110 protein-coding genes and 1 other RNA gene (1 of these 111 running past the window's edge) are annotated in these 115,343 nt (G+C 44.5%); 80 read left to right on the top strand and 31 right to left on the bottom strand.

Annotated elements, in window-relative coordinates:
- From zapE to ACYFDN_RS17020, 8 genes are all read left to right on the top strand, one after another.
- Positions 1 to 927 carry the 3' portion of a cell division protein ZapE gene (gene zapE / locus ACYFDN_RS17055; RefSeq protein WP_483512056.1) on the top strand. Its footprint begins 189 nt before the window's first position, so only the last 927 of its 1,116 coding nucleotides appear in the window; its start codon lies off the left edge, out of view; the stop codon is at positions 925 to 927.
- 192 nt (positions 928 to 1,119) lie between these two features.
- Positions 1,120 to 1,548: a 50S ribosomal protein L13 gene (rplM, locus tag ACYFDN_RS17050; RefSeq protein WP_016400761.1), complete on the top strand. Its 429-nt coding sequence runs from the start codon at positions 1,120 to 1,122 to the stop codon at positions 1,546 to 1,548.
- A gap of 17 nt (positions 1,549 to 1,565) precedes the next feature.
- A complete protein-coding gene (gene rpsI / locus ACYFDN_RS17045) occupies positions 1,566 to 1,958 on the top strand; it encodes a 30S ribosomal protein S9 (protein WP_040306930.1) in 393 nt (130 codons plus the stop codon).
- Positions 1,959 to 2,200: 242 nt separating this feature from the next.
- Positions 2,201 to 2,791 (top strand): ubiquinol-cytochrome c reductase iron-sulfur subunit, encoded by a 591-nt coding sequence (gene petA, locus ACYFDN_RS17040; protein WP_016400763.1) that lies wholly within the window; start codon positions 2,201 to 2,203, stop codon positions 2,789 to 2,791.
- A 1-nt stretch (position 2,792) separates the two neighbouring features.
- Entirely contained in the window at positions 2,793 to 4,004 is a 1,212-nt protein-coding gene (locus tag ACYFDN_RS17035; RefSeq protein WP_016400764.1) for a cytochrome b, read from the top strand.
- Positions 4,004 to 4,738 carry a cytochrome c1 gene (locus tag ACYFDN_RS17030; RefSeq protein WP_040306950.1) on the top strand — a complete coding sequence of 245 codons (735 nt, stop codon included), beginning with the start codon at positions 4,004 to 4,006 and terminating at the stop codon, positions 4,736 to 4,738. The genes ACYFDN_RS17035 and ACYFDN_RS17030 overlap by 1 nt, the downstream gene beginning before the upstream one ends.
- Positions 4,739 to 4,824: 86 nt before the next feature.
- A complete protein-coding gene (sspA, locus tag ACYFDN_RS17025; RefSeq protein ID WP_016400766.1) occupies positions 4,825 to 5,460 on the top strand; it encodes a stringent starvation protein SspA in 636 nt (211 codons plus the stop codon).
- A gap of 11 nt (positions 5,461 to 5,471) precedes the next feature.
- Positions 5,472 to 5,876 carry a ClpXP protease specificity-enhancing factor gene (locus ACYFDN_RS17020; RefSeq protein ID WP_152780617.1) on the top strand — a complete coding sequence of 135 codons (405 nt, stop codon included), beginning with the start codon at positions 5,472 to 5,474 and terminating at the stop codon, positions 5,874 to 5,876.
- Positions 5,877 to 5,918: 42 nt separating this feature from the next.
- On the opposite strand, the gene dolP is transcribed toward ACYFDN_RS17020, so the two are convergent.
- The 4 genes from dolP to ACYFDN_RS17000 are packed head-to-tail and all read right to left on the bottom strand — an operon-like array spanning position 5,919 to position 9,286.
- The gene (gene dolP, locus ACYFDN_RS17015; protein WP_152780615.1) at positions 5,919 to 6,491 is read right to left on the bottom strand and encodes a division/outer membrane stress-associated lipid-binding lipoprotein; all 573 of its coding nucleotides are present in this window, start codon (positions 6,489 to 6,491) and stop codon (positions 5,919 to 5,921) included.
- A 3-nt stretch (positions 6,492 to 6,494) separates the two neighbouring features.
- The gene (locus tag ACYFDN_RS17010; protein WP_016400769.1) at positions 6,495 to 7,085 is read right to left on the bottom strand and encodes a D-sedoheptulose-7-phosphate isomerase; all 591 of its coding nucleotides are present in this window, start codon (positions 7,083 to 7,085) and stop codon (positions 6,495 to 6,497) included.
- A gap of 1 nt (position 7,086) precedes the next feature.
- Entirely contained in the window at positions 7,087 to 7,434 is a 348-nt protein-coding gene (locus tag ACYFDN_RS17005; protein WP_246612310.1) for a YraN family protein, read from the bottom strand.
- A complete protein-coding gene (locus tag ACYFDN_RS17000; protein WP_483512055.1) occupies positions 7,427 to 9,286 on the bottom strand; it encodes a penicillin-binding protein activator in 1,860 nt (619 codons plus the stop codon). The genes ACYFDN_RS17005 and ACYFDN_RS17000 overlap by 8 nt, the downstream gene beginning before the upstream one ends.
- A 139-nt stretch (positions 9,287 to 9,425) precedes the next feature.
- Here ACYFDN_RS17000 and rsmI point away from each other — a divergent pair, with 139 nt between their 5' ends.
- The 18 genes from rsmI (at position 9,426) to lpxC (ending at position 28,589) form a co-directional block, all read left to right on the top strand.
- Positions 9,426 to 10,265, top strand: a complete 840-nt coding sequence (gene rsmI / locus ACYFDN_RS16995; protein ID WP_472590028.1) for a 16S rRNA (cytidine(1402)-2'-O)-methyltransferase — start codon at positions 9,426 to 9,428, stop codon at positions 10,263 to 10,265.
- Positions 10,266 to 10,306: 41 nt separating this feature from the next.
- Positions 10,307 to 10,688, top strand: an RNA gene (gene rnpB, locus ACYFDN_RS16990) — RNase P RNA component class A.
- A gap of 341 nt (positions 10,689 to 11,029) precedes the next feature.
- On the top strand, positions 11,030 to 11,485 hold the full coding sequence (gene mraZ, locus ACYFDN_RS16985; RefSeq protein WP_483512053.1) for a division/cell wall cluster transcriptional repressor MraZ: 456 nt from the start codon (positions 11,030 to 11,032) through the stop codon (positions 11,483 to 11,485).
- Position 11,486: 1 nt separating this feature from the next.
- On the top strand, positions 11,487 to 12,422 hold the full coding sequence (gene rsmH, locus ACYFDN_RS16980) for a 16S rRNA (cytosine(1402)-N(4))-methyltransferase RsmH (protein WP_483512052.1): 936 nt from the start codon (positions 11,487 to 11,489) through the stop codon (positions 12,420 to 12,422).
- Positions 12,422 to 12,739 carry a cell division protein FtsL gene (gene ftsL / locus ACYFDN_RS16975; RefSeq protein ID WP_016400776.1) on the top strand — a complete coding sequence of 106 codons (318 nt, stop codon included), beginning with the start codon at positions 12,422 to 12,424 and terminating at the stop codon, positions 12,737 to 12,739. Before rsmH ends, ftsL begins: the two co-directional genes overlap by 1 nt.
- Positions 12,739 to 14,469: a peptidoglycan glycosyltransferase FtsI gene (locus ACYFDN_RS16970; protein WP_016400777.1), complete on the top strand. Its 1,731-nt coding sequence runs from the start codon at positions 12,739 to 12,741 to the stop codon at positions 14,467 to 14,469. Before ftsL ends, ACYFDN_RS16970 begins: the two co-directional genes overlap by 1 nt.
- A complete protein-coding gene (gene murE / locus ACYFDN_RS16965; protein WP_483512050.1) occupies positions 14,456 to 15,931 on the top strand; it encodes a UDP-N-acetylmuramoyl-L-alanyl-D-glutamate--2,6-diaminopimelate ligase in 1,476 nt (491 codons plus the stop codon). Before ACYFDN_RS16970 ends, murE begins: the two co-directional genes overlap by 14 nt.
- Positions 15,928 to 17,304 carry a UDP-N-acetylmuramoyl-tripeptide--D-alanyl-D-alanine ligase gene (locus ACYFDN_RS16960; protein ID WP_483512049.1) on the top strand — a complete coding sequence of 459 codons (1,377 nt, stop codon included), beginning with the start codon at positions 15,928 to 15,930 and terminating at the stop codon, positions 17,302 to 17,304. Before murE ends, ACYFDN_RS16960 begins: the two co-directional genes overlap by 4 nt.
- Positions 17,298 to 18,380, top strand: a complete 1,083-nt coding sequence (mraY, locus tag ACYFDN_RS16955) for a phospho-N-acetylmuramoyl-pentapeptide-transferase (RefSeq protein WP_016400780.1) — start codon at positions 17,298 to 17,300, stop codon at positions 18,378 to 18,380. The genes ACYFDN_RS16960 and mraY overlap by 7 nt, the downstream gene beginning before the upstream one ends.
- A 34-nt stretch (positions 18,381 to 18,414) precedes the next feature.
- Positions 18,415 to 19,719, top strand: a complete 1,305-nt coding sequence (gene murD, locus ACYFDN_RS16950; RefSeq protein WP_483512048.1) for a UDP-N-acetylmuramoyl-L-alanine--D-glutamate ligase — start codon at positions 18,415 to 18,417, stop codon at positions 19,717 to 19,719.
- On the top strand, positions 19,716 to 20,921 hold the full coding sequence (ftsW, locus tag ACYFDN_RS16945; RefSeq protein WP_152780602.1) for a cell division protein FtsW: 1,206 nt from the start codon (positions 19,716 to 19,718) through the stop codon (positions 20,919 to 20,921). The genes murD and ftsW overlap by 4 nt, the downstream gene beginning before the upstream one ends.
- Positions 20,914 to 21,996 carry an undecaprenyldiphospho-muramoylpentapeptide beta-N-acetylglucosaminyltransferase gene (gene murG / locus ACYFDN_RS16940; protein ID WP_483512047.1) on the top strand — a complete coding sequence of 361 codons (1,083 nt, stop codon included), beginning with the start codon at positions 20,914 to 20,916 and terminating at the stop codon, positions 21,994 to 21,996. Before ftsW ends, murG begins: the two co-directional genes overlap by 8 nt.
- 4 nt (positions 21,997 to 22,000) lie before the next feature.
- Positions 22,001 to 23,455 carry a UDP-N-acetylmuramate--L-alanine ligase gene (murC, locus tag ACYFDN_RS16935; RefSeq protein WP_483512045.1) on the top strand — a complete coding sequence of 485 codons (1,455 nt, stop codon included), beginning with the start codon at positions 22,001 to 22,003 and terminating at the stop codon, positions 23,453 to 23,455.
- Positions 23,455 to 24,378 carry a D-alanine--D-alanine ligase gene (locus ACYFDN_RS16930; RefSeq protein ID WP_338622265.1) on the top strand — a complete coding sequence of 308 codons (924 nt, stop codon included), beginning with the start codon at positions 23,455 to 23,457 and terminating at the stop codon, positions 24,376 to 24,378. The genes murC and ACYFDN_RS16930 overlap by 1 nt, the downstream gene beginning before the upstream one ends.
- 2 nt (positions 24,379 to 24,380) lie before the next feature.
- Positions 24,381 to 25,136, top strand: coding sequence for a cell division protein FtsQ/DivIB (locus tag ACYFDN_RS16925; protein ID WP_483512044.1), 756 nt, complete (start codon positions 24,381 to 24,383; stop codon positions 25,134 to 25,136).
- Positions 25,117 to 26,373, top strand: coding sequence for a cell division protein FtsA (ftsA, locus tag ACYFDN_RS16920; protein ID WP_016400787.1), 1,257 nt, complete (start codon positions 25,117 to 25,119; stop codon positions 26,371 to 26,373). Before ACYFDN_RS16925 ends, ftsA begins: the two co-directional genes overlap by 20 nt.
- A 38-nt stretch (positions 26,374 to 26,411) precedes the next feature.
- The gene (gene ftsZ / locus ACYFDN_RS16915) at positions 26,412 to 27,563 is read left to right on the top strand and encodes a cell division protein FtsZ (RefSeq protein WP_016400788.1); all 1,152 of its coding nucleotides are present in this window, start codon (positions 26,412 to 26,414) and stop codon (positions 27,561 to 27,563) included.
- A 108-nt stretch (positions 27,564 to 27,671) separates the two neighbouring features.
- A complete protein-coding gene (gene lpxC, locus ACYFDN_RS16910; RefSeq protein ID WP_163134754.1) occupies positions 27,672 to 28,589 on the top strand; it encodes a UDP-3-O-acyl-N-acetylglucosamine deacetylase in 918 nt (305 codons plus the stop codon).
- A 22-nt stretch (positions 28,590 to 28,611) separates the two neighbouring features.
- Here lpxC and ACYFDN_RS16905 read toward each other — a convergent pair whose 3' ends face one another.
- On the bottom strand, positions 28,612 to 29,067 hold the full coding sequence (locus tag ACYFDN_RS16905) for a DUF721 domain-containing protein (RefSeq protein WP_016400790.1): 456 nt from the start codon (positions 29,065 to 29,067) through the stop codon (positions 28,612 to 28,614).
- A 17-nt stretch (positions 29,068 to 29,084) separates the two neighbouring features.
- Here ACYFDN_RS16905 and ACYFDN_RS16900 point away from each other — a divergent pair, with 17 nt between their 5' ends.
- From ACYFDN_RS16900 to mutT, 3 genes are all read left to right on the top strand, one after another.
- Positions 29,085 to 30,008 carry a peptidoglycan DD-metalloendopeptidase family protein gene (locus ACYFDN_RS16900; RefSeq protein ID WP_483512043.1) on the top strand — a complete coding sequence of 308 codons (924 nt, stop codon included), beginning with the start codon at positions 29,085 to 29,087 and terminating at the stop codon, positions 30,006 to 30,008.
- A gap of 35 nt (positions 30,009 to 30,043) precedes the next feature.
- On the top strand, positions 30,044 to 32,761 hold the full coding sequence (secA, locus tag ACYFDN_RS16895) for a preprotein translocase subunit SecA (protein ID WP_016400792.1): 2,718 nt from the start codon (positions 30,044 to 30,046) through the stop codon (positions 32,759 to 32,761).
- Between the two features lie 67 nt (positions 32,762 to 32,828).
- A complete protein-coding gene (gene mutT / locus ACYFDN_RS16890; protein WP_483512042.1) occupies positions 32,829 to 33,233 on the top strand; it encodes an 8-oxo-dGTP diphosphatase MutT in 405 nt (134 codons plus the stop codon).
- A 2-nt stretch (positions 33,234 to 33,235) separates the two neighbouring features.
- Here the strand turns inward: mutT and yacG are convergent, their stop codons facing one another.
- The 8 genes from yacG to nadC form a co-directional block, all read right to left on the bottom strand.
- Entirely contained in the window at positions 33,236 to 33,436 is a 201-nt protein-coding gene (gene yacG / locus ACYFDN_RS16885) for a DNA gyrase inhibitor YacG (protein WP_016400794.1), read from the bottom strand.
- On the bottom strand, positions 33,436 to 34,176 hold the full coding sequence (gene zapD, locus ACYFDN_RS16880; RefSeq protein WP_483512040.1) for a cell division protein ZapD: 741 nt from the start codon (positions 34,174 to 34,176) through the stop codon (positions 33,436 to 33,438). The genes yacG and zapD overlap by 1 nt, the downstream gene beginning before the upstream one ends.
- A gap of 58 nt (positions 34,177 to 34,234) precedes the next feature.
- Positions 34,235 to 34,837 carry a dephospho-CoA kinase gene (gene coaE / locus ACYFDN_RS16875; RefSeq protein ID WP_483512038.1) on the bottom strand — a complete coding sequence of 201 codons (603 nt, stop codon included), beginning with the start codon at positions 34,835 to 34,837 and terminating at the stop codon, positions 34,235 to 34,237.
- The gene (locus ACYFDN_RS16870) at positions 34,834 to 35,718 is read right to left on the bottom strand and encodes a prepilin peptidase (protein WP_483512036.1); all 885 of its coding nucleotides are present in this window, start codon (positions 35,716 to 35,718) and stop codon (positions 34,834 to 34,836) included. Before ACYFDN_RS16870 ends, coaE begins: the two co-directional genes overlap by 4 nt.
- Complete coding sequence (locus ACYFDN_RS16865) at positions 35,718 to 36,968, bottom strand: type II secretion system F family protein (protein ID WP_483512035.1); 1,251 nt, start codon at positions 36,966 to 36,968, stop codon at positions 35,718 to 35,720. The genes ACYFDN_RS16870 and ACYFDN_RS16865 overlap by 1 nt, the downstream gene beginning before the upstream one ends.
- Positions 36,969 to 37,055: 87 nt before the next feature.
- Complete coding sequence (pilB, locus tag ACYFDN_RS16860; protein ID WP_483512034.1) at positions 37,056 to 38,759, bottom strand: type IV-A pilus assembly ATPase PilB; 1,704 nt, start codon at positions 38,757 to 38,759, stop codon at positions 37,056 to 37,058.
- 6 nt (positions 38,760 to 38,765) lie between these two features.
- Complete coding sequence (locus ACYFDN_RS16855; protein ID WP_483512033.1) at positions 38,766 to 39,218, bottom strand: pilin; 453 nt, start codon at positions 39,216 to 39,218, stop codon at positions 38,766 to 38,768.
- A gap of 253 nt (positions 39,219 to 39,471) precedes the next feature.
- A complete protein-coding gene (gene nadC, locus ACYFDN_RS16850) occupies positions 39,472 to 40,311 on the bottom strand; it encodes a carboxylating nicotinate-nucleotide diphosphorylase (RefSeq protein ID WP_483512032.1) in 840 nt (279 codons plus the stop codon).
- Positions 40,312 to 40,485: 174 nt separating this feature from the next.
- Here nadC and ampD point away from each other — a divergent pair, with 174 nt between their 5' ends.
- From ampD to ACYFDN_RS16775, 15 genes are all read left to right on the top strand, one after another.
- Positions 40,486 to 41,022, top strand: coding sequence for a 1,6-anhydro-N-acetylmuramyl-L-alanine amidase AmpD (ampD, locus tag ACYFDN_RS16845; RefSeq protein ID WP_483512031.1), 537 nt, complete (start codon positions 40,486 to 40,488; stop codon positions 41,020 to 41,022).
- 74 nt (positions 41,023 to 41,096) lie between these two features.
- A complete protein-coding gene (ampE, locus tag ACYFDN_RS16840) occupies positions 41,097 to 41,951 on the top strand; it encodes a beta-lactamase regulator AmpE (protein ID WP_483512030.1) in 855 nt (284 codons plus the stop codon).
- Between the two features lie 256 nt (positions 41,952 to 42,207).
- On the top strand, positions 42,208 to 42,972 hold the full coding sequence (gene pdhR / locus ACYFDN_RS16835) for a pyruvate dehydrogenase complex transcriptional repressor PdhR (protein ID WP_016400804.1): 765 nt from the start codon (positions 42,208 to 42,210) through the stop codon (positions 42,970 to 42,972).
- A gap of 57 nt (positions 42,973 to 43,029) precedes the next feature.
- Positions 43,030 to 45,687, top strand: coding sequence for a pyruvate dehydrogenase (acetyl-transferring), homodimeric type (gene aceE, locus ACYFDN_RS16830; protein WP_483512029.1), 2,658 nt, complete (start codon positions 43,030 to 43,032; stop codon positions 45,685 to 45,687).
- A gap of 12 nt (positions 45,688 to 45,699) precedes the next feature.
- Positions 45,700 to 47,556, top strand: a complete 1,857-nt coding sequence (aceF, locus tag ACYFDN_RS16825; RefSeq protein ID WP_483512028.1) for a pyruvate dehydrogenase complex dihydrolipoyllysine-residue acetyltransferase — start codon at positions 45,700 to 45,702, stop codon at positions 47,554 to 47,556.
- A gap of 131 nt (positions 47,557 to 47,687) precedes the next feature.
- Positions 47,688 to 49,121, top strand: a complete 1,434-nt coding sequence (lpdA, locus tag ACYFDN_RS16820; protein ID WP_220720298.1) for a dihydrolipoyl dehydrogenase — start codon at positions 47,688 to 47,690, stop codon at positions 49,119 to 49,121.
- Between the two features lie 81 nt (positions 49,122 to 49,202).
- The gene (locus ACYFDN_RS16815) at positions 49,203 to 51,419 is read left to right on the top strand and encodes a patatin-like phospholipase family protein (RefSeq protein ID WP_483512027.1); all 2,217 of its coding nucleotides are present in this window, start codon (positions 49,203 to 49,205) and stop codon (positions 51,417 to 51,419) included.
- A gap of 233 nt (positions 51,420 to 51,652) precedes the next feature.
- Entirely contained in the window at positions 51,653 to 54,250 is a 2,598-nt protein-coding gene (gene acnB, locus ACYFDN_RS16810; RefSeq protein WP_483512026.1) for a bifunctional aconitate hydratase 2/2-methylisocitrate dehydratase, read from the top strand.
- Between the two features lie 239 nt (positions 54,251 to 54,489).
- Positions 54,490 to 55,308, top strand: a complete 819-nt coding sequence (locus ACYFDN_RS16805; protein WP_338622246.1) for a winged helix-turn-helix domain-containing protein — start codon at positions 54,490 to 54,492, stop codon at positions 55,306 to 55,308.
- Positions 55,309 to 55,317: 9 nt separating this feature from the next.
- Complete coding sequence (locus ACYFDN_RS16800) at positions 55,318 to 55,665, top strand: YacL family protein (protein ID WP_483512025.1); 348 nt, start codon at positions 55,318 to 55,320, stop codon at positions 55,663 to 55,665.
- 351 nt (positions 55,666 to 56,016) lie between these two features.
- Positions 56,017 to 56,355 (top strand): P-II family nitrogen regulator, encoded by a 339-nt coding sequence (locus ACYFDN_RS16795; RefSeq protein ID WP_016400812.1) that lies wholly within the window; start codon positions 56,017 to 56,019, stop codon positions 56,353 to 56,355.
- Between the two features lie 45 nt (positions 56,356 to 56,400).
- Positions 56,401 to 57,672 carry an ammonium transporter gene (locus tag ACYFDN_RS16790; RefSeq protein WP_016400813.1) on the top strand — a complete coding sequence of 424 codons (1,272 nt, stop codon included), beginning with the start codon at positions 56,401 to 56,403 and terminating at the stop codon, positions 57,670 to 57,672.
- A gap of 134 nt (positions 57,673 to 57,806) precedes the next feature.
- On the top strand, positions 57,807 to 58,841 hold the full coding sequence (locus ACYFDN_RS16785; protein WP_016400814.1) for a Fe(3+) ABC transporter substrate-binding protein: 1,035 nt from the start codon (positions 57,807 to 57,809) through the stop codon (positions 58,839 to 58,841).
- 101 nt (positions 58,842 to 58,942) lie between these two features.
- Positions 58,943 to 60,625 carry an ABC transporter permease gene (locus ACYFDN_RS16780; protein ID WP_483512022.1) on the top strand — a complete coding sequence of 561 codons (1,683 nt, stop codon included), beginning with the start codon at positions 58,943 to 58,945 and terminating at the stop codon, positions 60,623 to 60,625.
- 7 nt (positions 60,626 to 60,632) lie between these two features.
- On the top strand, positions 60,633 to 61,691 hold the full coding sequence (locus ACYFDN_RS16775) for an ABC transporter ATP-binding protein (RefSeq protein ID WP_483512019.1): 1,059 nt from the start codon (positions 60,633 to 60,635) through the stop codon (positions 61,689 to 61,691).
- A gap of 19 nt (positions 61,692 to 61,710) precedes the next feature.
- Here the strand turns inward: ACYFDN_RS16775 and argR are convergent, their stop codons facing one another.
- A complete protein-coding gene (gene argR / locus ACYFDN_RS16770) occupies positions 61,711 to 62,178 on the bottom strand; it encodes a transcriptional regulator ArgR (RefSeq protein ID WP_016400817.1) in 468 nt (155 codons plus the stop codon).
- 189 nt (positions 62,179 to 62,367) lie between these two features.
- On the opposite strand from argR, the gene ACYFDN_RS16765 reads away from it, so the two are divergent.
- From ACYFDN_RS16765 to ACYFDN_RS16690, 16 genes are all read left to right on the top strand, one after another.
- Positions 62,368 to 63,075, top strand: a complete 708-nt coding sequence (locus ACYFDN_RS16765) for a transporter substrate-binding domain-containing protein (RefSeq protein WP_483512018.1) — start codon at positions 62,368 to 62,370, stop codon at positions 63,073 to 63,075.
- Positions 63,076 to 63,255: 180 nt separating this feature from the next.
- On the top strand, positions 63,256 to 64,185 hold the full coding sequence (gene mdh / locus ACYFDN_RS16760; protein WP_483512017.1) for a malate dehydrogenase: 930 nt from the start codon (positions 63,256 to 63,258) through the stop codon (positions 64,183 to 64,185).
- A 450-nt stretch (positions 64,186 to 64,635) separates the two neighbouring features.
- Entirely contained in the window at positions 64,636 to 65,355 is a 720-nt protein-coding gene (locus ACYFDN_RS16755; RefSeq protein WP_483512016.1) for a tetratricopeptide repeat protein, read from the top strand.
- 77 nt (positions 65,356 to 65,432) lie between these two features.
- Positions 65,433 to 67,949: a ribonuclease R gene (gene rnr / locus ACYFDN_RS16750; protein ID WP_483512014.1), complete on the top strand. Its 2,517-nt coding sequence runs from the start codon at positions 65,433 to 65,435 to the stop codon at positions 67,947 to 67,949.
- 2 nt (positions 67,950 to 67,951) lie between these two features.
- Positions 67,952 to 68,686 carry a 23S rRNA (guanosine(2251)-2'-O)-methyltransferase RlmB gene (gene rlmB / locus ACYFDN_RS16745; RefSeq protein WP_483512013.1) on the top strand — a complete coding sequence of 245 codons (735 nt, stop codon included), beginning with the start codon at positions 67,952 to 67,954 and terminating at the stop codon, positions 68,684 to 68,686.
- A gap of 196 nt (positions 68,687 to 68,882) precedes the next feature.
- Positions 68,883 to 69,317 (top strand): 30S ribosomal protein S6, encoded by a 435-nt coding sequence (gene rpsF / locus ACYFDN_RS16740; RefSeq protein ID WP_016400823.1) that lies wholly within the window; start codon positions 68,883 to 68,885, stop codon positions 69,315 to 69,317.
- Positions 69,318 to 69,322: 5 nt separating this feature from the next.
- On the top strand, positions 69,323 to 69,637 hold the full coding sequence (priB, locus tag ACYFDN_RS16735; protein WP_040306936.1) for a primosomal replication protein N: 315 nt from the start codon (positions 69,323 to 69,325) through the stop codon (positions 69,635 to 69,637).
- A 4-nt stretch (positions 69,638 to 69,641) separates the two neighbouring features.
- Positions 69,642 to 69,869: a 30S ribosomal protein S18 gene (gene rpsR / locus ACYFDN_RS16730; RefSeq protein ID WP_016400825.1), complete on the top strand. Its 228-nt coding sequence runs from the start codon at positions 69,642 to 69,644 to the stop codon at positions 69,867 to 69,869.
- A 50-nt stretch (positions 69,870 to 69,919) separates the two neighbouring features.
- The gene (gene rplI, locus ACYFDN_RS16725; RefSeq protein WP_016400826.1) at positions 69,920 to 70,372 is read left to right on the top strand and encodes a 50S ribosomal protein L9; all 453 of its coding nucleotides are present in this window, start codon (positions 69,920 to 69,922) and stop codon (positions 70,370 to 70,372) included.
- A 157-nt stretch (positions 70,373 to 70,529) separates the two neighbouring features.
- Positions 70,530 to 71,711: an ABC transporter substrate-binding protein gene (locus tag ACYFDN_RS16720; RefSeq protein ID WP_249483554.1), complete on the top strand. Its 1,182-nt coding sequence runs from the start codon at positions 70,530 to 70,532 to the stop codon at positions 71,709 to 71,711.
- Entirely contained in the window at positions 71,708 to 73,396 is a 1,689-nt protein-coding gene (locus ACYFDN_RS16715; protein WP_483512011.1) for an ABC transporter permease, read from the top strand. Before ACYFDN_RS16720 ends, ACYFDN_RS16715 begins: the two co-directional genes overlap by 4 nt.
- Positions 73,396 to 74,013 carry an ATP-binding cassette domain-containing protein gene (locus tag ACYFDN_RS16710; protein WP_483512009.1) on the top strand — a complete coding sequence of 206 codons (618 nt, stop codon included), beginning with the start codon at positions 73,396 to 73,398 and terminating at the stop codon, positions 74,011 to 74,013. Before ACYFDN_RS16715 ends, ACYFDN_RS16710 begins: the two co-directional genes overlap by 1 nt.
- Before the next feature lie 137 nt (positions 74,014 to 74,150).
- Positions 74,151 to 74,444 carry a c-type cytochrome gene (locus tag ACYFDN_RS16705; RefSeq protein ID WP_040306938.1) on the top strand — a complete coding sequence of 98 codons (294 nt, stop codon included), beginning with the start codon at positions 74,151 to 74,153 and terminating at the stop codon, positions 74,442 to 74,444.
- Between the two features lie 132 nt (positions 74,445 to 74,576).
- Positions 74,577 to 75,995: a replicative DNA helicase gene (gene dnaB, locus ACYFDN_RS16700; RefSeq protein ID WP_016400832.1), complete on the top strand. Its 1,419-nt coding sequence runs from the start codon at positions 74,577 to 74,579 to the stop codon at positions 75,993 to 75,995.
- A 6-nt stretch (positions 75,996 to 76,001) separates the two neighbouring features.
- Positions 76,002 to 77,081 carry an alanine racemase gene (gene alr / locus ACYFDN_RS16695; protein ID WP_483512008.1) on the top strand — a complete coding sequence of 360 codons (1,080 nt, stop codon included), beginning with the start codon at positions 76,002 to 76,004 and terminating at the stop codon, positions 77,079 to 77,081.
- Between the two features lie 343 nt (positions 77,082 to 77,424).
- The gene (locus tag ACYFDN_RS16690) at positions 77,425 to 78,030 is read left to right on the top strand and encodes a peroxiredoxin C (RefSeq protein ID WP_016400834.1); all 606 of its coding nucleotides are present in this window, start codon (positions 77,425 to 77,427) and stop codon (positions 78,028 to 78,030) included.
- A 68-nt stretch (positions 78,031 to 78,098) separates the two neighbouring features.
- Here the strand turns inward: ACYFDN_RS16690 and ACYFDN_RS16685 are convergent, their stop codons facing one another.
- Entirely contained in the window at positions 78,099 to 78,566 is a 468-nt protein-coding gene (locus tag ACYFDN_RS16685; protein WP_016400835.1) for a chemotaxis protein CheX, read from the bottom strand.
- Between the two features lie 216 nt (positions 78,567 to 78,782).
- Complete coding sequence (locus tag ACYFDN_RS16680; protein WP_483512006.1) at positions 78,783 to 79,604, bottom strand: glycosyltransferase family 2 protein; 822 nt, start codon at positions 79,602 to 79,604, stop codon at positions 78,783 to 78,785.
- Positions 79,605 to 79,799: 195 nt separating this feature from the next.
- Here ACYFDN_RS16680 and ACYFDN_RS16675 point away from each other — a divergent pair, with 195 nt between their 5' ends.
- The 3 genes from ACYFDN_RS16675 to ACYFDN_RS16665 all read left to right on the top strand — a co-directional run bounded on the left by ACYFDN_RS16675 (position 79,800) and on the right by ACYFDN_RS16665 (position 82,323).
- Entirely contained in the window at positions 79,800 to 80,390 is a 591-nt protein-coding gene (locus ACYFDN_RS16675; RefSeq protein WP_483512005.1) for a hypothetical protein, read from the top strand.
- Positions 80,391 to 80,577: 187 nt separating this feature from the next.
- Positions 80,578 to 81,570 carry a tRNA dihydrouridine(20/20a) synthase DusA gene (gene dusA / locus ACYFDN_RS16670; RefSeq protein WP_483512004.1) on the top strand — a complete coding sequence of 331 codons (993 nt, stop codon included), beginning with the start codon at positions 80,578 to 80,580 and terminating at the stop codon, positions 81,568 to 81,570.
- A 114-nt stretch (positions 81,571 to 81,684) separates the two neighbouring features.
- Positions 81,685 to 82,323: a super-infection exclusion protein B gene (locus tag ACYFDN_RS16665; protein ID WP_152780476.1), complete on the top strand. Its 639-nt coding sequence runs from the start codon at positions 81,685 to 81,687 to the stop codon at positions 82,321 to 82,323.
- Position 82,324: 1 nt separating this feature from the next.
- On the opposite strand, the gene ACYFDN_RS16660 is transcribed toward ACYFDN_RS16665, so the two are convergent.
- Positions 82,325 to 82,780, bottom strand: a complete 456-nt coding sequence (locus ACYFDN_RS16660) for a methylglyoxal synthase (RefSeq protein ID WP_016400840.1) — start codon at positions 82,778 to 82,780, stop codon at positions 82,325 to 82,327.
- Positions 82,781 to 82,893: 113 nt separating this feature from the next.
- On the opposite strand from ACYFDN_RS16660, the gene ACYFDN_RS16655 reads away from it, so the two are divergent.
- Entirely contained in the window at positions 82,894 to 83,460 is a 567-nt protein-coding gene (locus ACYFDN_RS16655) for an SOS response-associated peptidase family protein (protein ID WP_483512002.1), read from the top strand.
- A gap of 42 nt (positions 83,461 to 83,502) precedes the next feature.
- Positions 83,503 to 84,096: a gamma-glutamylcyclotransferase family protein gene (locus ACYFDN_RS16650; RefSeq protein ID WP_406609530.1), complete on the top strand. Its 594-nt coding sequence runs from the start codon at positions 83,503 to 83,505 to the stop codon at positions 84,094 to 84,096.
- 58 nt (positions 84,097 to 84,154) lie between these two features.
- Here ACYFDN_RS16650 and pykF read toward each other — a convergent pair whose 3' ends face one another.
- Together pykF and arcA are read right to left on the bottom strand one after the other, a co-directional pair.
- Complete coding sequence (gene pykF, locus ACYFDN_RS16645; protein ID WP_016400843.1) at positions 84,155 to 85,567, bottom strand: pyruvate kinase PykF; 1,413 nt, start codon at positions 85,565 to 85,567, stop codon at positions 84,155 to 84,157.
- Positions 85,568 to 85,817: 250 nt separating this feature from the next.
- Entirely contained in the window at positions 85,818 to 86,528 is a 711-nt protein-coding gene (gene arcA / locus ACYFDN_RS16640; RefSeq protein ID WP_016400844.1) for a two-component system response regulator ArcA, read from the bottom strand.
- Positions 86,529 to 86,872: 344 nt separating this feature from the next.
- Between arcA and ACYFDN_RS16635 the strand changes: the two genes are divergently transcribed.
- A complete protein-coding gene (locus ACYFDN_RS16635) occupies positions 86,873 to 87,340 on the top strand; it encodes a DUF3293 domain-containing protein (protein ID WP_483512000.1) in 468 nt (155 codons plus the stop codon).
- The gene (locus tag ACYFDN_RS16630) at positions 87,291 to 87,788 is read left to right on the top strand and encodes a putative 4-hydroxy-4-methyl-2-oxoglutarate aldolase (RefSeq protein WP_483511999.1); all 498 of its coding nucleotides are present in this window, start codon (positions 87,291 to 87,293) and stop codon (positions 87,786 to 87,788) included. Before ACYFDN_RS16635 ends, ACYFDN_RS16630 begins: the two co-directional genes overlap by 50 nt.
- Here the strand turns inward: ACYFDN_RS16630 and ACYFDN_RS16625 are convergent.
- Both ACYFDN_RS16625 and aceK read right to left on the bottom strand, forming a co-directional pair.
- Positions 87,785 to 88,336, bottom strand: a complete 552-nt coding sequence (locus ACYFDN_RS16625) for a hypothetical protein (protein WP_016400847.1) — start codon at positions 88,334 to 88,336, stop codon at positions 87,785 to 87,787. The genes ACYFDN_RS16630 and ACYFDN_RS16625 overlap by 4 nt on opposite strands.
- A gap of 134 nt (positions 88,337 to 88,470) precedes the next feature.
- Positions 88,471 to 90,177: a bifunctional isocitrate dehydrogenase kinase/phosphatase gene (aceK, locus tag ACYFDN_RS16620; RefSeq protein WP_483511997.1), complete on the bottom strand. Its 1,707-nt coding sequence runs from the start codon at positions 90,175 to 90,177 to the stop codon at positions 88,471 to 88,473.
- 539 nt (positions 90,178 to 90,716) lie between these two features.
- Here aceK and thrA point away from each other — a divergent pair.
- The 5 genes from thrA to tesB all read left to right on the top strand — a co-directional run bounded on the left by thrA (position 90,717) and on the right by tesB (position 97,093).
- Positions 90,717 to 93,188, top strand: a complete 2,472-nt coding sequence (gene thrA, locus ACYFDN_RS16615) for a bifunctional aspartate kinase/homoserine dehydrogenase I (RefSeq protein ID WP_016400849.1) — start codon at positions 90,717 to 90,719, stop codon at positions 93,186 to 93,188.
- Position 93,189: 1 nt separating this feature from the next.
- Positions 93,190 to 94,155: a homoserine kinase gene (thrB, locus tag ACYFDN_RS16610; RefSeq protein ID WP_406609526.1), complete on the top strand. Its 966-nt coding sequence runs from the start codon at positions 93,190 to 93,192 to the stop codon at positions 94,153 to 94,155.
- The gene (gene thrC, locus ACYFDN_RS16605; protein ID WP_338622224.1) at positions 94,152 to 95,429 is read left to right on the top strand and encodes a threonine synthase; all 1,278 of its coding nucleotides are present in this window, start codon (positions 94,152 to 94,154) and stop codon (positions 95,427 to 95,429) included. The genes thrB and thrC overlap by 4 nt, the downstream gene beginning before the upstream one ends.
- 73 nt (positions 95,430 to 95,502) lie before the next feature.
- On the top strand, positions 95,503 to 96,141 hold the full coding sequence (locus tag ACYFDN_RS16600; protein WP_483511996.1) for a hypothetical protein: 639 nt from the start codon (positions 95,503 to 95,505) through the stop codon (positions 96,139 to 96,141).
- A gap of 91 nt (positions 96,142 to 96,232) precedes the next feature.
- A complete protein-coding gene (gene tesB / locus ACYFDN_RS16595; protein WP_016400853.1) occupies positions 96,233 to 97,093 on the top strand; it encodes an acyl-CoA thioesterase II in 861 nt (286 codons plus the stop codon).
- Positions 97,094 to 97,160: 67 nt separating this feature from the next.
- Here the strand turns inward: tesB and grcA are convergent, their stop codons facing one another.
- Positions 97,161 to 97,541: an autonomous glycyl radical cofactor GrcA gene (grcA, locus tag ACYFDN_RS16590; RefSeq protein ID WP_016400854.1), complete on the bottom strand. Its 381-nt coding sequence runs from the start codon at positions 97,539 to 97,541 to the stop codon at positions 97,161 to 97,163.
- Between the two features lie 428 nt (positions 97,542 to 97,969).
- Between grcA and ACYFDN_RS16585 the strand changes: the two genes are divergently transcribed.
- Complete coding sequence (locus tag ACYFDN_RS16585) at positions 97,970 to 98,527, top strand: hemerythrin domain-containing protein (protein WP_016400855.1); 558 nt, start codon at positions 97,970 to 97,972, stop codon at positions 98,525 to 98,527.
- A 51-nt stretch (positions 98,528 to 98,578) separates the two neighbouring features.
- Here ACYFDN_RS16585 and ACYFDN_RS16580 read toward each other — a convergent pair whose 3' ends face one another.
- Positions 98,579 to 98,746, bottom strand: coding sequence for a DUF3545 family protein (locus ACYFDN_RS16580; RefSeq protein WP_016400856.1), 168 nt, complete (start codon positions 98,744 to 98,746; stop codon positions 98,579 to 98,581).
- A 307-nt stretch (positions 98,747 to 99,053) separates the two neighbouring features.
- On the opposite strand from ACYFDN_RS16580, the gene ACYFDN_RS16575 reads away from it, so the two are divergent.
- Positions 99,054 to 100,463 carry an alanine/glycine:cation symporter family protein gene (locus ACYFDN_RS16575; protein ID WP_472590087.1) on the top strand — a complete coding sequence of 470 codons (1,410 nt, stop codon included), beginning with the start codon at positions 99,054 to 99,056 and terminating at the stop codon, positions 100,461 to 100,463.
- Positions 100,464 to 100,536: 73 nt separating this feature from the next.
- Here the strand turns inward: ACYFDN_RS16575 and ruvX are convergent, their stop codons facing one another.
- The 4 genes from ruvX to rsmE are packed head-to-tail and all read right to left on the bottom strand — an operon-like array spanning position 100,537 to position 103,244.
- Positions 100,537 to 100,965 (bottom strand): Holliday junction resolvase RuvX, encoded by a 429-nt coding sequence (ruvX, locus tag ACYFDN_RS16570; RefSeq protein WP_016400858.1) that lies wholly within the window; start codon positions 100,963 to 100,965, stop codon positions 100,537 to 100,539.
- Positions 100,965 to 101,528 (bottom strand): YqgE/AlgH family protein, encoded by a 564-nt coding sequence (locus tag ACYFDN_RS16565; RefSeq protein ID WP_016400859.1) that lies wholly within the window; start codon positions 101,526 to 101,528, stop codon positions 100,965 to 100,967. The genes ruvX and ACYFDN_RS16565 overlap by 1 nt, the downstream gene beginning before the upstream one ends.
- Positions 101,529 to 101,555: 27 nt before the next feature.
- The gene (gshB, locus tag ACYFDN_RS16560; protein WP_483511994.1) at positions 101,556 to 102,512 is read right to left on the bottom strand and encodes a glutathione synthase; all 957 of its coding nucleotides are present in this window, start codon (positions 102,510 to 102,512) and stop codon (positions 101,556 to 101,558) included.
- The gene (gene rsmE / locus ACYFDN_RS16555) at positions 102,513 to 103,244 is read right to left on the bottom strand and encodes a 16S rRNA (uracil(1498)-N(3))-methyltransferase (protein ID WP_483511993.1); all 732 of its coding nucleotides are present in this window, start codon (positions 103,242 to 103,244) and stop codon (positions 102,513 to 102,515) included.
- Between the two features lie 164 nt (positions 103,245 to 103,408).
- On the opposite strand from rsmE, the gene ACYFDN_RS16550 reads away from it, so the two are divergent.
- A complete protein-coding gene (locus ACYFDN_RS16550) occupies positions 103,409 to 103,837 on the top strand; it encodes a hypothetical protein (protein WP_221076080.1) in 429 nt (142 codons plus the stop codon).
- Here the strand turns inward: ACYFDN_RS16550 and ACYFDN_RS16545 are convergent.
- The 4 genes from ACYFDN_RS16545 to ACYFDN_RS16530 all read right to left on the bottom strand — a co-directional run bounded on the left by ACYFDN_RS16545 (position 103,826) and on the right by ACYFDN_RS16530 (position 108,064).
- Positions 103,826 to 104,290, bottom strand: a complete 465-nt coding sequence (locus tag ACYFDN_RS16545; protein WP_483511992.1) for a SprT family zinc-dependent metalloprotease — start codon at positions 104,288 to 104,290, stop codon at positions 103,826 to 103,828. The genes ACYFDN_RS16550 and ACYFDN_RS16545 overlap by 12 nt on opposite strands.
- A 91-nt stretch (positions 104,291 to 104,381) precedes the next feature.
- Complete coding sequence (metK, locus tag ACYFDN_RS16540; protein WP_016400864.1) at positions 104,382 to 105,533, bottom strand: methionine adenosyltransferase; 1,152 nt, start codon at positions 105,531 to 105,533, stop codon at positions 104,382 to 104,384.
- 360 nt (positions 105,534 to 105,893) lie between these two features.
- Positions 105,894 to 106,439 (bottom strand): YbbN family protein, encoded by a 546-nt coding sequence (locus ACYFDN_RS16535; RefSeq protein WP_483511991.1) that lies wholly within the window; start codon positions 106,437 to 106,439, stop codon positions 105,894 to 105,896.
- 353 nt (positions 106,440 to 106,792) lie between these two features.
- A complete protein-coding gene (locus ACYFDN_RS16530) occupies positions 106,793 to 108,064 on the bottom strand; it encodes a chloride channel protein (RefSeq protein WP_483511989.1) in 1,272 nt (423 codons plus the stop codon).
- A 206-nt stretch (positions 108,065 to 108,270) separates the two neighbouring features.
- Here ACYFDN_RS16530 and tkt point away from each other — a divergent pair, with 206 nt between their 5' ends.
- From tkt to ACYFDN_RS16505, 5 genes are all read left to right on the top strand, one after another.
- Positions 108,271 to 110,265: a transketolase gene (tkt, locus tag ACYFDN_RS16525; protein ID WP_483511987.1), complete on the top strand. Its 1,995-nt coding sequence runs from the start codon at positions 108,271 to 108,273 to the stop codon at positions 110,263 to 110,265.
- Between the two features lie 84 nt (positions 110,266 to 110,349).
- A complete protein-coding gene (gene epd / locus ACYFDN_RS16520) occupies positions 110,350 to 111,375 on the top strand; it encodes an erythrose-4-phosphate dehydrogenase (RefSeq protein WP_338622216.1) in 1,026 nt (341 codons plus the stop codon).
- A gap of 55 nt (positions 111,376 to 111,430) precedes the next feature.
- Complete coding sequence (locus ACYFDN_RS16515; protein ID WP_016400869.1) at positions 111,431 to 112,594, top strand: phosphoglycerate kinase; 1,164 nt, start codon at positions 111,431 to 111,433, stop codon at positions 112,592 to 112,594.
- 98 nt (positions 112,595 to 112,692) lie between these two features.
- A complete protein-coding gene (fbaA, locus tag ACYFDN_RS16510; protein WP_016400870.1) occupies positions 112,693 to 113,769 on the top strand; it encodes a class II fructose-bisphosphate aldolase in 1,077 nt (358 codons plus the stop codon).
- A gap of 433 nt (positions 113,770 to 114,202) precedes the next feature.
- The coding region (locus tag ACYFDN_RS16505) for a retention module-containing protein (RefSeq protein WP_483511986.1) at positions 114,203 to 115,343 on the top strand (1,141 nt) is incomplete at its 3' end.

Below are 115,343 nucleotides of genomic sequence, written 5' to 3'. Positions count from 1 at the left end.
ACTAAGTCTCCTGTTCAAGGGCTTTACATGTGGGGAGGAGTTGGCCGAGGAAAAACCTATCTCATGGACACTTTTTTTAACTGCTTACCCCAGCAACGTAAAATGCGAGTACATTTCCACCGTTTTATGCAGCGGGTGCATCAAGAGTTAAAAAGTTTAACTGCCCAAACTAATCCCTTAGAGGTCGTGGCAGATCGCTTATATAAAGAGGCAGAAGTTATCTGCTTTGATGAGTTTTTTGTCTCAGACATTACCGATGCAATGATTTTGGGAACGCTATTCGAAGCTTTGTTTGAACGGGGAGTAACTCTTGTTGCTACCTCAAACATACCGCCTGAAGATTTGTACCGAAATGGTTTGCAGCGCCAACGCTTTGTGCCAACCATAAAGTTGATTCAACAACATTGCCAAATTATCAATGTAGATGGCGGCAGTGATTATCGAATGCGTACCCTTAATGAGGCAGAGATTTATCATTACCCCTTAGACCAACAAGCGGAGCAAAACTTAGCCCAATACTTTTTGCAATTGTCTAACGAACCGCGCCAAGCATTAGGTCAGATTGAAATTAATCAGCGGATGATTAATTTTGTGAATGAAGCCGATAGTGTGTTACACGTTGAATTTAGTGAGTTATGTGAAGGGGCGAGGAGTCAGTTAGATTATATTGAACTGGCAAGGCTTTATCACACAGTGCTGTTGTCGGGTGTAGTGGCAATGGGGGCTAAAAATGATGATGCCGCTCGACGCTTTATTGCTTTAATTGATGAATTTTATGAGCGAAACGTTACTTTAATTATTGCTGCTGAAGTACCCTTAGAAAAACTCTATCAAGGCGGGCGGTTGAGTTTTGAATTTGAACGTTGTCTATCTCGCTTACAAGAAATGCAGTCTCATGAATACTTGGAAAGAGAGCACTTACCTTAAATAATCTTAATTAGGGGTGGTTTTTTTTTGTACTTCCCCTATAATCTTGCCACCCCACGTTACATGTCACCGATTTGGTGATACTAACAATCCAGCTTACTCCGTATTCGAAGGGATACTATGAGTGGCTACTTTCACGTTTGTGATTGTCACAAACACATGTGTAACAGTTATTTTGGGTTATATATACAAATGAAAACTTTTGTAGCCAAGCCAGACAGCGTTAAACGCGACTGGTACGTTGTAGATGCAGATGGTAAAACTCTGGGTCGTATCGCAACTGAAATCGCTTCTCGCCTACGCGGTAAGCATAAAGCTGAATATACTCCTCACGTTGATACTGGTGATTACATCATCGTAATTAACGCTGAGAAAGTAGCCGTAACAGGCAACAAAGCGAAAGGTAAAATTTACCACTCGCACACTGGTTACCCAGGTGGCTTAAAGTCAATTAGCTTTGAAAAGTTAATCGAAAAAGCTCCTGAGCGTGTTATCCAGTCTGCAGTGAAAGGTATGTTGCCAAAAGGTCCTCTAGGCCGTGCAATGTTCCGTAAACTGAAAGTATTCGCTGGACCTGAGCACACTCATGCGGCTCAGCAACCACAAGTATTAGACATTTAAGTTACGGAATTTGAATAATGGCTGAGAATCAATACTACGGCACTGGCCGTCGCAAAAGCTCTACTGCTCGCGTATTTTTAAAAGCAGGTAGTGGTAACATCACTGTAAACAACCGTACTTTGGACGTTTACTTTGGCCGTGAAACTGCTCGTATGGTAGTTCGTCAACCACTTGAACTAACGGAATTGTTAGAAAAAGTTGACCTACTAGTTACCGTAAAAGGTGGTGGTACAACTGGTCAAGCTGGTGCTATCCGTCACGGTATCACTCGTGCTCTTATGGAATACGACGAAAGTCTACGTCCTGAGTTACGTAAAGCTGGTTTCGTTACCCGTGATGCGCGTAAAGTTGAGCGTAAGAAAGTTGGTCTACGTAAAGCACGTCGTCGTCCGCAATTCTCTAAACGTTAATTGCTATACACATTCGTGTTACAAAAAAGCTCGGCTATGCCGGGCTTTTCTTTATTCTAAAAGGTTAAAAACCTTGATTTCCCTTGTCAATTTGTGTGTTTTTTATTACTATTTTGTTCGCATTTACCTGCAATAATGTAGTAGCAAGTAAACGCTACCAGTAGCAGAAAAACGCTACCTTGTGCAGCATGCCGCAAGGAAAATTACAATAATTGCGCGGATCCTTACCGGAGAGACATTGGATGAGCAACGCTCCTGTCGATGCTGGCCGCCGTCGCTTCCTAACCTGGACAACAGCTGTTGTCGGTGGTGTAGGAGCTACGTTTGCCGCAGTACCTTTTATCAGTTCATGGAATCCGAGTGCCAAAGCTAAAGCAGCTGGAGCACCGGTAGAAGTGGATATTAGCAAAATAGAACCTGGACAATTACTACGTGTTGAATGGCGTGGTAAACCTGTTTGGGTGGTTAACCGTCCTCAATCGGTTCTAGATAACTTAAACACCATTGGTGATAGGTTGCGTGACCCCGATTCAGAGGAGCCTCAACAACCCGATTATACAGTCAATGTACACCGCTCAATCAAACCTGAGTTGTTTGTAGGTGTGGGCTTATGTACTCACCTTGGCTGTTCACCCACCTATTTACCTGGCAGCTTTGCTGAGCAAGTTCAAGGTGTTGAATATGGATTCTTCTGTCCCTGTCATGGTTCTAAGTTTGATATGGCCGGACGAGTATTCCAAAGTGTACCTGCACCACTAAACTTGGTTGTTCCTCCGCATCACTATGTTGATGAAACCACCATTTTGGTCGGCTTGGACCAGGGAGAGGCATAAGATGAAGGCACTTATCGGTTGGATCGATGAACGGATCCCGTTGACCAAGACCTACAATAAACACGTGGGCCAATACCCAACACCAAAAAACTTTAACTTTTGGTATATTTTTGGCTTTATTGCCATGGTGGTATTAGTTAACCAAATCCTTACAGGTATTTGGCTAACTATGAATTACAACCCATCAGGTGATGGAGCATTTGCCTCTATTGAATACATCATGCGTGATGTGGAATATGGTTGGCTACTGCGCTACATGCATTCCACCGGGGCGTCAGCCTTCTTTGTGGTGATTTATTTGCACATGTATCGTGGCTTAATTTACGGCTCATACCAAAAACCTCGTGAACTGATTTGGCTGTTCGGGATGTTAATTTTCTTGGTATTGATGGCCGAAGCATTCATGGGTTACTTGCTTCCTTGGGGACAAATGTCTTATTGGGGCGCGCAGGTAATTATTTCACTGTTTGGGGCTATTCCGGTAATTGGTGATGACCTAACCCTGTGGATCCGTGGTGACTATGTTATCTCTGGTGCAACCTTAAACCGCTTCTTCGCTTTGCATGTTATTGCATTGCCCCTGGTGTTGGTTATGTTGGTGTTCTTACACATTGTAGCGTTGCATGAAGTAGGCTCTAACAACCCAGATGGTATCGAGATTAAAGCTAACAAAGATGAGAATGGTTGGCCGAAGGATGGTATTCCTTTCCACCCTTATTTTACGGTTAAAGATTTAGCCGCCATTGTTGGCTTCTTGTTCTTCTTCTGTTGGGTGATGTTCTTCTTCCCAGAAGGTGGAGGCTTCTTCCTAGAGCCGCCAAACTTTGAAGCAGCTAATCCGCTTAAAACGCCAGAACATATTGCGCCGGTTTGGTATTTCACACCGTTCTATGCAATTTTGCGTGCGGTACCCGATAAATTACTGGGTGTAGTGATGATGGGCGCATCTATTGCGGTGTTATTTGTATTACCGTGGTTAGACCGCTGTAAAGTGAAGTCAATTCGCTACCGTAGTGTCATACATAAGCTTAACATCGCTCAGTTTGTTATATGTTTTGTGATTCTAGGGGTGCTAGGTGCTTTACCTTCAACCGACCTATTAACTTGGATCGCACGTATCGCAACTGTTGGTTACTTTGGTTATTTCCTACTACTGTGGATTTACAGTAAAAACGAGAAAACTAAGCCAGTTCCAGAAAGGGTGACCAAATGATGAAAAATATTTTTTTAGCATTCGCGTTGCTGGTTCCTAGCTTGGCGTTTGCCGCTGGTTCGACAGTTCCTTTAGACAAAGCGAACTATGACTTAAGTGATAAAGCTTCGTTACAAAACGGCGCGAAATTGTTTATGAATTACTGTTTTGGCTGTCATAGTGCTCAATACCAGCGTTATAATCGTGTAGCAGAAGATTTAGGTATTCCAATTAAGTTAATGGAAGAAAACTTGATTTTTACCGGGGTAAAACCAGGTGAATTGATGCAAAATGCCATCCAAGAAAAAGACGCTGCTAAGTGGTTTGGTGCGCCAGCTCCAGATTTAACCTTAGTAGCTCGAGTTCGTGGAGCTGATTGGGTATATACCTATTTACGTTCATTTTATGTTGATGAGACGCGTCCATTTGGGGTGAATAACAAAGTATTCCCAAGTGTTGGTATGCCACACGTATTGCAAGAGTTGCAAGGTGTGCCAAACGCGGTTTATGAAACAAGAATGATTGATGGTGAAGATCAGCAAATCTACGTTGGCATCCAATCAGATGGCAGTGGTGAGATGAGTGATGATGAGTATGACCACGCTGTTTTAGACCTAGTTAACTTTTTAGTTTACTCTGCTGAACCTATTCAGCTAGAGCGTAAACGTCTTGGTTACTGGGTGCTTGGTTTCTTATTCATTTTCTTCATTATTAGTTATCTATTGAAGAAAGAATACTGGCGCGACGTACACTAAGTCTTGAGCTAGTATTTAATTATCGGCAATAGCATTTATGCTGTTGCCGTTTGTGTATTTATTTTAGATGGTTTTTGGAGGATTCAATGGCTGTAGCTGCCAACAAGCGTTCGGTAATGACGCTATACTCTGGTGCTAACGACTTATATAGTCATCAGGTACGTATCGTTTTGGCTGAGAAAGGCGTCAGCGTAGAAATTAATCAGGTAGATCCGGACAACTTACCGGAAGACTTAATTGATTTGAATCCGTACAGCTCTGTTCCAACCTTAGTTGATCGTGAATTGGTGTTGTACCAATCGCAGATCATCATGGAATACTTAGACGAGCGTTTTCCTCACCCACCGCTAATGCCGGTTTACCCTGTGTCGCGTGGTTCAAGCCGCCTTATGATGCACCGCATCAAAAACGACTGGTACACCTTGGTTGCGCAAATTGAAAAAGGTGAGAACGCCGAGGCTGCACGTAAGCAATTAACAGAAAGTCTGTTAAGCATTGCACCGGTTTTTGCTGAAATGCCTTACTTTATGAGTGAAGAATTCAGCTTAGTAGATTGCTACTTAGCACCACTACTATGGCGTTTACCTACTTTAGGCATCGAACTTGAAGGTGCGGGTTCTAAAGAAATCAAATCTTATATGATCCGTGTATTTGATCGTGAATCGTTCCAAGCTTCACTGACCGATGCAGAGCGTGAAATTCGCGATGGGTTTTTAGGTTAATGAGTGAAGAGATGACCCCAAATAGGCCTTATTTGCTTAAGGCTTTTTTTGATTGGTTGTTAGACAACGAGTTGACTCCTCACTTGGTGGTGGATGCTACCCAAGCTAACGTGACCGTGCCCAGCCAATTTGTTAATGATGGACAGATTGTTCTAAACATTGCTCCGTCGGCGATTGCGGCCTTTAATATGGACTTACAGCACGTAAGTTTTAGCGCACGCTTTGGTGGTAAACCGTTTCAGGTTTATGTGCCTATGGCAGCCGTTGTCGCGATTTATGCCCGAGAAAATGGTGCAGGTACTGTGTTTGAGCCAGAAGCTGCTTACGAGCAAGTGGAAGAGCTTGAGAGTCAGCCTGAAGATGTTTCGGTGAAAGAGGATACTCCGAAGAAGCCGACACTCACCATCGTAAAATAAAAAAGCGCCGAAAGGCGCTTTTTTGTATCTATTTTAAATTTGCTAGCTGGCTTCTATCAGCTCAAATACTTTAATCACTTTGGCTACGCCTGTCTCGTGGCGGGCAATATCAATCGCTAAGCGTTCTTCTTCTGCGGTAACAAACCCAATAAGAAATACTTCACTGTCTTCGGTAATGACTTTTATCTTACCAGGTGGAAGCTTGCTGTCTTCGTAGATCTTAAATTTGATTTTGGTGGTAATCCAAGAGTCATTGCTACGTACACCTAAAGATACAGGTGCTTTGATGCGTACTTCGTTGAGTACTTGTTGTACACCACTTACATCGCGGACAACTTGAGTGATTTTGTTGAAATATTCTTGATTCGGAGTTTGGCCAATGACCAGTACTCTGCCGTTAAGCGCAACTACCGATAGCTTGCTTTCTCGCCAAATGCTCTCTTCTTTGCCCAGTTCGCTAAGTGCTTGAAGTTCTATAGTTTGGTCATCAAATTGAGTGCCTATGGTGCGCCTATCTGTTGCTGCACCTGCTGCTACTCCGGCACCCACTACAACTGCTCCAGCACAGGCTTGTAGTAGCCCTGCCAAAACAACAACGGTGATGATACGTAACATCCTTTAATCCTCCTGTTGGGGAAACAACGTACGGTCTACTAAATCACATAAACTGTTTAAGGCCAGTAAGTGTACTTCGTTAATGCGTACGCTCTGTTCACCTGGCACTCTAATTTCAACGTCTTGCTCGCTAAGCAGACCGGCCATTTCACCGCCATCTTTTCCGGTTAGCGCAATAATTGTCATGTCGCGGTTTACTGCCGCTTCCATGGCTTTAATTACGTTGCGACAGTTACCTGAATCGGAGATGGCAACAAGTACATCGCCTTGCTGGCCTAGTGCGCGAATTTGTTTGGCAAACACTTCATCAAAGGAGTAATCATTCGCAATGGCACTTAGCACTGAGCTGTCGGTGCTAAGTGCTAAAGCTGGAAGGCTAGGGCGTTCTGTATCAAAACGGTTAACCAAGTTAGCTGAAAATTGCTGAGCGAGCGCCGCTCCAGCGCTATTGCCCGCAATGAGCAGTTTGTTACCGTTGAGCAATGCTTGAGCGATGATCACTGTAGCTTTTTCAATTGCATCGGGTAGTGCTTCTGCAGCAGCAATTTTGGTTTGTATGCTTTCTCTAAATATTTCTTTGATTCGTTCTTGCATGTTATTCCCCAAACGCGTTCTGAAACCATTCTAGGTAAGGTGCTTGCTCTTGAATAGCAACAACATCAAAACGCATTGCAGTATCAAATTGGTTCAAATTTTTTTGTTGTAAATAGTGTTGTGCGCTAAGCAGTATACGGTGCATTTTGTGCTGGTCGACAGCTGCAGCCGCTCCGCCATGGCTAAGGCTTTTGCGGTATTTAACTTCCACAAAAACCCAGGTGTCGCCCTGTTTACAAATTAGGTCTATCTCGCCGCGGCGGCAATGATAGTTTTGCTCAATCAGCCGTAAACCCTGCTTGCTTAGATAGCTAGCCGCTTGCTGCTCTGCAGCTTGCCCTTTATTCAATATCTTGGTCTTGAAGCGTGTTAGCTTGGATTTCCAAGGGAACCAGTTGGCCATCTTTATATTGAGTCCACGTAAGTTGTCGTATCACTAAACCTTGTTGGTTAACACTGAGTTTTCCGGTTAAACCATTTAGCTGATAGTCTGAATAGCCGCGCATTTGAGCTAGTTGACTAATTAGCGAGTAGGCATCATAACCCAAAGCGTACAAACGTTTCTGCGAGTCTGAAGAGCTAGGCCAAAGCTGCTGATGGCGAATAGCATTTACCGACTGTTGCTCTAATATCCAAGGCATCTCGCTGATGTAAATGCCATCTAACTCGTTTTCGCTGGTTTCATCATTTTTGTCGTAGCTGCGCGAGCTGGCATATAAGCGTGGGCTTACTGCAAATGGGCTTACGGTTACATCAATAAACGCCTTAATCAGCTTGGTTTCTGTATTGTTGCCCACCAAATACAGAGAGTTAGCATCGCTTCTAGAGCGTACTTCAGCTTCTAAATCCTGTCCCAGAATTTGCTTAAACTGGCTAATACGCTGCTGGCTCAGATCGGTATGCAGCAATTTACGCACTGCGCGTTGTAGATCGTTGCGGTTGGCGTAGTAGATAACATCGACAGGGGAGCTAGAAAGGGTTTGCCATTCTTCTGTAAATGATTCAGCCATGCGCTTGCCCAAGCTGCTTTGTGGGGCTAACAGCAGTGGATTTTGCTCTTCACGTTGCGCCATAAACTGAGCGGCTTGTTTGGCTTCATCCTCAGGCGAGAGAGGGAAGAAGAACTGTTGCTCCTGTTCACCAGCTTGCACATCGTTAAGAGCGAACACCGGTTGGGTTGGAGCAAGGCTTAACAAACTGCGTAGCTGCGATTTTAATAGCGGCCCAACGATGAAATCGATTTGGTCTTGCTCAAGTTGAGGATAGAGCGTTTCCATTGCTTGGGACTGGGTATCGTAAAACACCAATTCTGTGTCACTGGAAAACTCTGTTTGGCTATCTAAGAACGCAGATACTAAACCGTCTTTTACCGCTAAACCGTTATTTTGGTATTTACCACTTAACGGCAGCAAAACTGCAACTTTTTGTGGCGTATAAGGAGTAATGCTTAGCGCTTTAGCTAAATCTCCTGCTACATAATCTAGTGCAGGGTGGGATGGATATTCGGTTTTCCAAGTTTGTAGTTTAGCAACCAGTTTCTCCGGTGATTGCTTGGGTTCGTTACTTATCGCAACAATTTCTAACCAGCCATTGCGTAATTCGTTACCTGGCTGCTGAAAGCTGCGAAGAGTAAAAGCGGTAAGCGGTTTAAGCAGTTGCCAAATGGTTTGATGGTTTGCTTCTCGGGCATCTTCTGATAGATAACGGTCTAACTCGATAAAAGCGCCAGAAGCAGCTAAAGGATTATTTTGTTTTTGATAAATTTTGCCGCGTGTTTGAAAGTAGGCATACCAATAATCATCGGGTAGTTGCCAGGCTGGGTCAAAATCTAACAATGCTAAAGCCGGAGTATATTGACCTTGAAGCTCTAAAGCGTAGGCGCTTACTAAGCGCAAGCCTGCCCCACGTTGTACCGTGTTTGCTTGTTTATTTAAGGATGTGGTTACAGCATCACCAGCTTGGAACATGCCTTGTTGGTAGTAAGCCTTAGCTGCAAGGAGCTCCCATTCAAAGGTTTGCTCTACTGGCGCAACGCTAGCCTGATCCAAATAAAACTCTGCATTATGTTCAGGCGCAACAGCAATAGAAGGAAGGTCTATAGCAACAATAGGCGGCTTGGTTGGGCCACTACTACAGGCTGCGAGCAAAAGCATAAGGCTTAAACTGAGATAACGTAGCGCTGAGATCAGGTTATGTTTCAAGGTTTATACCACTAGTATTGATTAGTTAGTGCATATATTAAGAGCCAAACGCTAAATAATCTACAATCGAAGTGGTGAAAGATTGAGGCAAGTGAGGCTTTTGATTAAAGTAGAGGCCGTTTTTATCAGAGGTGAGTTTATGTCAGCCATCGGTACTCTTTATATTGTAGCCACTCCTATCGGCAATTTAGCAGATATCACACAGCGTGCTATTCAAGTGCTAAAGGATGTGTCGATGATTGCAGCCGAAGATACGCGCAACACTGGCCGGTTATTGAGTCATTATGAAATTGGTACTCGCTGTGTGGCGGTACACGATCATAACGAACAACAAAAAATAGCCTGGTTAGAGCAGCAAGTGCTAGATGGAAATGACATTGCGTTAGTTTCCGATGCAGGAACGCCACTGATCAATGATCCCGGCTACCACCTAGTTAACGCGTTTCGCGCAAAAGGCTACCCGGTTGTGCCGTTACCCGGCGCTTGCGCGGCTATTGCTGCATTGTCGGTAGCGGGGTTACCTACAGATAGGTTTTTGTACGAAGGTTTTTTACCAGCTAAAACCAAAGCACGCCAAGAGCGATTAGATGAACTTCGTCAAGAAACTCGCACAGTAGTGTATTACGAATCGCCTCACCGTATATTAGATAGCCTCGCCGACATAGTTAGTTGCTTAGGGGAAGATAGGCAAGTTGTGCTTGCTCGCGAATTGACCAAAACCTTTGAGACCATTAAATCCTTGCCCGTTGCAGAGCTGCTTGCTTGGGTTAAAGCCGACCCCAATCAACAAAAAGGGGAGATGGTACTAATTGTGGCAGGTTACCAAAAAGACAGTGAGCAGTTACCGGTAGATGCTTTAGATACGCTTAAGTTATTGCAAACAGAATTGCCATTAAAGAAGGCCGCAGCACTTACCGCCAAAATTTATGGTTTAAAGAAAAACGCCCTTTATGATTACGGACTAAAGCACGGCGAATAAGCGCTATTCTTGCTGATAATTGTTTGCTATAGTCCGCCACCGGAGTTGGCTAGGCAATCGCTGCTTCGTCGTTGTGCGCTCTTTCGGGAGTGGCAGACGGGCGAAGGGGAGGAAAGTCCGGGCTCTATAGGGTAGGGTGCCAGGTAACGCCTGGGGGGCGCGAGCCCACGACAAGTGCAGCAGAGAGAAGACCGCCGATGGCTCTTCGGAGTACAGGTAAGGCTGAAAGGGTGCGGTAAGAGCGCACCGCGCGTCTGGTAACAGTATGCGGCGAGGTAAACTCCACCCAGAGCAAGGCCAAATAGGCCCCCTTAAGGCGCGACCCGCGTTGGGGGCGGGTAGGCTGCTTGAGCCATTAAGCGATTAATGGCCTAGACGAATGATTGTTCACGACAAAACCCGGCTTATCGGCCAACTCCCTTTTTATTAAAGCCCTGTTGTTTAGCAACAGGGCTTTTTCAATTCAATGACACAATTCGCACTCACTACCTTTTTAATGCCTCCAGTTCGCTATTCCTCAAAATTAATATGACATTAAATTTTAATTATTTTTTAGCCAAAAGTAGCGTGGCCGCTTTGTATATCAAGTCTTTAGGCTTTTCTTTATTTGGGTTGGTGGAATTTTGTTCATTTTCTTGCTCAAGGTCGCTTGCAAAGGGCGAGACTCGTCCTTAAACTTAGTGAATTGTGGGATAAAGTGGATCATAGTGGATCTGTTTGCCCAACAACTGAATTAATTAGGGATAAATGGGGAATTAACACTGATGTTACGCGGCGCTAGCTCAATCAACTTAGATGCGAAGGGACGCATGACTATGCCGACCCGATATCGCGAGTGGTTGATGGAAGAGTGTCACGGTCAATTGGTGTGCACCATTGATATAAATCATCGCTGTTTACTGCTTTACCCCTTAGCTGAATGGGAAGAAATTGAGCGTAAACTCAAGCGTTTATCTAGCATGAACCCGGCAGAGCGTCGTTTGCAACGCTTGCTATTGGGTTATGCCGATGATTGCGAGATGGACAAAAATGGTCGTTTGTTAATTCCACCTCCGTTGCGTCAACACGCAAGTTTGGAGAAAAAAATAATGCTGGTTGGCCAGCTCAACAAATTTGAGTTGTGGTCAGAAGAGCAATGGCAGCAACAAATTGCTGCAGATATAGCCCTAGAAGAGGTCGTTGATATGTTAACTGATAACCTAAAAGATTTTTCGCTTTAGTATGAGTACTGAATTTGTTCACACCTCGGTACTGTTACAAGAGTGTATCGACGGCCTAGCCATTAAAGAAGATGGCATTTACGTGGATGGCACCTTTGGCAGAGGTGGGCACAGTCGCGCTATTTTACAGCAACTAGGTCCCAAAGGGCGTTTGATTGCTATCGACCGTGACCCTCGCGCAATTGAAGCCGCTAAACAGTTTGCCGACGATCCTCGTTTTCAAATTGTTCATGGCCCTTTTTCTGGCATTGAGCAATACATTACAGAGTTGGGATTAGCAAAAAAAATTGATGGTGTACTGCTGGATTTAGGCGTGTCGTCCCCGCAACTTGATGACGCTGAGCGTGGATTTAGCTTTTTGCGCGATGGCCCTTTAGATATGCGAATGGATACTTCGCAAGGACAAACCGCCGCCCTATGGCTAACTCATGCCGCGGAAGAAGACATTGCTTGGGTGATTAAAACCTTTGGCGAAGAGAAGTTTGGAAAACGAATTGCTCACGGGATAGTGAATGCCCGTGAAGAGACGCCGCTTACGAGCACTTTGCAGCTGGCCAAGATTATTGATGAAGCTTGCCCTGTTAAAGATAAATACAAACACCCGGCTACTCGCAGCTTTCAAGCCATTCGTATTTATATTAACAGCGAGTTAGATGAAATAGACACAGCTTTGCTAGGCGCTATGAATAGTTTAGCGACCGATGGCCGTTTAGCGGTGATTAGTTTCCATTCTTTAGAAGATCGTATGGTGAAGCGCTTTATTAGAAAGCAAGAAAAAGGCGAGCAGTTTCCTAGAGGCTTGCCGCTTACCGAAGAGCAGTTAGCTAGCGGACGTTATTTAAAGAGTATTGGCCGAGCGATAAAACCGAGCGCAGCAGAAATTGAAGTAAACCCGCGCTCACGTAGCTCGGTGTTACGGGTAGCAAAACGTTTGTAATGGACGAGGTTAGCCGCCAGCCCAATTTATTGCGGGCGATTTTGAAAGATGTGTGGCGTAACAAGCAGCACTTTTTGTTGTTAGTGGCTGCGGTGGTTTCGGCATTTTGTGTGGTGTGGACAACTCACCACACCAGAATGTTTGTTGAACAACGAGAATCATTAATGATGAGCCGGGATGCACTCAATGTTGAATGGCGACATTTATTGATAGAACAAAATGCGCTGGCTGAACACAGCCGCGTAGAGAGCATAGCTAAAAAGCGTTTAGATATGCACCGACCCAAAATTGAAGAACAAGTGGTAATCACAAACTAATGAATGCTAAGGCAAATAAACAAGGACTGTTCATCCACTGGCGCTTTGTGCTGGTGATGGCAGTGGTTTGCTTAGTGTTTACTGCATTGGTGAGTCGTGCGGCTTATATTCAAGTTATTGCTCCGGATAAACTTATTTATGAAGGTGACTTACGCTCGATTCGCACCAAAACAGGCTATGCAGAGCGTGGTGTAATTACCGACCGTTTAGGTAACGAGTTAGCTGTGAGTGTACCTGTGCGCGCTATTTGGGCCGACCCAAAACATGTGGCAGACCAAAATAGTTTAGCCAATCGTGATGCTTGGGCAGCCTTGGCTAAAGTATTAGATACCGACGTAGATAGCTTGCAACAACGAGTCAGCAATCCGAAACGTCGTTTTGTTTATTTACAGCGTCAAGTAAGTGCGGCGGTTGCTGATTATGTTACCAAACTCAAAATTAAAGGCGTTTATTTAAAACCTGAGTCCCGTCGATTTTACCCTACCGGCGAAGTGAGTGCTCACCTTGTTGGCTTTACTAATATTGATGACCACGGTTTAGAAGGCATTGAGCGTAGTTATGACGACTGGCTCACTGGAGAACCAGGTAAGCGTAAAGTACGCAAAGATCGCTTAGGTCGCGTAGTTGAAGATCTGGATGTTATTCATCAAGCTAAACAAGCGCAGAATATTGCTTTAAGTATTGATCAACGGATCCAAGCAATCGCTTATCGTGAGCTCAAAAAAGCAGTCACCGAGACCAAAGCCACCTCTGGAAGTGTGGTCGTGTTAGATATTGAAACCGGTGAAGTATTAGCTATGGCTAATAGCCCGTCTTTTAATCCTAATAATCGTAACGAGTTTCAAAGTTATCGCTATCGTAATCGTGCAATAACTGATAGCTATGAGCCGGGCTCTACGGTTAAGCCACTATCGGTTATTGCGGCGCTTGAGCGCGACCACATTCGTTCAAACAGTATGATTAACACCAGCCCTGGTTGGATGCAGATTGGCGGGCGTAGAGTTCGAGATTCGCGCAACTACGGTGAAATTAGTTTAACCAAAGTCATTCAAAAATCGAGCAACGTTGCCACTAGCCAATTAGCCCTAAAAGTGGGCGTAGAGGGGATGCTTGATACATTTTACGATGTGGGCTTTGGTAACGATGCTGGTTTAGGTTTAGTCGGCGAATCGGGCGGTCAAATGCCGCAGCGTCGCCGTTGGTCAGATTTTGAACTTGCTACCTTGTCGTTTGGCTATGGCTTAATGGTTACCCCTCTGCAACTCGCCCAAGCGTACGCAACCATGGGAGCTGGTGGAGTATTTCGACCAACATCCATCATTAAGTTACAGCAGCCAGCCACTGGCGAGAGAGTGTTTGAGCAAAACAAAGCACAAGCAGTGCTAGAGATGATGGAATCGGTTATTCAAGATGGCGGTACCGGGCAGAAAGCCGCAGTACCAGGTTATCGTGTGGCGGGTAAAACAGGCACCAGCCGTAAAGCTGTTCGTGGTGGTTATGGTGATGACTACGTTGCTATTTTTGCGGGCGTTGCTCCAGTGAGTAACCCTAAACTTGCCATTGCTGTGTTTGTTAATGAACCACAAACTGACCGCTATTATGGCGGCGACGTTGCCGCTCCGGTTTTCTCGAAAGTGATGCAAGGCGGATTACAGTATTTAAATGTTGCCCCCGATGATAATACCAGCCAAGTGGTACAGCTAAATGGAGGCAATAATGGTGAAACCTAGTTTGTCTGCATTGTTGGCTAAATTTTCGGTAACGGTTGCCCCAGACATCAGCTTTAACCACCTCTCTCTAAATAGCAGAGAGATTGAGCAAGGCGATATATTTGTTGCGGTTAAAGGCCACCAAGTTGATGGCAGTAACTATATTGATTCAGCGATTAGTGCTGGAGCTGTGGCGGTACTTGCTGATGCGGATGATGAAAAATCTCATGGTCAAATAGTGTGGCACAAGCAAATTGCCTGCATTTACTTTTGGCGCTTGAACCAACAGTTATCGCAATTAGCGTCAGCGGCCTATTTTCCAGACGGTAATCCGCTTACTTTAGTCGGTGTTACTGGTACCAACGGCAAAAGCACTGTAACCCATTTAATTGCTAACTTGGCAAAACTAAGTGGCATTCGTGCTGCGGTGATGGGAACGTTAGGTAATGGTGAGCCAGGTAAGCTGGTTGCGAGTGAAAATACCACGGCCGACGCGATTACTATTCAGCGCCAGCTTTGCGAAATGAATCAGCAAGGCTATGAATTAGTTGCTATGGAAGTATCGTCGCATGGTTTGGTGCAGCAGCGAGTGGCGAGTGTGCCGTTCAAGGTTGCGATATTCACAAACCTTAGCCGAGACCACCTTGATTACCATGGCAGCATGGCTGAGTATGGCCGCGCGAAACAAGCCTTATTTAACTGGCCAAGTTTAGAATGTCGTTTAATCAATGCTGATGATGGTTTTGGCAAGCAGTTGCTGCAGCACTATCCAAGTGCCCAATCTTTGTCTTTAGAAGATAGCACTGCCGATTGGCAAATCGCTAACCTGCAGTTCAGCGAGTTAGGGGCAAGCGGTTATTTGTTTAGCCCACAAACAAGACATGAAAAGCTTACTTTTAAGAGCCCGCTTTTAGGGCGTTTTAATGCTGATAATTTACTAAGCGCTATAGCTTGTTTGCGGTTCTTAGGTCTTCCATTAGAAAGTTTACTTACTCAGTTACCTGCCCTTAGTGCGGTACCTGGTCGAATGGAGTTATTTGCCGGTAAACGTTCGGTTGTGGTTGATTACGCGCATACGCCTGACGCCTTAGAAAAAGCCTTAACAGCCCTGCGCCAGCATTGTAGCGGCGAGCTTATTTGTATTTTTGGTTGTGGCGGCGACAGAGATAAAGGTAAACGACCTTTAATGGCAGAAATAGCTGAGCGCTTGGCAGACCAAGTGATTGTTACCGACGACAACCCTCGGTTTGAAGATCCTCAGGCGATCACCGACGACATATTGCTTGGCTTTAATCAAGCTGAAGCCGTAACCATTATTCACGATCGCTGTGAGGCGATTGCACATGCGCTTACGCACTCTCGCGATAAAGATATTATTTTGGTGGCCGGTAAAGGCCACGAAAGCTATCAAATTATTGGTGCTGAAGTGCGTGACTATGATGAACGCGCAGTTGTTAAGCAGTTAGTGGGGGCGAAAGCATGATTGCCTTAAGCCTTACAGAACTCACACAAGCCTTAGATGCTCAGCTAGTGGGCGATAGTTTAATTGTTCAGTCAATTAGTACTGATACTCGCGAGCAGATGTCTCAAGCCTTGTTTATTGCTTTGGTGGGTGAGCGATTTGATGCTCATAACTACGCGCAACAAGCTATTGAGCAAGGCGCAACTGCGCTGCTAGTCGAGCGTGAATTAGCACATGATGTGCCTCAGTTGTTAGTCAAAGACACCCGTTTAGCGCTCGGACAACTGGCCAGTTATGTAAGAGAGAAGTTGGCGTTAAGTTGCTGCGCCATTACTGGTAGCAATGGTAAAACCACGGTGAAAGAAATGACCACGGCCATTTTGTCACAGGGTTTTGAGGTATTAGCCACCAAAGGCAATTTTAACAACGATATTGGGGTGCCTTTATCGCTGCTTCGCGCGACCGAGACGCATCAGTTGGGTGTATTAGAGTTAGGCGCAAATCATATCGGTGAAATTGCCTACACAGTGAGCTTGGTAAAACCCAAGGTTGCCTTAATCAATAATGTATCTGCTGCGCATATTGAAGGCTTTGGCTCTCAAGACGGCGTGCTGAAAGCTAAATCTGAGTTATTTGGCGAGCTAGGTGCTGAGCAGTTAGCGCTGTGTGAGTACCAATCTAGCTATCAAGAGTACTTAAATGAAGTAGCTCGTCCGGCTAAAATTGAGCATTTTTCTTTAGATAAGGTTAATGCCGATTATTATGCCAGCGCTATCGAATCTCTAGGTTTAAGTGGCAGCCGTTTTGTATTGCACACGCCAAACGGTGAGGCGCTTATCCAAATTAATTTGGCGGGCGAGCACAATGTTAAAAATGCTGTCGCTGCGGCTGCGCTTTCGTTGAATATGGGAGCCAAGCTAGAGCAAGTAAGCCAAGGCTTGGCACAATTAGATAAAGTGCCGGGTCGGGTGAACGTTCAATCGTTAAATAGCAGTATCCAGCTAATTGATGATAGCTATAACGCTAACCCGGCGTCATTTAATGCGGCTATCAATATTTTGGCCAATTTTGAAGGTAAGCGCTTCCTTATCGCTGGAGCCATGGGGGAAATGGGACAGCAAACTAAACAGGTGCATAACGACTTAGTTAAACGGGCACTTGACAGTGACATCAGCTTGTATTCTTATGGCGCGTCTTTTGACGAAGTGCTGGCTGAAATCGGTCAGTCTTCACTCGGTTTCGACAACCATGAAGTGCTTTGTGAGCAGCTTATCACAGCCTTAGAAGCGCAACATTCTCCGTGTCTTGTGTTGGTTAAAGGGTCTCGTTCGACCCACATGGAAAAAGTCGTTAAACAGTTACAGCAATATTATAAAAAGGGTTTGGAATGTTAGTTTGGTTGGCGGAATATCTGCAGCAATACTTTAGTGGATTTTCGCTATTTGGGTATTTAACCTTTAGAGCAATTGTCAGCATTTTGACCGCCTTAGTCTTTGGACTATGGATGGGGCCAAAGCTTATTCGTCGCTTACAGTTGTTACAAATTGGTCAAACCGTGCGTAACGATGGGCCAGAATCTCACTTGAGCAAGTCGGGTACTCCCACAATGGGCGGTGTGCTGATTATTGCCTCGGTGTTTTTGTCTACCTTATTGTGGGCGCGTTTAGACAACCCTTATGTATGGGTGATGTTATTTGTATTTGGTAGCTATGGCGCAATTGGTTTTGTTGATGATTACCGTAAAGTTATCCGTAAAGACCCTGCGGGCTTAATTGCCCGTTGGAAGTATTTCTGGCAATCAGTTGTCGCGCTAATTGTTGCGGTTTATCTATTCTGGAGTTCTGACTCTGCGGCTCAAACCCAACTGGTGTTGCCGTTTATCAAAGACATTATGCCGCAATTAGGCTGGCTATTTATCCCTCTCACATATTTGGTCATTGTAGGCAGTAGCAACGCCGTTAACCTAACGGACGGCTTAGATGGCCTAGCAATAATGCCAAGCGTGATGGTGGCATCAGCCTTTGCTCTCGTCGCCTACTTAACCGGCCACGTAAACTTTTCAAGCTACTTGTTTATCCCTTATATCCCACAAGCCAGTGAACTAGTGGTGGTGTGTACCGCCATGGTGGGAGCAGGATTAGCTTTTCTTTGGTTCAATACCTACCCTGCTCAAGTATTTATGGGCGATGTCGGTTCGCTAGCCCTAGGCGCAGCATTGGGGGCTGTAGCTGTATTGGTTCGCCAAGAATTGTTGCTGGTGATTATGGGCGGTGTATTTGTGATGGAAACGGTGTCGGTAATCCTGCAAGTAGGCTCGTATAAGTTACGTGGGCAGCGCATTTTTCGAATGGCGCCGATTCATCACCATTATGAGCTTAAAGGGTGGCCAGAGCCTCGAGTAATCGTGCGCTTTTGGATTATTTCATTAATTTTAGTTTTGATTGGTTTAGCCACCCTTAAGGTGCGTTAGGCGAGCTGTTTAAAGTATAGGAAGAGTAATTACAGTGAGTAAGTTACAGCCACAACTACGCTATGCGGTCGTTGGCCTTGGTGCCAGCGGGCTTAGCTCTGTGCGCTTTTTACTTAAGCACGAAGTGTTGCCCTTAGTTTGTGATACTCGCCAGCAGCCTCCTGGCTTAGCTTCGCTACCCCCTAGTTTGCAAGTGGTGTGTGGCGAGCTGCCCCTTAAGCAATTGCTTGAATGTGACGTGGTGATTGTTAGCCCTGGGGTCGCGTTAGCTACGCCAGAGTTACAAAGCTTGGCGAAAGCTGGAGTTCAGCTAATCGGTGACGTTGAGTTATTTTGTCACTATGCCGAAGCCCCCATTATTGCGATTACTGGCTCAAACGGTAAAAGTACAGTCACTAGCCTGTTGGGCGAGATGGCTAAACACGCCGGAGTTAATGTTGCTGTAGGCGGTAACATCGGCGTGCCTGCCCTAGATTTGCTTTCGTCGCAGATCGAATTATATGTTCTTGAGTTATCGAGCTTCCAGTTGGAGACAACCAAGAGTCTTCGCGCTAAAGCCGCTACATTGCTGAATGTTAGCGAAGACCATATGGACCGATACCAAGGCATGGGCGACTACATTGCCGCTAAACAAACGGTTTACCAAAATGCTGAATATGCGGTTATCAACTTGGATGACGAATTATCACAGCCGCAATTCAAGCCCCAGAACAGCTTAAGCTTTTCTCTTCATTTAGATGCTGATTATTGCTTAAGTGAAGATCAGCAATATCTAATGCGTGGGCAACAAGCGCTATTAGCCACCTCTGAGTTGGCGCTGGTAGGCACCCATAATTTTGCCAATATACTTGCTGCTTTGGCCTTAGCAGAGGCTGCAGGGCTTAACATTGATGCTTGCTTGCAAGCCGCAAAAATCTATCAAGGTTTAGCCCATCGCTGTCAGTTGGTAGCTCGCAAACAAGGTATTGCTTGGATTAACGACTCTAAGGCTACCAACGTTGGCGCTACCTTAGCCGCCTTAAATGGCTTGGCTGGTGGCCAAGCTCAGCTTTGGTTAATCGCTGGTGGAGATGCTAAAGGCGGCGATTTAAGTGAGTTAAAAGCTGCTTTCAGCCAAGTTGCTGGTGTTGTTGCCTTTGGTAAAGACAAGCAACGCTTTAAAGATTTAGATCAGCGTATCGAGCTAAAAGAAGATTTGGCAGAGAGTTTTAGTTGGTGCCAGCAACAAGCCAAAGAGGGTGACATAGTTTTGTTGTCTCCAGCCTGCGCCAGCTTGGATATGTATAAGAATTTTGAAGTGCGCGGACAACATTTCTGCGAACTGGTGGAGGCGCTATGAAAGTAATGTCTAAACCACTTTGGTTCGAGAATACCATACAGTGGTTAAACCCAGCCGCTAAAGAAAGCCAAGAGCCGCTTTTGTTCGACCGTCATTTATTGTGGTTAGCCTTATGCCTAATGGTGATGGGGCTAGTGATGGTGGCATCTTCATCTATTCCAGAAGGCATCGCGATTAACGACGATCCATTCCGTTTTGCTAAACGGCACGGTATTTATTTGTTGTTATGTTTAGCCGCTATGGCTTTTGTGGTGCAAATCCCGCTGGCATGGTGGCAATCTCATAATGCTAAATTACTGCTATTGTCGGGTGTTGCTTTAGTATTGGTATTGCTGATTGGCCGCAATATTAACGGTAGTAGTCGCTGGATTGGTTTAGGGCCGATTAATGTGCAGCCTGCCGAGTTTGCCAAACTCGCGTTGTTCACGTACTTAGCCGGTTATCTAGTGCGTCGCCATGAGCAGGTACGTGAAAACTTAAAAGGCTTTTTAAAGCCACTTATCGTCTTTTTCTTCTTGGCGGTATTGCTGCTGGCACAGCCCGATTTGGGCAGTGTGGTAGTTATGTTTGTTACCACCGTAGGTATGCTGTTTTTAGCAGGCGCCAAGCTTATTCAGTTCTTTGGTTTGATTTTTACTGGTGTGGTAGCGGTGGTGACTTTGGTTATCGCTGAACCTTACCGAATGCGCCGAGTTTCCTCTTTTCTAGACCCTTGGCAAGATCCTTTTGGTAGTGGTTATCAGCTAACTCAATCTCTAATGGCTTTTGGTCGAGGCGACTGGCTAGGCGAAGGTTTGGGGAACTCTATTCAGAAGCTTGAATACTTGCCAGAAGCGCATACCGATTTTGTGGTTGCTGTATTAGCCGAAGAACTCGGATTTATCGGTGTCTGCGCGGTTTTGTTGCTACTTATTTTGTTGGTAAGCCGCGCCATGAAAATTGGTAAGCAGGCTTTACTGGCAGAGCAAGCGTTTGCCGGTTACTTAGCTTGCGGTATTGGTATCTGGTTTAGTTTTCAAACCATGGTAAATGTAGGCGCAGCTTCAGGCTTGGTGCCAACTAAAGGGTTAACCTTACCGTTGATTTCTTATGGTGGCTCTAGCTTATTAGCGATGTCGATAGCAGTCGCTATCTTACTGCGAATTGATCATGAACTTCGATTGGCCAACTGTCAGGCCTATAAGAGAGATGCTCATGGTTAATGCTAAGCAAAATAAACTATTAGTAATGGCAGGTGGCACAGGTGGTCATGTATTCCCGGGTTTAGCAGTCGCCGATAAATTGGCTGAGCAGGGCTGGGATGTGTCGTGGTTAGGAACAGCCGAGCGTATGGAAGCTCAATTGGTGCCTAAACATGGTTACCCTATCGACTTTATTAGCATTAAAGGGGTTCGTGGCAATGGTTTTCTGCGCAAACTGGCGGCACCGTTTAAATTGCTTAATGCGGTTCGTCAGGCCCGAGCTGTCATTAAGCGCTATCAACCTGATGTTGTATTAGGTATGGGCGGATTTGCCAGTGGCCCTGGCGGTATAGCGGCATGGTTACTAGGAAAACCATTGGTTTTGCATGAGCAAAACGCGGCTGCTGGTCTAACCAACAAAATGCTGAGCAAAATTGCCAGCAAAGTACTAATGGCGTTTCCGGGAGCCTTAGATAAAGCCGAAGTGGTTGGCAACCCAGTGCGTGAGTCGGTATTAGCTTTGGAAGAAAAGAGTGAAAGTGATTCAGCCAGTTTTAACTTGTTAGTGATTGGCGGCAGTTTAGGGGCACAGGTGTTTAACGAGCAGTTAGCTGAGGGCATAAAACAAAGCCAACTTGATTTAAAAATCTGGCACCAAGCGGGTAAAAACAAACATAGCAGCGCAGTGGATGCTTACCGCCAGCAAGAACTTGATAAAAATTTGAGCGAAGCACCTAAAATTGTCGAATTTATTGATGACATGGCAGCAGCCTATCAATGGTCAGATGTGATACTCTGTCGCGCTGGCGCGCTAACGGTGTCAGAGGTGGCTGCAGCGGGGATCCCGGCTATTTTTGTTCCGCTGCCTTATGCCGTTGATGACCATCAAACCAAAAACGCTCAGTTTTTGGTTAAAGCCGATGCCGCACGTTTGTTAAAACAAACAGAATTTACGCCGCAAAATATTGCGGCAGTACTGAATGAATTTGCTGATCCTGCATTGCGTTTGTCTTGTGCTCGCAATGCACGAAAGCAGGCAATCACCGATGCCACTGACAAAGTAGCAGCGGTGTGCCAAGCGTTAATTAAAGAGTAGTTAGATGAGTAAAGTTGAGTTAGCCAAATTACGAACCATGATTCCAGAAATGCGCAAAGTGAAGCGAATTCACTTCGTGGGAATTGGTGGTGCCGGCATGGGCGGTATTGCCGAGGTATTGGCTAATGAGGGCTATCAAATATCAGGTTCAGACCAAGCCGCGAGTGCCATGACAGAGCGCTTACAAGGTGTTGGCGCCGAGGTGTTCTTCGAACACAGTGAAAGCAATATCGAGGGTGCTAATGTAGTGGTGGTATCTACCGCTATTAAAGAAGATAACCCCGAGGTACAAGCTGCCAGAGCTGCGCGTATTCCAGTGGTTCGTCGTGCAGAAATGCTAGCTGAATTGATGCGTTATCGTCACGGCGTTGCGGTAGCCGGTACACACGGTAAAACCACAACAACCAGCTTAATTGCCAGCATCTATGGGCAAGCAGAGTTGGACCCTACTTTTGTTATTGGTGGTCTGTTAAATAGCGCAGGTACCAACGCACGTTTAGGCAATAGCCGTTACCTAATTGCAGAAGCCGATGAAAGTGATGCATCTTTTTTGCATTTGCAGCCAATGGTTGCAGTGGTCACTAATGTAGAGCCCGACCATATGGAGACCTATGGCGGTGACGAAGCTCAGCTCCATGCAACGTTTATCGACTTCTTACATAACTTGCCATTTTACGGAGTGGCGGTGATGTGTATTGACGACCCAGGTGTACAGGCTTTACTGCCACAAATTGGTCGTCAGATTATTACCTATGGCTTCTCAGAAGAAGCTGATGTTCGTATTACTCACTTTGCTCAGCAAGGTGATCGCTGCTCATTCACGGTAAACCGCAAAGATTGTGAGCAACTTGATATATCGTTGAATATGCCAGGTGAGCACAATGCCCTAAATGCGGCGGCAGCCATTGCTGTAGCCAGCGAAGACGGCATTGAAGATGCTGCAATTGTAGAAGCCTTAAATCGTTTTGCCGGCATTGGTCGTCGTTTTCAACAATACGGCGAGTTTGCGACAGGTATTGGCTCAGCCTTGTTAGTGGACGACTACGGGCACCACCCAACAGAAGTTCTGGCAACGGTGAAGGCTGCACGTGCCGCTTGGCCTGAGCGTCGTTTAGTGATGGCATTTCAACCGCACCGCTATTCACGTACTCGCGACTTATATGAAGACTTCGTGGATGTATTAGCGCAAGTAGATAGCTTGCTGCTGCTTGAGGTGTATTCGGCTGGAGAAGAAGTCATTGCCGGTGCAGACAGTCGCGCATTGTGTCGAAGTCTGCGCCAGCGCGGTTTGGAACCCATCTACGTAAAGCAGCCTAGTGAACTAAATGGCTTATTGGCTGATGTCATTGAAGATGGCGATGTGGTGTTAACCCAAGGCGCGGGCAACATTGGAGTTTTAGCGCGTCAGTTGGGCGAGTTACAGTTAAACATTAGCAAGCTTAAAGGTAGTGAAAGTTAATGGCGAGTTTACGAATGAATCGAGTAGCAGTGCTGTATGGCGGCGATTCAGCTGAGCGCGAAGTGTCTTTAAAATCGGGTAGCGCAGTGCTGGCGGGTTTACTTCGTGCTGGTATTAATGCAGAAGGCGTAGATACCAAAGGTTTTGATTTAAATTTGCTTAAGCAAAAAAAATACAGTCATGTATTTATTGCCTTGCATGGCAGAGGTGGCGAAGACGGAACCTTACAAGGTGCACTTGAGTATTTAGGTTTACCGTATACCGGTAGTCGAGTGCTTGGTTCGGCTTTAGCAATGGACAAAATTCGCTGTAAGCAAATTTGGCAGAATATTGGCTTGCCAACAGCGGCGTACGCGATTGTAGAACGAGATAGCTACAAGCCGGACGAAGCAGCGAGCATTTTAGCCAAGTTGTCTGGCGAGGTTATTGTAAAGCCGGCGCTAGAAGGCTCTAGTATTGGCATGGCTAAAGCCAACAGTGTTGAAGAGTTACAAGAAGCGATTGAAAATGCCTTTGAATACGACTCTAGAGTATTGATTGAACAGTGGATTACTGGCGCAGAATACACGGTGTCTATTGTTGGTGGCACGGTAATGCCTTCAATTAGAATGCAAACGCCACATAGTTTTTATGATTACAGCGCTAAGTACCAAAGCAGTTCTACCGAGTATTTCTGCCCTAGTGGTTTAACTGAGGCGCAAGAGTCGCAGCTAGCCGATATTGCCTTAAAGGCGTTTAAATCTGTGGATTGTGAAGGTTGGGGGCGTGTTGATTTTATGGCCGACCAACAAGGCAATTGGTATTTGTTGGAAGTGAATACCTCACCGGGTATGACTGAAAAAAGTTTAGTGCCTATGGCTGCAAAGCAGCATGGTTTGAGTTTTGACCAGCTTGTCGTCAGTATTTTGGATTTGGCGCACTAGTCATGACGCTAAGTGACCAGCAAAAGCAGCGGGCAAGCTACTGGGCTGGAGTGGGATTTTTTTGTGCAGTGTTGTTGGGTTTAGCTTATTCAGTGCTCTCGGTGTACAGCAGTGTAAGTGATAAGCAATTGAGTCCAATGACTCGGTTGTTGGTATCGGGTAAACGTGATTACGTGCTCGATCAAGAATTACAGCAAAGCTTAGCGGCTTTGCCAGAAGCGGGTAACTTTTTTAGCCTCGACGTTTCTGAGGTGAAGCTTGCTTTAGAGCAGTTGCCTTGGGTTAAGCAGGTAACCGTTCGTAAGCAATGGCCAGATAAACTGTCGATTGCGTTGCAAGAACAAGAGGTAGTGGCGCGATGGAATAATGCCGCTTTGCTTAATCAGCAAGGGCAGATTTTTGAAGCGCCGCAACAGAGAGTGACCAAAGCATTGGCTTCACTAAGTGGGCCCGATGAACAGGCAGAAGCTGTGCTAGCTACTTTTCGCCAGCTGCAGCAAGTACTGCAAGCTCGCCAGTTAAGCATTGTTAGTTTGGCGCTAAACGAGCGCCATGCATGGCAAGTAGAATTAGCCAGCGGAATTGTTTTAAAGCTGGGCAAAGAAGATAAGTTAAATCGCATAGAGCGTTTTGTGTCGGTGTATCCGAGATTAAAACCGAATGCGGTGGATTATATAGATTTACGCTATGACACTGGATTTGCAGTGGGATGGAAGAAACAGGAAGGTTTGGCAATAGATGACCAAAGTAACGGATAGAAAACTGATCGTTGGCCTCGATATTGGTAGTGCCAAAATCACCGCCTTAATTGGCGAGATTTTGCCTAGCAATGAGATGAGCATTATCGGTGTAGGTAGTCATCCGGCTAAAGGTATGGATAAAGGTGGTGTAAATGACCTTGATTCTGTAGTGAAGACCGTTCAGCGCGCGCTGCAAGAAGCGGAGTTAATGGCTGATTGCAAAATTAGTTCTGTTTACTTAGGTGTTTCTGGTCGTCATATTCGTTGTTTAAACGAAAAGGGCATGGTGCCAATTAGCGACGAAGAAGTCACTCAAGATGATGTAGATAATGCGATTCATACGGCTAAATCAGTAAAATTGCCAGATGAGCACCGCATTCTACATGTATTGCCACAAGAGTTTGCCATCGACTTCCAAGAAGGAATTAAAAATCCGATTGGTTTGTCTGGTGTTCGTATGGAAGCAAAAGTGCATTTAATTGCTTGCCATAACGACATGGTTAAAAACATTGTTAAGTGTGTAGAGCGCTGTGACTTGAAAGTTGATCAGTTGATTTTTTCAGCCTTGGCTTCTAGTTATGCGGTGTTAACCGAAGATGAAAAAGAATTGGGTGTATGTGTGGTTGATATTGGCTCAGGGACCATGGATATCGCAGTTTACACCAGTGGTGCGCTGCGCCACACCTCGGTAGTACCGTTTGCAGGAACCTCGGTTACTCGTGACATTGCTACTGTGTTTGGCACACCACTTAACGACGCCGAGGCGGTAAAAGTGCGCTATGGCTGCGCCTTAGGCAGTATGGTAAGCCGAGACGATACCATTGAAGTGCCAAGTGTGGGTGGAAGGCCGTCACGCAGTTTACAGCGACAAACCTTGGCAGAAGTTATCGAGCCTCGATATAGCGAATTGTTTGGCATGATTAAAGCCAAGCTCGACGAGCTTACTGAAGATTTGCAAGCGCAGGGAACCAAGCTGCAGTTAGGTGCTGGCGTGGTGCTGACTGGCGGCGCAGCTCAAATAGAAGGCGTAGTTGAATGCGCTGAGAAGATTTTACAGTGTCAGGTTAGGGTTGGCTCTGCCAATAATGTGGCTGGCCTGACAGAATACGTACAAGCGCCAACTTACTCTACAGCAGTAGGTTTGTTGCATTACGGAATGGAAAACCAAAGTGAAAAACCAATTGAAGTAAAGAACATTAGCAGTGTTAGCAATATCGCCAAGCGATTGCACAGTTGGTTTAAGGGTGAATTTTAGTTTTTGCTAAATAGCGAAAATCAAGCGGAGAGAGAACTATGTTTGAGATTATGGATAGTCATACCGATGAAGCGGTAATTAAAGTTGTAGGTGTGGGCGGTGGCGGCGGTAACGCTGTTGAGCACATGGTTGCACAATCAATTGAAGGTGTAGAGTTTATCACCATTAATACCGATGCTCAGGCATTGCGTAATTCAGGTGCAGACAACACCCTGCAAATTGGTGGTGCTATCACCAAAGGATTAGGCGCTGGCGCTAACCCTGAAGTAGGGCGTGAAGCTGCAATGGAAGATCGCGATGCGATCATGAGCCAGTTGCAAGGTGCCGATATGGTATTTATCGCAGCCGGCATGGGCGGTGGTACTGGTACTGGTGCTGCACCAGTAGTTGCAGAAGTAGCAAAAGAATTGGGTGTTCTTACTGTTGCTGTTGTAACTAAACCTTTTGGCTTTGAAGGTAAAAAACGTACTAGCTATGCTCAGCAAGGTATTGAGCAGCTTAGTAAAAACGTTGATTCCTTGATTACAATTCCGAACGACAAACTGTTAAAGGTATTGGGCCGAGGTGTATCTTTACTGGATGCATTTAAAGCAGCAAATAACGTATTGCTTGGTGCTGTACAAGGTATTGCAGAGCTAATCACACGCCCAGGTTTAATTAACGTGGATTTCGCCGATGTTCGCACGGTAATGCGTGAAATGGGTACTGCAATGATGGGTACCGGGATCGCATCTGGTGAAGATCGCGCTGAAGAAGCAGCTGAGCTAGCTATCTCTAGCCCATTACTAGAAGACGTTGATTTAGCTGGTGCACGCGGTATCTTAGTTAATATCACTGCTGGCTTTGATATGAGCATCGAAGAGTTCGAAACAGTAGGTAATGCGGTTAAAGGTTTCGCCTCTGAGAATGCAACGGTAGTGGTTGGTGCGGTTATCGATCCAGAAATGAGTGATGAATTGCGTGTAACCGTAGTTGCTACTGGTATTGGCGCAGAGCGTCGCCCAGATATTTCTATCGTTAAACCTCAGCAACAAGCAGTAAATGCTGAGCCAGTTGCTCGCACTACGCCTATGGATTCAGCACCAATGGTTGAAGAGCCTGCAGCAGTTGTGAACGCTGAGCCGCGTAATACCGCAGGGGATGGTGACTATTTAGACATCCCAGCATTTTTGCGTCGCCAAGCAGATTAATCTGTTAGGAAATGGTGAAGTTTTAGACAAAAGTTTGTGATGTGTCTCAAACTTATGTTAAGATGTCCGACCATTCTAGTTTATTGGTCGTAAAGCAGAGGAATTTTTATGCTTAAACAACGGACTCTTGAAAAGTCAGTACAAGCGACAGGGATCGGTTTGCATTCCGGACACAAGGTCACCATGGTCTTACGTCCTGCTCCTGCAAATACAGGTATCCTGTTTAACCGTACCGATCTCGATCCGGTTGTAACGATCCCTGCAAAAGCAGAGTTAGTGCGTGACACTATGTTATGTACGTGTCTTATCGATGATGCGGGTAACCGTATTTCAACGGTAGAGCACTTAATGGCTGCGGTTGCTGCGTTAGGCTTGGATAACTTGATTATTGACGTTGATGCTCCTGAGCTTCCGGTTATGGATGGTAGCTCAAGCCCATTTGTATTCTTATTACAATCTGCGGGTATCGAAGAGCAGGCAGCGGCAAAGAAATTTATTCGCATTAAACAGCCTATTCGTGTTGAACACGAAGATAAATGGGCTGAGTTATTGCCAGGTAATGACGGTTTTACTATCGATTTCTCAATCGATTTTGACCACCCAGCAATGGAAGGTCGTAATCAATCGATTTCGATGAACTTCTCAGCTGATAGCTTTGTTAAAGATATTAGCCGCGCGCGTACTTTTGGTTTCATGCGTGACATTGAGTATTTGCAATCTAAGAACCTAGCCTTAGGCGGTAGCTTAGAAAATGCAGTAGTGTTAGATGAATATCGAATTCTTAATGAAGATGGCCTTCGTTATGATGATGAATTTGTTAAACACAAGTTGTTAGACGCAGTGGGTGATTTGTACATGGCAGGACTACCCATCCTAGGTCATTTACGCGCTCATAAATCTGGCCATGCACTAAACAATAACTTAGTGCGTGCAATGCTTGAGCAACAACATGCTTGGGAAATTGTTACTTTCGAAGACAAAGCCGAAGCACCAGCTGCATACCAACAACCGGTATTCAGTTTCTAAATTAAAATATTGTCGGCGCTGACTAACTCTCTCCGCTCAGCGCCGCTAATTTTTCTAGCTTTTCCCTCAGTTCATCTGGCACGTGTTTCGCTAATTCTGTGATATGTTTGGCTGCTTGAGTGCTTAGCTGGCGTTTTCCAGTGCTTTTTTCCTCAGCTTCTGGTTTAATGTTTTTCAATTCGGGATTTATTTTAAGTTCCAAACTGACAACCCCTGGTATGGCTTTTCGCAGCTCACTTAACAGATCGAATCGAAACTGTTTTAAGCGGGTTAACCAAGCCGAACTAGGAGCCTCGATAATAGCGACTCCTTGACGCATATTAACGATACGGCATTGCTGTAGTTTGTAGCGTGCCAAAATTTCACCACCCAGTTGCTGTAACTGAACGCGTTGCTGCAGTGGTTGTTCGATTTTTGCAAACTGTTTCTGATGAAATAGACGCTCTATCGAAATGGGTTGGTGCTGTCGTTTGGACATAAGTTTAATAGTTAGGTATGAAATTAACTTTAGTATACGCCCATAAGGGCGAGACAAGAACTGTTCGTTTAAATCCGCTACGTTTAGCGTGGTTTGCGTTTTTGTTGGTATCACTTATTTGCAGTATTGCCCTGTGGGGGGTACAGCAATATCAAAATTTAGCTAAGCAGCAAACTCAGTTGTTATCGCAGCTGGATAGTTTGAAAGCGGAGCCAAAGCTTGAGCAGTTCGAGCAGCAACTGCGTCACCGTTATAGTCAATTGGCGGTTAAAGTGGGCCAAATGCAAGTTGAGATGACTCGCCTTAATGCATTAGGCGCTCGTTTGATTGAAGATACCGAGTTTGCTGCTGAGTTTGATTTCGAATCAATGCCTCCCATGGGCGGCCCGATGTTAGACATTCAAGATACCAGCCACCAACCAAACAACCTGTTTTTAGACTTATCTTTGCTCGAGCAGCAAGTAGAAGCCAAGAAAAAATCACTTAATTTGCTTGAATCTTGGCAACAAAGTCACCATCTAGTAAATAGTAGTTATATATCAGGTTGGCCAGCAAAAGGGCCGGGCATTTGGATTTCTTCGCCATTTGGTACCCGCATAGATCCTTTTACCAAACGTAAAGCACGCCATAAAGGTGTAGATATCGCGGGCAAAGAGGGGACTAAAATCCGCTCTGTAGGAGCCGGCGTAGTGGTATGGGCCGGAAGTCGCTTTGGTTACGGTAACTTAGTTGAAATTGAGCATGGTAACGGGATGGTAACACGTTACGCGCATGCTAAAGCTGTATTAGTAAAAGAGGGTGATGTAGTAAGTAAAGGGGATGAGATTGCCTTAATGGGCAGCACCGGGCGTTCAACCGGGTCTCACGTACATTTTGAAGTGCTTAAAAATGGTCGTCCACTAAATCCCACTAAATTTATTTACCGCAAAGCCAGTGCCTAGAAAATTGGATTTCGTCTTAGCAAAAGTAGTTTTTCATGATTAGTAAATTAGTAACAAAAATCGTTGGTACTCGAAATGACCGTACCATCAAAAAAATGCGCAAAGTAGTGAATACTATTAATGCGCTAGAGCCTGAATACGAAAAGTTGTCTGCTGAAGAAATTAAAGCTAAGGCGGGCGAATTTAGGGAGCGCTTGGAAAAAGGCGAAACGCTTGAAGCGATTCTTCCAGAAGCTTTTGCTGTGGTGCGCGAAGCATCAAAGCGAGTATTTGAAATGCGCCATTTTGATGTGCAAATGTTGGGCGGCATGGTGCTCAATGACAACAAAATTGCTGAAATGCGCACCGGTGAAGGTAAAACACTTACCGCTACATTGCCTGCTTACCTAAACGGTGTAACTGGTAAAGGCGTTCACGTGATTACCGTGAATGACTACCTTGCCCAGCGTGATGCTGATTGGAACCGCCCTTTATTTGAATACTTAGGTTTAAGTGTTGCAGTAAATATTTCTGGTATGGACCATGAGGCAAAAAATGCTGCTTACGCAGCCGACATTACTTATGGCACAAATAACGAGTTTGGCTTCGATTACTTACGCGACAACATGGCGTTTGCGCCAGAGCAACGGGTACAGCGCCCGTTAAACTACGCGGTAGTGGATGAAGTGGATTCGATTTTAATTGATGAAGCGCGAACCCCTCTAATTATTTCTGGTCCTGCTGAAGATAGTTCTGAGCTTTATAAACAGATTAACGATGTTATTCCGCTGTTGGTTCGCCAAGAGGAAGAAGACACCGAAGAGCAGATAGGTGATGGTCACTTCACCCTAGATGAGAAAAACAAACAAGTTCATTTAACAGAAAATGGTCAGATTTTTGTTGAAGAAACCTTGCAACAGCGCGGCATGTTGGAAGAAGGTGATTCGCTATATAACGCAGCTAACATTAGCTTGCTGCATCACGTTAATGCAGGATTGCGAGCGCATACTTTGTTCGAGCGCAATGTTGATTACATTGTTAGTGAAACCAATGAGATTGTTATCGTTGATGAGCACACCGGCCGTACTATGCCAGGGCGTCGTTGGTCTGAAGGCCTACACCAAGCTGTAGAAGCTAAAGAAGGTGTACCAATTCAAAACGAAAACCAAACGCTGGCGTCTATTACCTTCCAGAACTACTTCCGTTTATACGACAAGCTTTCAGGCATGACCGGTACAGCGGATACCGAAGCTTTTGAATTTCAATCAATTTATGGTTTAGACACAGTGGTTGTGCCGACTAACAAGCCGATGGTACGTGATGACCAAGGCGATTTGGTTTACCTGACTGCAGAAGAAAAATACCAAGCGATTATCAACGATATTCGCGAGTGTGTGAAAGCAGAGCGCCCAGTGCTAGTGGGTACTGTGTCGATTGAAAATTCAGAGCTGCTATCTAACATTCTAAAGAAAGAAAAAATTAAGCATAACGTGCTTAATGCTAAGTTCCATGAAAAGGAAGCCGACATTGTTGCAGAAGCCGGCGTAGCTGGCGCGGTGACGATTGCTACCAACATGGCGGGACGTGGTACCGACATTGTGTTGGGTGGTAACTTACAAGTTGAAATTAATGCTCTAGGCGAAAACCCAACAGAGCAGCAATTAGCTGAAGTTAAGCAAAAATGGCAACAGCGCCACGATGCTGTATTAGCAGCAGGTGGTTTGCATATTATTGGTACCGAGCGTCATGAGTCACGCCGTATCGATAATCAGCTACGCGGTCGTGCAGGTCGTCAAGGTGATGCCGGTTCAACGCGCTTCTACTTATCTATGGAAGATAGCTTAATGCGCATCTTCGCGTCTGACCGTGTTACTGGCATGATGAAGAAGCTAGGCATGGAAGAAGGCGAAGCTATCGAGCACCCATGGGTAACTCGCGCCATCGAAAATGCACAGCGTAAAGTTGAAGGCCGTAACTTCGACGTACGTAAGTCATTACTTGAGTTTGATGACGTGGCGAATGACCAACGTAAAGTGGTCTACGAGCAGCGTAATGATTTAATGGATAGCGATAGCATTTCAGAAACCATTGAAGTGATTCGTGAAGATGTTTATTCGTCGGTTATTGATGAGTACATTCCACCACAATCTCTTGAAGAAATGTGGCAAGTTAGCGAGCTAGAGCAGCGCTTGAAGAGTGATTTTGGTTTAAATCTTCCTATTCAGCAGTGGTTGGATGAAGATGACAAATTACACGAAGACAAGCTTCGTGAAAAAATTATCGAAGCAGCTGTCGCTGACTACCAAGAGAAAATTGATAAAGTTGGCGCTGATGCGATTAAACAGTTTGAAAAATCGGTGATGTTGCAAACCTTAGATCAACTTTGGAAAGAACACCTAGCGGCGATGGATCATCTACGTCAAGGTATTCACTTGCGCGGTTACGCTCAGAAGAACCCTAAGCAAGAATACAAGCGTGAGTCTTATGAGTTGTTTACCCAAATGCTTGAGGCGCTCAAACTTGATGTGGTGAGCATTTTGAGCCGTGTGCAAGTGCAAGCACCTGAAGAGGTTGAGGCAATGGAAGCTAAACGTCGCGAAGCCGAGCAGCGCGCGATGCAATTCCGCCAGCAACAAGCAGCACAGCAAGCTGATGAACAGGCGAGCGAAGCGGGTAAAACCGTTATTCGTGAAGGGCAAAAAGTAGGGCGGAACGATCCTTGTCCTTGTGGCTCAGGTAAAAAGTACAAACAATGTCATGGTAAACTTTCTTAAGGCTTAGTTTGGCAACAAAAAAAGGAGAGCTTAGGCTCTCCTTTTTTATCAACTCAAGGAGTATTCAGTGAAGGTTGTAAATGTAGCTGTCGGTGTAATTGTTAAAGGCGAAGAGATCTTACTTAGCCTACGTAACCCGCAACAGCATCAAGGCGGAAAATGGGAGTTCCCCGGCGGTAAAGTTGAGGCTGGAGAGTCAACAGTGAACGCTTTAGCGAGAGAATTGCAAGAGGAGCTGCTGATTAACATTGATAAAACTAGCTGTAAGCCTCTTATTCGCGTTGAGCACGACTACGGCGATAAAAAGGTATGTTTAGATGTTTATACTCTTACTCGCTTTGAGGGGGAGCCTCAGGGGGCTGAACAACAAGAGATTTGTTGGGTAAGCAGAGCTGAGCTATCGAGTTTGGAATTTCCAGATGCAAATGAGCCTATTCTGGCGCAAATTCTTAAACCAGACTTTCTAGCCTAAGTTTAAAACTCCCAGCTGTCGGGCTTGTCTTCATCTTCTTGTAGGTTTTGCCCGGCTATGTATTTTTCTTCGTTGGCCCATTCGCCCAGATCGATCAGTTTGCAGCGTTCACTACAAAAGGGTCTAAATTCACTAGTTGGCTGCCAAACGACTTTAGCGCTGCAGGTAGGGCATTTTACGGTGGCTTGATTTTTAGTTTTCATTAAGCAATTTTACAACAATAGAGTCGGCAAGGAATTTCTTCAATTTCTTGGTTTAAAGCACTGATGAATTTAATGGCGAAGCGGTGCTTGTGGCCACTCACCGTTGGGTAACACTGATATTCGGTATCTACTTCAATTCGTAACAAGCCACAATCGGCGGCCACACCCTGATAAAACCCTTTGTGAGCTATCACTTCAATATCACTGTGCTGTTCTCTTAGCAGTTTAAGCAAATGACTAATTGCTTCTGCGACTAACTGGAAAGGGCCTAACCATTGCTGTACTTGCTGATTAATTTGCACTTGGGGCTGATTTAGCCACAAGTGCAAATAGGGGAGGTCGAAGCTACTGTTGCCACCGGGTAAACACAAGCGCTGGCGAATGCTGGCTAATAGACGGTCGTTTTTTAAGTGGTCGGATACGCGTGCATGTTTAGAAATAGCTGCAATTAGAGTTTTTACTTGTAAAAGTAACTCTTCAATCTTGCTGGTATCTACATTGGGCATAGAGGCCCAATGGTCAAGCTTTTCCGCTTGTTTGGCTAAATCTTTGAGAAGATCTGCCCGCCATTCACAACGTTCCAATACCTCTGATACTTCAAAAAGTACCCGGAAGAATTGTTGTTGCTGTAAGGGATGTAGCAGTGCCTTAGATAGCATTAGTTGTTCGAACAATTGCTCTAAGCGTAAGTAATTACGTACTTTTTCGTTTAAAGGGTGCTCAAAGATCAATGCGGTCATAGCGGTTCAAATTCACAGCTTTTTAGGAAGTATCTAAACTAGTGTAACCATTGAGCAATCAACTGTCATGGCTTTTGGCTATATCCAGGTAGAATTGGTGTAAATCAGCCACCTTTCGTTTAAGGGTAGTCAGGTCACTGTTATTTTCGATAACATCGTCTGCAGCTTGTAGTTTTAGCTCTCGACTCATTTGTGCGTCAACAATTTGTTGCGCTTGATGTAACTCGACTGCATCACGTGCCATAGTTCGGCTGAGTTGAATGTCTATCGGCGTATCTACAACTAAAACGCGATCGACTAGCTGATTCAGCTTGTTCTCTAACAATAGCGGCGCAACCAGTATCTTGTATGCGCCTGTAGCTTGCTCAAGTTGGCGTAGCATCTCTTGTCGAATTAAGGGATGTAATAGCTCGTTTAGCCATTTTTTCTGGTGTTGCTGTGCAAAGACAATCTCACGCAGTTTACTGCGGTTTAATGAGCCGTCAGCAAGCAAAATTGATTGACCGAAGTGCTGCGATATTTTGCCTAGGGCTGGTTGATTAGGTTCTACCACTTGGCGCGCAACAATGTCAGCGTCTACAACCTTAATACCAAACTCTTCGAATAGTTTTGATACTTGGCTTTTACCGCTAGCTATACCGCCTGTTAAGCCGATTATCACGATGCAAAACCTAGGTATGAGAAATACCAAGCATGAATCTCTTCACCAAAAAACAAGTAGCAAGCACCACCTAAAGCTAGGTACGGTCCAAAAGGAATGGCTTGCCCTTGTTGGTTTTTTCCAAACACTATCAGGCTAATGCCTATAAGCGCACCTGCAAAAGATGAGAGCAAAATTGTTAATGGAAGGGCTTGCCAGCCAAACCAAGCGCCTATCATTGCTAGCAGTTTGAAGTCGCCATAGCCCATGCCTTCTTTTCCGGTTAATAGCTTAAATAGCCAAAACAGGCTCCACAAAAAGCCATAACCAATAGCTGCACCTAATACGGCGTCATGTAGGCTAACGAAGCCTGAATCTAAATTTATAAGAAAGCCTAGCCACAAAGTGGGTAAAGTTAGCTGATCGGGTAAGTACATGGTGTCTAAATCGATAAGCGTTAGACACAACAATATAATGCAAAACAAACTAGCGAATACAAAAGGTAAAGTAAGGCCAAATTGCCACCAACATGCCAAGGTTAAGCCTGCAGAAGCTAGCTCGACTAAAGGGTAGCGAATACTAATGGGGTTGCTGCAATTAGCGCATTTGCCACGAAGGGCTAGCCAGCTAATTACTGGAATATTTTGCCAGGCTGTAATCAAGCTTTTGCACTTAGGGCAGGCCGAGCGGGGCAGCATTAGGTTATATACTTCTTGCTTTGAGGAGGGCTCTGACTTCAATTCTTCAGACAAGAAACTGCGGCATTCATTTTTCCATTGTCGCTCTAACATGATGGGCAAGCGATGAATCACTACATTGAGAAAAGACCCTATGCATAGGGCGATTAAAAGGCAGAAACCCAGCGCGGTGGCTGGGTAGAGTTCAATAAAACTAAGAAACATTAACCTACAACATCCCCTAGTTTGAATATTGGCAAGTACATGGCAATAACCATACCACCAACTAGCACACCAAGCACAGCCATGATTAGTGGTTCAATTAAACTGGTTAAGCCGTCTACTGCATCATCAACTTGCTGCTCATAAATATTGGCCACTTTGTCTAACATGCTATCAAGCGACCCTGACTCCTCGCCAATCATCACCATTTGCGTCACCATGTCCGGGAATAAATCCACAGTACGCATGGCCACGTTCATTTGCATGCCACCGGTAACTTCAATCCTAATAGCATCTACGGCATTTCGATAGACTACATTACCCGATGCGCCTGAAGCAGACTTCAATGCTTCTATCAGTGGAATTCCGGCTGCAAAGGTGGTTGATAGGGTGCGGGCAAAACGCGCCATGGCGGCTTTATGTAAAATAGGATTAATTACCGGAATTTTAAGAATAAACCTATCGGTGGCATCTTTTACGGCTTGGGAACGCCTAAAGGCTTTCAAATAACCGTAGCCAACGGCAAAAATCCCACCAAATATATAAGGCCAATAATCTTGAACAAAACGTGAGATACCGATCACAAACTGAGTAAAGGCTGGTAATTCTGCACCAAAGCCTGCGAAGATTTCTTCAAATTGTGGGATCACAAATAACAGAAGAATGGTCGTTACAATAATGGCTACAATGATCACCGAAACCGGGTAAAACATGGCTTTTTTAATCTTTGATTTCAGCGCTTCGGCTTTCTCTTTATAAATTGCAACGCGATCATAAATGGTTTCTAAAGCACCACTTTGCTCACCAGCTTCAATTAAATCGCAGTAAAGCTGGTCAAAATACAAGGGGTGTTTGCGTAGAGTTTCAGATAAAGCGGTACCAGACTCAACTTCAGCAGCAATTTCTGCAATTAATTCCCGCATTGCTGGCTTTTCTACGCTTTTGGAAATAATATTGAAGCTTTGAACCAAGGGGACTCCAGCTTGTAACATCGTGGCGACTTGGCGTGATACCACCGCAATGTCCATGGGGTTTATTTTGTTACCCAACTTGCTGAGAAAACCTTCGGTTTTCTTTTTTATTTTTGTAACGGTTATGCCTTGACGGCGTAATTCAGCTTTTACTTGGCTAATTGTCTCCGCTTGATACTCGCCGCTAACTTTGGCGCCTTTGCGGTTTACTCCACTCCAAGTGTAAGCATTGATTTTTTTAACTTCAATTTTTCGTTTGCTGGTAGTACTTGCGGTAGCCATAACATCCTTGCTAAGAAAATACGCTCATAGCGGCAATAAAGTAGTTACTTAAACTTATCAGATCTTTAGTGACAGAGAAGAAAACACTTATACATTTGTGACCCGCTCCACCTCTGAAAGGCTAGTTACGCCTAGGCGGGCTTTCTCTAAAGCTGACATACGAAGGGAATACATGCCTTCTGCCACAGCTTGCTCTGCAATTTCGATAGAGTTGCCTTCGGCCATAATAATTTTTGATATGGCGGTACTCATAGGCATAACTTCATAGATACCTACTCTACCTTTAAAACCTCCGGTGCACTCATCACAACCGACTGGCTCAAATAGCTTTACTCCGGCATCTAGTTGCTCTCGGCTAAAGCCAATTTTAGGCAGTAACTCAGCCTCAAGCATTTTGGGCTTCTTACATTTTTCGCATAAGCGGCGAGCCAGTCGTTGGGCAATTATCAAACTTACTGAAGAGGCGATGTTAAACGCGGGCACGCCCATGTTGAGTAAACGGGTTAAAGTTTCCGCCGCAGAGTTCGTATGTAAGGTAGATAATACTAAGTGACCGGTTTGCGCCGCTTTAATTGATATTTCAGCGGTTTCTAAGTCCCGGATCTCACCCACCATTACAATATCGGGGTCTTGACGAAGAAAGGCACGTAACGCGCTAGCGAAGGTCATGCCTGCTTTATTATTAATTTGTACTTGGTTAACCCCTGGAAGGTTAATTTCTACCGGGTCTTCCGCGGTAGAAATATTAGTTTCTACCGTATTAAGAATATTTAAGCCAGTATATAACGAAACTGTTTTACCCGAGCCGGTAGGTCCAGTAACCAATATCATACCCTGTGGACGAGCGAGAGCGTCCAAATAGAGCTTTTTCTGTTTATCGTCATAACCAAGAATATCAATGTTTAAGTTGGCGGCAGAAGAATCAAGAATACGAATTACAATCTTCTCTCCCCACATAGTGGGAAGGGAGTTAACCCGCATATCAATGGCTTTATTGCGGCCGGTTTTTAGTTTGATGCGGCCATCCTGTGGTAAGCGGCGTTCGGCGATATCCATACGTGCCATAACCTTAAGGCGAGCCGAGAAGCGGTTAGCTAAATTGATTGGAGGACTAGCAATCTCATGCAAGATGCCATCAATACGAAAACGAATCCGGTATTTGTGTTCGTAAGGTTCGAAATGTAAGTCGGAAGCGCCTCGACGAATGGAGTCCATTAAGATCTTATTAATGTACACAACAATAGGAGCGTCATCTTCTTTTTCGTTTTGCTTTTCGTCTAGTCGAGAGCTTTCTTCACTAACCTCCAAGTCGCTGATGTCATCATCAGATATATCACCTAAGTCCAGATTATCTGTATCATCTACCAAAGACTGAATAGCCTTTAGTAGTTTCGTTTCCTCAACCAATAGCGCTTCGACATGTAATCCAAAGCTAAAACCAAAATCTTCCAGTGCTGTAACATTGCTGGGGTCTGCCATGGCTACATAAAGAGTTTGGTTTTGGCTATAGACGGGTAATACGTGGTGTTTGAATATTAGTTTTTCGTTAAGAAAATTTTGTGGAATTTCACTGAGTTCGATAGCATCTAAATCGAGTAAGGGGATGCCAAACTGCGCCTCACAAAAATCGGCTAATTCTCTACTAGAAATTAACTCGTTTTCTACTAGAACAGTTGTGAAGGAGCTGTTTTCTTGAACACTGCGCTTGTAGAGTTCAATGAGCTTATCTTCTTTTTCTGGAAAAGAAACGGCCAAGCTTGATGCGAGGCCGTTTAAGTCAGAGGTTCGCATTAGCTACTAACAAACGCCGGCAGCGATACAAGTTGAAACTGATCCTGAAGCGTCATCTTGCCATTGAATCGGAGCTACAATACCATTTGGAGTTAGGATATAAGTGAACCCTCCAACAGCAGCTGTTCCTGTTGCAGTAATTACGCCGTTAGTCATAGTTACACTAGCAACAGTGCCTGTAGCTGTTGAAGCTTCAGCAGGAATGCCGTTTTGGCCGTGATCTGCGTCACCAATATCTGTAACTCGACCTGTTTGAACAGCAATTTCAAATGCTGTTTTGTATGGGCCTGTTGCTGCAATCACTTCTGAGAATGCTGCTTTGCGGGTGTAAGTTTGATAAGCAGGCAGCGCTACTGCAGCTAAGATAGCCACAATCGCTACTACGATCATCAATTCAATTAGGGTAAAACCAGCTTGCTTGTTAGCAGCTTTGGTTTGTAGGTTTTGGATGGTTTTCATTGCGTCTTTCCTTTACACAAGTTTTTGAAGTTATTTATTTACCGTTGTTTTTATCAGAGCTGCATTGAAACAACTTTTAATTCAGTAACATCCCTGATACCACGGTGCTATAAATGTGATTCTCATTAAAGCACACGTGACATATAAGTATAGTGATTATTGTAAAAAGGCAATAAAATCGTGATCTTAGCAGCACTTATAAAAAACGCGCTGTACAAAATTTTGTACAGCTTAATGTTAACATTAACATTTTCTATGCGACAAATCGCATACTTAGGTCTAAGGCCTTGACATGTTTAGTTAAAGCGCCCACCGAAATGAAGTCCACACCTGTTTCAGCATATTGGCGAATGGTTCTTAAGGTCATATTGCCGGAGGCTTCTAATTTTGCTCTGCCTTGGTTAAGTGCTACAGCTTGTTTCATTAAATCTACCGAGAAGTTGTCTAACATCACTACATCGCAGTTCGCAGCCAAGGCTTGTTCTAGCTCTTCTAGATTCTCTACTTCTACTTCCACCTTTTTACCTGGCGAAAGCTGGCGGGCTTTATCGATGGCGGCTTTAATGCCACCGCAGGCCATAATGTGGTTTTCTTTAATTAAGAATGCGTCGTGCAGACCAAAGCGGTGATTAGTGCCTGCGCCACAAGTTACCGCATATTTAGAGGCGTAACGTAAGCCGGGGAGGGTTTTACGGGTATCCAATAACTTGCAATTGGTTCCTTCCAGTAAAGCCATGTATTCGGCTACTTGGGTAGCAATGCCCGACAAGGTTTGAATAAAGTTTAGCGCCGAGCGCTCGCCGGTAAGTAAAATACGCGCAGGACCGGTTAAGTAACATAAGGCTTGATCTTCAACTACTTTGTCGCCGTCTGCTACCAGCCACTCTATCTCTACTTGCTCGCCTAGCTGCCTAAATACCTCATCGGCAAAGGCTTTTCCTGCGAAGGTAGCACTTTCACGGCTGATGATTTTTGCTTTGCTAATTTGTTGCTCTGGAATTAGTGCGGCGGTAATGTCTAGTTGCGGGTCTAATTGTCCTAAATCTTCAATTAAAGCGGCGCTTACATTGGCCCGTAGTTGTTCGGCGTTCATGCATCGTATCTCTGATGGTTAGCAGGAGGAGACAGTATTTAAAGGCTGTCACTTAAGTGTGGCGCATTTTAGCGCAGAAGTTCAGCACTTGCATGGTCAAATAAGCTGTTTATGCTAGACAATAGTTATTGGCTTGGTTGGAAAGCTAAACTATATGCTTTTATGGAGTAGCTCTTGCAGATAAAACAACATCGATTGACCGGCGTTAAGTGGCTAGAAAGTGAGTTCTATAATCAGCGACCTAAGGCTGAAATTAGTTTGCTGGTTATCCACTGTATTAGCTTGCCGGAAGGCTGTTTTGGCTTGCCGCATATAGATGAATTATTTTGTGGAAAGCTTGATTGCAGCGCAGAACCAAGCTTTAACGACTTGCAAGGTTTAGAAGTTTCAGCTCATTTAATGATAAACCGCAGTGGCGAAGTGACTCAGTATGTCGACTTTGATAAAAGAGCGTGGCATGCGGGGGTATCTAGCTTTGAAGGTCGAGAAGGGTGTAACGATTATTCTATTGGCATTGAGTTAGAAGGCACTGACCATAGTGAATACACCAAGCAGCAATACCAAAGTTTAATTAAGGTAAGTCAATTATTGCTGCGCCAATATCCTAAACTCACTAAACAACGCATTGTCGCGCATAGCGATATAGCGCCCGGCAGAAAAACTGACCCAGGCGAGCTTTTTGATTGGTCTGCTTATTTAGAAGCACTTTAAAGTCACTTGGTTTGCTTGAGTAATTAGCTTATTATTTAAAGGTCGCCTGATGTTTATGGAGCAAAATCAGTAACATGTCTCTTATTTCCTTACTGCTGGCATTGAGTTTAGAACGCGCTCGTCGCATTGGTGCTAGCTGGTGGTGGCAGCATGTTTTTCATTGGTGGTTACAGCGCTTTGATCGCGCTTCAGCGATTTGGCAAATTGCTATGGCAGTGGTGTTACCCACTCTATTGATTGCGTGGCTACAAGTAAGCATTAGTGGTTTGCTATTTGGCTTAGCAAATCTTGCTCTATGGATCTTTATCCCTTTACTCACACTAGGCTGCCCTCCTATTCAGCAAGGCTATCGGGACTATCTGCGTGCCGCTGCTAGTGGCGACGAACAGGCCTGTAGTGACTTTAATCAGCAGCTGCTAAAACAAATTCATCCTTTGCATCAGGTGAATGAGCAGGAGTCGATTGCCCTTACCACTGGTACCCAATTAATGTGGCTGAACTATCGTTACTATTTTGCGGTGATTTTCTTTTATGTATTGGCTGGCCCTGCTGGCGCAATTTTCTATGGTTGTAGCCGGGGTTTACACTTGCATAAAAGTACTGAGGTGCAGGCTTTGGAGCCTACGGTTAACAACTTTATGCATTATCTCGACTGGTTACCCTCTCGTTTAGCCAGTTTGTGTTATTTGGCGGTTGGCAATACCAGCGAAGCACTACCTATTTGGTTACACGCTTTGCGTGATACCAAGCACAGCAACGGTTATTGGTTGGCGAAAGTAGCTGTGGCAGCAGAGCTTTCGGATAAAGAAAGCGAGCACGAAATGCTATGTGTGGCAACCACTTGTCGATTTGTAAGTTTAGCCAAGCGCGGCATTATGCTGGCTATTGCGTTTATTGCTATCTTAACCATTGCTGGCTGGCTTATTTAAGCCGCTGCTCAGCGGCTTCCTGTTTTCATCTATTTTTACATAATCTTGTAAATTCCTTTCTCCTTGTTACATTTGCCCGATCTTGTGCACAAAAAAAGGTCTGACCAATTGTATTTGTCGTACAAAAGTCTTTACTTATTTTGTGATAAGTGCTGGCTAAATTGATGTGGGTCAATTTTTCTGGACAGCGTGTTTCTGATTTGTTAATTTGCTGCGTGTAAATTGGTATTACCAATATTAAGTGCAACGGAAATTAATGAGCTACCAACGAATTAAGCCACCTAAACTCGCTGATGTTATTGCAAAGCAATTAGAGCGAATGATCTTAGAAGGAAGTTTACCGCCGGGTGAGCGCTTACCTGCTGAGCGCGAGTTGGCTAAACAATTCGATGTATCACGCCCATCATTGCGCGAAGCGATTCAGCAACTTGAAGCAAAAGGTCTAGTTGTAAGGCGCCAAGGCGGCGGCACTTATGTGCAACAAAAGCTGCGTGAAGCGCTAACCGATCCGCTGTTTAATTTATTGTCCAATCATGATGAAAGCCAACTAGACTTGTTGGAGTTTCGTCATGCGGTAGAAGGCATCTCGGCTTATTATGCGGCACTGCGCGGCACCGAGGCAGATCTAGAAAAAGTGCAAGCCAGTCATGAACGGATTGAGCTCGCGCAGCAAGACGGCGATACCATTAGTGAAGCAAAAGCCGTTTTACGTTTTTATGAAGCCATTACTGAGGCGTCACACAACTTAGTATTGTTTCATTTAATTAGAGGTTTGAGTCCATTGTTAGAAAAAAACATCATGGACAATTTTCAGGTGTTGTATACGCGTCCCAATGTGGCAGACAAAATCCGCCATCATCGGTCACTTATGTTGCAAGCCATTCTCGATGGTAAGCCTGATGACGCCAGAGAAGCCTCACACAAGCATTTAGCGTTTATTGAAGAAACGCTGTTACAAATCGAACGAGAAGAAAGCCGAGTTGAGCGTTCTAATCGCCGTTTAAAACAATTGAAAGTGTAACCCAAAAGCTGCGTTGCAGTGGTTTGGAAACTATTAATAACTGATAAGGAAACAGCCATGTCAGAGGTACTGAAGCATGATGTTGACTCACTAGAAACTCGTGAGTGGATAGACGCCATTGAATCTGTGATCCGTGAACAAGGCGTTGAACGTGCCCAGTTCTTGTTGGAGCAGGTCATCGCTAACGCGGGCATTGATGGACTTGCTGGCCCAGGTGGGTCAATCACTAGTGATTACATCAACACCATTTCGGTGGCAGAACAACCTGAATACCCGGGTGACAGCGCAATAGAGCGTCGTATTCGTTCAATTATTCGCTGGAATGCGATTATGATTGTATTGCGTGCCTCTAAAAAGGACCTCGACTTAGGTGGCCACATGGCTTCTTACCAGTCTTCTGCAGCTTTTTACGAAGTGTGTTTTAACCACTTCTTTAAAGCGCGTAATGAAAAAGATGGTGGCGATTTAGTTTATTACCAAGGTCATATCTCTCCTGGTATTTATGCTCGTGCCTTTGTTGAAGGTCGTTTAACCGCAGAGCAACTAGACAGTTTCCGCCAAGAGGTAGACGGTAAAGGCTTAAGCTCTTACCCACACCCTAAGTTAATGCCTGAGTTCTGGCAGTTCCCAACAGTATCTATGGGTCTTGGTCCAATTTCTGCCATTTATCAAGCTCGCTTCCTTAAGTACTTAACCGGTCGTGGCTTAAAAGATTGTTCTGGCCAACGTGTATACGCCTTCCTTGGTGACGGCGAAATGGACGAGCCAGAATCACGTGGCGCAATTTCTTTCGCAGCGCGTGAGAAATTAGATAACTTATGTTTCCTTATCAACTGTAACTTGCAGCGCCTGGACGGCCCAGTTATGGGCAACGGTAAAATCATTCAAGAGCTAGAAGGCCTATTTAAAGGCGCTGGCTGGAGTGTGATTAAAGTGGTTTGGGGCAGCGAGTGGGATAGCCTACTAAGCAAAGACAGCTCAGGTAAGTTGTTGCAACTGATGAACGAAACAGTTGATGGCGATTACCAAACCTTTAAGTCTAAGTACGGCGCCTACGTGCGTGAACACTTCTTTGGTAAGTACACTGAAACGGCTGACTTAGTTAAAGATATGTCTGATGACGAAATTTTTGCTCTACGTCGCGGTGGTCACGATCCAGTTAAGCTTTACGCAGCTTTTGATAAAGCACGCAAAACCTCTGGCGCTCCAACAGTAATTCTTGCTAAAACCGTTAAAGGTTATGGCATGGGTGAAGCGGCTCAAGGTAAAAACATTGCTCACCAGGTTAAGAAAATGGACATGACTCATGTTGAGCAGTTCCGTGACCGTTTAGGTGTTGATGTTAGTGATGAAGCCTTACCTAGCTTGCCGTACATTGAACTTAAGCCGGGTACACCAGAGCACGACTACTTGCATGCTCGCCGTAAAGAGCTAGCTGGTTACACGCCATCGCGTTTACCTAACTTCACTCAAGAGTTAGCGATTCCAGAACTAAGCGAATTTGACGCGCTACTAGGCGAGCAAAAACGCGATATTTCAACCACTATGGCTTATGTTCGCGCCTTAAATGTAATGCTTAAAAACAAGGGCATTGGTAAAAACGTAGTGCCAATTATTGCCGATGAAGCACGTACTTTTGGTATGGAAGGTTTGTTCCGCCAAATTGGTATCTACAACCCAAGTGGCCAAACTTACACTCCGCAAGATAGAGAACAAGTGTCTTACTACAAAGAAGATACTAGCGGTCAGGTATTGCAAGAAGGTATTAACGAATTAGGTGCAATGAGTTCGTGGGTAGCGGCTGCTACTTCGTACAGTACCAACGACGTGCCAATGATTCCTTTCTACATCTACTACTCTATGTTTGGTTTCCAACGTGTGGGTGATATGTGTTGGATGGCGGGTGACCAACAAGCGCGTGGTTTCCTTTTAGGTGCTACAGCAGGTCGTACTACGCTAAACGGTGAAGGTTTACAGCACGAAGATGGCCACAGTTTAATTTTGGCGAACACCATCCCTAACTGTATTTCTTACGACCCAAGCTTTGCCTTTGAAGTTGCGGTAATTCTGCAAGATGGTTTACGCCGCATGTACGGTGACCAAGAGAATGTTTACTACTACTTAACCTTAATGAACGAAAACTACCATCAACCAGCTATGCCAGCAGGCGCTGAAGAAGGTATTCGTAAGGGTATTTACAAGTTTGAAGAAAACAAAGGTGCTAAAGGCCAAGTTCAGTTACTAGGTTCGGGCACCATCATGCAGCAAGTATTGAAAGCTGCCAAAGTATTGAGCGAAGAGTACGACATCGCCTCAGACGTATTTAGCGTAACGTCTTTCAACGAGCTAACCCGTGAAGGTCAAGCCGTTGAGCGTGCCAACATGTTAAACCCAGAAAGCGAAGCGCAAGTGGCTTACATCACCGAGGCGCTAACTGACGCGCCAACTATTGCTGCGACCGATTACATGAAGCAATACGCAGAGCAAGTTCGCGCTTATGTACCAGGTAGTTACAAAGTATTGGGTACCGATGGCTTTGGCCGTAGTGATAGCCGTGAGAACTTGCGTCGTCACTTTGAAGTAAATGCTGACTACATCGTAGTAGCTGCACTTACTGAGCTAGCTAAAGCTGGCACTTTAGATAAGAAAGTTGTGAGCGAAGCGATTGCAAAATACGACATCGACACTAACAAAACTAACCCTCTCTACGCGTAAGGGCGAATAGCTATGAGTATTGAAATTTTTGTACCAGATATTGGCGCTGATGAAGTAGAAGTGACCGAGATCCTTGTTGAAGTTGGCGATAGCGTAGAATTAGAGCAATCGTTAATTTCGGTAGAAGGCGACAAAGCGGCAATGGAAGTTCCGGCTTCTCAAGCTGGCGTTGTAAAAGAAATTAAAGTAGCGGTAGGCGACAGCGTAGCCACCAACGCATTGATTATGATCTTTGAAGCTGAAGGCGCAGCCGAGCAATCAGCGGTAGCTCCGGCAGCAGCCGCTGCACCTGCAGCAAGTTCAGTTGAACTGGTTCATGTGCCAGATATTGGTGATGATGAAGTTGAAGTGACCGAAGTAGCGGTAAGTGTTGGCGATGTAATTGAAGCAGAGCAAACGCTTATTTCGGTTGAAGGCGACAAAGCGGCAATGGAAGTACCAGCGCCATTTGCTGGCACGGTTAAAGCCATTAGCATTGCAGTAGGCGATAAAGTGTCTACTGGTACGCTAATTATGGAATTTGAAGTTGCTGGCTCTGCACCTGCTGCGCCTGTGGCAGAGGCTCCAGCCGCTGCTCCTGCAGCTTCGCAGCTTCAAGAAGTTAACATTCCTGATATTGGCGATGATGAAGTTGAAGTGACTGAAGTTGCAGTTTCTGTTGGCGATAGCGTAGAGCTAGAGCAAACGCTTATCTCTGTTGAAGGCGATAAAGCGGCAATGGAAGTTCCTGCACCGTTCGCTGGTGTAGTGAAAGAGCTTAAAGTAGCTGTTGGCGATAAAGTTAAGACTGGCTCGCTGATCATGGTGTTTGAAGTAACTTCTGCTGCTCCTGCAGCCAGCGCACCAAGCGCTCCGGCTGAAGCACCAAAACCAGCTGCAGCACCTGCACCAGCACCAGCAAGTAAACCTGCGAGTGCACCAGCTAAATCGGGTGAATTTGTAGAGAATAGTGCTTATGTACATGCCTCTCCAGTCATTCGCCGTTTAGCGCGTGAGTTTGGTGTCGATTTAGCCAAAGTTAAAGGTTCGGGCCGTAAAGGGCGTATCGTAAAAGAAGACGTTCAAGCTTACGTTAAGCAAGCGGTTAAAGTTCTAGAGTCTGGCGCTAGCGCTGGTGGCTCAGGCATGGACGTAGCAGCATGGCCAAGCATTGATTACTCTAAGTTTGGTGAAGTGGAAGAAGTGCCACTATCACGCATTCAGAAAATCTCTGGTCCAGCACTGCACCGTAACTGGGTGAAAATCCCTCACGTTACTCAGTTTGACGAAGCCGACATTTCAGAAATGGAAGCTTTCCGTAAAGAGCAAAACGTAATTGCTGAGAAGCAACAGTTAGGCTTTAAGATCACGCCGCTAGTATTCATGCTAAAAGCTGCAGCTAAAACCTTAGAAAGCATGCCTAAGTTTAACTCGGCACTGTCTGACGATGGCAATAGCCTTATCATGAAGAAGTACATCCATATCGGTATCGCAGTAGATACGCCAAACGGCTTGGTTGTACCGGTAGTGCGTGATGTGAATAAGAAAGGCATTTATCAGCTTTCTGAAGAGTTGGTAGAAATTTCTAAGAAAGCACGTGCTGGTAAACTTACTGCCTCAGACATGCAGGGTGGTTGTTTCACTATTTCTAGCCTTGGCGGTATTGGTGGTACTCAGTTTACACCTATCGTAAATGCGCCAGAGGTAGCCATTTTGGGTGTTTCGCGCAGCGAAATGAAACCAAAGTGGAACGGTAAAGATTTTGTACCGAAGCTAATGTTGCCATTGGCACTGTCTTACGATCACCGAGTGATTGATGGGGCCGACGGCGCGAGATTTATCTCAACATTAAGTGGCTTGTTGGGCGACATTCGCCGACTAGTACTTTAGTAATAAGAGCTGGGTGTTTATCACCCGGCTCTTCTTTTTTATACCGATTAACCGTAAACTCAGTTTAGCTGCATGGTTGACACTTTTACCCTACAGCAGCTTTACAACATAACAATACCAAGAGGTCATCAATGAGTAAGGAAATCAAGACCCAGGTGGTAGTACTGGGTGCAGGCCCTGCAGGTTATTCTGCTGCCTTCCGTGCTGCCGATTTAGGTTTGGAAACAGTAATTGTAGAACGCTACGCCACCCTCGGCGGAGTATGTTTGAATGTGGGGTGTATCCCATCAAAAGCTTTGTTGCATGTAGCTAAAGTGATTGAAGAAGCAAAATCACTGGCCGAGCACGGCATTGTGTTTGGTGAGCCACAAACCGACATTAATAAAATCCGTACCTGGAAAGAGAAAGTAATCAGTCAGTTGACTGGTGGCCTCGATGGTATGGCTAAAATGCGTAAAGTTAAAGTAGTACAAGGCTTAGGTAAGTTTACCGGCGCTAACTCACTAGAAGTAACTGGTGATGATGGCGAAGCCACAACTATTAACTTTGACAACGCAATTATTGCAGCGGGTTCTCGCCCAGTTAAATTGCCATTTATCCCACACAATGACCCACGTGTATGGGATTCAACTGACGCACTAGAGCTTAAAGAAGTTCCTGGTAAGTTGTTAGTATTAGGTGGCGGTATTATTGGCCTAGAAATGGGTACCGTATACGGCGCCCTAGGCAGTGAGATTGACGTTGTAGAATTTGCTGACCAACTTGTACCAGCAGCTGATAAAGATGTTGTTCGCGCTTATACCAAAAAAGTGAAAGACAAATTCAACATCATGCTTGAAACCAAAGTGGTAGCCGTTGAGTCGAAAACAGACGGCTTGTATGTAACCTACGAAGGTAAGCAAGCACCACATGAGCCAGTGCGTTACGACGCAGTATTGGTTGCGGTAGGTCGTGTACCAAATGGCTTAGGTTTAGATGCTGAGAAAGCTGGTATCGAAGTGACTGAGCGCGGCTTTATCGAAGTTGATAAGCAGCTTCGTACTAACGTTCCTCACATCCATGCTATTGGCGACATCGTAGGGCAACCTATGTTGGCCCACAAAGGGGTGCATGAAGGCCACGTAGCAGCTGAAGTTATCTCTGGTAAGAAACACTTCTTTGATCCTAAAGTGATCCCTTCGATTGCTTACACCGAGCCAGAGATGGCATGGGTAGGTCTAACCGAGAAAGAAGCTAAAGCACAAGGCATTAACTACGAAGCTTCAGTATTCCCTTGGGCTGCTTCGGGCCGTGCAATTGCGTCAGACTGTCCAGATGGCATGACTAAGATGATCTTTGATAAAGAGTCTGGTCGTGTAATTGGTGGTGCGGTAGTAGGTACCAACGGTGGTGAATTGTTAGGTGAAATTGGCTTAGCGATTGAGATGGGTTGTGATGCTGAAGACATCGCGTTAACCATTCACGCTCACCCAACCTTGCATGAATCGGTTGGCTTGGCAGCAGAGATTTTTGAAGGAAGCATTACCGACCTTCCAAATGCGAAAGCCAAGAAAAAGAAAAAATAGACTGAATTAGTCTAAAAAACTACAGTTATAAAGGCAGCCTAGGCTGCCTTTATTGTTTAGATTTCAAAGGAATGACTCTGCATGCGGCTATTGCGTAAAGCCTTGTGGCTTATATTGCTAATACTTTTTTCTTCTTCTGTTATTGCTCGCCCCAAAATCGGCTTGGCGCTCAGTGGCGGAGGGGCAAAAGGTGCGGCGCATTTGGGGGTTATTCAATTACTCGAAGAAAACCAAATTCCCGTCGACTATGTAGCTGGAACCAGCATGGGTGCCTATTTTGGCGCCATGTTAGCGATGGGTTATAGCGCGCAAGAGATTGAAGATTTAACCTTTTCTATTTATTGGGAGAGTGGCTTTGTTGACGATGTCACTCGCAGTGAGTTATCGCTGCGAAGTAAAAAGCAAAAAGATGACTACCAAATAGCCTTGCCAATTGGGGTTAATAAAGACGGCGTTCAAATACCTAAAGGCGCTGTGCAAGGCCAAACTATGGCCGAGATTTTGCGTTATGCCACCAGTAATTTAGAAGCACTAGAAAGCTTTGATGAGTTGGCCATTCCTTATCGCGCAGTAGCCACCGATATGGCTGCTATGAGCCCTTATATCCTCAAGCGTGGTGACTTAGCCGTTGCTATGCAAGCGAGTATGTCAGTGCCCGGTGCGTTGCGCCCGGTAGAGCTTGATGGCAAACAGCTTTCTGACGGAGGCGTGGTTAACAACATGCCCGTGGATGTATTAAAAGAAATGGGCGCAGATATCATTATCGCGGTAGATATTGGTGCGCGGCTAAAAACTCAAGACGAGCTTAATACAGCAGTTGATGTGGTAGACCAGCTCTCTATCTTTCTTACTCGATCTGGTACCGAGCGACAAATTGCCTTGTTAGGGGCTGATGACTTACTGATATCACCTGATGTAACCGGCATCGATACCGCTGACTTTGCATTAATGCCTTTAGCGATTGAACGTGGTAAGCAAGCGGCAGCAGAGCCGCTTGCTCAGTTAGCTAAGCGTATTCATAGTGATGACCAAGAAAAGGTATATTTGGCCTATCAACAAAAGGTTAAAGATCGTAGAGCCACACTCAAACTACATGAACAATTTGTGGTGAGTAAAATTAAACTCAATAACAACTCAGCTTTGAGCGATGAGGTTATTTTATCTCGTTTACAACTCAATCAAGGTGAGTTGCTTTCCAAAGCTCAACTTGAAGAAAAAATTAGTCAGTTGTATGCATTAGGAACCTTTGAGAGAGTCGACTACCGAATTAGCAGTGAGCAGGGCGCTAATGTGATTCACGTGGATACTCAAGAAAAGCGCTGGGGGCCAGGCTACTTTGATATGAAGCTTGGTTTGCAGGAAAACTTTTCGGATCGCACTGAAGCGAACTTGGGGCTTGGATTTACTTTAACTAACCTAAACGAGTATGGCGCAGAGTGGCGTAATGAGTTTGAAATCGGCTCGATAAAGCGTCTGTTTACCGAATACTACACACCATTTACCGATAACCTTAAATATGCTTGGTTAATATCAGCAGAGTACGATAAACGTAGCCGTCGTTTATATGGTTTAGGTGAAGACATTGAATACCTAGAAGCCGATTTTAGTGATGCCACTTTTCGCACTCAACTAGCCTGGAACTATAAACCCTGGCAAGAATGGGGGCTTGGCTTAGCGGCTAGGCACGGTGATATCGAATTAAAAGGATTTAGTGGCGATGCCAGCTATTGGTTATATGGTCCTTACTTTAGATTTGACTACGACACCCTAAACAGCTGGGCTTTTCCTACTCAAGGTAAAATGTTGGATGTGGGTTTAACTCTGTATCATGAAGATGTACAAGGGTTTTCTAGTGTATTAGCGCCCAGTTTTGAGGCTCGCTGGAAAGTGCCATTTGGCTGGGACAAGCATAATTTAAATTGGTTTGGTGAATATGGCAGCACCGGTAGTGACTTTGTTGTGCCAACCGATGCTCAAGACTTAGGTGGCTTTTTACGTCTTTCGGGCTTTAAGTATGAACAGTTATCGGGTCGTTATAAGGCGCTAACGGGTCTCATGTACTTTTATCAGCTGCACTATTTTCAATCTCCAGTATTGCAAGCGCCTGTTTTTGTCGGGGGGTCTTTAGAAAACGGCGGAGTGTGGAATAGCTCTGATGAAATTTCTTATAGTAGTGCGCTGTGGGCCGGCAGTATTTTTGCTGCTCTAGACACCAGTGTATTAGGGCCGGTGGTACTTGCCTATGGGCACAACGAATCGGAGCAAACTTTATATTTATTTATCGGCAATGACTTCTAAATAAGTGATAAATGTGAATAAATTGTAACTTTTCCGCTTGTGGCTAAAGTATAATAAAGTTTGTAAGTTGTTGTTATAAAATGATTTAACTGTTTTTTTGTTAGCTTGGCTGAAACGTCGATATTTTAATTTATAGTTAAAACGGCTATAATCTCAGCCCCATGTGGCCAGCAAAGCTCTGGCCCATATATATGGATATCCCCTACGGGCATTATTACAATAAGGAGCGAGCCGTGCTAGAAAGCTACCGCAAACACGTCGAAGAGCGTGCTGTTGAAGGTATTGTACCTAAACCCCTCGATGCTGAACAAACCGCAGGATTAGTAGAGTTATTAAAAGCTCCGCCAGCCGGTGAAGAAGAGTTTCTACTCGATTTGTTAGCAAACCGAATTCCCCCAGGTGTAGATGAAGCCGCTTATGTTAAAGCCGGTTTTCTTGCTGCTGTAGCAGCTGGAGAAGTAAGCTCTCCTATTGTTTCTGCCGCGTATGCCACTGAACTGTTGGGTACAATGCAAGGTGGTTACAATATCGAACCACTTATCTCATTACTTGATAATACTGAGCTTGCACCTATCGCAGCTAAAGCCTTGTCACATACTTTATTGATGTTTGATGCTTTCCACGACGTGGAAGAAAAAGCCAAAGCGGGCAACAGTTTTGCACAACAAGTGATGCAAAGCTGGGCCGATGCAGAGTGGTTCTTAAGCCGCCCTGAGCTTGCTGAAAAATCAACACTTACTGTTTTCAAAGTGACCGGTGAAACTAACACCGATGACTTATCGCCTGCTCCTGATGCTTGGTCTCGACCAGATATCCCACTGCACGCATTAGCTATGCTTAAAAATGCCAGAGAAGGTATCGAACCTGATCAAGCGGGTTCAATTGGCCCAATGAAGCAAGTTGAAGCCTTGAAAGAAAAAGGCCATCCGCTAGTTTACGTAGGTGACGTTGTTGGTACTGGTTCTTCGCGTAAATCTGCTACTAACTCTGTGTTGTGGTTAATGGGCGATGATATTCCTCATGTACCAAACAAGCGTGGCGGTGGCTTCTGTTTAGGTGGAAAAATTGCACCAATCTTCTTTAATACCATGGAAGATGCTGGCGCATTGCCTATTGAGCTAGACGTAGAAAAACTAGGCATGGGCGATGTTATCGACATTTACCCGTTTGCTGGTGAAGTGAAAAAATCAGGTACTGACGAAGTTATCTCAACCTTTGAGCTAAAAACCGACGTATTACTTGATGAAGTTCGCGCTGGTGGCCGTATCCCTCTCATTATTGGCCGTGGCTTAACTGACCGCGCTCGTACATCTTTAGGCCTAGAGCCTTCTGAAGTATTCAAGCGCCCTCAAGATGTAGCTGCTTCAACTAAAGGCTTTACGCTTGCTCAGAAAATGGTAGGTAAAGCTTGTGGTGTAGACGGTATTCGACCTGGCCAATACTGTGAGCCGAAGATGACGACAGTGGGCTCGCAAGATACTACTGGCCCAATGACCCGTGACGAGCTGAAAGATTTAGCCTGTTTGGGTTTCTCTGCAGACCTAACCATGCAGTCATTCTGTCATACCGCTGCTTACCCTAAACCAGTAGATGTGAATACTCACCACACGCTTCCTGATTTCATCATGAACCGTGGTGGTGTATCTCTACGCCCTGGTGACGGTGTTATCCACTCTTGGCTAAACCGTATGTTGTTACCAGATACAGTTGGTACTGGTGGTGACTCGCATACTCGTTTCCCAATTGGTATTTCATTCCCTGCAGGTTCTGGTTTGGTGGCATTTGCTGCTGCTACTGGTGTTATGCCTTTAGATATGCCGGAATCAATCTTGGTTCGCTTTAAAGGCGAAATGAAGCCGGGTATTACCTTACGCGATTTGGTGCATGCAATTCCTTATGCTGCGATTCAACGCGGTCTATTAACGGTTGAGAAGAAAGGTAAGAAAAACATCTTCTCTGGTCGTATCTTAGAAATTGAAGGCTTAGAAGAGCTAAAAGTTGAGCAAGCTTTTGAATTGTCGGATGCATCTGCTGAGCGTAGTGCTGCTGGTTGTACTATTAAGTTAGGTAAAGCCCCAATCATTGAGTACTTAAACTCAAACATTGTGATGCTTAAGTGGATGATTGCTGAAGGCTACGGCGACCGTCGTACTATCGAGCGCCGTATCACTGCTATGCAAGAGTGGATCGCTAACCCTGAGTTGATGGAAGCGGACAAAGACGCAGAGTATAAAGAAATCATTGAGATTGATTTGGCTGATATTAACGAGCCAGTATTGTGTGCGCCAAATGATCCAGATGATGCCCGTTTACTATCTGAAGTAGCAGGCCAGAGCATTGATGAAGTGTTCTTAGGCTCATGTATGACTAACATTGGTCACTTCCGTGCAGCAGGTAAGTTACTCGACAAGCATACTGGCTCATTGCCAACACGTATGTGGGTTGCTCCTCCTACACGTATGGACCAGAAGCAGCTTACCGAAGAAGGTTACTACGGTATTTACGGTCGTGTTGGTGCACGTACCGAGATCCCTGGTTGTTCTTTGTGTATGGGTAACCAAGCACGCGTGGCCGATAATTCAACGGTAGTCTCTACCTCTACGCGTAATTTCCCTAACCGTTTAGGTACCGGTGCTAACGTGTACTTGGCTTCTGCCGAGTTAGCTGCTGTATCGGCAATTTTAGGTAAGTTACCTACTCCAGAGGAGTACCTTGAGTATGCGAAGCAAATTGACGCTACTGCAGCTGATACTTATCGTTACCTCAACTTCGATGAAATCACTGATTACACTAAAGTGGCTGATGAAGTAATTATTCAAGCCGCCGTGTAGAGTTTTCTCACCGTATAAAAAACGCAGCTTTGGCTGCGTTTTTTTTTGCACAATAGCCAAGTAACACACTGAGGTGGTACTATATATACGCCTAAATAAGTAAAATTATGAACATTTTATTATAAAATAAATATAATTTGCGTTATTATGTGCTGCAAAATATGGATAATTTTAGCATTTACTGGTATAAAGGAGCCCGCTAGATTTACTAGCTCATTCGCTTGCAGTTGGAAGACAATATGTCCTTTAATGATGTTGTAGTAGTTGGCCCGTTGGCCGTAGATATGAGCCAAAATAGTATTACGTTTAAGGATAAAAGTGCCTATTTGGGACCATTAAGAACCCATTTGTTGGGATATTTGTGTAAACATGTCAATCAAGTTGTGGGGAGAGACGACTTGTCTGATGCTGTGTGGGGGCGTAGTGTCTCAGACCATACAATTAACCAGCATATATCTCAGTTACGAAAAGTAATCACTACTTTGAACAATACTGAACTCACTATCGCTACCATTCCCAAAAAGGGTTACATAGCAAGATGTGAAGCAGTAGGTCAGCCAAACCGAGTAAAACCGGAGCTGGTTCAAAATCAAGCTAAAGCCTTGTTACTAAGTGATGCTGAGACCTGCCAGAAAATTCAAAACCTGAAGGCAGATGGCGAGTTAAAACAGTTAGAAATGTTCTCTAATGCTGGTTTGTTGCATGAGCGACTAATGAGCAACGAGTTCCAAGCTGTGATCATCGACACCGAGTTAGCTAATGCCGAAGGCTTAAAGCTAATTAAGGCAATTCGAACTGGCCAAACTTTAGCTAGCTCTGATATTGCTATTCTATCTTTAGCATCTGAAGCCACTAAGCAATTGCTTGGTTTTAATGTATTGATGGACGTGCAAGGCTTAATCGTAAAGCCTGTTAACATTGAAGTATTGGAAAAACAAATCAAAACAGCCGTAGCAATGCGCTTTAAACTAAAGCCAAATGCCGCTTATGATCTTGTTCCTACTATGTTAAACAGCGCAGCTAGCGTAAACTTACAGTCTGCTTGTTTAAGTAACTAGACTGAAACTATGGAACTGACGATTCGCCGTTCATTGGACGGCGCATTTTTTATTGATTGCGGTGACGAACATCGGTGTTTTTCGATGTGGCTAGAGCGTGAATTGAATAAAGATCGTCAGTTTATTTCTTCCTTACTCGCCCGCCTGAAAAATCTATCTGGCTTAGCAGAGCTACACATAGACAGTGATGAGTTCCGTTTTATGGCCAATCTAGATGAAGTAAGCATCGAGGTTTCTCAAGACGACGCTTCAGATAATCCAGCGCTTTTGCAAGATGCCATGAGTTTAGATGCAGCGCATAGTGCTTGCGGTTATGACGATTTCCTAGAATTGTTAAATTCTATCGAGACTTATTAACATGGTGCAGAATTAGCATCTAGCTCGAAAATGCTCTAAACCCTTCTTTAGCTCTTTTTATTCAGCCAATTCATTACTTTAACCCTAACTTATACGCGGGTTAACTGCCAAATGGTTACGTATTCTCCGCTAGCTGCACTTTATTAGTGCTGATAGAAATACCACTACCAAAATGTGAACCATGTTGGAGCGTTGTTAAAAAATATAGCACCATAATGGTGCGACTGTATTTGTTCTATTTTATGTTTTGTTTCTTAACTTATTGTTTTATATCGCTAATTTTGTTTTGGCACAAGCCTTGTATTTTGTTATTCGAGAAAAGTTAATCGATGACTCTTTGGAGGAGCTCAAATGAAACTAATTAGCGCGATAATCAAGCCATTCAAATTGGATGACGTGCGTGAAGCCATCGCCGAAGTTGGCGTAGATGGTTTAACCGTATCTGAAGTTAAAGGTTTTGGTCGTCAAAAAGGTCACACTGAATTATATCGTGGTGCCGAGTACCAAGTTGACTTTCTACCTAAGGTAAAACTAGAGATTGCTACTAGCTCAGAAAATGTGGATCGCATTATTGAAGCTATTTCTAGTGCTGCTTACACCGGCAAAATCGGTGACGGTAAGATTTTTGTATACGACTTAAGCAACGTAGTACGTATTCGTACTGGCGAAATGGATGCAGAGGCTATCTAAGGGCAACCTTAGCAAGCTTAAAACAGGGATTACGGGGAAGTAATTATGGAAAACGAAATTTATCAACTGCAATATGCCATCGACACCTTCTACTTTTTGGTGTGTGGCGCATTAGTAATGTGGATGGCCGCTGGTTTCTCTATGCTAGAAGCTGGTTTAGTTCGCGCTAAAAACACCACAGAAATTCTTACTAAGAACATCGCTCTTTACTCTATCGCTTGTATCATGTACTTGATTTGTGGTTACTCAATCATGTATGACGGCGGTATCTTCTTATCAGGCATCGAAGCCTTTGACCTAGGTGGCGTATTAGCTTCTAAAGCTGAAGAAGGCTTTGAAGGCGGCAGCGTATACTCAGGTGCTTCTGACTTCTTCTTCCAAGTAGTATTCGTTGCAACTGCAATGTCTATTGTTTCGGGTGCAGTTGCGGAGCGTATGAAGCTTTGGGCATTCCTAATCTTCGCTGTAGTGCTAACTGGTTTCATCTATCCTCTAGAAGGTAGCTGGACATGGGGCGGTGCAGACGTATTCGGTCTATACAACCTAGGCGACCTTGGTTTCTCTGACTTCGCTGGTTCAGGTATTGTTCACTTAGCAGGTGCTGCAGCAGCATTAGCCGGTGTACTACTACTAGGTGCTCGTAAAGGTAAATACGGTAAAAACGGTTCTGTTAACCCAATTCCTGGTTCAAACATGCCGCTAGCTACTGTAGGTACTTTCATCTTATGGATGGGTTGGTTTGGCTTTAACGGCGGTTCTGTATTGAAACTTGCTGATGCTTCAAACGCTCACTCTGTTGCAATGGTATTCTTAAACACTAACGCTGCAGCTGCGGCTGGTGCAATCGCTGCACTACTAGTATGTAAGCTTACTTGGGGTAAAGCAGACCTAACAATGTTATTAAACGGCGCACTAGCTGGTCTAGTAGCGATTACTGCAGAACCTTCTACTCCTACTGCGCTTCAAGCCACTCTGTTTGGTGCTGTAGCTGGCGTATTGGTTGTTGCGTCTATCGTATTCTTCGACAAGATTAAGATTGATGATCCAGTAGGTGCTATCTCAGTTCACGGTGTAGTTGGTCTATTCGGTCTATTGATTGTTCCACTAACTAACGATGGTTCAAGCTTCTCTGGCCAAATCATCGGTGCATTAACTATCTTTGCATGGGTATTCGTAGCAAGCTTCATCGTATGGAGCATCCTAAAAGCTGTAATGGGTATCCGAGTTTCTGAAGAAGAAGAAATGAACGGTATGGACATTGCTGATTGTGGTATCGATGCATACCCAGAGTTCGTAACAGTTAAGTCTTCTAGCTAAGATTAAAAAGTAATAAAAAAGGCCCGCATTGCGGGCCTTTTTTTGTTTTAAAACATAGCGAAAGATGTTGTCCCATGTTAATCTAAAGTCAAATGATAACGATTTGCGTTTGACATATATTGAAGGACTCATTTGTGAATAAATCAGTATTCTCTTCATTAGTGGCCATGGTGGCTTCACTAGTGGTTGCCACTCCAGCCTTAGCTGCAGAAGAAGTAAACCTATACTCTTACCGCCAACAAAGCTTGCTACAACCTTTAACTGATGCGTTTACCGAAGAAACGGGCATTAAAGTAAATGTTGTGCATGCTGCTAAAGGTTTAGCTGAAAAGATCAAAGCGGCAGGCGAAAACAATCCTGCTGATTTAGTACTAACCGTTGATATCGGCCGTTTGGAAGAAGTGCGCGCTGCTGGTTTGTTTGAAGCCGTTAACTCTCCAGTTATTGATGAAGTTGTTCCGGCTCACTTACGCCACCCAGATAACTTATGGTTTGCCTTAACCACACGTGCTCGGGTTATTTATGCTCATAAAGACCGTGTTAAAGAAGGTGAGCTTAATTCACTTAAAGATTTAGCCGATCCAAAGTGGCAAGGCCGTATTTGTACCCGTTCTGGTAAGCATGTTTACAACATTGGTTTAATTGCTTCAGTGATTGCAGAAGACGGTGAAGCTGCCGCAGAAACGTGGCTAAAAGGTTTAAAAGCTAATTTGGCACGCAAGCCACAAGGTAACGACCGTGCTCAAGCTAAAGCCATCTTCGAAGGCCAATGTGACTTAGCGATTGCTAACCGTTACTACATGGGCAAGATGTTCTACAACACTAAGAGCCCAGAGCAGCAAGAGTGGGCCGAGCAGATCCGCGTTGTATACTTAGACCAAGACATTGGCGGCCGTGGTCAGCACATTAATATCTCTGGTGCTGGTTTATTGAAAACAGCTAAAAACAAAGATAACGCAATTAAGTTGTTAGAGTTCTTAGTTGGTGAAAAAGCTCAAGGTTTATACGCTACTGCTAACTACGAAGAACCAGTTCGCACCGGTATTAAAACTGATGAGTTTATTGAAAGCCTAGGTGATTTCAAAGCTGACCGTATTTCCTTACAAGAAGTGGCAGACCAACGTGCTGCAGCAGCACGCTTAGTTGACCGTGTTGGCTATGATATGTAAAGGTTGTTAAACTTGCTATTCTATTAGCAAGCGTCAATAAAGCTGGCCTTAGGTCAGCTTTATTAGTTTTCGGCTCTGTGCCGTTTTTTTATTTGGAAGCTATGAGCACTACCGCCAATTCTACTTCGCCTTTCTCGTTAGCTCGTTTACGCTTTGACCCTTGGGTATGGCTTGCCTTAGCAATTGCTGCCTTAGCCATTGTCCCTATTGCCACCATTTTGATGCTCTCATGGGCCGACAACCAAGAAATCTGGCAACACTTACTGGATACGGTATTTTGGATTTACGTTAAAAACACTTTAATGCTGTGTTTGGGCGTGGCTTTATTTACCAGTTTAATGGGTACCGGTGCGGCCTGGTTGGTCACGCGCTTTAATTTTCCCCTGAAATCGGTTTTGGTATGGGCGCTATTGCTACCCTTGGCGGTACCAAGTTACATTCTCGCCTTTGTTATTACTGACCAGCTTGAATACGCAGGTTTTGTGCAAAAAAGCTTGCGCGCTCTATTTGGCTGGCAAACCGCACGAGACTACTGGTTCCCGGAAATTCGCTCCATTCAGGGTGCCATTGCGGTATTGAGTTTAGTGCTGTATCCCTATGTGTATTTGTTAGCGCGAGCTGCTTTTGTAGAGCAAGCTGCACAGCTTTTTGAAATGAGCCGCTGCCTAGGCAAAAGTCAAACTCAGAGCTTTTTCAAAGTGGCATTGCCACTAGCGCGACCTGCCATTGTGGTTGGGGTTACATTAGCGCTTATGGAAACCATTAATGAATACGGCACGGTAGAGTTTTTTGCAGTGCCTACGTTAACCGCGGGAATATTTGATGTGTGGCTAAACATGAGCAGCCTTTCAGCCGCCGCTCAAATAGCTTTAATGCTGGTGAGTTTTTCTATCTTGCTGCTGGGTTTAGAGCGCTACAGCCGCAACGCTGGTAAGTTTTATAAGCTGACCGGTCAATCTCCCGCTATGTTTGCCGAACCGCTTTCGGGCTTTAAAGCGTGGCTAGCTACCGCTTTATGTTTGTTGCCTATTAGCCTTGGTTTCATCTTGCCTATCACGGTGTTAACTAATTATGCATTACGCAATTTAGACCAAGGATTAGAGCAGTACTTAAATAGTGCTTGGAACAGTTTTTCTCTGGCAATTATGGCCGCGTTACTAACAACGATTTTGGGGTTGTTGCTAGCCTACGGGGTCCGCTTATCTAAAAGCAACAAAATGCGTAGCATCGCCGAGGCTGCAACCTTGGGGTATGCCATCCCTGGTGCGGTGCTAGCAGTGGGCATTTTGTACCCGCTTGGTGTGTTTGATAATGCGGTTGATAGCGTAATGAAAGCCTGGTTTGATTATCCCACCGGCTTATTGCTCACTGGCACCGGTAGCGCCTTGGTATTAGCCTATTCGCTGCGTTTTATCGCTTTAAGCTATCGTACTCTTGACGCTAGCCTTACCAAAATCACTCCTGAAATGGATGACGCCTCACGTATTCTTGGCAGTCGTTCAGGTAAGACGCTATGGCGAATTCATCTCCCTTTAATACGACCAAGTGTGCTCACCGCCATGCTACTGGTGTTTGTAGACACCATGAAAGAGTTGCCTATCACCCTGATACTAAGGCCGTTTAATTTTGATACTTTATCAACCCAAGTATGGGATTTGGCGTCTTTAGAACAGCTTGAGCAAAGCGCTTTGGCTGCATTAACTATATTACTGGCGGGCATTATCCCGGTTATTATCATGAGTCGAAATATCGGTTCTTCTGAACGTCGCCCACAAGGACAATAAACCCGCAATGAGTATTGTTTTACGCAAAGTTAATCATTTTTACGGCGAACAACAGGCATTAAAAAATGTCAGCATTGAAGTGAACGAGAATCAAATCGTTGCGCTATTGGGTCCATCGGGTTGTGGTAAAACCACACTGTTACGCCTTATCGCCGGTTTAGAGCGACTACAAAGTGGCGAGCTTTACTTGCAAGACAAGCTAGTGGCTGCGCCTAAGCAAGCGATTCATCTAGCACCAGAGCAACGGGCCATTGGCATGATGTTCCAAGACTATGCCTTATTCCCTCATATGAGTGTGCGTAAAAATATCGAGTATGGTTTACGTAAACAGCAAGATCTTGCGAAGCGGCGTAATTGGATTGAGGAAAGCCTAGATAATATGGGCATGCAAGGCTTGTTAGAGCGCTTTCCGCATACCTTGTCGGGTGGCCAGCAGCAGCGGGTAGCTCTACTTCGTGCCTTAGCTCCAGAGCCAAGCACTTTACTGCTAGATGAGCCTTTCTCCGCGCTTGATGAGCATCTTCGTCAGCAAGTACGTGAAGAAACCCTTGATGTACTGAAGAAAACCAATACCCCTGCGGTAATGGTGACTCACGATCCACTAGAAGCAATGTTTATCGCCGATAAAATTGTAGTGATGGAGAAGGGGGAGATTGTGCAAAATGCTAGCCCTCAAGAAATTTACAACAATCCGAAAAACGCCTTTGTGGCAGCGTTATTTGGCCCTAGCAATCGCTTTGAAGTGGAAGTTGAAGGGCACAAAGTTAACACGCCACTTGGAGCATTTGCTGCAGCTGACATCGAAGATCAGCAGATGGCAGAGATTATTGTGCGGGCTAAAGATATCGTGGTACACCAGCTCGAAAACAAAGATCAGATAGAAGCTACAGTGATATCAGTGCATGCAATGGGTAACGAAACCCACTTTAGATTGCAGCTAAGCGGTATGCCTGAGCGGGTAATACATGCGCGTATGCGCGATCATTGGCAGGCGAGTGCTGGCACAAAAGTATGGTTGTCGGTAGATGGGGATGCGGCATTTGTCTTCCCTAAAGCATCGCTTTAGGGAAGCTAATTAGGCTTAGTTAGCCAACTTCAAAGAGTTCTTTCACTGACTGGAAGACATCGGCAATATCTACTTGGCGAGTAGGGGTGATAAAAATGGTGTCATCACCAGCAATGGTGCCAAGAATACCCTCAGCTTTGCCTAATGAATCTAACAAACGGGCTATTAGTTGAGCTGCGCCGGGGCTGGTGTGGATAACGATGAGAGCGTCATTGAAATCCATTTCTAATACTAAGATTTTTAGTTGGCTAGAAACGGTTGGAACCCCTAATTCTGCTGGTAAGCAGTAAACCATTTCCATTTTTGCGTTACGAGTACGCACCGCGCCAAACTTACTTAACATGCGTGACACTTTCGATTGATTAATGTTTTCGAAACCTTGCTCTTGCAGGGCGGTCACTATTTCGGCTTGTGAGCCAAATCGTTCCTCTTTTAACAGTGATTTAAAGGCTTTTATTAACTGTTCTTGTTTATCGCTATATTTCATCGGTGATCCGAGCTTATAAATCCGTTGCCATTGTCGCCAACTTTTTACTCTAATTCAACTTTATTCTAGTTTTATGCATATAAATGCATACTCTGACACAGAATTATTATTGCATTTAATAACAATTAGTTGTGAGCCTTTGCTAAGCTGAATTATGATAGCCCCATCCGACTCGATGAGTAGTTGATTATGTGGATTAAACTTTTCATTCTTTTTCCTGTTTTTGTGTTTAGTTCAGCCTTTGCTGAAGATAAACCCTTACGAATTGTTACCGAAGCCTCTTACCCACCATTTGAAGCCTTTGACGAGCAAAAGCAATTAGTGGGTTTTGATATCGAATTAGCCAAAGCGGTGTGTATACAAATAAACAGAGAATGTGAGTTTTACCATCAGCCTTTTGACAGTTTGCTGACGAGTGTTGCGGCAGGGCACTATAACTTGGCGATTTCAGCTTTAGACATCACCGAGCAGCGAAAACAGTTAGTTAATTTTAGCGATGCGTATTTTGACAACATGGCGGTATATATAACTAGCTCGGGACAGGTCTTGGCTAATAGCGCTGTTGTGGCAGTACAAAGCGGTTCTAGCTTTATGCGTTTTTTACGTGAGCAACGACCAGATATTTTGTCGATTGCTTACCCCAGTTATCAATTGGCACTTAATGATTTAGAACAAACGAAAATAGATGCGGTGTTTTTGGATGCCGCTGCTGCGCATTACTGGTTAGCGAGTCATCCCAACTTTGTTACTCAAGTCGATGAAAGCTATCCTGCTAGTGGTTTGGGAATGGCTGTTTCCAAGCAAGACGAAGACCTGCTGAATCAAATCAACCATGCGCTTAAAGTGTTAAAAAATAATGGCACTTACCAAACAATATATCAGTCCTTTTTTAACTAACAAATACTGTTAGACCAAGGTCTTAAGCCATATTGTTAAAGTGTGATTAAGGCAACCTTTTCCTGTTTTAAACTTGCTTTAAAAATGTTGCTAAATTGTATTTTGAGGCGGATTCCGTTATCTTGTCAGCTGTCTCTATAGACATCCCCTCTACAACTACAAAAAGCATGGAGAAGTTTGATGAAAGTTGCCGTATTAGGTGCTGCAGGCGGAATTGGCCAAGCCCTTTCATTACTATTAAAAACTCAGTTACCCGCTGGTTCTGAACTTTCGCTTTACGACATCGCCCCAGTAACACCAGGTGTTGCTGTAGATTTGAGCCACATCCCTACACAAGTGGCCATTAAAGGATTTGCAGGCGAAGACCCAAGCCCGGCCCTAGAAGGTGCCGATATTGTTCTTATTTCAGCTGGTGTGGCGCGTAAGCCAGGTATGGATCGTTCAGATCTATTCAACATCAACGCTGGTATTGTTAAAAACCTTATCGAGAAAGTTGCTGTTACCTGCCCTAAAGCGTGTATCGGCATTATCACTAACCCTGTAAATACTACTGTGCCAATTGCTGCAGAAGTATTGAAAAAAGCCGGTGTATACGACCCTGCTAAATTGTTTGGTGTAACGACTCTTGACGTAATCCGCTCTGAAACATTTATTGCTGAAGCAAAAGGCTTAAACCCTGCCGACATTAACTTAAACGTTATTGGTGGCCACAGTGGTGTAACTATCTTGCCATTGTTATCTCAGCTAGATGGTATTTCATTCACCGGTGAAGAGATTGCCGCGATGACCACGCGCATTCAAAACGCCGGTACTGAAGTAGTTGAAGCTAAAGCGGGTGGCGGTAGCGCAACACTTTCTATGGGTCAAGCAGCCGCACGTTTCTGTTTGTCTTTAGTTAAAGCCGCTCAAGGCGAAGACGTAATTGAGTGTGCCTACGTTGATGGCGGCAGTGAACATGCTAAGTTCTTTGCTCAACCAGTACGCTTGGGTCCTCAAGGTGTTGCTGAAATCTTACCTTACGGTGAAATTAGCGCATTTGAGAAAGCTGCAATTGACGGCATGTTAGACACCTTACACGGTGATATCGATAAAGGCGTAGAATTTGTTTAATTACAAATTTTAAATTCTAAAAAGGAGTGCAATGCACTCCTTTTTTGTATCCGCATGTTGTCGAAGTACCTAACTAAGCTAGGCTTGGGATAATAAACGGTTTCTGACGGCCTCTTTTAATTATTTCGGTGTTGTAGCTACTTGCAATAGGCTAGCTATTGGCATGCAGTTTCGCCTTGAACTAAGCAAACCTATCTCGCCAGAAACATGAAGCGAGATTGAGTACTGGCTTGCAGAGTTATCGTCACTCCCTTATCCCGAGTTCAGGTTAATTATAAAGCTGTTGTTGCCCATTTATTTGCGCTTCAATACTTGAGCTAAACTAATCTTAAACAAGCTTCAAAGCTAGCTTTAGCGTAGAAATGGCCATTTAGATTATCAGAGATAAAAGTGGCTTTAGTTTTTTGGCATGATGCCGATAGCTTAAGTGTTAAGACGATAGGAACGGCTATGAATAAGCAGATCATTTCACTACTTCTTGCTGCGGGAATAAGTTCAGCGGCCTTTGCAGAATCTATTGATGCCTTGTCAGTGGATGATGAATTAGATACGCCAGCACAGCAAGCTGAGCCGGTCACTATCGACCCTACCGAATACACCAGTCCATCAGATATTGAAGCGGTTCAGCTTTATAAGCAAGACGAGTTAATCACTTGGATTAACAACAATCAGCACCTTGCTCGGGTGAAAGCAGACGATTGCCAGTTAGTTGAAGATATTGAGGCACGGGCGGAAAAAGTTGCTATTCCAGCTTACCAATTTTTATGGGGTGATATGCTGGCATGGGGAGTCTGTATCGATTCAAATCCTGAGCTTGGCGTTATGTATATGTGGCGAGCGGCTAATCAAGGTTTAGCAGCTGCCATGGAGCAGCTAGGTCGCTATTACGCAACGGGTACCTTAGTTCAGCAAGATTACGCCAAAGCTATTCCACTATTACGTGAAGCAGCAGGACAAGGTTTTCTACCTGCTCAGTTGCGCTTAGTATCACTCTATGTGGAAGGCAAAGGCAGCCCTTACGATTATGAAGATGCCTATCGCTGGTTACATCATTCAATCATTGCCGACAAACAAACTCACCGTGAAGCCAGCCAATTATTGGCTGCTCTCGCTAGCAAAATGCCTGAATATGTAGTGGTTAAAGCTAAAGCAAGCAACCAACCCTACTAAAGCCACGCGCAAAGCATTAACATAGAGCTATTCTTGAAGAGCAATACGTTTTATTGCTCAACTTAGTAGGTTAGTTAATGCAAAATCAGGCTGTGTCGGCCACACTAAAATCGACCTTACTCGCTGCCTTAACAGAAGAAATGGCCCCCGTTTCTAAAGACTGGCTTAAAGCCTTGTGTAGTGAAGAACAACGTAGCCAATTCTCGGCAAGTCTTGCTGAGTTGCTTGATGAAGGTGCTTTAGTAACTACGCGGATCGGTGCTTATACCTTACCAGAGCGTTTAGGTTTAGTGACTGGAACCATTATTGGTCATCGTGATGGTTTTGGTTTCTTAAAAACTACCCAAGAAGGCACCGATTTATTCTTGCCTGCAAAAGAAATGCGCAAGGTCTTTCATAACGATTTTGTGTTGGCAGCGCCATCTAGCATGGATAAGCGTGGTCGCCGTGAAGGCCAAGTGATTCGAGTATTAAAACCAGGTAAATTAGAGTTAGTGGGGCGCTTTTTTGTCGAGGGCAATCACCGCTATGTCGTGCCGGACGATTCTCGAATTAACCAAGATATTCTCATTGGCAAAAATGACACAGCGGGTGCTCGCCAAGGCCAAGTGGTAGTGATTGAAGTGCTTAGTCGCCCTTCGGCTCCCAAACTGGCTGTAGGTAAAGTGATTGATATTCTCGGTGAAAAAATGGCACCGGGCATGGAAGTGCAAGTTGCTTTGCGTAATCACGATATTCCACATGAGTGGCCAAAAGCGGTCACTAAAGCCGTTAGTAAGCTTGAAGAAGAAGTGGATGAAGCGGCTAAACAAAACCGCGTTGATTTGCGTGAGCTACCATTGGTTACCATCGATGGTGAAGATGCTCGAGATTTTGATGATGCAGTATATTGTGAAGCCAAAAAGTCTGGCGGCTGGCGTTTGTGGGTAGCTATCGCAGATGTGTCTTATTACGTACGTCCCGATGCAGCACTCGATAAAGAAGCGCTAAATCGTGGTAACTCTGTGTATTTCCCTGACCAAGTTATCCCTATGTTACCAGAGCAACTCTCCAATGGATTGTGTTCACTTAACCCAAAAGTAGACCGCTTATGTATGGTGGCAGAGATGACAATTTCTGCTGCTGGCCGTTTATCGGGTTATAAATTTTATGAAGCGGTAATGCACTCGCATGCGCGATTTACCTATAACAAAGTGGCGGCGATTCTGGATGGTGATGAAGCTTTAGCCCAGCGCTACGCCGAACAAGTTCCGCACTTGCAAGAGCTGCATCGCTTATACAGTGCTTTAAAAGTAAGCCGTGCCCAGCGCGGTGGTATTGAGCTAGAAACGCAAGAAACCCGTTTTATTTTTAATGCCCAACGCAAAATTGAGCAAATTGTTCCGCTAACCCGTAATGATGCACACAAAATGATTGAAGAGTGCATGATTCAGGCAAACGTGGCAGCGGCTAAGTTTGTAGAAAAGCATCAGCAAGCCATTTTATATCGGGTGCACGATCGCCCCGGTAAAGAGCGTTTAACTAATTTTAGAGGTTTCCTGAACGAGTTAGGCCTGCCATTAGGTGGAGGCGAAGAGCCACAGCCGAGTGACTACTTTAAACTAGTTGAAGCCATTCAAGAGCGACCTGATCTTGAGCTGATTCAAACCATGTTATTGCGCTCAATGATGCAAGCGGTCTATCAACCTGACAACATTGGCCACTTTGGTTTAGCGCTTAAATCTTATGCGCACTTTACTTCACCTATTCGTCGATACCCAGACTTGTTATTGCACCGAGTGATTAAGTTTCTAGTTAATAAGTTAGAAGCTGAGGCCGCGGGCAAAACCGTTAAAAACAAATGGACGGTTACCGGTGGTTACTCTTATCAAGATGATGAAATGGATAAGTTTGGCGAAGTGTGTTCAATGACGGAACGTCGCGCCGACGATGCCACCCGCGAGGTATCCGACAGCCTTAAATGTGAATACATGCAAGATCATGTGGGCACCGTGTTACCCGCAACCATCGCTGCAGTCACCGGTTTTGGCTTTTTTGCCCGCTTGGATGAGTTTCATATTGATGGGTTAGTACATATCAACTCTTTACGTGGCGACTATTATCATTATGATGCCGCTCGCCAGATCTTGGTGGGAGAGAAAACCGGAAAGCGCTTTAGAATAGGTGATGCGGTTACAGTAAAAGTAGCCTCGGTAAACATGGCCGATCGTAAAATGGAATTTGTCATCGTTAATAAGGATGGTCAGGCCGACGAATTTGACCGCCCGGAGCGAACTGGCAAAGATGGCGGTCGCGGCAAACGCTTTGCTAAATCAACCGGGGATTCCGAACGCTCTAGGGATGGTAAAAAGAAACAACGCCATCGCGACAGTAAAAATAAAGGTAAACGCCGCGGCACTGCTAAATCGAAGAGCAATGAGAGTAGCAGCGAGAACAAAGGTGGCTTTAGCCCTTGGCAGCAACGTGATCCTGCGGCCAAAAAGGCAAAATCAAATAATGAGGCTAATGCCAAAACGCGTAAAAAGCCTAAAAAGAAACGTAAGCAGCGCCCTGGTAAACAAGAGCGTAACGCTGTTAAACAACAGAAGAATTAAACATGAGCCAACAAGTTATTTATGGTTTGCACGCTGTGCAAGCTTTGTTAGAGCGCAGTCCTGAGCGAATTATTGAAGTATACGCCTTAAAAGGGCGTCAAGATGAGCGTTTATTACCCTTGCTGAATGAGCTGCGTCGTTTGGGCGCTTCGGTTCAGTTTATGCCACGTAAAGCCCTAGACGACAAAGCCGAAAGTTCGCAACACCAAGGCATTGTGGCGCGAGTAAAAGCTGGCCGTGGTTATAACGAAAATGATTTAAAGCAGCTGGTGGAATCAAACTCGGCTCCACTGTTTCTGGTATTAGATGGGGTAACCGACCCACATAACCTAGGGGCATGTTTACGTAATGCCGATGCTGCCGGCGTGGCTGGGGTAATTGTGCCAAAAGATAAATCGGTTCAATTAAATGCCACTGTGCGCAAAGTAGCCTGCGGGGCGGCCGAAACTGTTCCTCTAGTAGTGGTAACTAACCTTGCTAGAACACTGCGCGAACTGCAGCAGCTAGGCGTGTGGGTAGTAGGCACGGCAGGTGAGGCCGAACAGTTTATTTACGACAGTAAATTACAGGGTCCAATGGCGATTGTGATGGGCGCTGAGGGCAGCGGGATGCGCCGCTTAACTCGTGAAACCTGCGATGAACTAGTGAAGTTGCCAATGCTAGGTGCAGTATCAAGTTTAAACGTATCGGTTGCAGCAGGAATCTGCCTGTTTGAAGCGGTGCGCCAGCGCCGTTAATACCCAATTTACCCTGCCAGAAATACTGAGTTACTAGCCTCTGCGTGGAATATCATTCAGAGGCTTTAATTTAGCTTGATTAAATTCTCGCCTTCACATAAAATCAGCGCCCCTAAAACAGCCATTTTACTTTTAGTTCCTTGCCTCTTCGGTTCGGCTGTACCATGAACGAGGCTATAACCCGTAGGGAGCAATCATGCGTCATTACGAAATCGTATTCATGGTCCACCCAGACCAGAGCGAACAAGTTCCAGGTATGATCGAGCGTTACTCAGCAGTTATCACAGATAACGGCGGTAGCATCCATCGCTTGGAAGATTGGGGCCGCCGTCAATTGGCTTACCCAATCGAAAAATTGCACAAAGCCCACTATGTTCTTTTGAACATCGAAGCTAGCGCAGAAGTTGTTGATGAATTGGAAACTGCTTTCCGTTTCAACGATGCTGTTATCCGTAACATGATCATGCGCACTAAGTCTGCTGTTACAGAGATCTCTCCAATTGCTAAAGCTAAAGATGAGCGTCCAGCTCGTCGTGACGAAGAGCGTCCAGCTCGTCGTGAAGAAGCAGCACCAGCAGCTGAAGAAGCTCCAGCAGTAGAAGCTAAAGAAGAGTCAGCTAGCGAAGAATAAGACTTATGTCTGAAAATAGGTTGGTTTTGCAGGGGCGAGTATTACGCGCACCAAAACGCTCTACCAGTCCGGCCGGTGTTGCACATTGCCAATTTTGGCTAGAGCATCGTTCGCAGCAACAAGAAGCTGGATTTTCTCGCCAAGCCTATTGCCAAATAGCAGTAGTTGCCAGTGGCGATATTTTGAAGCAAGATTCATCGCATATAAGTATGGGGTGTGAAGTAAGAGTAAGTGGTTTTATAAATAGCCACAAAGCGGCCAACGGTTCATATCGATTGGTACTTCATGCTTCTGAAATTGATTTGTTATCACGAGGATAATGTTATGGCACGTTTTTTCCGTCGTCGTAAATTCTGCCGCTTTTCAGCGGAAGGTGTTGTTGAGATCGATTATAAAGATACAGCAACATTAAAAAACTACATCACTGAAAGTGGTAAAATTGTACCTAGTCGTATTACTGGTACAAGCGCTAAATACCAACGTCAACTTGCACGCGCTATTAAACGTGCTCGTTACCTGGCTCTATTGCCATACACTGATTTACATAAGTAAATCGGCGTTTGCAACTAGCCTAACTCAATCGAATTAATCGAGGAAAGGTAATGGAAATTATTCTATTAGACAAAATCGCTAACTTAGGCGGTTTGGGCGATCAAGTTAATGTTAAAGCAGGTTACGCACGTAACTTCTTGATCCCACAAGGTAAAGCTGTTCCAGCAACTAAAGCTAACGTAGAAGTTTTTGAAGCTCGTCGTTCAGAATTAGAAGCTAAACTAGCTGAGACTTTGAAAGCATCTGAAGCTCGCGCTGAGAAACTAAATGCTCTAGAAGCAATTGTTATCGAAGCTAAAGCTGGTGAAGAAGGTAAACTATTCGGTTCTATCGGTACTCGCGACATCGCTGATGTTGTAACTGCTGCTGGTGTTGAAGTAGTTAAATCTGAAGTTCGCCTACCAAACGGTGTACTACGTAACACAGGTGAAGTTGAAGTTGTTATTCAAGTTCACACTGACGTAACTGCTACTGTTACTCTACAAGTTGTTGCTGCTGAATAATTTCAGCTAAATAGCTTGAAAAAACCGCGCCTAGGCGCGGTTTTTTTGTATATTGGCTATGATTTTAAAGGATTTTGAAAGATAGTTGAGATAAATCCGGTTTTGACTATAAGTATTTCGTTGTCGCAAATTGGTTACTTGAACAAGGAGAGTTAGAGTGCGTTTATTTTTGGTTTTAGCGACCGCCTTTATCAGTGTTTTTTCCCATGCCAATAGCAGTTGGTCAGACATAGAGCAGCAAGCTAAAGGGCAAACCGTGTATTTTAATGCCTGGGCTGGAGCCGATAATATTAACGCCTATATTCGCTGGGCAGGTGAGCAAGTTAAGCAGCGCTATGGTGTTGAGCTTGAGCATGTAAAAATTACTGATACCGCCAATGTGGTCAGCCGTATTTTGGCAGAGAAAGTGAGTGGCAGAACTAACGGTGGCAGCGTTGATTTGGTGTGGGTTAACGGTGAGAACTTTCGCGCCTTAAAAGAGGCCAAATTGCTCTATGGCCCATTTAGCCAGCACTTGCCAAATTTAGCGCTTACCGATACCAATAGCCCAGCCTTGCAGTATGACTTCACCATACCTGTAGAAGGCTACGAGTCTCCTTGGGGAGGCGCCCAACTGACATTCTATTACGACGGTGCGCGGATTAAGCAAGCACCAACGTCGATGCAAGCTTTACTTGGCTACCTACAGCAAAGCCCTGGTTTATTTAGTTATCCAGCTCCGCCAAGCTTTTATGGCACCACTTTTGTAAAACAAGCCTTATTTGAAACCATTGACGACACCGCGCAGCTTTATCAGCCAGTTGATAAACAAAATTTTAATAAGGCTACCAGCAAGCTATGGGCTTATTTGGATGAGTTACACCCATTAATGTGGCGCCGTGGCCAAAGCTTCCCTAGTGGCAGCGGACAAATGCAACAGCTACTCAATGACGGTGAGCTAAGTATTGCTTTTAGCTTTAATCCTAATGACCCAGCCGCTGCTATTGAACAAGGTCTATTGCCGGAATCGGTACGTAGTTATGTGCATCAAGTAGGTACAGTAGGGAATACTCATTTCTTGGCTATTCCGTTTAATAGTGACGCCAGTGCAGCTGCGATGGTCGTGGCTAACTTTTTGTTATCGCCTGAAGCGCAAGCACGTAAAGCCGATTTAACCTATTGGGGTGACCCTACGGTATTAGCTTTGGATAAACTTAGCGCTGAACAACAACAGTTTTTTGCTGGGCAGCAAAACCAAGCTAGCTTAAGTGCTGCAGATCGCGCCAAGGTTTTAGGCGAACCTCATGCTACTTGGGTCGCTTTATTAGAAGCAGAATGGTTGCGTCGCTATAGCCAATGAGTCTATTTTCCAAAAAGGCAGCAGTGTTATTTCCAGTTGTGACCTGTGCACTGCTGATGCTGCCTTTGCTGTTTGGTTTTATTGATACGCTTTTACCTGCTTTTGGCTACTTTCCAATTGCATCAAAACACCAATTTAGCTTAAGCGTTTGGCAACAGCTATTTAGTTATCCTTCATTATGGCAATCGGTATTGCTTACGCTGTTTACTGGTTGGGCTGCTGCTTTATTGTCATTGATATCAGCGCTTTGGCTAATCATGCACTGTTATCAAAGCCGTTGGTGGCAGTTTCTTGAAAAAACGCTGGCCCCATTTTTGGCCATCCCACATGCTGCAATGGCCATTGCTTTATTATTTCTATTAGCGCCAAGTGGCTGGCTGATGCGTTTGGTCTCCCCTTGGTTAACCGATTTTAACTACCCGCCTTTATGGCAAACAACTCAAGATGCTTGGGGGCTAAGCTTAATACTCGCTTTGTGGGTGAAAGAGTTACCATTCATGCTATTGGTATTAATGTCTGCTTGTTCTCAATTACCCGTAAAACGCAGCTTGGCACTTGGCCAAAGCTTTGCTTATTCGAGCCAGCAAGTATGGCAAGATATTTTGTTCCCGCAGCTAATTAAGCGTATTCGCTTACCGTTTTTTACGGTGCTTGCATTCTCACTCACGGTTGTGGACGTGGCGCAAATTATCGGCCCGAGTAAGCCTGTAACCCTGGCACTATTGGTTTGGCAGTGGTTTAGTGATAGCAATATCGATCTGCGTTTAGTGGGGGCGGCGGGCTCATTGCTACTGCTTACAGTAGTGGTGTTGAGTGTGCTGCTGTCTTTAGGCTTGGAAAAGCTCTATCTCACCAGGCAACTAAATAAAGCCATGCAAGGCGTTCGCAAATCAGCGAGTAGCGCCAAACTTGCTCGTGGTTTGTTAGTGACACTGGTGCTTAGCTTAGTATTGAGCTTTTTGGTGATCCTTATTTGGTCAATAACTTGGCGATGGCGATTTCCTGATGTATTGCCTGCACAGTGGAGCTTGCACTATTGGCAGCAAGCAGGGAGTTACTTGCTATCTCCATTATTTAATAGTTTAGGCATTGCGTTTTCTTCGGCTGCCATTAGTTTAATACTGGTTGTTGGCTGCTTGGAGTACCAATTAAAACAAGCCAATACGTCGCGCTGGTGGTCAGTAATGATGTACCTGCCTTTGTTGTTGCCTCAAGTGGTGTTTCTATTTGGTGTGCAAGTTCAGCTGTTTAAGTATCGCCTAGATGGCAACCTCATTACTGTTATCTGGGCACACATTATTTTTGTTCTACCCTATGTGTATTTATCTTTGGTTGGCAGTTATCGGGCCTTTGATAAGCGTTATATGCAGGCAGCGGTTAGTTTGTCGCATAGTTATTGGCGCAGTTTTATGGCGGTAAAATTACCCATGCTTACTCGTCCTTTAGGCTTGGCTTTTGCTATTGGTTTTGCTGTGAGTATTGCTCAATACTTGCCTACTTTGTTTGTGGGAGCAGGGCGAGTGAGTACTCTAACCACCGAAGCAGTTGCGCTGGCTTCTGGTGGTGATAGGCGAGTCACTGCAGTTATGGTGATATGGCAAACTTTACTGCCACTGCTGGTGTACAGTGCTGCTATTGCTTGGCCTAAATGGCGCTACCGGCATTTTCGAGGGATGCATAGTTAATGTTAGAGATTAAAGATTTTGGTTTAGCGTTTGCTCAGCAGCACTTTTTAAGCAGGCTTAATATGTCGGTGGCCGGTGGTGAAATAGTGACTATTATGGGGCCGAGTGGGTGTGGTAAATCTAGTTTTCTAGCGGCTATTGCCGGTACTTTAGACGAGGGCTTTACTTGTTCGGGAGAAGTGAGTCTGGCCGGGAAGTCTTTGCTCAACGCGCCGCAAGCGCAACGCCAAGTTGGAATGCTGTTTCAAGATGATTTGCTGTTCCCGCATTTTAATGTTGCTCAAAACCTGCAATACGGCTTAGCGCATGCCAAACAAGGCCAAGCAGCTCAGCTTATAGAGCAAGCTTTAGCTGATGCTGGTATGCCCGGCTATCAGCAGCGTGATATTGCTAGTTTGTCGGGCGGTCAGCGGGCGAGGGTAAGTGTATTACGTAGTTTATTGGCAGAGCCGAAATTATTATTGCTTGATGAGCCTTTTAGCAAGCTGGATAAACCCTTGCGCAAACAGTTTCGCGAGTTTGTTCGAGATAAAATTGAAGAGCTGTCAATTCCGGCTCTGTTAGTTACCCATGATGCTGAGGACTGTTTACAAGCTCCGCCTATTTCGATTTTTTGATGGCGGTTTCTGCCTAAGTATTAAGCTGTTGCTGTTGAGTTTTATTTGATAAGCTTAATTTTCCTGAGGCTTTATTGTGTGGAGCGAAAGCGTCAGGACTCACATAGAGATCCCCAATAACAATAAAGAGGATGAAGATGAACAAATTGATTATTGCGTTGGCATTGTCACTACCATTTGTCGCATCAACCGCAAGCGCGGCTCCAGCTAAAGCGCCATTATGTGCTGCGTGCCACGGAGCTGAAGGAAAGGCTATGATTCCGGGCTATCCGCATTTAGCCGGTCAAAATGAGCAATACCTAGTGTCTTCGCTTAAAGCCTATCGTGATAAGCAGCGTAATGGCGGGCAAGCTGTTGTAATGCAGGGCCAAGCGGCTAACTTAACCGACGCCGAAATTGCCGAATTAGCTGCCTACTACGCTAAAATGTAAGCAGCCGTTTTTTGCAATAAGCCAGCCTAGAGCTGGCTTTTTAGTTTCTAAATCTGGGAGAAATGTTACTTGGTGTGGCTGCATAATTCCCGCATAATAGGCGCCAGTAACAAACAACCGCAATGAAAGATTATGGCAGCCAGCGCGCCCTCTCGTAAGTTTAAAGATAAAGATAGAAAGCCTAAAGATTCGCAAATTGATCAGCTTAAAGTGCCTCCACACTCGTTAGAAGCTGAACAGGCAGTATTAGGTGGTCTAATGCTCGACAATAACGCTTGGGACAATGTGTCGGAGCTGGTAGTTGAGCAAGATTTCTATCAACGTGCCCATCAATATACATTTTCGGCCATGCACCGTTTGGCGGAAAGCGGTCAGCCTATCGACTTGGTGACAGTATCGGAAGAGCTAGAGCGCCAAGAACAGTTAGACGATATTGGTGGCTTTGCTTACCTCGGTGAGATCGCTAAAAATACTCCAAGTGCTGCTAATATTCGCGCCTATGCTGAAATTGTTCGCGAGCGAGCGGTAACTCGAGAGCTAATTTCAGTGGCTAATGAAATTGCCGATAGCTGCTATGAGCCGGCTGGTCGAAAGAGTAGTGATTTGTTGGACTTTGCCGAGAGCAAAGTATTTAAAATTGCTGAGTCTCGCGCCAATGCCAACGAAGGCCCTAAAGAAGTAAAAGGTTTGCTGGCCGAAACCATTGATAAAATTGAAGAGTTGTACAAAGCGCCTAACGACGGGGTAACCGGTGTATCTACCGGTTTTGCTGACTTAGACAAAAAAACCGCAGGCTTACAAGGTTCCGATCTTATTATTGTTGCTGCCCGTCCATCGATGGGTAAAACCACCTTTGCGATGAACTTATGTGAATACGCAGCAATGACTCAAGATAAACCCGCTCTGATTTTTAGTTTGGAGATGCCCTCTGAGCAAATCATGATGCGTATGTTGGCCTCTCTGGGTCGAATTGATCAAACTAAGATCAGAACCGGCGCCTTAGATGATGACGATTGGGCTCGCTTATCTTCCACTATGGGTTTAATGGCCGAGAAATCGAAGATGTATGTGGATGATTCTTCTGGCTTAACCCCCACCGAAGTTCGCTCGCGCGCCCGTCGTGTTGCGCGAGAAGAAGGCGGGCTTAGCATGATCATGATTGATTACTTGCAGCTGATGCAAGTACCGGGTTTGAGTGAAAACCGGACCTTAGAAATTGCCGAAATTTCCCGCTCGCTTAAATCGCTGGCGAAAGAGTTAAACGTACCGGTTGTGGCGCTTTCTCAGCTTAACCGTAGTTTGGAGCAGCGCGCCGATAAACGTCCAGTAAACTCCGACCTACGTGAATCGGGCTCTATTGAGCAGGATGCCGACTTAATTATGTTTATCTATCGTGATGAAGTTTATAACGAAGGAACGGATAACAAAGGCCTTGCCGAAATCATTATTGGTAAGCAGCGTAACGGCCCGATTGGTCGTGTCCCACTTACCTTCCAAGGTCAGTTCTCGCGTTTTGATAACTGGGCTGGCGAATTTTACGACGACGAATAGGTACTAATGGAAATCGCTAACGCGCAAGTTTCGCTATCTGCTTTAAAACATAATTACGTAGTATTAAAGCAACGTGCACCTAGTAGCAAAATTTTAGTTGTTATTAAAGCTAATGCTTATGGCCACGGCATGTTGCAAGTGGCAGAGGCCTTGGCGGAATTAGCAGATGGTTTTGCCGTTGCTCGTTGTAAAGAAGCGATCGCGTTGCGTAAAGCGGGGATTAAATCGCATATCCTAGTGCTAGAAGGTTTTTTTGATGGCGCAGAAGCAAAAGAGTTAGCGCAACATCAAGTAGCTACGGTCATTCATAGCGAGCAGCAACTAGAGCTGGTAGAACAGTTATCATTAAAGCAGCCCTTGGAGACGTGGATTAAGCTCGATACTGGGATGCATCGTTTGGGTTTGTTGCCCGAGCAATTTAAGCATTTATTACCACGAATTAGCACTTGCCAAAATATTCAGGCACCTTTCAAGCTGATAAGTCATTTTGCTTGTGCTGATGAGCTAGAACACCCCTTAACACCCCAGCAAATTACATTGTTTAGCGAATTAACCAAAGAGCTTGGTGTGGAATGCTCGTTAGCTAATTCGGCTGGAATTCTTCTTTGGCCAGAGGCTCATGCGCAGTGGAACCGTCCAGGGATTTCCATGTACGGTATTTCTCCTCAAGTGGATAATAACGGTGCGGATTTTGGTTTGATTCCAGCCATGACCTTGCAAACTAATCTTATCGCGGTGCGTGAGCACCCAAAAGGTGAGTCGGTAGGCTATGGAGCTACTTGGCAAGCAGAACAAGATACGCGTTTAGGCGTAGTTGCTATGGGCTACGGAGATGGTTATCCGCGTAGCGCCCCTAATGGTACGCCGGTGTGGCTTAACGGTCGCTTAGTGCCTATTGTTGGGCGGGTCTCTATGGATATGTTGTGTGTTGACCTTGGCCCAGATTGTAAGGATAAAGTAGGCGACAAAGTAATACTTTGGGGGCCAGAGTTACCCGTTGAGACGATTGCAAAGGCGGTTGGCACTATCGCTTATGAGCTGGTCACTAAGTTGACATCAAGAGTTCGTATAACTTACACAANATAATCACTCGCTAACGCTGAATAAATGGCTAATAAATGCTGCCCGAAGGGTTCGGATAAGCGAACTTTACTCTTTGTTAAGCACTTCTTGCTTAGCCCACTAGGCTTCTAAGTGCTCGCCGCGATTAAAGCCCGCTTATCTCGAACAAAATTTCAACACCAAAGATCAACAGACCTTAGTATTTACAAGTTCATCAAATTAGGCTATTAATTGGGTGCTGAATTATTAATCTATATTTTGATAGTTACAGCCTATCGAATTAATTGATTAGATCAATTCGTCAAGTCGACAATTTTGGCGCATTATTTATAGCGAAATTGATAACCTATTTAACAAGGAATACGAAATGAGTGTATTAGTTGGTCGTCCTGCTCCAGACTTTACTGCCGCTGCTGTTCTAGGTAACGGTGAAATTGTTGATGCCTTTACGCTAAGTGAGCACATCAAAGGTAAAGCTGCGGTAGTATTCTTCTACCCACTAGATTTTACTTTTGTTTGTCCTTCTGAGTTGATCGCTTTTGATCACCGTTTCCAAGATTTCCAAGATAAAGGCGTTGAAGTAATCGGTGTATCTATCGATTCTCAGTTCTCTCACAACGCATGGCGTAACACTGCTATTGAAGATGGTGGTATTGGTCAAGTTAAATACCCACTAGTAGCAGACGTTAAACACGAAATCTGTCAGGCTTACGATGTAGAGCATCCAGAAGCTGGTGTTGCTTTCCGTGGTTCTTTCCTAATCGACACTAACGGTGTTGTTCGTCACCAAGTAGTTAATGATCTACCTTTAGGTCGTAACATTGACGAAATGCTACGTATGGTTGACGCATTAAACTTCCACGAGAAGCACGGCGAAGTATGTCCTGCACAATGGGAAGAAGGTAAAGAAGGTATGGACGCAAGCCCTGAAGGTGTTGCTAAGTACTTATCTGCTAACGCTGAAGGCCTATAATAAGCCGTTAGTTAGCTAGAAAGTAAAAAGCCCGCAACTGCGGGCTTTTTTGTATTTGTTACTTAAGGCTAAATATTTTCGAAACAAATCTCGATGGTGGCGTGACCATGAATAGAAGTGAAAGGTATCAATACTTTAGGCCCTTCAGTTTTATGAGTAATGGTATGAGACGGACCTGAAACCACTACCGGGGTCGCCATATCAAAATCGTAGCCATCTTCAGCCAGCAAGCGTTTCGCACCACCAGTCACCATGTTAGTAATTTCGCCAACCATGTCGGTGACTTCTTCATTAATAGATTCTGGCGCTTCACCTAACATGCGGCGCATAATTTCAATAGCCAAGCCTTTATCAAAACTGATTGATAAAGAGCCTTTAGTTTGTGGGCCAACCATACCAATCAGTCCAGAAACATCACCGCGTGCAATTTCATCTTTTTTAAGCCCTGGCTTACCTGGCTTTAGCTCTAGTTGAGCCATGGTTTCGAGCACGTTTAAAAGAGACTTTAGAAAAGGGTTAACAAAATTTACGTCCATAGTGACCGATAACTTCCTACTGTGGGTGATTTTGGTCAAATTTAAATCAAGCGCTTAAACAGGCTGAAGACCAAAGCCACAAAAACTATTGAGAATTATTATAAGAATCGCACGAGATCCGATGAGCTGCAACTATTAGTCATATTTTTAAGAAGTGTTTCACTGAATCGTTGAGACTCAGTTGATATTCTCATTTATATCCTTTTAGCTTTCGGCTCATTTATAATTGTTAGGAACTATCGTTGCGAAAAGCCTTAAAAGATAATAACGAATGCCGCTGGTTCTCCAAGCTGCTAGTTCAAAGGTTCGCTGTAAGTTATTACACAGTGCCCAAGTCCCCCCTTCTTTATATAAATCTCGCCAGTGTTTTTTAAACACCTTTAAGCGTCCGTAAAAAATGTATTGCCAACGACCAGACTCGTTCCCTTGATTTGCTCTGCGAAACCACACCAGTGGTTTCGCAATAAACTTATATCGATGACCTTTGGCAAGCAGTGTGAGAAACAAATCATAGTCTTCTGCGATAACCTGAGAATCGAAGCCCTTAGCCTCGATAAAGTCTTTTCGTTTAACTAGCCAACTCGAAGGAACAATATGCGAGTCTACCAGGCTATCACTCATACTAAGATAAAGTGGTTTAGCGTCGCAGGTTTCGCTGGCTTCACCTTCTTCAGAAAAGATATTGGTGGCGCAGTGACAACCAGAGAGTTCCGGCTCGCTCTCCATAATTTGCTGTTGAAGTGCAAGTTTGTGTTTATCCCAATAATCATCGGCATCTAGAAATGCAATGAACTCACCTTTCGCAGCCTTAACTCCATTGTTTCGTGCTTCAGCTATTCCGAGATTACTGGGGTGATCAACAATAGTCGCCACCGAGCTAAATTGCTCTAGGTATTGTCGGGCTTCCTTGCTTGAACCATCATTCACAATGATTAGTTCTAGCGCTGGTTGAGATTGTTCGTTTACGGAGCTCACAGCTTTAGAAATAAACTGCTGATTATTAAAATATGGGATCACCACCGAGGTTTTGGCTTCCATTCTTCCATCCTTGAAAGTTTCATCACCTTAATCAGGTTTTATACAGTTGTGCTAGTTATTACAAATGCCAGACTACCAGTTAAAGCTAGTTGAGCAAGTGACTTAAGATAAGTTTATCGATGATGCCGGCGTAGAGTTTGAACTAGCACTCTCAACAGACCTTGCCTATTGCATGGTTAAATACAAGGAAGTGAAATGAAGAAATTAATCGCTGCAGCTTTGCTTTTCTCTCTTTTTGGAGGTGCTGTGTATGCTGCTGCAGAGATAAACCATGATGAAATGTTTGTGCTCAATTTTGAAGGCCCTGATTATTTGCGAACCATTCGTTATACCGAGCCATTTCGCGACGGCGATGAATGGAATATGGGCTCAGTGGTAAATGATAAAACCGTTTACCATAATGGCTGGATAACAGTATTTGATGGCGAACTTGAGCTGCGAAAACAAGCACATGGTCGGGTGTTTGTTTACCCAAATGCTGAGCAGTTGGCGGCTGATAACTGGATTATTTCACTGATTATTCAGCCTGATTTAAGCGGTTCGTTTATTGATAGAAGTGGAGTAGAGATGCATGAGTTTGTTGGTGAGTTTGCAAGGCTCCCCGAGCCTCAAAAAGATAGCTCTATCAATGGCTATTCTAATTGGCAGCTGGCTTTTAGTATCGTGCCAAAACGTGGCGTATACTCGGTTAATGGAGAGCAGCGTTATGAAGGCAAACTAGTAGGCCGTTCAAGCTGGTTAGCCGAGTGGGTTAAAGCTGGCGAATTTCAATTTTCACTCGAATAAGTAAAGCTTAGTTTAGGCAAAGTATTCTCTGACAAGATTGGGCAATACCTACTCAGCCGTAGTATAATTGCTGGCTGAGTTAAGTTAACTCAGGTATTTAGATGCACTTGATAGCGGCTAGCTTAAACAAGCTTTGCTATGAATATAGTGCTTTGATCTTTTAGCTTTTTATTATTATGTTGAGCCCATGACCCAAGTTTCACCCTACCAACCTCATCGCTTTTCTGTTGCGCCGATGCTCGATTGGACTGACCGTCACTGTCGTTACTTCCACCGTTTGATGAGCAAAAATATTCTGCTCTACACTGAAATGGTCACGACAGGTGCGATCTTACATGGCAAAGGGGATTACTTAGGCTTCTCTGAGCAAGAGCACCCGCTGGCTTTACAACTGGGCGGCTCTAATCCGCAGGAATTAGCCGAATGTGCAAAACGCGCTGAAGATTTGGGTTATGACGAAGTAAACCTAAATGTTGGTTGCCCATCAGACCGTGTGCAAAATGGTCGTTTTGGCGCTTGTTTAATGGCTGAGCCAGAGCTGGTGGCTGAATGTGTTAGTAAAATGCAGCAACAAGTTAAGATTCCAGTGACGGTAAAAACACGGATTGGTATCGATGAGCAAGATAGTTATCAGTTTCTAAAAGACTTTATCGAGCCGGTGGCTGAAGCTGGCTGCGAAACCTTTATTATTCATGCGCGTAAAGCTTGGTTGTCTGGTCTTAGTCCAAAGCAGAATCGAGATATTCCTCCGTTAGATTACTCAAGAGCTTACCAAGTAAAAGCTGATTACCCGCAGTTAACTATAAGCGTAAACGGCGGAATTGCTAGCTTGGAACAAGTGCAAGAGCACCTAAAGCATCTCGATGGCGTTATGCTAGGTCGCGAGGTTTATCAAAACCCTTACTTATTAGCGGATGTGGATCAACAGATCTTTGACGATCCGCAGCCAGCATTAAGCCGCCATCAAGTGGCTGAGTTAATGCTGCCATATATTGAAAACCATTTGGCACAAGGCGGTCGTTTACAACATATTAGCCGCCACATGCTGGGGCTGTTCCAAGGTTGTGTGGGAGCGCGTGCTTGGCGTAGGCATTTAAGCGAGAATGCCCATAAGAAAGGTGCTGGCATTGAAGTGATGCAAGCCGCAATGGACTTAGTTCCAGAGCATCAAGAAGCCTAGTTAGCTTACTTACTTGTTTAATTGAGGCCGCTTTATGCGGCCTTCTTATTATCTGGCACAGCCCTTGCTATCACTACCTGCGAAGAGTCAGCTTTTTGTCAGGAGTGCAAAACAATGGAATTTTTAGGACGTTTAATCGCCCGCTGGGGCATATTAGACATTTTTATGGCGTGGGTGCTTACCGCCAGTGGCATGTTACTGGTTATTCCCAAACAGTGGTTACCTGAAGCAGGCTTAAACGCGCAACTGAGTATGGTGTTAACTATTAGTTGTGTAACGGGCTTGGCTTATTTTCTTAGCCGCGGGTTGTTGTTGATTATGACCAGTATTACGGGAGCCGTTCAACATCGTCGAGAATTACAACGACTCGCTTCGATGATCTCGTGTTTGGATCATTCTGAGCGTGCTATTTTACGCGAGTTTATTATTACTCGTCGCAGCGTACTAAGTCTGCCGTTAAAAGAGCCTGCCGTAGCAAACTTAATGGAAAATGGTGTGTTAAAGCCAATGAATGAGCAACATGTTCACGAGCAACGAAGCAATGTGGACATGATGATCAATTTAGCGGCGCGGCCATTACTGAGTTACAAAGCTTTAGGCTTACCGGTTGGTAAGTTAAACGAAGAGCAAATTGAACATTTGAAATCAATTCGCCCTCGCTTTTTACAACCAGATTACAAAGCAAATCGTACTCACTCTGGGAAACTATTTAGGATCCGTGCTGGTGATACCGAAAGCCAAACGGCAGCGTAGTTTAACTAGTTCGCTGTTTTAGATAACCCGCGTAATCGGGGACATCTACCGAAAACTCCTGATTAAAGTGACGGCTGGCTAAGATAAATTCAGCCGTCGCTTGGTTGGTAGCCATAGGTATATTCCATACCGCCGCCAAACGCAGTAGCGCTTTCACATCAGGGTCATGCGGAACCGCGTCTAGTGGATCCCAGAAGAAGATCATTAAGTCTATTTTACCTTCCGCAATCATTGCGCCTAATTGTTGGTCGCCACCCATTGGACCGCTTAATAAGGCCTCTACTTCAAACCCTTGCTGTGACAACAGCGTACCGGTGGTGCCGGTTCCAAATAACTGATGCTTTATTAAATCTTCGCGATGATTCTTCGCCCAGTTAATTAACGCCGTTTTTTTATGGTCGTGGGCTACCAATGCTATACGTTTGCGAACGTTCATGGTGCGGGTGGTTGTATCCATGTTACCTCTTAAATACGATTAGTTTGAAAGCGTTTACTGCAGATTATGTTACTGTTTGTATTTACTATTAGCTAGCAACAGCCAGCAGATAATCAAGGTGGGATAACAAAAACGTGTGCGGTAGCGTAATGATTGGCGGTGAATATGAAATACGACAAGCCGTAGGTGTGGATTCGTTATTTCTAGATTTTGGCGAAACCAAACAGTATCGCCCGAGTGAATCGTTGCCAGCTTTGATTATTGAGCAGGAAACCCTGCGTTGTAAGCCTTTTATATGGGGAGTAAAGCACCCTCGACATCCCCAGCTTGTTATTAATGCTCGAGTAGAAAGTGCTGCTAATAAAGCTATGTTTCAAAACGCCTGGAAAACCCAGCGTTGTTTACTGCCAGTAAAAGCATGGCATGAATGGCGTAATCAAGAACGTTTTGAGTTTAGTTTGGAGCATCAAAATGTATTATTGCTGGGTGGTTTGTATTTGCAGGCTACTGAGGGAAAACAGCACTTAGTTGTTCTTACTCAAGCTGCAGCGAATGCTTTGCAGCAATATCATCATCGCATGCCTTTGTTGTTTGAACTCGAGCAAGGCTTGCGCTGGTTGGGCGGGCAAGCGTGTACATATAAGGCGGAGCAGTTTCATTATCATGTGTCGAGCAGTAGCCCACAGATGGGCTTGTTTTAGTTGCAAGTATATTTTGTCGCATCAGGTTTCTAGGAGTGATTGATGATTTACATTTTTGGTTATGGCAGTTTAATTGATGCAGATTGCAGACAGTGTACCTTTCCTGGTGAACATGCGTATGCAGCGCGGTTACATGGCTACCAACGTTATTGGAGTGGTTTGAAAAGCGCTGATGATCGTTCCGCTGTTGTCATTACCCCCGATAACAATGCCAGCGTAAATGGGGTGCTGATTCCTTTTGATGAAAGCTTCTTGCCTGAACTGGATAAACGCGAAGAAGATTACGATAGAGTATTACTCGATGTTTCACAGCTTGATCTCTTAGATACGCTGCCAAAGCCAGCGGTTAAAATATATACCTATGTGGCTAAAGAGTATTGGCATCCACAGAGCAATAGCCCTATTTTACAGTCTTATTTAGATGTGTGTTTGCGAGGGTGTTTGGCGGTAAATGAGCAATACGCCCGTGAGTTTTTGCTTTCGACTAATTATTGGGTAAGCCATTGGTTAGATGACCGTCATCAACCTATTTACCCAAGGGCCATTAATATGGATGCTCTAGCCTTAGAGCAAATTGATTCGATATTAAATGATATGGCGCATTTGGCTGATTACAACCCGGTCGCTCAGAGCTAAGAATTTGGGCATAAAAAAAGGCGCCTAAGGCGCCTTTTTTAGCTTCGATAAACGTAAATTACAGTACGTGTACAGAAGAAGTGTTAGTAGTACCAGAAGGTACTAAGGCACCAGATACCATCACTACGATGTCGCCTTTGTTTGCAAGACCTGATTCCATCGCTAAGTCTTTACCAAGCGCGTAGAAAGAGTCAGTGCTTTCAATGCTTTCAACAACGTGAGGAATAACACCTTTAGTTAAGCAAAGTTGAGCAGCAGTTTTAGTGTTAGTAGTAATTGCTAAGATGTTAGCTTGTGGGAAGTATTTACGAACAGATTTCGCAGACTTACCACCTTCAGTAGCAACAACAATAAGAGGAGCACTTAGCTTCTCAGAAGTTTCTACAGCACCTTTACATACCGCTTCAGTGATGCGTAGTTTACCGCTATCACGTGCTGGATCTAAGTTAGAAGGCATTACTGCGTCAGTACGACCACAAATAGTAGCCATGATAGATACAGCTTCTACAGGGTATTTACCTTTAGCTGACTCACCAGAAAGCATTACTGCATCGGTACCGTCTAGGATTGCGTTAGCAACGTCGCCCGCTTCTGCACGAGTTGGACGTGGGTTTTTGATCATTGAATCAAGCATTTGAGTTGCAGTGATAACCAATTTACGTGCACGGTTACACTTCTCAATCATCATCTTCTGAGCGAAGATTACTTCTTCAACTGGGATTTCAACACCTAAGTCACCACGAGCAACCATGATACCGTCAGAAACTTCTAGAATTTCGTCGAAGTTATCTACACCTTCTTGGTTTTCGATTTTAGAGATGATTTGGATCTTCTCGCCGCCATTCTCTTTAAGAAGTTGACGAATTTCTAGTACGTCTTCTTTCTTACGAATGAATGATGCTGCGATGAAATCAACACCTTGCTCACAACCAAAGATTAAGTCGCCTTTATCTTTAGCAGAAAGAGCAGGAAGTTGAACGATAACGCCAGGAAGGTTAACACCTTTGTTTTCGCCTAAGTCACCGTTGTTAAGAACAGTACACTTAACTTCGTCATCAGATACTGCGATAACTTCCATTTCAATTAGGCCGTCATCTACTAGGATGATGTTGCCTACTTTCAAGTCAGCAGCAAAACCAGGGTAAGTTACCGCTACGCGAGTTGCATCGCCGATTACAGTTTGGTCTGTAGTGAAAGTGAACTCTTGACCAGCAACTAGGCTAACGTCTTCGCCGCCAGCTAGTTTAATAGTGCGGATTTCTGGACCTTTGGTATCCAATAAAACAGCAGCAGATTTGCCAGTGTTCTTAACAACTTCACGTAGGTTGTTGATGCGAGTGCCGTGCTCAGCAAAGTCGCCGTGAGAGAAGTTAAGGCGCATTACGTTCATGCCTGACTCAACTAACTTAGTTAGCATTTCTACCGATTCAGTTTTTGGACCAATGGTACAAACTATTTTGGTTTTCTTCATTGAAGTGACTCTCCGTTAAGGATGCTAGTAAAAAATCTGCGCACATTATACAAGATTGATCACAAAAGGATATGTAGAAAAATAACTACAAATCCGAATGTCGATCAAAATAATGTCGATTTATAATTCACAAATGTGGCTTGTTAATTGTGCAATTTTGTAAAAGCTCGCTGTTTTGCTCATTATTTGAGCATCTAGCAAGTATAAAAAAACCTCGCCAAACTGCGAGGTTTTGATGCGATTTTATCGCTTATTCAATTTCACCACAGAAACGATAACCTTCACCGTGGATGGTGGCGATAATTTCTGGTGTTTCCGGGATCGACTCAAAGTGTTTTCTGATGCGGCGAATAGTCACATCAACTGTACGATCGTGTGGTTTAAGTTCGCGGCCAGTCATTTTCTTTAATAAGTCTGCGCGGGTTTGAATTTGTCCCGGGTTCTCAACAAAGTGCAACATAGCGCGAAACTCACTACGTGGCAGTTTGTAAGTCTCTTGGTTTGGACTAACTAATGAGCGACTATTAATGTCTAAGGTCCAACCGTTGAAGCGGTATTCTTCAACTGTGCCTTTATCTTCACTCGCTACTTGACCATTTACGGTACGGTTAAGTAGGTTGCGAGCTCGAATAGTTAATTCACGTGGGTTAAATGGTTTGGTGATGTAGTCATCGGCACCAATTTCCAAGCCAAGGATCTTATCTACTTCGTTGTCGCGTCCGGTTAGGAACATTAATGCAATTTGCTCACGGTCGCGCAACTCACGCGCTAATAACAGACCATTCTTACCAGGAAGGTTAATGTCCATGATAATTAAGTGAACAGAATGCGCTTCTAATACGCTGTTCATTTCATTGCCGTCAATCGCTTCGAACACATTGTAACCTTCGGCTTCAAAAGTGCTTTTTAGCGTATTACGAGTGACCAGTTCGTCCTCGACAATTAGAATATTTGGTGTCATGGTCTTCCCCAATGCTGTTTAGAATAAAGTTGGCTTGTGAACAGGTAGCGCTATATAGAAGGTGAGGCAATGGCTACTTATTCATCCATGTTGAGTTTGTGTTAAAACTCGTTGAATGGCAAAAAAATAGACAAATAGTTTGTCTAAAACGCGTGATAAATCAGCGTACGAGACCTTCCACATGCATTGTTCGTTACAAGCAGTAAACATATTCTATGGGCTTAACAGTGATATAACAACTTGAGTCTGAAAAAAGCTTACGTTTTCTGCGGTGCTTTTGATTCAAATCAATCGAAAATTGCGAATAAAGCGAATTTTACTAATCAATACTGAAAATAAACTACATGTTTAATTTGTATCAAAACACCATTTTTCTGGCAAATACCGACTTTAAATATCAAGAACTTGCTGTTATCACCGCGAGTAATCCTGATGGTGTGACGCGAACTCGACGATTTAATCACTGGCTAGATTGTCATTTTATTTCATTTTTGCAGCGTCATCAGTTTCGTCACTTTTGGGTATTTGCAGGCTCAAGGGATCTAAATCATTACGAATATAGTGCAATTGTTGACTGCTCGTTAATTGATGCTCAACATATTGCAAAGGCTTTCAGACAAAAGGCCTTTTATTGGTTAGATAACGAATGCTACCTTTACGACACTAAGCGTTTAGTGAGCGCCCATTCTAGCCTCGGAGAAATATCGCCCCGTTGGTTTAATAACCCTTGGGCTTACAACAAGATGATAGAGGACTATCACTATGCAAGATCTACTACCGGAACTGTGCGACCTATATCCAGCGCAAGTTAAATTACTCGAGCCCGTTTTCCAGATTTATGGAGCTAAAAAGCTGTTTCATGGCCAAGTGGAAACCGCTAAATGTTGGCAAGATAACAGCCGAGTAAAAGAGTTATTGGCCAGCCCTGGTGAGGGCAGGGTATTGGTTGTTGATGGCGGAGGAAGTACCCAAAGAGCCTTAATGGGAGATCTCATTGCAGATTCTGCTTACTTACAGGGCTGGGCAGGCGTGGTAATTTTTGGCGCTGTTAGAGATGTAGCTGCCATTAACACTATGGAATTGGGGGTTAGGGCATTAGCAGCTTGCCCGATGAAAACAGAGCGTAAGGGCTTGGGGGAAACAGCTGTGTCAGTAAGTTTTGCTGGCCAAACTATTCAGCCGGGTATGTACTTATATGCTGATGAAAATGGAATTTTAGTGAGTGAGCAAGCGTTGCAGTTGCCGGAAGGGTTTGCTTAGAAGCGATAGCCTAAGCCAAACTGCACTTGTTGTTGCGTCTCTTTATCTTGTTGGGCCTCAACTTGATAAACTGCTTTCACATCAATGTTCTTCAGCAGGTGGTAGGTACTAGATAGTTCTAAGCTATGCTCAGTATTGTCGTACTTGGGTTGGTGAACTTGCACGAGTTTACTTTGGATAGACAAGCTTTTTAAGGGTTGGTAGTTAAGCCCAGTTGAAAGGTTAAAGCCTTTACGTGTGGCAATGTCGTCGTATTGGTTGTTAACCCCAGCTTCAACGAACAAAGATAGCTCGTTGCGAAGCTTGTGTTGATAACCACCGTTGAAAAACCACGAATCAACATCATTGGATTCACCGGTACTCACAAATTGGCTGTTGTTGTAACCAGTGATGTACCAATTTTTCACCTGGCTACGTGACGATAGCTGAACGTGTTCGCCATCGCCGTAGCTTAAGCTCATTTCATTTTCAACTTCAGCGGCCGCTAAAGAACCGCTGGCAATAACAAGCACAGCAGCGATCGAATGCTGGAATAGTAACTTAGCCACTGCCGTCTCCTTGTTATTATTTTTCTTAGTAACAGTAGTATGGTTGATCATCACTTTAAGATCATTGTGGATCTTCAAAAATTTGCAGAAAGCCCAATAAATGATTTTAAAGCCAAATTTTCTAGCACAATCGTCTAGCGGTTAATAAATCGACGGCGTCTTCTGTATGGATATACGTCTTCAAACTGGCCGTTTTTAATGTTTTGCTGCAGCTCTTGCCAAAAACTGGCTTGAAAAAGCTCTGCATGTAACTCTTTAAATACCTGTTTAACGATGGGTTTTCCCAATAAAAAGGTGGCAAACTCCTCAGGGAAGATGTCGTTAGGTCCCACCGAATAACAGGGTTGTGCCGCCCATTGATCTTCAGGATATTGAGATTTTGGAAACTCTCTAAAATTACATTCCGTCATATAGGAGATTTCATCATAGTCGTAAAATACTACACGACCATGACGGGTGACCCCGAAATTCTTAAACAGCATATCTCCGGGGAAAATATTGGCAGCAGCTAGCTGTTTAATGGCATTGCCATACTCATCAATAACTTGCCGAGTTTGCGCTTCGTCAGCTTGATCCAGGTACATGTTAAGCGGGATCATTTTCCGTTCTGTATATAAGTGTTTAATGGTGATGGAGTCTCCCTCGATATGCAGCACCGAAGGTGCAACCGCTTGCAGTTCATCTAGTAAGCTCTGGCTGAAGCGCGCTAGCGGAAATTCAACGTTAGAAAACTCTTGAGTATCCGCCATTCTACCCACTCTATCGTGCTGTTTTACTAGTCGATATTTCTCTTTTACGATGGCGTGGCTTACGTCTTTGGGCGGGGTAAATTCATCTTTAATAATTTTGAATACAACATCATACGAGGGCAGGGTAAATACACTCATCACCATGCCTTTGATACCGGGTGCTAGCTCAAATTGATCAGTGGAATTGTGCAAGTGATTGAGGTAGTGGCGATATAATTCGGTTTTACCATGTTTTTGACAGCCAATGGCGGTAAATAGCTCGTAGTCAGTTTTATTGGGCAAAAGTTGCTTAAGAAAGTTGACTATCCGGCGCGGGGCTGGGGCGTCCACCATGAAATAAGAACGCGCAAAGCCAAAAATAATACTCACTTCATCACTATCAATTAGCACGCTATCAACGGCCACTTTGCCTTGCTGGTTAAGTAGGGGAAACACTATGGGAAAACTATGAGCTTCACTGGTGTATTGGCCAATCAGGTAAGCGGCTTTGTTTCGGTAAAACACCGGTTGCAACATAGTTATTTTGTGCAACTGTTGCTGAGCCAGCTGCGGAAGTTCCGTCAAGCGCTGCTTAATAAACCCTATGTCGCGAGCTAAATCTTCGTATTCGATATTAAAGCGATAGTCTTCGAAGAGCTGCTTTAATAAGGTATCCAACGAGGTATTCTGATAAGTATGGGTAAGCAGTTGGTAATCAAACAGTTTGCTGCATCGGCTAGGGCGAATAAACAGTTGGCTTTCTTCTATATAGCGATGATGAAACAAACGTTGATAAACAGAATTGAAAAACGACTCGGCTACTTCAAAATTATCATGCTGTTTAAGCAACTCTGAGTAATGCGATTTTACCGCTGCGCAAAAGGCATCGCTTCGTTGCAGGTGGCCGGTGAGCTGTTTAATCGCTGCTCGTGCCTCAGTTACGTGGTGGTCATAAAGGCGAATACGTTCTCGTGAGGCAAGTTGCACCGACATCCAGTCGGCTTCTTCAAAGCGTTTTTGAGCACCTCTAGTTACTTCCAGGAAGCATTGATAAAAGCTATTGAAGCGCTGCAGCATGGCGTGGGCGGCTTGGTATTCCATTAATTGCGTCATTGGCTATTTCTTATTGTTGTTTTTTTATCCACTATGGCAGGATTTAAACACCTGTTCAAATTTTTGTTGTGAAGTTGCGGCTGTGGTATTCACCTTCATATCTAGCACCTTACTCGGTCGTTTCGTCTAGTTTTCGCACATCGAGTAAAGGTTGCTTTCAAGCGCTAAGGTTAAAAGGCGCTAGTGCTCTGAATTTTCGATTAAAAGCTGCTGTTTTAAGCTGTTTATTATGCTCAGTATCTTTTATGCGGAGCCAAGCTTATTCTTTAAAAAACCTTCCTTTAAAGCATAAATAAGGCTAAAAGCGCACTTTTATGCATTTGGCTTAGATAAATAAAGCTTGACTATCCACCTCAGCTGGTTAAGGTATGGCCATAAATTGGATTTAGTTTTTTATTAAGATGCTAGTACGTTTTGCTTACACAACCACCGGAACTATTACCCGCACCACCACATGCGGGTCGGGCTGGTTGTAGCAACTTACTACATCGAAGAAAGCCCGTATCAACCACGATACGGGTTTTTTTTTGGGAGGAATAATGCGAGTCTTAAAATTTGGTGGATCATCTTTAGCTGACGCTGAGCGCTTTAATCGCGCTGCAGACATTGTGTTAAGCAATCAGCATCAATCTCAAATGGCAGTGGTATTGTCTGCCCCTGCTGGGGTGACCAATGATTTGGTTGCTGTAGTAGATAAAGTTAGTCACGGTAACGATGGCGAAAGCTATTTGACCCGCATTGACGCTACCTTCCAAGAGCTATTGTCAAAACTAAAAGAGAAGTATGCTGGCTTTGCCATAGAGCAAATGCAGTTAATGGTGCACCAAGAGTTGGGCGAGCTTCGCCAATTATTGAAGGGCGTAGCATTATTACAGCAGTGCCCAGACAACATTCGCGCCAAAGTACTGTCTACTGGCGAAAAGCTTAGCATTCATACTATGAACCACTTATTGTCGGTTCGTGGTCATAGCGCCGAAATCATCATTCCTCAACAAAAGTTAGTGGCTACTTCCGGCGGTTATCTAGAAGCGGTTGTTGATATTCAAGCCTCTAAACAGCGTTTGAACAAGGCGATGATTCAAGAAGATCTCATCTACCTAATGCCTGGTTTTACTGCGGGTAACGAGCAAGGTGAAACTGTAGTACTTGGTCGTAACGGTTCTGATTACAGCGCAGCAGTTTTGGCAGCTTGTTTAGATGCGGAATGTTGCGAGATTTGGACCGATGTAGATGGTGTTTACAACTGTGATCCTCGCATTGTTGAAGACGCTCGCTTGCTGCGTAGCTTAAGCTACCCAGAAGCAATGGAGCTTAGCTACTTTGGCGCCAAAGTACTTCATCCCAAAACCATTGCCCCAATTGCTCAATACCATATTCCTTGCCTTATTAAGAACACCTTTAACCCACAAGGTGAAGGCACCTTAATTGGCGCGCAAAGCCCTGCACAAGATGATTTGCCAGTTAAAGCTTTATCAAGCTTGTCTGAACTAACCATGCTAACGGTGTCTGGCCCTGGCATGAAAGGCATGGTTGGCATGGCTGGGCGGATCTTTGAGAGCATTTCGCGCAGTAAAGTATCGGTTGCCCTTATTACGCAATCTAGTTGCGAATACAGCGTAAGTTTTTGTATTCACAGTATTGATGCATCGCGTGCCTTGGCTGCGCTAAACGAAGAGTTTGAACTTGAGTTAGCTAACCAGCTGTTGGAGCCCATTGAAGCCATTGATAAGCTAGCGATTATTTCTTTGGTGGGCGACAGCATGCGCCGCAGTAAAGGCGTTGCCGCTCGCTTCTTTACTTCTCTGGCTGAAGTGGCGATTAACATTGTTGCTATTGCTCAAGGTTCGTCTGAGCGTTCAATTTCTGCGGTTGTGTCACAAGACAAAGCTGCTGAAGCAATTCGCGCTTGTCATCAAAACTTCTTCAATAGCATGCACTTCATTGACCTATTCCTAATAGGCGTAGGTGGTGTTGGCGGTGCTTTGTTAGAGCAGATTCATGCCCAGCAGAGTCATTTAAAAGAACAGCAAATCGGTATTCGTGTTTGTGGCGTAGCTAACAGCCGTAAGTTGCTATTAGATTCAAAAGGTTTGGATCTTGAGCACTGGCAAGAGCAATTGGCTGCAACCGAAGAAAATGGTGGCTTTACTTTAGACAATGTCACTAACCTGGTAGACCAAAGCCACTTAATTAACCCGGTGATCGTAGACTGTACCAGCAACGATGATATTGCCGGTAAATATGCAGAATTTTTAGCGAATGGCTTCCATGTGGTTACGGCCAACAAAAAAGCCAATACTTCGAGCATGGAGTACTACCAGCAGCTACGTAAAACGGCCATGGCAATGCGCCGTAAGTTCTTATACGACACTAACGTCGGTGCCGGTTTGCCAGTGATTGAAAACCTACAGAACCTGCTAAAAGCGGGTGACAAATTAGAGCGCTTTAACGGTATTTTGTCTGGCTCTCTGTCATTTATCTTTGGCAAGCTAGACGAAGGCATGAGCTTTTCTGAGGCCACTACAATCGCCCGTGAAAATGGCTTTACCGAGCCTGACCCGCGCGATGATTTATCGGGTATGGACGTAGCGCGCAAGCTGCTAATACTCGCGCGTGAAGCTGGCATGCCACTAAGCATTGAAGATATTCAAATTGATATGGCCTTGCCACCAAATTTTGATTCAAGCGGAGATACCGAAGCCTTTATGCAACGCTTGCCTGAAGCAGACGCTTATTTCGCTAAGCTTATGGATGAAGCGGCCGCAGAAGGCAAAGTACTGCGTTACCTAGGCAGCATCGATAAAGGTGTTTGCAAAGTGTCGTTAAGTGCCGTTGCGGCAGATGACCCATTACACCGCGTGAAAGACGGTGAGAATGCCTTGGCCTTCTACAGCCGTTACTACCAGCCAATTCCATTAGTATTACGTGGTTATGGTGCGGGTACTGCAGTAACAGCAGCGGGCGTATTTGCCGACGTATTAAGAACGCTTAACTGGAACCAAGAGGTGTAATATGGGTGTTGTTGTTTATGCTCCAGCCTCTACAGCCAATGTAAGTGTAGGTTTCGACAGCTTAGGTGCAGCGCTGTCGCCAATTGATGGGCAGCTATTAGGTGACCGAGTATTGGTTGAAGCTGCCAGCGGCGATGATGTGATCATCGAAAATGTTGGTCCATACGCACATAAACTGCCAGCCGATCCTAAACAGAACATTCTTTACGATTGCTACCACTACTTTGTTAAGCAGTATGCAGAGCATCATGGCAAGGTACTTGGCTGCGTTAAGATGACCCTAGAAAAGAACCTGCCTATTGGTAGTGGTTTGGGCTCTAGCGCCTGTTCAGTAGTGGCTGCGTTAGAGGGCTTAAATGCCTACCTTGATTCGCCATTTAATAAAGAGCAAATGCTAATTATGATGGGCGAGTTAGAAGGCCAAATTAGTGGCAGCGTGCACTACGATAACGTAGCGCCATGTTATTTAGGTGGCATGCAGCTAATGTTGCAAGAAGCCGGGGTGACTAGCCAAGCTATTCCCCATTTTGAAGATTGGTATTGGATTGTTGCCTACCCAGGCATTAATATTTCAACCGCTCAAGCACGCTCTATTTTGCCGGCGCAGTATCGCCGCCAAGACACCTTAGAATTCGGCCGTAATTTGGCAGGTTTTGTTCATGCCAGTTATAGTAAGCAGCCAGAGTTAGCCGCAGCCTTATTAAAGGACAATATTGTGGCTGAACCTTACCGTGCGAAATTAATTCCAGGATTTGATGAAGTACGCAGCTATGCAGCGCAAAGTGGTGCACTAGCCAGCGGTATTTCAGGCTCTGGGCCAACGGTTTATATTGTTACCCCAGTATTAGAACAAGCTGAGCGAACCAAGGCTTGGTTAGAACAACACTTTATTCAAAACGAAGATGGATTTTGCCATGTTTGTAAAATTGATGAGCAAGGCACACGAGTAACAGGAACGTCGCTATGAATTTATATAACTTAAAACACAACGAAGAGCAGGTGAGCTTTACTCAGGCAGTAAAACAAGGCTTGGGTAAACAGCAAGGTTTATTCTTTCCCGATAGCATTCCTGCATTTGATGATATTGATGCGGTGCTGGAACTAGATTTTCACGCCCGTTGCGCAAAGTTGCTCGCGGCTTTATTAGACAACGAGTTGTCTGAAGCTGAGCTATTTGACATGGTAAGCAAGGCCTTCACTTTTACTGCACCGTTAAATAAGGTGACTGAGCAAATTAGTGCGCTAGAGTTATTTCATGGTCCAACCTTAGCCTTTAAAGATTTTGGCGGCCGCTTTATGGCTCAGTGTTTAGCCAAGTTCTCTAATGGTAATAAAACCACTATCTTAACCGCTACCTCGGGTGATACTGGCGCAGCTGTGGCACATGCTTTTTATGGCATGGAAAACATTAACGTAGTGGTACTCTACCCGAAGGGTAAAATTAGCCCTCTACAAGAAAAGCTGTTTTGTACCCTTGGTGGCAACATTACTACGGTAGCGGTAGAGTCTGACTTCGATGCTTGTCAAAGTATGGTTAAACAGGCCTTTGACGACCAAGAGCTTAAACAAGCTATTGGCCTAAACTCGGCAAATTCTATCAATATTAGCCGTTTGGTGGCGCAGGTTTGTTACTACTTTGAAGCTGCTGCACAGTTACCTAAAGCGCAACGTGAGCAACTAGTGGTTGCAGTGCCTTCAGGCAACTTTGGTAACTTAACCGCCGGTTTAATTGCTAAAGCTATGGGCTTACCGATTAAGCGTTTTATTGCTGCCACAAACGTAAACGATACGGTGCCACGTTACTTAGCGTCAGGTAACTGGGAGCCTAAACCAACACAAGCTACCTTATCTAATGCGATGGACGTGAGCCAACCCAATAACTGGCCACGTGTTGAAGAGCTGTTTAAAACCAAAGGCTGGCCGCTAAGTGACCTAGGCAAAGGTGCCATGACTGATGAGCAAACTGCTGAAGCGGTTAAAGCTTTAGACGACTTAGGTTATGTGTGTGAGCCGCATGGCGCGATTGCTTATCAGCAACTTACCGAGCAACTAGCCGATGGCGAACAAGGTTTATTCTTATGTACCGCTCATCCAGCTAAGTTTAAAGAAAGCGTAGAAGAGATTTTGCAACGTGAAATTGACCTACCAAAACCGCTTGCTGACCGAGCAGACTTAGACTTGTTATCTAAAGAAATGCCCGCTGATTTTGCTCAACTGCGTACTTTGTTAATGAGCATCTAAGCTGATTGGCTAAACGACTTAAAACAGCGCCCTTTATGGCGCTGTTTTTGTTTGTAAAAGAAATGGTGAAAGCATGAAAGCCAGCCTGATAATTAGCATAGTGAGTGGTTTAATAAGTGCTACTACAAACGCTGAACCTAGCAATGCTTGGCATTACCAACAAAGTGCTGAGCAGCAATTGAGTTACGCGGAATTAGTTGATACATCTGGCGAAGTTAGTCTAATGTTTCGCTGCATTCATGGCGAGCTGGATAGCTTAATGCGCCTTGCAAATGGGCCTTTGCAGCCAGCGTATAACTTTATGGATTGGCAATTCACCCAGCCGCAGAATCAGCTAACTAGTTTTAATGTTCTTTATCATCATTTTGATGACGACTATTATCAGCTGGGGACGGGTTATAACAGCTGGTTTGAGCTGTACTTTACTATTATGCAGCATTCGCAGATGCGTTGGTCGAGTAATGACTTTGCTGACATAGAGTTTTTGTATCACGACTCAGCCGAGATTAGCCAAGTGATTCAGCAATGCCCAGAGGCTTTTCAAGCTTCTTATGACGAGCTGGCTGAGCAGTTAAGCCAAGAGCTAGTTACGGCACGTAATGCCGGTAAGCATCAACGAGTTAATGATATTGAGCAAGCCATTGAGCAGCTAGTACATTTAGCCACTCAGTTGGCTCAATTAACGCAAGTGCCTTTGCTGATTAGTGACTAGTTAGTCAAATAAATATCGCCTAGCTATCAAGTTGATCTTTGCAGCGTTCTCACGCATATTGCAAAGATTGCTAGAACAAAATACGAAAACTATGAGTAAAGTGTTAAAAGATTTGCTCGAGCTATTAAGCTTAGAGCGCATTGAAGAAGGCCTATTTCGCGGGCATAGCCAAGATTTAGGCTTTGGAGCAGTATTTGGCGGCCAAGTAATGGGGCAGGCCTTGTCTGCCGCTAAAGAAACAGTGAGTGAAAAGCGCCAGGTTCACTCTTTTCACTCTTACTTTTTACGACCGGGCGATCCCAATCATCGTATCGTTTACGATATAGAAAGCATTCGTGATGGTCGCAGCGTATCTACTCGTCGTGTTAAAGCGATTCAATTTGGTAAGCCTATTTTCTATATGACGGCGTCTTTTCAGCAGCCGTCTACTGGTTTTGAACACCAAGATGAAATGCCTGACGTCGCAGCTCCAGAAGAACTGCAATCAGAGCAAGAGTATGCTTTTCAGCTGCGTGACATGCTACCCGATGCGGTGCGTGACAAGTTCATTTGTGATAAGCCCTTAGAGATGCGTCCGGTGGAGTTTGTTAATCCTCTCCAGCCAGAAAAGCTCGCCGCTAAACGTTGTGTATGGTTTAAGGCAAATGGCCAAATGCCCGATGACGGGCGGATTCATCGTTACTTATTGGCTTATGCATCTGACTTTAACTTTTTGCCTACCGCTTTGCAGCCTCATGGGCGCTCATTTATTGAGCCGCAGATGCAAACTGCAACCATTGATCACAGCATGTGGTTTCACCATGATTTTCGCTTAGATGAATGGTTATTGTATGTGGTAGATAGCCCTGCAGCATCTAATGGCCGAGGATTGGTAAGAGGGCAGTTCTTTACTCGTGATGGCAAGCTGGTTGCGTCTACCATCCAAGAAGGCGTAATTAGGGAACGAACTTAGCTTTTGTAGAGCCTAGATAACAAAAAAGCATGCCTAGGCATGCTTTTTTCGTTTTAGTTACTGAGTCTTATAGTGATTCAGTAAAAGTACGCGTAATTACGTCTTGTTGTTGCTCAGTAGTAAGAGAGTTGAAGCGAACAGCGTAACCAGAAACACGAATAGTAAGCTGCGGGTATTTCTCTGGGTGCTTAACTGCATCTTCTAAAGTTTCGCGACGAAGAACGTTAACGTTTAGGTGTTGGCCACCTTCTTCGATTGGCTGAGCTTTCATTGGTACTTCGCGATATTCGATTTGACCTAGTTTATCGATAGCTACCACTTCATCTTCAGCGTATAGCTCGTCTTTTACACATAGGCAGCGAGCTTGATTTTGCTCGTTGTCTAGTAGCCAAAAAGAACCTAATAGTGCGTCGTTATCTGCTTTAGTGATTTGAATACCGGTGGTCATAACATACCTCATTAGCTAAAAGTTGTAATTTTATTACAGAATATAGCGATCCTTGAGCCACTTACGAATCATTATCGCCACTTGCTGTAACTATACTACAATTGACCTTAATCAAAAAAGGGTTTTTTTTGAATTTTATTATTATCTTTGTTGATTAAGGTTAAGAGGAGGTTTGATTGCTTGTGTTAGTGCCTTGAGCTGTGCTTGAATAAGAAATAAGCGTTTATCATTGATGTGTTATACAAGCATTTGTTTTTTATGGCTTAGTAGTTAACAAACAGTACAAACCCGCTTTTTGGCGTGTTTATCTTAAAAAGTGTGAACTGAGCGAAAAGCAAATCTGTCTAATAAACGATCTAGCGCAATAATAGTACAACGGTGAGTCCTTTATACTGATTTGAAAAGTGCTGGTTAGCCAAGGAGAAGCAATGTTACAAAGTCTTCAACAAGATCATCAAAATATCGCTAAATTGCTGAAGGTGTTAGAGCAGAAGTTGGCTCATATTCGCAATGAAAAAGCGGTTAAATATAAGTTGATCGCCCATATCATTAGCTACATGCAAGAGTACGCAGACCGTTATCACCACCCTAAAGAAGATCTTATTTATGATTACTACGTGAAATACCGTGTAGTAGAGGATGATTTATCCAATCAACTTAAGAAGCAGCATGAAAATCTTATGGCGATGACCGATGAGTTGAGCGATATCTTAGATATCATCTTGCTTGACGCAGTGGTACCACTGGATCAATTTAGTGACAAGCTGGAAGCCTTTATTAATGCTCAGTGGGAACACCTTAATTACGAAGAGGATGTTGTTTTTCCTGCCTTAAAGCGCCACCTTACAGCGGATGATTGGCGCGCAATTGAGCAAAGCTGGCAGCACGGTAATTACGAAGACCCACTATTTGGTCACCGTGTTCATGAGCAATACAAAGCCTTGTCTGAGCGAATTAAGCTGTCTCAACCTCAAGAAGAAGAGTAGAGAGTATAATTTCAGCAAATAAAAAACCCGGCTAAAGCCGGGTTTTTTTGTTTAGTATTCGTACTCTGATTGTAGATCAAAACTGTGGTCGATTGACTGTAGTTCTTTTTGTAAGCGAATCTTATCTTTAATTGCCTCAATCTCTCGCCACTTACGTTTCTTATTTGAACTGCGAGAAGATTTGCTGGTTTCAACAGTATCCAAGTCTAGCCTATCCATGGTTATCTCCTTGTATGTTGTTGCAATTTAATAAGTACCATACGAGCACAAAAAGTAAAATACTAATGTTGCAAAATAGTTACAGCGGCTCACTTTTTTAGGCTTTTTTTGCGAGATTTTCTAAGCTTTATCTGTAGTTGCTATTTGTAGTCATGGATTTTTATACCGTTAATTTATATCGATGTGAGTTTTTATCTTGTTTTTGTTATATATCAAAGCATAGTCGCGCGCAGTTCCTTAAAATCCGCGTCCATTCAAACCTAGCTTAGGTTTTTAACCAACATTAAACGTAAGGTGAATCCGAACCATGAATGAGATTGTGAACTGGTTAAACGATGTGCTGTGGGGCAACTTGCTCATCTACTTGCTGTTGGGTACGGGTGTGTTGTTCACCGTAAGAACCAAATTTATTCAATTTCGCCATTTTGGTCATATGTTTTCGGTAATGAAGTCTAGCCGTAAATGTGATGCTAGTGGTATCTCCTCATTTCAAGCTTTATGTACTAGTCTTGCGGCGCGGGTAGGTACCGGTAACTTAGCCGGTGTGGCTGTTGCGGTAACCTTAGGTGGGCCTGGTGCGGTATTTTGGATGTGGCTAATTGCCTTGTTGGGTATGGCAACTAGCTTTGCTGAAAGCAGCTTAGCCCAGCTTTATAAAGTAAAAGACAGCGATGGTAATTTTCGCGGTGGCCCGTCTTATTACATGGAACAAGGCTTAGGCAAGCGTTGGATGGGCGTGGTATTTGCCATCTGCCTAATTATTGCGTTTGGCTTGGTGTTTAACGCCGTTCAAGCTAACTCTATCGCTTCTGCTTTGCACGAGGCATTTGGCTTTGAGAAATACCTAGTGGGCTTAGTACTGGTGATAGCGGCCGCGCTAATTATTTTTGGCGGTATTCGCAGCATCGCTCGCTTTGCCGAGTTGGTGGTGCCAGTGATGGCCTTAGCTTATGTGGTAGTGGCCTTGCTGGTTGTATTGGCGAATATTCAACAAATGCCAGAGGTGTTCGGCCTTATATTCCGCTCGGCTTTTGGTTTTGAGGAGGCTGGTGCTGGTGCTTTAGGCGCGGCGATGATGAACGGTATTAAGCGTGGCTTATTCTCCAATGAAGCTGGTATGGGTAGTGCGCCTAACGCAGCGGCCACAGCAACGCCTTATCCGCCGCACCCTGCTTCTCAGGGCTATGTGCAAATGCTTGGGGTATTTATCGACACTGTGGTGATTTGTACTGCAACTGCAGCGATTATTTTGCTTAGCCACAACGAGCAACTTACCGGTGATGGGATTGCACTAACCCAGCAAGCTTTAAGTGGTCAAGTGGGTGCCTGGGGAAGTTACTTTGTAGGTATTGCGATTATTTTCTTTGCTTTCACATCGATAGTGGGTAACTACTCGTATGCAGAAACTAACTTAATTTTCTTAGAGCACAACCATAAAGCCGGTTTGTGGATCTTCCGTTTATTGGTACTAGCAATGGTAATGGTAGGCGCAGTGGTCAAAATCGACATTATTTGGAATTTAGCCGATGTGTCGATGGGCTTTATGGCGCTAGTTAACCTTGTGGCTATTTTGATGCTCTCTGGTGTGGTTGTGAAATTAGCCACTGATTACAATCGCCAGCTAGACGCCGGCAAAGTGCCAAGTTTTAACAGCGACGAGTACCCAGAATTGAAACAGCAAATAGATAAAGACATTTGGTCTGGCTCAAGTAAATAGAAGGCTTAGCTCTTCAAACAAAAAAAAGCCTCGATAATATCGAGGCTTTTTATTAACTCATTTAGGCGAGTAACTAGTATTGCTCGGCGCACCAGCTTTCAAAAATTAAGGCGGCGGCTAGGCTATCTACAGCGCCTTTTTCTAAGGCTTTATAACCGCCTAACTCAAATAACTTTTCTTTTGCATCTACCGTGGTTAATCGTTCATCTTGCATCGCTATTGGGTAGCCAAAACGGCCATGTAGGCGGTTGGCAAACTTTTTAGCTCGGTTGGTGAGATCTTGCTCGGTGCCGTCCATGTTAAGTGGCAAACCAATTACCAGTAGATCGGGCTGCCATAGCTTGAGCAGTTCTTCTAAAGTTTGCCAATTTGGAATGCCATCTTGAGCTTTGATGGCGGCCAGCGGCTTAGCTGAGCCCGTTAACTCTTGACCGATGGCAACACCAATACTTTTGGTTCCAAAGTCAAAAGCAAGGGCTGAGCGCTCTCCAGATCTGGCCATTAAGCGTGACCTACTTGGTTAGATAATTGCCAGATATCAATGCCCAAACTTTTGGCCGCGGCTTCCCAACGTTTATGAATGGGGGTTGAGAAAATAATGTCGGTACTGGCCGGTAAGGTTAGCCAAGAGTTTTCAGCAATCTCTTGCTCCAGCTGACCGGCTTCCCAGCTGGCATAACCTAAGGTGACGATATAATCACTGGGCTGGGAATCAGTGCCTAAGGTGTCGAGCACATCCTTAGATGTGGTGACCATTAGCTCTTCACTTACTTTTAAGCTGCTGCTAAAGCCTTTTACCGGTGAGTGCAGCACAAAACCTCGTTCCTGCGACACTGGGCCGCCTTGGTATACCGGGCGGTCCAAATCTTCTCGGATCATTTCTACTTGGTCTTGCAGTTCTATTTGTTGCAGCAGTGATTCTACCGATAAATCGACCGGTACATTAATCACCAGGCCCATTGCGCCTTCTTCGTTATGTTCACACATATAGACTACCGAGCGCTTGAAGAAAGGGTCTTCTAAGCTCGGCATGGCGATTAAAAACTGATTCTGCAAAGTGTTCATTGCGTCCAAATTAACCCTTTTAACTACTTAGGTTGATGATTTAAGTCTAGCTTCTATTGCATCCATTAACTTACCGGTAATGGAAATATCGTAGGCTGCTTCAATTTCTTTGATGCAGGTAGGGCTAGTGACGTTTATTTCAGTCACCTTATCGCCAATCACATCTAAGCCTACAAATACTAAGCCTTTTTCTTTTAGAGCCGGGCCTATGGCATTAGCGATGTGCCAGTCACTGTCTGAAAGTGGTTGAGCAACACCTCGGCCACCTGCAGCCAGGTTGCCACGGGTTTCGCCTTTCGATGGAATGCGCGCTAAGCAATAGGGCATAGGCTCACCATCTACAATCAAAATGCGTTTATCGCCATCTACAATCTCTGGGATGAACTTCTGCGCCATGCAGTACTCTTGACCATGATTAGTGAGTGTTTCGAGTATCACGCCAACATTTGGATCGCCTTCTTTTAGGCGAAAGATAGATGCTCCACCCATGCCATCTAGCGGTTTCATGATGACGTCTTTGTGCTGCTGGTGGAAAGCTTTTAAGCGCGGCATATCACTGCTAACTAGCGTGGTTGGGGTAAACTCGGCAAACCAAGCTGTAAACAATTTCTCGTTAGCGTCGCGTAAGCTTTGCGGCTTGTTAATGATTAAGCTGCCCTCAGCTTCGGCGCGCTCTAAAATATATGTGGCGTAGATAAACTCGGTATCAAAAGGAGGATCTTTACGCATTAAAATGACGTCTAGCTCACTTAAGCTTTGATCCACTTCACTGCCTAATTCATACCAAGATTGCTCGTCATGTTGTACGGCTAATGGGCGCATCTTAGCTGCAGCCCTGCCGCCATCTAAATAGAGATCTTGCATCTCCATGTAGTAAATCTCGTAGCCGCGTGATTGAGCTTCTAGCAACATGGCGAAACTAGAATCTTTTTTGATGTTAATGTCGGCGATGGGATCCATCACGATACCAAGTTTAATGCTCATTTATGCTAAGTCTCCAAATTGACATTGCAAAGCGGTAATAGCCGTAAGGGCTGCTGTTTCGGTTCGCAGTACCCGCGGCCCTAAAATTGTCTCTTGAAACTGATGCTGATTGCAGTTTTCAATTTCTTGCTCGCTTAAGCCACCTTCTGGCCCAATAAGTAGCCTTACTCCGTGTTCAGGAGTTGGCAGGGTCTTAATGCTATATGGGGCCTTTGGGTGTAAATTCAACTTCATAGCGGCAGACTCTTCGCTGGCCCATTGCTCCAGGCTTTGTAGTGGCGCTATTTCTGGCACAACACTGCGCCCCGACTGCTCACAAGCAGCAATAGCAATTTTTTGCCATTGTTGGCGCTTCTTCTCAAAGCGCTCTTGGTTGAGCTTGACCCCGCAACGCTCGCTGGTGAGAGGAGTGATTTTGTTGACCCCCAATTCCACAGATTTTTGAATGGTAAATTCCATTCTGTCACCACGAGAAATCACTTGGCCTAGATGGATATGCAGTGGAGACTCGCTAGGGTTAGCGGTAACTGCGGTAATTTTCACCGACACATGCTTTTTACTGGCTTTTTCTATTTGTGCTGCGTAGTTATTGCCATCGTTATTAAACAGCTCAAGTTGCTGGCCAGCTTCCATGCGCAGTACCCGCCCAACGTGATTAGCTGCTTCATCATCAAGCTCTGTGACCATGTTTAGCGAGAGCGGCTGAGAGTGGAAAATTCGTGGAATGCGCATGGTGAAAAATAGGCCTTTTGGGTTGTTGTAATGGTTAAGGATTTGACCGTTAAAGGATAAACCTATTGCTTACTTATGCCTAGTAATCCATTAGTACTTAGGATATTTCTATATTGATTTATTCGTTATTTATTGTAGTCTGTGCCTTTTTCAAGGGACTGAATATGAAAGTAATTAAACTTGGTTTGGCTTTTTCTATGATGGGGCTTTTAGGTTGTGCTGCGACCAATCAAAAAGTGGAAGAAATAGCATTGAACTATCAACCAAATCCTCCTTCGGTTGTTACCGAAACTACTAAACAGTTACTCGTTGAGCGTTGCAATAAAAGAGTGAGTTCTGTGAGTTATTTAAAAACACATTGTTATGTTGTGGGTGATGTATTGGTTATTGAGCACCGCCTTCGCGACAAGCGCAGGGAATGGACTGCAAATTCTATTTCTGACTCTCAGCTTCGATTAGCTAATAACGTTTGTAATTCTCATGTGGAATTTGGTGCTCTGCAAGATGGTATGGGTTACATGGTTAACTTTACTGGGGGAAGAAATGGTTTACCTACCAGGGTTATCACCATTGACGATTGTTCAAACTCTTAATCGTTGATTACACTTCTTGCACTGATAACTGGCCCCTTTTAACACTTTATTATGACGCCGTACACTTAATTGATGAACTTGGCAGGCACAGCGATATTCAAAACTGCTTAGCTGTAGATGTTCTAGTGAGTAGTTGTGAGTGGTAGCAGCGGGGCAGTTAAAAACCTGCTGCATTATTTGTTGCCATTCTACACCGTGGGGTTTTACTCGGCCGTATACCGCGTGGCAGACAAGATGAGCGACTTCGTGAGGGACGGTTTGCGCTAAAAAGTGTTCTGGTTGCTGTTGATAAAAATGGGCGTTAAAACGCAAGCGCCATTGACTTAAATTGGCACTACCCGCCACTTTACTTTTTCGCGATGACAGCACCAGCTCGGGGCGCTTAAAGCTTTGCTTAAAATGGCTTTCTGCCAGCCTAAAGCACAGTTCTACTTGATGAGTTATTTGCTGCACAAATTGAATTCTTAGACTTAGCCAATAAAAAAGCCGAAAGGATAATCGACGATTATACGCTTTCGGCTTAATTTAACGAGTGAGCAATAGCTTATAAGCCAGCTTCACTCTTTAGTAGTTCTGCTTTATCAGTCGCTTCCCAAGGGAACTCTTCACGACCAAAGTGACCGTAAGCAGCGGTTGCTTTATAGATTGGGCGCTCCAAATCTAGCATGCTTAAAATACCGTAAGGGCGCAGGTCAAAGTGCTTACGCACTAAAGCCACTAATTTGTCATCGGCAATTTTGCCAGTGCCAAAGGTATCAATGCTGATTGAAGTCGGCTCAGCCACACCAATTGCATAAGATACTTGAATCTCACAGCGATCGGCTAAACCTGCGGCAACAATATTTTTAGCTACATAGCGGCCAGCGTATGCGGCACTACGGTCAACTTTTGAAGGATCTTTACCAGAGAATGCACCGCCACCATGACGTGCCATGCCGCCGTAGGTGTCTACAATAATTTTACGACCGGTTAAGCCACAATCACCCATTGGGCCACCAATTACAAAGCGGCCAGTAGGGTTAATGTGAAACTGGGTCTTATCGTTAAGCCACTGTGCAGGTAGTACTGGCTTAATGATTTCTTCCATTACGGCTTCACGTAAATCGGCAGTAGAAATACTGTCACAGTGCTGTGTAGACAAAACTACAGCGTCAATGCCAGTAATAATGCCATTCTCGTAAGCAAAGGTAACCTGTGATTTAGCATCTGGGCGTAACCAGTCAAGCGTGCCATTTTTACGCACTTCTGCTTGGCGCTTAACCAGCAAGTGTGAGTAAGTAATTGGTGCAGGCATTAATACGTCGGTTTCGTTGGTGGCATAACCAAACATTAAACCTTGGTCACCAGCGCCTTGATCTTCTGGGCGTGAGCGGTCTACTCCTTGGTTAATGTCTGGGCTTTGTTTGCCCACAACGTTAAGCACTGCGCAAGAGTCAGCATCAAAACCCATATCTGAGTGGGTGTAGCCAATGTCACGTACTGTTGAGCGAGCAAGTTCTTCGATATCAACCCAGGCAGAGGTATTGATTTCGCCGCCTACCATTACCATGCCGGTTTTTACGTAGGTTTCACAGGCTACACGTGCCTTTGGGTCTTGCTCTAAGATTGCGTCCAATACTGCATCAGAGATTTGATCTGCAATTTTGTCTGGATGCCCTTCAGACACTGATTCTGAAGTAAATAAATGAGTAGCCATGTTTATATCTCGTAAATGGAATTATATACGTATGGATGTTTTACCATCTGGACGTCTATTCTAAGTGAGGGGTAAAAGATTTGCTAGCGCTTATTAATGAAAATAATTCACATTGGCAGATTAGTTTTATTGAATTTGCCCATTAATACGCAGGCTTTCAACTTTGAGATCTTAGCAAAATCTATTTTGTTGCTAATCGCTTAGTTATCTTTAGGGGCTGGTGGTATGTTCGAACGGCAGATACAGAGCACCGCATAGAAAAGCCTAAAGGTGGTGGTTGTTAGATCTTAATTTGAACTGTAAAGCATTTAGCCGCTTCTAAAGCGGCTAAATGTAAAATTATGAGTGCAAGTTGCGTTGTTAGGGCTTGCTCAGCTCGTGCTTGATCCAGTTGCTCAAGTTTTGCCTGGTTTCGAGTCCGGTTTTGCGAGCGATTTCTTCGTCGCCACGCACAATTACAACAACCGGCAGAGTAGAAACTTGATACTTGCTACGAGCGGTTCTGTCTTCACTCAAGTTAATTAGCTCAATTTTTTTGTCATTCTGCTGGTTATAAAGCAGCACCAAATCAGCTTGAATTTTACTTTGGTCATTTCGGTCATGCACAAAAGAGACTAAGCGAATTGGAGGACGAGGACTACGGGTTAAATCTAGGCATTGGCCGCCATCATCGTATTCTTTACATGACCAAACAAAGTCGTGGTACTTAAGAGTTTGCGAATAGAAGTATTGGCCAGCATCGAACTTTTTGATGCTAGGTATGTGCTTGGTGGTTTCACCATGTTCATCGCTGAAGCTTTTAATCACTCGACTATTAGCTTGGAAGGTGGTGGTGTCGGTATTTACGGCAGCAAAAACTTGACCTGAAAACCAAGCCATTATTAACAGTACAACTGGGCGGCGCATAAAAAAAATCCCTATAAAATACAAAGCCACTATTAATATCCGTGTCATTCTAGAACACTTAAGCCTGCAAGCCTATCGTATTTTTCTGTGATACCGTTCTCATTTTCATTTCGCCTAGTTTTTCCGGTGAATAGCTCCTTTCTTGTCTTATTTGACAGGTATTATCGGCTCATCTTTGCTGGTTAGGATTTTGCTATCTGTAGTGCTGGGACTGGGCTATTCGTTTCACACATTTGTTGGGAGAGCGCTGCTCAGTTTATCTAGCTAGCGAGTTGTTTTGGTAATAGAGAATGCGAGGGTACTTGTATTTAAGCTTGTCTCTTTGTCGTCGCCGCTATTGCTGGGTCTTACATTTAACTTTGCTGCAACTGTTCACTATCTAGCGTTTTGTTTTCTTCCTTAACTAGAACGGGGCTATTGATTAAGCGGATTTGCGCATTGAGCAGTTGCTGCTCAATCAAACTGGGTGAACGGAAGATATATTTGGCAATGGCACTGGCGCACAAACACGCCACTATGGCTGGTATAACAATTTCAACCTGCATGGTTTGTTCGGTAATTAGCAAAAATGCTGCCCAGGGGGTGCGAAATACTGCGCCAAACATGGCGCCCATACCTACTATCACTAGCATTAAGTCTGCGCTGTTAGGAATAACCTCGCCAATGATACTGCCTAAAATACCGCCAATTACCAACATGGGGCCCAAACTGCCACCGGGTAGGGCAAAGGCTAAAGCTACAGTGGTTAAGACGATCCTAGCTAATAACCAGAGGTGCTGTTGGCCAAGATCTAACTCCCAATAAAGTAAACCGTTTGGCGTAATAGGTTCTAAACCTAACCATTGAGGGTTTAGCAGTCCTGCCAAGGCTGTCGCACTAGCAGCAATGGTTACCGCATAGTTGCGGTTAAGTTTGGGCATGGCGCGAATAAGCTTAACCAGCAAAGTAGCAAATACACCACACAACATGCCGAGTAAGGCAAACTGCGCTAAACCATGCCATTCAAAAGACTGTGGAGGCAGGTTAATTGTTAACATGCTTCCACCATGTAATTGCGATATAACGCTTGCTGTTGCTGCCACCACGGCAATGGTGGCGATAGAGCGCCAATTAAAGCGGCGCATGACTAACTCATAAGCTATCACCGTACCGGCCAATGGCGCATTGAATAAAGCCGCTACTGCCGCGGCGGTGCCACATGCAACACTTAAGCGTACTTGACCTTCGGTTAAGCGCGCGGAATAAGACAAATTACTGGCAACAACCGCGCTTAGATAACAGGCTGGGCCAACTATTCCTACGGCATAGCCACCCCACGTTAACAGCAGGCCTACCGCAAACTGATATATCAGGTTACCCCAGTGCAGCTGCCCCTCATCAAAGTGGTAAGCCTTCACCACAAAAATTAAACCCACTTGTTTGTAACGACTAAATAAGCGCTCAAACAACAGAATACAAATAGCCGCAATAAAGGGCAGTGAATAAACAGGTAAGGGCGAATCAAGAAACTGATTAGGGTTGAGGTGGGCGAGATCACTAAACAATAATGCTAAGCCACTGGAGAACAAACCTATGAACAGGTAAACAAAAAAACTGCGGCTGCGAAAAGCAAAGTTGTTCGCCATTTTTTGTTTAACGTCCTTGTTTGGTTCTTATATCAAGACTTTATCACGAAGATTCAAACTGTAAATATGCGATTGCTTAAGCATTCAGCAGAAAAAATGCATAAAACTGGAGATTCTTTTTAGATAAATATTGAGTAACACCGTTGACTTTGTGACAATACGCGCCTCTCGATACCCAATAGCCCTAATATTTGCAGGAGAAATTCATGTCTTCTCGTCGTCAATACGCCAACGCTATTCGTGCTTTAAGCATGGATGCAGTTCAGCAAGCTAACTCTGGTCACCCTGGTGCACCAATGGGAATGGCAGACATTGCTGAAGTTCTATGGCGCGACTTTTTGAAACACAACCCAACTGACCCAAACTGGGCAGACCGTGACCGCTTTATTCTATCTAACGGCCATGGCTCAATGTTGCTGTATTCTCTACTGCACCTATCTGGGTATCAGCTACCTATTGAAGAGCTTAAAAACTTCCGTCAGCTGCATTCTAAAACGCCTGGTCACCCAGAGTACGGTTATGCACCTGGCGTAGAAACCACCACTGGCCCATTAGGCCAAGGTATTACCAACGCAGTTGGTATGGCGCTAGCCGAGAAAATCTTAGCGGCTCAATTTAACCGCGATGGCTTCCCAGTAGTTGATCACTACACTTACACCTTCCTTGGTGACGGTTGTTTGATGGAAGGTATCTCGCATGAAGCATGTTCTTTGGCGGGTACTCAGGGCCTAGGCAAACTTATCGCATTCTGGGATGACAACGGCATCTCGATTGATGGTGAAGTTGAAGGTTGGTTTACCGATGACACAGTTAAGCGTTTTGAATCCTACGGTTGGCACGTAATTGGTGGTGTAGATGGTCACGACAGTGAAGCTATTAGCGCTGCAATTAAAGCTGCTCAAGCTGAAACTACTCGCCCAACCATGATTTGTTGTAAAACCGTTATTGGTTTTGGTTCGCCAAACAAATCTGGCAGCCACGATTGTCACGGTGCTCCACTAGGCCCTGAAGAAATCGCTGCTGCCCGCGAATTCTTAAACTGGCCACACGCTGCGTTTGATATTCCACAAGATGTTTATCAAGCGTGGGATGCCAAACCTAATGGTGAAAAAGCGCAATCAGAGTGGAATCAGTTATTTGCTGGTTATGAAGCTGCTCAGCCAGCATTGGCTGCTGAATTTAAGCGTCGTGTTGATGGTCAACTACCTGCCGACTGGAAAGAGTTTGCCGATAACTACATTAGCGAGTTGCAAGAAAGCCAAGCTAAAATTGCTACCCGCCAATCTTCACAAAAAACACTAGAAGCCTTTGGTCCTAAATTGCCAGAGCTACTAGGTGGTAGTGCTGACTTAGCGCCGTCTAATCTTACTATGTGGTCTGGATCTGAAGCTGTTACTGCTGAAGATGCTTCAGGCAACTACATGCACTACGGTGTTCGTGAGTTTGGTATGTCGGCCATTATGAACGGCATTACTTTGCACGGTGGCCTAAAAGCTTATGGTGCAACTTTCTTAATGTTTATGGAGTACGCGCGTAACGCTTTGCGTATGGCTGCATTAATGAAGCAACCTGCGATCTTTGTATACACGCACGATTCAATTGGTTTAGGCGAAGATGGCCCTACTCACCAAGCGGTAGAGCAAACAGCAAGCTTACGTTTAACGCCCAACATGAGCACCTGGCGCCCATGTGACTCGGTTGAGTCTGCAGTGGCTTGGCGTCATGCGGTAGAGCGCAGCGACGGCCCAACCTCACTAATTTTCTCTCGCCAAGGCCTAGCGCCGCAAGCGCGTGATGCTCAGCAGTTAGCTGACGTAGCACGTGGTGGTTACGTGCTTAAAGACAGTGCAGGTACACCAGAGTTAATCTTAATTGCGACCGGTTCTGAAGTAGAACTAGCGGTTGCGGCATACGAAGAGCTGACTGCTGCTGGTAAAGCAGTACGAGTAGTGTCTATGCCAGCTACCGATGTATTTGATGCGCAATCTGCTGAATACCGTGAATCGGTATTACCTAATGCTGTGCGCAAGCGTATTGCAGTAGAAGCCGGTATTGCTGACTTCTGGTACAAGTACGTTGGCTTCGACGGCAAAGTTCTAGGTATGACTACCTTTGGTGAATCAGCGCCTGCTGGTGAACTATTCAAGCTATTTGGCTTCACTAAAGAAAACTTAGTGAGCATGGCTAACGAACTACTATAAGCGCTAGCTTGGTGTAAGTTCAGTAAAAATAGAACCCTCTGCTAAGAGGGTTCTTTGTTTCAGCGTTATCAAAAGGCGATATGTATGCCTAAGCAAGCTATTAGAGTAGCCATCAACGGATTTGGTCGAATAGGCCGTAGTGTGGTTCGGGCTCTTTTTGAATCTCATCGTCAGCATCAAATCAAAATTGTCGCGATTAACGAACTGGCAAGCCCAGAAGCCATGGCTCACCTTCTTAAGTACGATTCTACTCACGGTACTTTTGCCGAAGATGTACTGCTACAAGGCGAAACATTGCTGGTGGAAGGGCAAGTTATACAGTTGCTACATCAAAGCGATCCCAGCACGCTACCTTGGCAAGATCTGGAAGTAGACATTGTGATGGAGTGTACTGGCCGTTTTAGCTCGGTAGCCGATGCGCAAATGCATATTGACGCGGGTGCTAAGAAAGTTTTGTTTTCTCATCCTGCCGATCCTTGCGTAGACCAAACAGTAGTCTATGGTGTAAATGACCAGCTATTAAGTGCAGCCGATAAAGTGGTGTCAAATGGCTCTTGTACCACCAATTGCATTGTGCCGGTGATACAGGTCTTAGATGAAGCCTTTGGGGTTGAATGTGGTACTATTACTACAATTCACTCGGCAATGAACGACCAACAAGTGATTGATGCCTACCATACAGACTTACGTAGAACACGTGCTGCAGGGCAATCAATAATCCCGGTTGATACTAAGCTGGCTAAAGGTGTAGAGCGGATCTTACCTAAATTTGCAGGTAAATTTGAAGCAATTGCGGTAAGGGTGCCAACACAGAACGTTACGGCGATGGACTTAAGTGTAACATTGTGTAAAAAAGTTACAGTTTCTGATATAAATCAAGCCATCCAAGCTGCAACTTGCGGTAAATTAAGCGGCATCTTGAGTTATACCGAAGAACCATTGGTGTCTATCGATTTTAATCACGATAGTCATTCAAGCATTATAGACGGTTCACAAACCCGGGTAAGTGGCGAACATTTAGTAAAAGTGTTGGCCTGGTGTGACAACGAGTGGGGCTTCGCCAACCGTATGTTAGACACCGCAGAGTTAATGAGTAACACGGAATTGTAGGTTTAGCCATGCTGGCTAAACTGTAAGTTTAAATTGAAACTATAGAGGACAGATAATGTCAATTATCAAAATGACCGACTTAGATCTTGCAGGCAAACGCGTATTTATCCGTGCTGATCTAAACGTTCCAGTAAAAGACGGAAAAGTAACTTCAGATGCACGTATTCTTGCATCTCTTCCTACCATCAAGCGTTGTCTAGAAGCTGGCGCTAAAGTAATGGTTACTTCTCACCTAGGTCGTCCAACTGAAGGCGAATACGCAGAAGAGTTCTCTCTAGCTCCTGTAGTTAACTACTTAAACGACGCATTAGACTGTGACGTTAAATTAGCTAAAGATTACCTAAATGGCCTAGAGCTAAACACTGGTGAATTGGTTGTTCTTGAGAACGTTCGCTTCAACAAAGGCGAAAAGAAAAACGAAGAAGAGCTATCTAAGAAGTATGCTGCATTGTGTGACATCTTCGTTATGGACGCATTTGGTACTGCACACCGCGCCCAAGCTTCAACTCACGGTGTAGGTACTCACGCTCCTGTAGCATGTGCTGGTCCTCTTTTAGCTGCTGAGCTAGAAGCATTAGGTAAAGCGATGGACAACCCAGAGCGTCCATTAGTAGCAATTGTTGGTGGTTCAAAAGTTTCTACTAAACTAACCGTACTTGAGTCTTTATCTAAAATTGCTGACCAACTAGTAGTAGGTGGTGGTATTGCTAACACCTTTATCGCTGCTGACGGCCACAACGTAGGTAAGTCTTTATACGAAGCTGACCTAGTAGATACTGCTAAAAAGCTAATGAAAGAGTGTGCGATTCCAGTAGCTACAGATGTTGCATGTGCTAAAGCATTTGACGAAAACGCAGAAGCGGAAATTAAGCCAGTATCTGAAGTACAAGACGACGACATGATCTTCGACTTAGGTCCAGATTCTACAGCAGCACTAGCTGAAATTATTGGCAATGCTAAAACAATCCTTTGGAATGGCCCAGTTGGCGTATTCGAATTCAAAAACTTCGAAGCCGGTACTGCGGGTATTTCTAAAGCCATCGCAGAATCTGCGGGCTTCTCTGTAGCGGGCGGCGGTGATACACTAGCGGCCATCGACAAGTTTGGTATTAAAGCCGATGTTTCTTACATCTCTACTGGCGGCGGCGCTTTCCTAGAGTTTGTAGAAGGCAAAGTATTACCAGCTGTAGCCATGCTTGAAGAGCGTGCAAAAGGCTAATTACTTGATCGGGAGCTTCGGCTCCCGTTTTCTGTATTAGAATGTTCTATGCAGAAATGAATAATTTTTAATCAATAAGACTAAATGGAACCATTGCTATGTCTAAGATCTTTGACGCAGTTAAGCCAGGTGTAATCTCTGGTGATGACGTACAGAAAGTTTTCGAAATTGCTAAAGAAAACAAATTCGCTTTGCCAGCAGTTAACGTAGTTAACACTGACTCAATCAACGGTGTTCTAGAAGCTGCTGCTAAAGTTAAAGCTCCAGTTGTAGTTCAGTTCTCTAACGGCGGTGCAGGTTTCTTCGCTGGTAAAGGTCTGAAACTTGAAGGACAAGAAGTACAAATCAAAGGTGCTGTAGCTGGTGCTAAATACGTTCACGCAATTGCTGAATCTTACGGCGTTCCTGTGATTCTTCACACTGACCACGCTGCTAAGAAATTGCTACCTTGGATTGACGGCCTACTAGACGCTGGTGAAGAGTTCTTCGCACAAACTGGCAAGCCATTATTCTCTTCTCACATGATTGACTTAAGTGAAGAGTCTCTAGAAGAGAACATTGAGATCTGTGGTAAGTACCTAGAGCGCATGGCTAAAATGGACATGACGCTAGAAATTGAACTAGGTTGTACTGGTGGTGAAGAAGACGGCGTAGACAACTCTGATATGGACGCGTCTGAGCTTTACACTTCTCCAGAAGACGTAGCTTACGCTTACGAAAAACTTAACCCAATCAGCCCTCGTTTCACTATTGCGGCTTCTTTCGGTAACGTACACGGTGTTTACCAAGCGGGTAACGTTGTACTTACTCCTACTATTCTTCGTGATTCTCAAGCTTACTGTGCTGAGAAATTTGGTATTGCACCAAATGCACTTAACTTTGTTTTCCACGGTGGTTCAGGTTCTTCAGAAGCTGAAATCCAAGAGTCAATTGGTTACGGTGTTATCAAAATGAACATCGATACTGATACTCAGTGGGCAACTTGGAATGGTATCCGTGAATATGAAGCGGCTAACCGTGAATACTTGCAAGGTCAAATCGGTAACCCTAAAGGTGCTGACCAACCTAACAAGAAGTTCTACGACCCACGTGTTTGGTTACGCGCTGGTCAATCAGGCATGGTTACTCGCCTAGAAAAAGCTTTTGCTGACCTAAATGCAGTAGACGTACTGTAATTTAGTCATCAAGACTTTATCAGTTAAGGCTCACTTCGGTGGGCCTTAATTGTTTTTGGTTGCCTAGTAAATACTTTCAAACTAATTAATAATCTAACACTTTTCTTTTTTGTAAACTTTTTTATACATTTTTTCTGGTTCTCAATTCTCCATTTCTAAACAATTCCAAGCATTTCATTTTTCTCGCTTTTAGTTCATGATTGTTTTACTTTAGCTTCATAAGATAATGAATTAACTATATTTATTTTTGTTCGTTGTGAAAAATAACTATGTGATTCAAGCGTTTATGATACTTGTTAGTGCAAGATTAGAAAAATTCATTCGTTAAAACTAGCGGTATTGGCTAAAATTTATACTCTAAGTCCAATGAATTGGCGTGAGTCGCGGGCTGCGGACAGCAAGCGTATCGAAAAAGATTGAAAGGAATAATCAAATGGAACAGAGCATTGCAACTTCAAGTGCAACCATTGTATCTATTCAGGGCCAAGCGTTTGCCGTAGATGCCCAAGGCAACATTAGACCCCTACAAGCGGGAGATAGTATTGCGCCTGGCGAATTGATTATAACTTCTCAAGGCGCGCAACTTGGTTTTTATTATGGTGATGACCAATATGTGCTTGGTGATAATAGTGCGACTCAATTACCTGAATTTGAACCTAACCAAACACTTTCGCAGTTAAATGCAGCCAATGACCTTGATGTAGAAGCGCTACAACAAGCCATTTTGGAAGGGGCTGACCCGACTGAACTATTTGAAGCTACTGCTGCAGGAGGTGCCCCCGCAGGAGGTGGCTCCTCGGCCGGTAATGGTGGATTTGTAACTATTGAAAGAATTGGCGTTGAGACCATCGCTCAAGCTGGTTTTGATACGCAACCTCCTGCTACCAATTCTGAACTCGCAGACACAGACAACGAAGCTACAGAGCCCTTAGCAATTAATAACTCATCTAATGAGCCAACCCCTCCAGCACCAAGTCCTGATCAAGTGCCAACAGTTAGCTTAAGCGTACAAGCTATTACTGAAGGGGCCGTTGATACTGATACTGTTGTGGCTACATTTAGTTCTAGCGATCCCGATGGTGATGAGATCATTCATAGCCTAGTTAATGATCCTCAAGGCTTTTTTGTCATCGATGGCAATGAGATAAAGCTAACTGAAGCGGGAGTGGCAGCAGTAAATGATGATCAGCTAAACCTCACGTCTTTAAACATTACGATACAAGCTGAAGCAAATGGATTGACTGCAAGTGACAGTGCTGATGTAAGCATCGCTCGCACTGATGATGGAGTTACACCTCCGGTTGACCAAGGCCCAAGCATTAGTGTCACCGCAGAAACGCTCACTGAAGAATCCGTGTCTACCAACACCGTGGTTGCTAACTTTACGTCTAGCGACCCAGAAGGTGACGCCCAGACCTACGCCTTGCTCAATAATGACGATGGCTACTTGGTGCTTGATGGCAACCAAGTCAAACTGACCGATGCCGGTGTGACCGCGGTCAACAACGATACTCTCAATCTTTCCGAACTTAACATTAGTGTAGAAGTGACCGCCAATGGTCAAACTGCCAGCG

Source organism: Agarivorans sp. D1326, assembly GCF_056958115.1.
This window is presented reverse-complemented; position numbering and strand designations above follow the sequence as displayed.

Coding starts and splice junctions, on each gene's coding strand:
- ACYFDN_RS16765 (WP_483512018.1), top strand. CDS start 62,368: ATGTGGATTAAACTTTTCATTCTTTTTCCTGTTTTTGTGTTTAGTTCA.
- petA (WP_016400763.1), top strand. CDS start 2,201: ATGAGCAACGCTCCTGTCGATGCTGGCCGCCGTCGCTTCCTAACCTGG.
- ACYFDN_RS16715 (WP_483512011.1), top strand. CDS start 71,708: ATGAGTCTATTTTCCAAAAAGGCAGCAGTGTTATTTCCAGTTGTGACC.
- ACYFDN_RS16905 (WP_016400790.1), bottom strand. CDS start 29,067: ATGTCCAAACGACAGCACCAACCCATTTCGATAGAGCGTCTATTTCAT.
- murC (WP_483512045.1), top strand. CDS start 22,001: ATGAGTAAAGTTGAGTTAGCCAAATTACGAACCATGATTCCAGAAATG.
- ACYFDN_RS16600 (WP_483511996.1), top strand. CDS start 95,503: ATGAAAGCCAGCCTGATAATTAGCATAGTGAGTGGTTTAATAAGTGCT.
- aceK (WP_483511997.1), bottom strand. CDS start 90,177: ATGACGCAATTAATGGAATACCAAGCCGCCCACGCCATGCTGCAGCGC.
- ACYFDN_RS16580 (WP_016400856.1), bottom strand. CDS start 98,746: ATGGATAGGCTAGACTTGGATACTGTTGAAACCAGCAAATCTTCTCGC.
- mdh (WP_483512017.1), top strand. CDS start 63,256: ATGAAAGTTGCCGTATTAGGTGCTGCAGGCGGAATTGGCCAAGCCCTT.
- dolP (WP_152780615.1), bottom strand. CDS start 6,491: ATGTTACGTATCATCACCGTTGTTGTTTTGGCAGGGCTACTACAAGCC.
- ACYFDN_RS16930 (WP_338622265.1), top strand. CDS start 23,455: ATGGCGAGTTTACGAATGAATCGAGTAGCAGTGCTGTATGGCGGCGAT.
- ACYFDN_RS16805 (WP_338622246.1), top strand. CDS start 54,490: ATGTCCTTTAATGATGTTGTAGTAGTTGGCCCGTTGGCCGTAGATATG.
- gshB (WP_483511994.1), bottom strand. CDS start 102,512: ATGAGCATTAAACTTGGTATCGTGATGGATCCCATCGCCGACATTAAC.
- rsmE (WP_483511993.1), bottom strand. CDS start 103,244: ATGCGCATTCCACGAATTTTCCACTCTCAGCCGCTCTCGCTAAACATG.
- ACYFDN_RS17030 (WP_040306950.1), top strand. CDS start 4,004: ATGAAAAATATTTTTTTAGCATTCGCGTTGCTGGTTCCTAGCTTGGCG.
- ACYFDN_RS16660 (WP_016400840.1), bottom strand. CDS start 82,780: ATGGATACAACCACCCGCACCATGAACGTTCGCAAACGTATAGCATTG.
- ACYFDN_RS16665 (WP_152780476.1), top strand. CDS start 81,685: ATGGAATTTTTAGGACGTTTAATCGCCCGCTGGGGCATATTAGACATT.
- ACYFDN_RS16515 (WP_016400869.1), top strand. CDS start 111,431: ATGTCAATTATCAAAATGACCGACTTAGATCTTGCAGGCAAACGCGTA.
- argR (WP_016400817.1), bottom strand. CDS start 62,178: ATGAAATATAGCGATAAACAAGAACAGTTAATAAAAGCCTTTAAATCA.
- rnr (WP_483512014.1), top strand. CDS start 65,433: ATGCAAAATCAGGCTGTGTCGGCCACACTAAAATCGACCTTACTCGCT.
- priB (WP_040306936.1), top strand. CDS start 69,323: ATGTCTGAAAATAGGTTGGTTTTGCAGGGGCGAGTATTACGCGCACCA.
- rplM (WP_016400761.1), top strand. CDS start 1,120: ATGAAAACTTTTGTAGCCAAGCCAGACAGCGTTAAACGCGACTGGTAC.
- rpsI (WP_040306930.1), top strand. CDS start 1,566: ATGGCTGAGAATCAATACTACGGCACTGGCCGTCGCAAAAGCTCTACT.
- ACYFDN_RS16630 (WP_483511999.1), top strand. CDS start 87,291: ATGCAAGATCTACTACCGGAACTGTGCGACCTATATCCAGCGCAAGTT.
- dnaB (WP_016400832.1), top strand. CDS start 74,577: ATGGCAGCCAGCGCGCCCTCTCGTAAGTTTAAAGATAAAGATAGAAAG.
- ruvX (WP_016400858.1), bottom strand. CDS start 100,965: ATGGCCAGATCTGGAGAGCGCTCAGCCCTTGCTTTTGACTTTGGAACC.
- thrB (WP_406609526.1), top strand. CDS start 93,190: ATGGGTGTTGTTGTTTATGCTCCAGCCTCTACAGCCAATGTAAGTGTA.
- ACYFDN_RS16575 (WP_472590087.1), top strand. CDS start 99,054: ATGAATGAGATTGTGAACTGGTTAAACGATGTGCTGTGGGGCAACTTG.
- aceF (WP_483512028.1), top strand. CDS start 45,700: ATGAGTATTGAAATTTTTGTACCAGATATTGGCGCTGATGAAGTAGAA.
- ACYFDN_RS16790 (WP_016400813.1), top strand. CDS start 56,401: ATGGAAAACGAAATTTATCAACTGCAATATGCCATCGACACCTTCTAC.
- ACYFDN_RS16650 (WP_406609530.1), top strand. CDS start 83,503: ATGATTTACATTTTTGGTTATGGCAGTTTAATTGATGCAGATTGCAGA.
- pilB (WP_483512034.1), bottom strand. CDS start 38,759: ATGCGAACCTCTGACTTAAACGGCCTCGCATCAAGCTTGGCCGTTTCT.
- grcA (WP_016400854.1), bottom strand. CDS start 97,541: ATGACCACCGGTATTCAAATCACTAAAGCAGATAACGACGCACTATTA.
- dusA (WP_483512004.1), top strand. CDS start 80,578: ATGACCCAAGTTTCACCCTACCAACCTCATCGCTTTTCTGTTGCGCCG.
- ftsA (WP_016400787.1), top strand. CDS start 25,117: ATGACCAAAGTAACGGATAGAAAACTGATCGTTGGCCTCGATATTGGT.
- ACYFDN_RS16585 (WP_016400855.1), top strand. CDS start 97,970: ATGTTACAAAGTCTTCAACAAGATCATCAAAATATCGCTAAATTGCTG.
- tkt (WP_483511987.1), top strand. CDS start 108,271: ATGTCTTCTCGTCGTCAATACGCCAACGCTATTCGTGCTTTAAGCATG.
- ACYFDN_RS16865 (WP_483512035.1), bottom strand. CDS start 36,968: ATGGCTACCGCAAGTACTACCAGCAAACGAAAAATTGAAGTTAAAAAA.
- ACYFDN_RS17010 (WP_016400769.1), bottom strand. CDS start 7,085: ATGCAAGAACGAATCAAAGAAATATTTAGAGAAAGCATACAAACCAAA.
- murE (WP_483512050.1), top strand. CDS start 14,456: ATGGTGAAACCTAGTTTGTCTGCATTGTTGGCTAAATTTTCGGTAACG.
- ACYFDN_RS16795 (WP_016400812.1), top strand. CDS start 56,017: ATGAAACTAATTAGCGCGATAATCAAGCCATTCAAATTGGATGACGTG.
- ACYFDN_RS16780 (WP_483512022.1), top strand. CDS start 58,943: ATGAGCACTACCGCCAATTCTACTTCGCCTTTCTCGTTAGCTCGTTTA.
- ACYFDN_RS16970 (WP_016400777.1), top strand. CDS start 12,739: ATGAATGCTAAGGCAAATAAACAAGGACTGTTCATCCACTGGCGCTTT.
- rplI (WP_016400826.1), top strand. CDS start 69,920: ATGGAAATTATTCTATTAGACAAAATCGCTAACTTAGGCGGTTTGGGC.
- ACYFDN_RS16550 (WP_221076080.1), top strand. CDS start 103,409: ATGAAAGTAATTAAACTTGGTTTGGCTTTTTCTATGATGGGGCTTTTA.
- ACYFDN_RS16680 (WP_483512006.1), bottom strand. CDS start 79,604: ATGGAAGCCAAAACCTCGGTGGTGATCCCATATTTTAATAATCAGCAG.
- ftsL (WP_016400776.1), top strand. CDS start 12,422: ATGGACGAGGTTAGCCGCCAGCCCAATTTATTGCGGGCGATTTTGAAA.
- ACYFDN_RS16800 (WP_483512025.1), top strand. CDS start 55,318: ATGGAACTGACGATTCGCCGTTCATTGGACGGCGCATTTTTTATTGAT.
- ftsZ (WP_016400788.1), top strand. CDS start 26,412: ATGTTTGAGATTATGGATAGTCATACCGATGAAGCGGTAATTAAAGTT.
- ACYFDN_RS16685 (WP_016400835.1), bottom strand. CDS start 78,566: ATGGACGTAAATTTTGTTAACCCTTTTCTAAAGTCTCTTTTAAACGTG.
- mraY (WP_016400780.1), top strand. CDS start 17,298: ATGTTAGTTTGGTTGGCGGAATATCTGCAGCAATACTTTAGTGGATTT.
- tesB (WP_016400853.1), top strand. CDS start 96,233: ATGAGTAAAGTGTTAAAAGATTTGCTCGAGCTATTAAGCTTAGAGCGC.
- ACYFDN_RS16855 (WP_483512033.1), bottom strand. CDS start 39,218: ATGAAAACCATCCAAAACCTACAAACCAAAGCTGCTAACAAGCAAGCT.
- ACYFDN_RS16775 (WP_483512019.1), top strand. CDS start 60,633: ATGAGTATTGTTTTACGCAAAGTTAATCATTTTTACGGCGAACAACAG.
- pdhR (WP_016400804.1), top strand. CDS start 42,208: ATGAGCTACCAACGAATTAAGCCACCTAAACTCGCTGATGTTATTGCA.
- pykF (WP_016400843.1), bottom strand. CDS start 85,567: ATGAAGAAAACCAAAATAGTTTGTACCATTGGTCCAAAAACTGAATCG.
- ACYFDN_RS16960 (WP_483512049.1), top strand. CDS start 15,928: ATGATTGCCTTAAGCCTTACAGAACTCACACAAGCCTTAGATGCTCAG.
- metK (WP_016400864.1), bottom strand. CDS start 105,533: ATGGCTACTCATTTATTTACTTCAGAATCAGTGTCTGAAGGGCATCCA.
- ACYFDN_RS16900 (WP_483512043.1), top strand. CDS start 29,085: ATGAAATTAACTTTAGTATACGCCCATAAGGGCGAGACAAGAACTGTT.
- mraZ (WP_483512053.1), top strand. CDS start 11,030: ATGTTACGCGGCGCTAGCTCAATCAACTTAGATGCGAAGGGACGCATG.
- secA (WP_016400792.1), top strand. CDS start 30,044: ATGATTAGTAAATTAGTAACAAAAATCGTTGGTACTCGAAATGACCGT.
- ACYFDN_RS16710 (WP_483512009.1), top strand. CDS start 73,396: ATGTTAGAGATTAAAGATTTTGGTTTAGCGTTTGCTCAGCAGCACTTT.
- thrA (WP_016400849.1), top strand. CDS start 90,717: ATGCGAGTCTTAAAATTTGGTGGATCATCTTTAGCTGACGCTGAGCGC.
- ACYFDN_RS16870 (WP_483512036.1), bottom strand. CDS start 35,718: ATGTTTCTTAGTTTTATTGAACTCTACCCAGCCACCGCGCTGGGTTTC.
- rsmI (WP_472590028.1), top strand. CDS start 9,426: ATGTCAGCCATCGGTACTCTTTATATTGTAGCCACTCCTATCGGCAAT.
- ACYFDN_RS16755 (WP_483512016.1), top strand. CDS start 64,636: ATGAATAAGCAGATCATTTCACTACTTCTTGCTGCGGGAATAAGTTCA.
- ACYFDN_RS16675 (WP_483512005.1), top strand. CDS start 79,800: ATGAAGAAATTAATCGCTGCAGCTTTGCTTTTCTCTCTTTTTGGAGGT.
- ACYFDN_RS16635 (WP_483512000.1), top strand. CDS start 86,873: ATGTTTAATTTGTATCAAAACACCATTTTTCTGGCAAATACCGACTTT.
- rlmB (WP_483512013.1), top strand. CDS start 67,952: ATGAGCCAACAAGTTATTTATGGTTTGCACGCTGTGCAAGCTTTGTTA.
- lpdA (WP_220720298.1), top strand. CDS start 47,688: ATGAGTAAGGAAATCAAGACCCAGGTGGTAGTACTGGGTGCAGGCCCT.
- ACYFDN_RS16690 (WP_016400834.1), top strand. CDS start 77,425: ATGAGTGTATTAGTTGGTCGTCCTGCTCCAGACTTTACTGCCGCTGCT.
- murG (WP_483512047.1), top strand. CDS start 20,914: ATGGTTAATGCTAAGCAAAATAAACTATTAGTAATGGCAGGTGGCACA.
- yacG (WP_016400794.1), bottom strand. CDS start 33,436: ATGAAAACTAAAAATCAAGCCACCGTAAAATGCCCTACCTGCAGCGCT.
- ACYFDN_RS17035 (WP_016400764.1), top strand. CDS start 2,793: ATGAAGGCACTTATCGGTTGGATCGATGAACGGATCCCGTTGACCAAG.
- thrC (WP_338622224.1), top strand. CDS start 94,152: ATGAATTTATATAACTTAAAACACAACGAAGAGCAGGTGAGCTTTACT.
- ACYFDN_RS16705 (WP_040306938.1), top strand. CDS start 74,151: ATGAACAAATTGATTATTGCGTTGGCATTGTCACTACCATTTGTCGCA.
- ACYFDN_RS16565 (WP_016400859.1), bottom strand. CDS start 101,528: ATGAACACTTTGCAGAATCAGTTTTTAATCGCCATGCCGAGCTTAGAA.
- ampE (WP_483512030.1), top strand. CDS start 41,097: ATGTCTCTTATTTCCTTACTGCTGGCATTGAGTTTAGAACGCGCTCGT.
- rpsF (WP_016400823.1), top strand. CDS start 68,883: ATGCGTCATTACGAAATCGTATTCATGGTCCACCCAGACCAGAGCGAA.
- aceE (WP_483512029.1), top strand. CDS start 43,030: ATGTCAGAGGTACTGAAGCATGATGTTGACTCACTAGAAACTCGTGAG.
- ACYFDN_RS17020 (WP_152780617.1), top strand. CDS start 5,472: ATGACCCCAAATAGGCCTTATTTGCTTAAGGCTTTTTTTGATTGGTTG.
- rsmH (WP_483512052.1), top strand. CDS start 11,487: ATGAGTACTGAATTTGTTCACACCTCGGTACTGTTACAAGAGTGTATC.
- ftsW (WP_152780602.1), top strand. CDS start 19,716: ATGAAAGTAATGTCTAAACCACTTTGGTTCGAGAATACCATACAGTGG.
- sspA (WP_016400766.1), top strand. CDS start 4,825: ATGGCTGTAGCTGCCAACAAGCGTTCGGTAATGACGCTATACTCTGGT.
- fbaA (WP_016400870.1), top strand. CDS start 112,693: ATGTCTAAGATCTTTGACGCAGTTAAGCCAGGTGTAATCTCTGGTGAT.
- ACYFDN_RS16530 (WP_483511989.1), bottom strand. CDS start 108,064: ATGGCGAACAACTTTGCTTTTCGCAGCCGCAGTTTTTTTGTTTACCTG.
- ACYFDN_RS16815 (WP_483512027.1), top strand. CDS start 49,203: ATGCGGCTATTGCGTAAAGCCTTGTGGCTTATATTGCTAATACTTTTT.
- zapD (WP_483512040.1), bottom strand. CDS start 34,176: ATGACCGCATTGATCTTTGAGCACCCTTTAAACGAAAAAGTACGTAAT.
- lpxC (WP_163134754.1), top strand. CDS start 27,672: ATGCTTAAACAACGGACTCTTGAAAAGTCAGTACAAGCGACAGGGATC.
- ACYFDN_RS16925 (WP_483512044.1), top strand. CDS start 24,381: ATGACGCTAAGTGACCAGCAAAAGCAGCGGGCAAGCTACTGGGCTGGA.
- nadC (WP_483512032.1), bottom strand. CDS start 40,311: ATGAACGCCGAACAACTACGGGCCAATGTAAGCGCCGCTTTAATTGAA.
- arcA (WP_016400844.1), bottom strand. CDS start 86,528: ATGACACCAAATATTCTAATTGTCGAGGACGAACTGGTCACTCGTAAT.
- ACYFDN_RS16535 (WP_483511991.1), bottom strand. CDS start 106,439: ATGCGCCGCCCAGTTGTACTGTTAATAATGGCTTGGTTTTCAGGTCAA.
- epd (WP_338622216.1), top strand. CDS start 110,350: ATGCCTAAGCAAGCTATTAGAGTAGCCATCAACGGATTTGGTCGAATA.
- rpsR (WP_016400825.1), top strand. CDS start 69,642: ATGGCACGTTTTTTCCGTCGTCGTAAATTCTGCCGCTTTTCAGCGGAA.